Source organism: Paenibacillus silviterrae, from assembly GCF_030167925.1.
Classification (GTDB): domain Bacteria; phylum Bacillota; class Bacilli; order Paenibacillales; family NBRC-103111; genus Paenibacillus_G; species Paenibacillus_G silviterrae.
In genome coordinates this window covers 1,095,758-1,211,100 of the sequence record NZ_JASKUT010000001.1, presented here as the reverse complement: position 1 = coordinate 1,211,100, position 115,343 = coordinate 1,095,758, and the positions used below count along the sequence as shown (strand labels likewise).

110 protein-coding genes and 1 pseudogene (1 of these 111 cut by a window edge) are annotated in these 115,343 nt (G+C 51.1%); 9 read left to right on the top strand and 102 right to left on the bottom strand.

Features of this window, described 5'->3' with window-relative positions:
* The 52 genes from uppS to QMO62_RS05000 all read right to left on the bottom strand — a co-directional run.
* On the bottom strand, positions 1–615 hold the 5' portion of the coding sequence (uppS, locus tag QMO62_RS05255; protein ID WP_284639098.1) for an undecaprenyl pyrophosphate synthase. It extends 153 nt beyond the left edge of the window; only the first 615 of its 768 coding nucleotides appear in the window; the start codon lies at positions 613–615; its stop codon lies beyond the left edge, outside the window.
* Positions 616–674: 59 nt separating this feature from the next.
* Positions 675–1,229 carry a ribosome recycling factor gene (frr, locus tag QMO62_RS05250; RefSeq protein WP_284639097.1) on the bottom strand — a complete coding sequence of 185 codons (555 nt, stop codon included), beginning with the start codon at positions 1,227–1,229 and terminating at the stop codon, positions 675–677.
* A 3-nt stretch (positions 1,230–1,232) separates the two neighbouring features.
* Positions 1,233–1,958, bottom strand: a complete 726-nt coding sequence (pyrH, locus tag QMO62_RS05245; RefSeq protein WP_284639096.1) for a UMP kinase — start codon at positions 1,956–1,958, stop codon at positions 1,233–1,235.
* A gap of 86 nt (positions 1,959–2,044) precedes the next feature.
* A complete protein-coding gene (gene tsf, locus QMO62_RS05240; RefSeq protein WP_284639095.1) occupies positions 2,045–2,695 on the bottom strand; it encodes a translation elongation factor Ts in 651 nt (216 codons plus the stop codon).
* A 102-nt stretch (positions 2,696–2,797) separates the two neighbouring features.
* Positions 2,798–3,496 (bottom strand): 30S ribosomal protein S2, encoded by a 699-nt coding sequence (rpsB, locus tag QMO62_RS05235; protein ID WP_284639094.1) that lies wholly within the window; start codon positions 3,494–3,496, stop codon positions 2,798–2,800.
* Positions 3,497–3,713: 217 nt separating this feature from the next.
* A complete protein-coding gene (locus QMO62_RS05230) occupies positions 3,714–4,223 on the bottom strand; it encodes a hypothetical protein (RefSeq protein WP_284639092.1) in 510 nt (169 codons plus the stop codon).
* The gene (locus QMO62_RS05225; RefSeq protein ID WP_284639091.1) at positions 4,216–4,809 is read right to left on the bottom strand and encodes a hypothetical protein; all 594 of its coding nucleotides are present in this window, start codon (positions 4,807–4,809) and stop codon (positions 4,216–4,218) included. The genes QMO62_RS05230 and QMO62_RS05225 overlap by 8 nt, the downstream gene beginning before the upstream one ends.
* 24 nt (positions 4,810–4,833) lie before the next feature.
* A complete protein-coding gene (locus tag QMO62_RS05220) occupies positions 4,834–5,160 on the bottom strand; it encodes a hypothetical protein (RefSeq protein WP_284639089.1) in 327 nt (108 codons plus the stop codon).
* Between the two features lie 34 nt (positions 5,161–5,194).
* Positions 5,195–6,604 (bottom strand): flagellar assembly protein A, encoded by a 1,410-nt coding sequence (locus QMO62_RS05215; protein WP_284639087.1) that lies wholly within the window; start codon positions 6,602–6,604, stop codon positions 5,195–5,197.
* Between the two features lie 28 nt (positions 6,605–6,632).
* Positions 6,633–7,415 carry a FliA/WhiG family RNA polymerase sigma factor gene (locus QMO62_RS05210; RefSeq protein ID WP_284639086.1) on the bottom strand — a complete coding sequence of 261 codons (783 nt, stop codon included), beginning with the start codon at positions 7,413–7,415 and terminating at the stop codon, positions 6,633–6,635.
* 18 nt (positions 7,416–7,433) lie between these two features.
* Complete coding sequence (locus QMO62_RS05205; protein ID WP_284639084.1) at positions 7,434–7,853, bottom strand: hypothetical protein; 420 nt, start codon at positions 7,851–7,853, stop codon at positions 7,434–7,436.
* 3 nt (positions 7,854–7,856) lie between these two features.
* On the bottom strand, positions 7,857–8,348 hold the full coding sequence (locus QMO62_RS05200; protein WP_284639083.1) for a chemotaxis protein CheD: 492 nt from the start codon (positions 8,346–8,348) through the stop codon (positions 7,857–7,859).
* Positions 8,345–8,932: a chemotaxis protein CheC gene (locus tag QMO62_RS05195; protein WP_372516707.1), complete on the bottom strand. Its 588-nt coding sequence runs from the start codon at positions 8,930–8,932 to the stop codon at positions 8,345–8,347. The genes QMO62_RS05200 and QMO62_RS05195 overlap by 4 nt, the downstream gene beginning before the upstream one ends.
* A gap of 39 nt (positions 8,933–8,971) precedes the next feature.
* Positions 8,972–9,433: a chemotaxis protein CheW gene (locus QMO62_RS05190; RefSeq protein WP_284639081.1), complete on the bottom strand. Its 462-nt coding sequence runs from the start codon at positions 9,431–9,433 to the stop codon at positions 8,972–8,974.
* A gap of 47 nt (positions 9,434–9,480) precedes the next feature.
* Positions 9,481–11,529, bottom strand: a complete 2,049-nt coding sequence (locus QMO62_RS05185) for a chemotaxis protein CheA (protein WP_284639080.1) — start codon at positions 11,527–11,529, stop codon at positions 9,481–9,483.
* A 50-nt stretch (positions 11,530–11,579) separates the two neighbouring features.
* Positions 11,580–12,677, bottom strand: coding sequence for a protein-glutamate methylesterase/protein-glutamine glutaminase (locus tag QMO62_RS05180; protein WP_284639078.1), 1,098 nt, complete (start codon positions 12,675–12,677; stop codon positions 11,580–11,582).
* Positions 12,678–12,733: 56 nt separating this feature from the next.
* Positions 12,734–13,612: a MinD/ParA family protein gene (locus QMO62_RS05175; RefSeq protein WP_284639076.1), complete on the bottom strand. Its 879-nt coding sequence runs from the start codon at positions 13,610–13,612 to the stop codon at positions 12,734–12,736.
* The gene (flhF, locus tag QMO62_RS05170) at positions 13,605–14,909 is read right to left on the bottom strand and encodes a flagellar biosynthesis GTPase FlhF (protein ID WP_284639074.1); all 1,305 of its coding nucleotides are present in this window, start codon (positions 14,907–14,909) and stop codon (positions 13,605–13,607) included. Before flhF ends, QMO62_RS05175 begins: the two co-directional genes overlap by 8 nt.
* Positions 14,906–16,939, bottom strand: a complete 2,034-nt coding sequence (flhA, locus tag QMO62_RS05165; protein WP_284639072.1) for a flagellar biosynthesis protein FlhA — start codon at positions 16,937–16,939, stop codon at positions 14,906–14,908. The genes flhF and flhA overlap by 4 nt, the downstream gene beginning before the upstream one ends.
* Before the next feature lie 24 nt (positions 16,940–16,963).
* Positions 16,964–18,055, bottom strand: coding sequence for a flagellar biosynthesis protein FlhB (gene flhB / locus QMO62_RS05160; RefSeq protein WP_284639070.1), 1,092 nt, complete (start codon positions 18,053–18,055; stop codon positions 16,964–16,966).
* 14 nt (positions 18,056–18,069) lie between these two features.
* Positions 18,070–18,849: a flagellar biosynthetic protein FliR gene (fliR, locus tag QMO62_RS05155; protein WP_284639068.1), complete on the bottom strand. Its 780-nt coding sequence runs from the start codon at positions 18,847–18,849 to the stop codon at positions 18,070–18,072.
* An 11-nt stretch (positions 18,850–18,860) separates the two neighbouring features.
* The gene (gene fliQ / locus QMO62_RS05150) at positions 18,861–19,130 is read right to left on the bottom strand and encodes a flagellar biosynthesis protein FliQ (protein ID WP_284639066.1); all 270 of its coding nucleotides are present in this window, start codon (positions 19,128–19,130) and stop codon (positions 18,861–18,863) included.
* A gap of 34 nt (positions 19,131–19,164) precedes the next feature.
* Complete coding sequence (gene fliP, locus QMO62_RS05145; RefSeq protein ID WP_284639064.1) at positions 19,165–19,935, bottom strand: flagellar type III secretion system pore protein FliP; 771 nt, start codon at positions 19,933–19,935, stop codon at positions 19,165–19,167.
* Positions 19,932–20,576 (bottom strand): flagellar biosynthetic protein FliO, encoded by a 645-nt coding sequence (locus QMO62_RS05140; RefSeq protein ID WP_284639062.1) that lies wholly within the window; start codon positions 20,574–20,576, stop codon positions 19,932–19,934. Before QMO62_RS05140 ends, fliP begins: the two co-directional genes overlap by 4 nt.
* 53 nt (positions 20,577–20,629) lie before the next feature.
* Entirely contained in the window at positions 20,630–20,992 is a 363-nt protein-coding gene (locus QMO62_RS05135) for a response regulator (protein ID WP_284639060.1), read from the bottom strand.
* 33 nt (positions 20,993–21,025) lie between these two features.
* The gene (gene fliY, locus QMO62_RS05130; RefSeq protein ID WP_284639058.1) at positions 21,026–22,300 is read right to left on the bottom strand and encodes a flagellar motor switch phosphatase FliY; all 1,275 of its coding nucleotides are present in this window, start codon (positions 22,298–22,300) and stop codon (positions 21,026–21,028) included.
* Positions 22,290–23,288, bottom strand: a complete 999-nt coding sequence (gene fliM / locus QMO62_RS05125) for a flagellar motor switch protein FliM (protein WP_284639056.1) — start codon at positions 23,286–23,288, stop codon at positions 22,290–22,292. Before fliM ends, fliY begins: the two co-directional genes overlap by 11 nt.
* Before the next feature lie 43 nt (positions 23,289–23,331).
* A complete protein-coding gene (locus QMO62_RS05120) occupies positions 23,332–23,808 on the bottom strand; it encodes a flagellar basal body-associated FliL family protein (protein WP_284639055.1) in 477 nt (158 codons plus the stop codon).
* 1 nt (position 23,809) lies between these two features.
* Positions 23,810–24,031, bottom strand: coding sequence for a flagellar FlbD family protein (locus QMO62_RS05115; RefSeq protein WP_284639053.1), 222 nt, complete (start codon positions 24,029–24,031; stop codon positions 23,810–23,812).
* A 69-nt stretch (positions 24,032–24,100) separates the two neighbouring features.
* Positions 24,101–24,940, bottom strand: a complete 840-nt coding sequence (locus QMO62_RS05110) for a flagellar hook-basal body complex protein (RefSeq protein WP_284639051.1) — start codon at positions 24,938–24,940, stop codon at positions 24,101–24,103.
* 88 nt (positions 24,941–25,028) lie between these two features.
* Entirely contained in the window at positions 25,029–25,403 is a 375-nt protein-coding gene (locus tag QMO62_RS05105; protein WP_284639049.1) for a TIGR02530 family flagellar biosynthesis protein, read from the bottom strand.
* Complete coding sequence (locus QMO62_RS05100) at positions 25,400–25,846, bottom strand: flagellar hook capping FlgD N-terminal domain-containing protein (RefSeq protein WP_284639047.1); 447 nt, start codon at positions 25,844–25,846, stop codon at positions 25,400–25,402. The genes QMO62_RS05105 and QMO62_RS05100 overlap by 4 nt, the downstream gene beginning before the upstream one ends.
* Before the next feature lie 42 nt (positions 25,847–25,888).
* The gene (locus QMO62_RS05095) at positions 25,889–27,307 is read right to left on the bottom strand and encodes a flagellar hook-length control protein FliK (protein WP_284639045.1); all 1,419 of its coding nucleotides are present in this window, start codon (positions 27,305–27,307) and stop codon (positions 25,889–25,891) included.
* A 27-nt stretch (positions 27,308–27,334) separates the two neighbouring features.
* Complete coding sequence (locus tag QMO62_RS05090) at positions 27,335–28,267, bottom strand: MotE family protein (RefSeq protein ID WP_284639043.1); 933 nt, start codon at positions 28,265–28,267, stop codon at positions 27,335–27,337.
* Between the two features lie 26 nt (positions 28,268–28,293).
* Positions 28,294–28,734: a flagellar export protein FliJ gene (gene fliJ / locus QMO62_RS05085; protein ID WP_284639041.1), complete on the bottom strand. Its 441-nt coding sequence runs from the start codon at positions 28,732–28,734 to the stop codon at positions 28,294–28,296.
* Positions 28,735–28,743: 9 nt separating this feature from the next.
* Positions 28,744–30,066 carry a flagellar protein export ATPase FliI gene (fliI, locus tag QMO62_RS05080; RefSeq protein ID WP_284639039.1) on the bottom strand — a complete coding sequence of 441 codons (1,323 nt, stop codon included), beginning with the start codon at positions 30,064–30,066 and terminating at the stop codon, positions 28,744–28,746.
* Between the two features lie 2 nt (positions 30,067–30,068).
* Positions 30,069–30,890, bottom strand: a complete 822-nt coding sequence (locus QMO62_RS05075; RefSeq protein ID WP_284639037.1) for a FliH/SctL family protein — start codon at positions 30,888–30,890, stop codon at positions 30,069–30,071.
* On the bottom strand, positions 30,883–31,899 hold the full coding sequence (fliG, locus tag QMO62_RS05070; protein ID WP_284639035.1) for a flagellar motor switch protein FliG: 1,017 nt from the start codon (positions 31,897–31,899) through the stop codon (positions 30,883–30,885). Before fliG ends, QMO62_RS05075 begins: the two co-directional genes overlap by 8 nt.
* Before the next feature lie 12 nt (positions 31,900–31,911).
* Positions 31,912–33,510, bottom strand: coding sequence for a flagellar basal-body MS-ring/collar protein FliF (gene fliF / locus QMO62_RS05065; protein ID WP_284639033.1), 1,599 nt, complete (start codon positions 33,508–33,510; stop codon positions 31,912–31,914).
* A gap of 43 nt (positions 33,511–33,553) precedes the next feature.
* Entirely contained in the window at positions 33,554–33,853 is a 300-nt protein-coding gene (gene fliE / locus QMO62_RS05060) for a flagellar hook-basal body complex protein FliE (protein ID WP_284639031.1), read from the bottom strand.
* A 29-nt stretch (positions 33,854–33,882) separates the two neighbouring features.
* The gene (gene flgC / locus QMO62_RS05055; protein WP_284639029.1) at positions 33,883–34,329 is read right to left on the bottom strand and encodes a flagellar basal body rod protein FlgC; all 447 of its coding nucleotides are present in this window, start codon (positions 34,327–34,329) and stop codon (positions 33,883–33,885) included.
* 6 nt (positions 34,330–34,335) lie between these two features.
* Complete coding sequence (gene flgB / locus QMO62_RS05050) at positions 34,336–34,737, bottom strand: flagellar basal body rod protein FlgB (protein ID WP_284639027.1); 402 nt, start codon at positions 34,735–34,737, stop codon at positions 34,336–34,338.
* 233 nt (positions 34,738–34,970) lie between these two features.
* Positions 34,971–35,741 (bottom strand): GTP-sensing pleiotropic transcriptional regulator CodY, encoded by a 771-nt coding sequence (codY, locus tag QMO62_RS05045; RefSeq protein ID WP_284639025.1) that lies wholly within the window; start codon positions 35,739–35,741, stop codon positions 34,971–34,973.
* Between the two features lie 133 nt (positions 35,742–35,874).
* Positions 35,875–37,275 (bottom strand): ATP-dependent protease ATPase subunit HslU, encoded by a 1,401-nt coding sequence (hslU, locus tag QMO62_RS05040; RefSeq protein WP_284639023.1) that lies wholly within the window; start codon positions 37,273–37,275, stop codon positions 35,875–35,877.
* Between the two features lie 15 nt (positions 37,276–37,290).
* Entirely contained in the window at positions 37,291–37,836 is a 546-nt protein-coding gene (gene hslV / locus QMO62_RS05035; protein WP_284639021.1) for an ATP-dependent protease subunit HslV, read from the bottom strand.
* Between the two features lie 62 nt (positions 37,837–37,898).
* Positions 37,899–38,753, bottom strand: a complete 855-nt coding sequence (xerC, locus tag QMO62_RS05030; protein WP_372516706.1) for a tyrosine recombinase XerC — start codon at positions 38,751–38,753, stop codon at positions 37,899–37,901.
* Positions 38,754–38,874: 121 nt separating this feature from the next.
* Positions 38,875–40,203: an FADH(2)-oxidizing methylenetetrahydrofolate--tRNA-(uracil(54)-C(5))-methyltransferase TrmFO gene (gene trmFO, locus QMO62_RS05025; protein ID WP_284639017.1), complete on the bottom strand. Its 1,329-nt coding sequence runs from the start codon at positions 40,201–40,203 to the stop codon at positions 38,875–38,877.
* A 24-nt stretch (positions 40,204–40,227) separates the two neighbouring features.
* Complete coding sequence (gene topA, locus QMO62_RS05020; protein WP_284639016.1) at positions 40,228–42,330, bottom strand: type I DNA topoisomerase; 2,103 nt, start codon at positions 42,328–42,330, stop codon at positions 40,228–40,230.
* A 45-nt stretch (positions 42,331–42,375) separates the two neighbouring features.
* Positions 42,376–43,476 carry a DNA-processing protein DprA gene (gene dprA / locus QMO62_RS05015; protein WP_284639014.1) on the bottom strand — a complete coding sequence of 367 codons (1,101 nt, stop codon included), beginning with the start codon at positions 43,474–43,476 and terminating at the stop codon, positions 42,376–42,378.
* A 142-nt stretch (positions 43,477–43,618) separates the two neighbouring features.
* Complete coding sequence (gene sucD / locus QMO62_RS05010) at positions 43,619–44,551, bottom strand: succinate--CoA ligase subunit alpha (RefSeq protein WP_284639013.1); 933 nt, start codon at positions 44,549–44,551, stop codon at positions 43,619–43,621.
* A 33-nt stretch (positions 44,552–44,584) separates the two neighbouring features.
* Positions 44,585–45,745, bottom strand: coding sequence for an ADP-forming succinate--CoA ligase subunit beta (gene sucC, locus QMO62_RS05005; protein ID WP_284639011.1), 1,161 nt, complete (start codon positions 45,743–45,745; stop codon positions 44,585–44,587).
* 367 nt (positions 45,746–46,112) lie between these two features.
* Positions 46,113–46,376: a hypothetical protein gene (locus QMO62_RS05000; protein WP_284639009.1), complete on the bottom strand. Its 264-nt coding sequence runs from the start codon at positions 46,374–46,376 to the stop codon at positions 46,113–46,115.
* Between the two features lie 187 nt (positions 46,377–46,563).
* Between QMO62_RS05000 and QMO62_RS04995 the strand changes: the two genes are divergently transcribed.
* Positions 46,564–48,102 carry a YifB family Mg chelatase-like AAA ATPase gene (locus QMO62_RS04995; RefSeq protein WP_284639007.1) on the top strand — a complete coding sequence of 513 codons (1,539 nt, stop codon included), beginning with the start codon at positions 46,564–46,566 and terminating at the stop codon, positions 48,100–48,102.
* Positions 48,103–48,162: 60 nt separating this feature from the next.
* Here the strand turns inward: QMO62_RS04995 and QMO62_RS04990 are convergent, their stop codons facing one another.
* The 4 genes and pseudogenes from QMO62_RS04990 to rnhB all read right to left on the bottom strand — a co-directional run.
* Complete coding sequence (locus QMO62_RS04990; RefSeq protein WP_284639005.1) at positions 48,163–48,543, bottom strand: YraN family protein; 381 nt, start codon at positions 48,541–48,543, stop codon at positions 48,163–48,165.
* Positions 48,540–48,848: an EscU/YscU/HrcU family type III secretion system export apparatus switch protein gene (locus tag QMO62_RS04985; protein ID WP_284639003.1), complete on the bottom strand. Its 309-nt coding sequence runs from the start codon at positions 48,846–48,848 to the stop codon at positions 48,540–48,542. Before QMO62_RS04985 ends, QMO62_RS04990 begins: the two co-directional genes overlap by 4 nt.
* On the bottom strand, positions 48,845–51,049 hold the full coding sequence (locus QMO62_RS04980) for a TP0910 N-terminal domain-containing protein (protein WP_284639001.1): 2,205 nt from the start codon (positions 51,047–51,049) through the stop codon (positions 48,845–48,847). Before QMO62_RS04980 ends, QMO62_RS04985 begins: the two co-directional genes overlap by 4 nt.
* Positions 51,050–51,167: 118 nt before the next feature.
* Positions 51,168–51,800, bottom strand: a pseudogene (gene rnhB, locus QMO62_RS04975) (ribonuclease HII); the annotation flags it as partial.
* 716 nt (positions 51,801–52,516) lie between these two features.
* Between rnhB and QMO62_RS04970 the strand changes: the two are divergent.
* Positions 52,517–52,891, top strand: coding sequence for a VOC family protein (locus QMO62_RS04970; protein ID WP_284638999.1), 375 nt, complete (start codon positions 52,517–52,519; stop codon positions 52,889–52,891).
* 674 nt (positions 52,892–53,565) lie between these two features.
* Here the strand turns inward: QMO62_RS04970 and ylqF are convergent.
* The 21 genes from ylqF to QMO62_RS04865 all read right to left on the bottom strand — a co-directional run bounded on the left by ylqF (position 53,566) and on the right by QMO62_RS04865 (position 72,114).
* The gene (gene ylqF / locus QMO62_RS04965) at positions 53,566–54,468 is read right to left on the bottom strand and encodes a ribosome biogenesis GTPase YlqF (RefSeq protein ID WP_284638998.1); all 903 of its coding nucleotides are present in this window, start codon (positions 54,466–54,468) and stop codon (positions 53,566–53,568) included.
* A gap of 24 nt (positions 54,469–54,492) precedes the next feature.
* Complete coding sequence (gene lepB, locus QMO62_RS04960) at positions 54,493–55,071, bottom strand: signal peptidase I (RefSeq protein ID WP_284638997.1); 579 nt, start codon at positions 55,069–55,071, stop codon at positions 54,493–54,495.
* 83 nt (positions 55,072–55,154) lie between these two features.
* Positions 55,155–55,496 carry a 50S ribosomal protein L19 gene (gene rplS, locus QMO62_RS04955; protein WP_284638996.1) on the bottom strand — a complete coding sequence of 114 codons (342 nt, stop codon included), beginning with the start codon at positions 55,494–55,496 and terminating at the stop codon, positions 55,155–55,157.
* Between the two features lie 202 nt (positions 55,497–55,698).
* Positions 55,699–56,445: a tRNA (guanosine(37)-N1)-methyltransferase TrmD gene (gene trmD, locus QMO62_RS04950; RefSeq protein WP_284644867.1), complete on the bottom strand. Its 747-nt coding sequence runs from the start codon at positions 56,443–56,445 to the stop codon at positions 55,699–55,701.
* Complete coding sequence (gene rimM, locus QMO62_RS04945; RefSeq protein ID WP_284638995.1) at positions 56,445–56,966, bottom strand: ribosome maturation factor RimM; 522 nt, start codon at positions 56,964–56,966, stop codon at positions 56,445–56,447. The genes trmD and rimM overlap by 1 nt, the downstream gene beginning before the upstream one ends.
* A gap of 131 nt (positions 56,967–57,097) precedes the next feature.
* Positions 57,098–57,328 carry a KH domain-containing protein gene (locus QMO62_RS04940; RefSeq protein ID WP_284638994.1) on the bottom strand — a complete coding sequence of 77 codons (231 nt, stop codon included), beginning with the start codon at positions 57,326–57,328 and terminating at the stop codon, positions 57,098–57,100.
* A 42-nt stretch (positions 57,329–57,370) separates the two neighbouring features.
* Positions 57,371–57,643 carry a 30S ribosomal protein S16 gene (gene rpsP, locus QMO62_RS04935; protein ID WP_159886997.1) on the bottom strand — a complete coding sequence of 91 codons (273 nt, stop codon included), beginning with the start codon at positions 57,641–57,643 and terminating at the stop codon, positions 57,371–57,373.
* A 48-nt stretch (positions 57,644–57,691) separates the two neighbouring features.
* Positions 57,692–59,059, bottom strand: a complete 1,368-nt coding sequence (gene ffh / locus QMO62_RS04930) for a signal recognition particle protein (protein WP_284638993.1) — start codon at positions 59,057–59,059, stop codon at positions 57,692–57,694.
* A 55-nt stretch (positions 59,060–59,114) separates the two neighbouring features.
* On the bottom strand, positions 59,115–59,453 hold the full coding sequence (locus tag QMO62_RS04925) for a putative DNA-binding protein (RefSeq protein WP_284638992.1): 339 nt from the start codon (positions 59,451–59,453) through the stop codon (positions 59,115–59,117).
* Positions 59,454–59,573: 120 nt separating this feature from the next.
* Positions 59,574–60,578 (bottom strand): signal recognition particle-docking protein FtsY, encoded by a 1,005-nt coding sequence (ftsY, locus tag QMO62_RS04920; RefSeq protein ID WP_284638991.1) that lies wholly within the window; start codon positions 60,576–60,578, stop codon positions 59,574–59,576.
* 30 nt (positions 60,579–60,608) lie between these two features.
* The gene (gene smc / locus QMO62_RS04915) at positions 60,609–64,190 is read right to left on the bottom strand and encodes a chromosome segregation protein SMC (RefSeq protein WP_284638990.1); all 3,582 of its coding nucleotides are present in this window, start codon (positions 64,188–64,190) and stop codon (positions 60,609–60,611) included.
* A 129-nt stretch (positions 64,191–64,319) separates the two neighbouring features.
* Positions 64,320–65,027 carry a ribonuclease III gene (rnc, locus tag QMO62_RS04910; RefSeq protein WP_284638989.1) on the bottom strand — a complete coding sequence of 236 codons (708 nt, stop codon included), beginning with the start codon at positions 65,025–65,027 and terminating at the stop codon, positions 64,320–64,322.
* A gap of 142 nt (positions 65,028–65,169) precedes the next feature.
* On the bottom strand, positions 65,170–66,408 hold the full coding sequence (gene fabF, locus QMO62_RS04905; protein WP_284638988.1) for a beta-ketoacyl-ACP synthase II: 1,239 nt from the start codon (positions 66,406–66,408) through the stop codon (positions 65,170–65,172).
* Positions 66,409–66,525: 117 nt separating this feature from the next.
* Positions 66,526–66,759, bottom strand: a complete 234-nt coding sequence (acpP, locus tag QMO62_RS04900; protein ID WP_284638987.1) for an acyl carrier protein — start codon at positions 66,757–66,759, stop codon at positions 66,526–66,528.
* Between the two features lie 107 nt (positions 66,760–66,866).
* Positions 66,867–67,607, bottom strand: a complete 741-nt coding sequence (fabG, locus tag QMO62_RS04895; protein WP_284638986.1) for a 3-oxoacyl-[acyl-carrier-protein] reductase — start codon at positions 67,605–67,607, stop codon at positions 66,867–66,869.
* A gap of 25 nt (positions 67,608–67,632) precedes the next feature.
* Positions 67,633–68,571 (bottom strand): ACP S-malonyltransferase, encoded by a 939-nt coding sequence (gene fabD, locus QMO62_RS04890; protein WP_284644866.1) that lies wholly within the window; start codon positions 68,569–68,571, stop codon positions 67,633–67,635.
* A 21-nt stretch (positions 68,572–68,592) separates the two neighbouring features.
* Positions 68,593–69,579, bottom strand: a complete 987-nt coding sequence (locus QMO62_RS04885; RefSeq protein WP_284638985.1) for a beta-ketoacyl-ACP synthase III — start codon at positions 69,577–69,579, stop codon at positions 68,593–68,595.
* A 20-nt stretch (positions 69,580–69,599) separates the two neighbouring features.
* Complete coding sequence (plsX, locus tag QMO62_RS04880) at positions 69,600–70,586, bottom strand: phosphate acyltransferase PlsX (protein WP_284638984.1); 987 nt, start codon at positions 70,584–70,586, stop codon at positions 69,600–69,602.
* The gene (fapR, locus tag QMO62_RS04875) at positions 70,570–71,166 is read right to left on the bottom strand and encodes a transcription factor FapR (RefSeq protein WP_284644864.1); all 597 of its coding nucleotides are present in this window, start codon (positions 71,164–71,166) and stop codon (positions 70,570–70,572) included. The genes plsX and fapR overlap by 17 nt, the downstream gene beginning before the upstream one ends.
* Positions 71,167–71,379: 213 nt before the next feature.
* Entirely contained in the window at positions 71,380–71,553 is a 174-nt protein-coding gene (gene rpmF / locus QMO62_RS04870; RefSeq protein WP_284638983.1) for a 50S ribosomal protein L32, read from the bottom strand.
* 36 nt (positions 71,554–71,589) lie between these two features.
* Positions 71,590–72,114 carry a YceD family protein gene (locus QMO62_RS04865; RefSeq protein ID WP_284638982.1) on the bottom strand — a complete coding sequence of 175 codons (525 nt, stop codon included), beginning with the start codon at positions 72,112–72,114 and terminating at the stop codon, positions 71,590–71,592.
* A 119-nt stretch (positions 72,115–72,233) separates the two neighbouring features.
* Here QMO62_RS04865 and QMO62_RS04860 point away from each other — a divergent pair, with 119 nt between their 5' ends.
* Positions 72,234–73,505 (top strand): nucleotidyltransferase, encoded by a 1,272-nt coding sequence (locus QMO62_RS04860; RefSeq protein ID WP_284638981.1) that lies wholly within the window; start codon positions 72,234–72,236, stop codon positions 73,503–73,505.
* Here the strand turns inward: QMO62_RS04860 and QMO62_RS04855 are convergent.
* A complete protein-coding gene (locus QMO62_RS04855; protein WP_284638980.1) occupies positions 73,454–74,551 on the bottom strand; it encodes a SepM family pheromone-processing serine protease in 1,098 nt (365 codons plus the stop codon). The two genes, QMO62_RS04860 and QMO62_RS04855, sit on opposite strands and share 52 nt — an antisense overlap.
* A gap of 166 nt (positions 74,552–74,717) precedes the next feature.
* Here QMO62_RS04855 and QMO62_RS04850 point away from each other — a divergent pair, with 166 nt between their 5' ends.
* Positions 74,718–75,932, top strand: a complete 1,215-nt coding sequence (locus QMO62_RS04850) for a nucleoside recognition domain-containing protein (RefSeq protein ID WP_284638979.1) — start codon at positions 74,718–74,720, stop codon at positions 75,930–75,932.
* Here QMO62_RS04850 and coaD read toward each other — a convergent pair.
* Positions 75,929–76,426 (bottom strand): pantetheine-phosphate adenylyltransferase, encoded by a 498-nt coding sequence (coaD, locus tag QMO62_RS04845; RefSeq protein WP_284638978.1) that lies wholly within the window; start codon positions 76,424–76,426, stop codon positions 75,929–75,931. The two genes, QMO62_RS04850 and coaD, sit on opposite strands and share 4 nt — an antisense overlap.
* Positions 76,426–77,031 (bottom strand): 16S rRNA (guanine(966)-N(2))-methyltransferase RsmD, encoded by a 606-nt coding sequence (rsmD, locus tag QMO62_RS04840; protein WP_284638977.1) that lies wholly within the window; start codon positions 77,029–77,031, stop codon positions 76,426–76,428. Before rsmD ends, coaD begins: the two co-directional genes overlap by 1 nt.
* A 373-nt stretch (positions 77,032–77,404) precedes the next feature.
* On the opposite strand from rsmD, the gene QMO62_RS04835 reads away from it, so the two are divergent.
* A complete protein-coding gene (locus QMO62_RS04835) occupies positions 77,405–78,682 on the top strand; it encodes an S-layer homology domain-containing protein (protein WP_284638976.1) in 1,278 nt (425 codons plus the stop codon).
* A 137-nt stretch (positions 78,683–78,819) separates the two neighbouring features.
* Here QMO62_RS04835 and QMO62_RS04830 read toward each other — a convergent pair whose 3' ends face one another.
* Complete coding sequence (locus QMO62_RS04830) at positions 78,820–79,392, bottom strand: ATP-dependent DNA ligase (protein WP_284638975.1); 573 nt, start codon at positions 79,390–79,392, stop codon at positions 78,820–78,822.
* Between the two features lie 126 nt (positions 79,393–79,518).
* On the opposite strand from QMO62_RS04830, the gene QMO62_RS04825 reads away from it, so the two are divergent.
* Entirely contained in the window at positions 79,519–79,743 is a 225-nt protein-coding gene (locus QMO62_RS04825; protein ID WP_284638974.1) for an alpha/beta-type small acid-soluble spore protein, read from the top strand.
* A gap of 165 nt (positions 79,744–79,908) precedes the next feature.
* On the opposite strand, the gene QMO62_RS04820 is transcribed toward QMO62_RS04825, so the two are convergent.
* A complete protein-coding gene (locus QMO62_RS04820) occupies positions 79,909–82,122 on the bottom strand; it encodes a glycoside hydrolase family 88/105 protein (protein ID WP_284638973.1) in 2,214 nt (737 codons plus the stop codon).
* A gap of 14 nt (positions 82,123–82,136) precedes the next feature.
* Positions 82,137–83,420: an FG-GAP-like repeat-containing protein gene (locus tag QMO62_RS04815; RefSeq protein WP_284638972.1), complete on the bottom strand. Its 1,284-nt coding sequence runs from the start codon at positions 83,418–83,420 to the stop codon at positions 82,137–82,139.
* 345 nt (positions 83,421–83,765) lie between these two features.
* On the opposite strand from QMO62_RS04815, the gene QMO62_RS04810 reads away from it, so the two are divergent.
* Positions 83,766–85,928: a rhamnogalacturonan lyase gene (locus tag QMO62_RS04810; protein ID WP_443690016.1), complete on the top strand. Its 2,163-nt coding sequence runs from the start codon at positions 83,766–83,768 to the stop codon at positions 85,926–85,928.
* Between the two features lie 79 nt (positions 85,929–86,007).
* Here QMO62_RS04810 and QMO62_RS04805 read toward each other — a convergent pair whose 3' ends face one another.
* The 3 genes from QMO62_RS04805 to QMO62_RS04795 are packed head-to-tail and all read right to left on the bottom strand — an operon-like array spanning position 86,008 to position 90,335.
* The gene (locus QMO62_RS04805; protein ID WP_284638971.1) at positions 86,008–87,612 is read right to left on the bottom strand and encodes a hypothetical protein; all 1,605 of its coding nucleotides are present in this window, start codon (positions 87,610–87,612) and stop codon (positions 86,008–86,010) included.
* A gap of 25 nt (positions 87,613–87,637) precedes the next feature.
* A complete protein-coding gene (locus tag QMO62_RS04800; RefSeq protein ID WP_284638970.1) occupies positions 87,638–89,191 on the bottom strand; it encodes a glycoside hydrolase family 43 protein in 1,554 nt (517 codons plus the stop codon).
* Between the two features lie 4 nt (positions 89,192–89,195).
* The gene (locus tag QMO62_RS04795; protein WP_284638969.1) at positions 89,196–90,335 is read right to left on the bottom strand and encodes a prenyltransferase/squalene oxidase repeat-containing protein; all 1,140 of its coding nucleotides are present in this window, start codon (positions 90,333–90,335) and stop codon (positions 89,196–89,198) included.
* A gap of 182 nt (positions 90,336–90,517) precedes the next feature.
* Between QMO62_RS04795 and QMO62_RS04790 the strand changes: the two genes are divergently transcribed.
* Positions 90,518–91,357: a helix-turn-helix transcriptional regulator gene (locus QMO62_RS04790; protein ID WP_284638968.1), complete on the top strand. Its 840-nt coding sequence runs from the start codon at positions 90,518–90,520 to the stop codon at positions 91,355–91,357.
* A 76-nt stretch (positions 91,358–91,433) separates the two neighbouring features.
* Here QMO62_RS04790 and QMO62_RS04785 read toward each other — a convergent pair whose 3' ends face one another.
* The 8 genes from QMO62_RS04785 to QMO62_RS04750 all read right to left on the bottom strand — a co-directional run bounded on the left by QMO62_RS04785 (position 91,434) and on the right by QMO62_RS04750 (position 102,551).
* Positions 91,434–92,237, bottom strand: coding sequence for a polysaccharide deacetylase family protein (locus tag QMO62_RS04785; RefSeq protein ID WP_284638967.1), 804 nt, complete (start codon positions 92,235–92,237; stop codon positions 91,434–91,436).
* Between the two features lie 28 nt (positions 92,238–92,265).
* A complete protein-coding gene (locus tag QMO62_RS04780) occupies positions 92,266–93,123 on the bottom strand; it encodes a glycoside hydrolase family 43 protein (RefSeq protein ID WP_284638966.1) in 858 nt (285 codons plus the stop codon).
* 16 nt (positions 93,124–93,139) lie between these two features.
* Complete coding sequence (locus QMO62_RS04775) at positions 93,140–93,838, bottom strand: DUF1961 family protein (RefSeq protein ID WP_284638965.1); 699 nt, start codon at positions 93,836–93,838, stop codon at positions 93,140–93,142.
* Positions 93,828–96,416 (bottom strand): exo-rhamnogalacturonan lyase family protein, encoded by a 2,589-nt coding sequence (locus QMO62_RS04770; protein ID WP_284638964.1) that lies wholly within the window; start codon positions 96,414–96,416, stop codon positions 93,828–93,830. The genes QMO62_RS04775 and QMO62_RS04770 overlap by 11 nt, the downstream gene beginning before the upstream one ends.
* Positions 96,417–96,545: 129 nt before the next feature.
* Complete coding sequence (locus tag QMO62_RS04765) at positions 96,546–98,825, bottom strand: helix-turn-helix domain-containing protein (protein ID WP_284638963.1); 2,280 nt, start codon at positions 98,823–98,825, stop codon at positions 96,546–96,548.
* 216 nt (positions 98,826–99,041) lie between these two features.
* The gene (locus tag QMO62_RS04760) at positions 99,042–100,613 is read right to left on the bottom strand and encodes an extracellular solute-binding protein (protein ID WP_284638962.1); all 1,572 of its coding nucleotides are present in this window, start codon (positions 100,611–100,613) and stop codon (positions 99,042–99,044) included.
* A gap of 45 nt (positions 100,614–100,658) precedes the next feature.
* The gene (locus QMO62_RS04755; RefSeq protein WP_284638961.1) at positions 100,659–101,543 is read right to left on the bottom strand and encodes a carbohydrate ABC transporter permease; all 885 of its coding nucleotides are present in this window, start codon (positions 101,541–101,543) and stop codon (positions 100,659–100,661) included.
* A gap of 36 nt (positions 101,544–101,579) precedes the next feature.
* A complete protein-coding gene (locus QMO62_RS04750) occupies positions 101,580–102,551 on the bottom strand; it encodes an ABC transporter permease (RefSeq protein ID WP_284638960.1) in 972 nt (323 codons plus the stop codon).
* Between the two features lie 227 nt (positions 102,552–102,778).
* Here QMO62_RS04750 and QMO62_RS04745 point away from each other — a divergent pair, with 227 nt between their 5' ends.
* On the top strand, positions 102,779–104,842 hold the full coding sequence (locus QMO62_RS04745) for a beta-galactosidase (RefSeq protein WP_284638959.1): 2,064 nt from the start codon (positions 102,779–102,781) through the stop codon (positions 104,840–104,842).
* Between the two features lie 273 nt (positions 104,843–105,115).
* Here the strand turns inward: QMO62_RS04745 and QMO62_RS04740 are convergent, their stop codons facing one another.
* From QMO62_RS04740 to QMO62_RS04705, 8 genes are all read right to left on the bottom strand, one after another.
* Positions 105,116–106,159, bottom strand: coding sequence for a glycoside hydrolase family 88/105 protein (locus QMO62_RS04740; protein ID WP_284638958.1), 1,044 nt, complete (start codon positions 106,157–106,159; stop codon positions 105,116–105,118).
* 26 nt (positions 106,160–106,185) lie between these two features.
* Entirely contained in the window at positions 106,186–106,962 is a 777-nt protein-coding gene (locus QMO62_RS04735; RefSeq protein WP_284644862.1) for a carbohydrate ABC transporter permease, read from the bottom strand.
* 124 nt (positions 106,963–107,086) lie between these two features.
* On the bottom strand, positions 107,087–107,989 hold the full coding sequence (locus tag QMO62_RS04730) for a carbohydrate ABC transporter permease (protein WP_284638957.1): 903 nt from the start codon (positions 107,987–107,989) through the stop codon (positions 107,087–107,089).
* Between the two features lie 190 nt (positions 107,990–108,179).
* Positions 108,180–109,499 (bottom strand): ABC transporter substrate-binding protein, encoded by a 1,320-nt coding sequence (locus QMO62_RS04725; RefSeq protein ID WP_284638956.1) that lies wholly within the window; start codon positions 109,497–109,499, stop codon positions 108,180–108,182.
* 99 nt (positions 109,500–109,598) lie between these two features.
* Entirely contained in the window at positions 109,599–111,161 is a 1,563-nt protein-coding gene (locus QMO62_RS04720; RefSeq protein WP_284638955.1) for a response regulator transcription factor, read from the bottom strand.
* Positions 111,154–112,914 carry a cache domain-containing sensor histidine kinase gene (locus QMO62_RS04715; RefSeq protein ID WP_284638954.1) on the bottom strand — a complete coding sequence of 587 codons (1,761 nt, stop codon included), beginning with the start codon at positions 112,912–112,914 and terminating at the stop codon, positions 111,154–111,156. Before QMO62_RS04715 ends, QMO62_RS04720 begins: the two co-directional genes overlap by 8 nt.
* A gap of 80 nt (positions 112,915–112,994) precedes the next feature.
* Positions 112,995–113,843 (bottom strand): alpha/beta hydrolase, encoded by an 849-nt coding sequence (locus QMO62_RS04710; RefSeq protein WP_284638953.1) that lies wholly within the window; start codon positions 113,841–113,843, stop codon positions 112,995–112,997.
* Positions 113,840–115,030, bottom strand: coding sequence for an MFS transporter (locus tag QMO62_RS04705; protein WP_284638952.1), 1,191 nt, complete (start codon positions 115,028–115,030; stop codon positions 113,840–113,842). The genes QMO62_RS04710 and QMO62_RS04705 overlap by 4 nt, the downstream gene beginning before the upstream one ends.
* Positions 115,031–115,343: the final 313 nt, after the last annotated feature.

The window sequence follows — 115,343 nt, the reverse complement described above, 5'->3', positions numbered from 1 at the left end:
GCTAGTACGAATCAACAAATCCGGATCCGGGAGCGGGTGCGTCAGTAAATATTCGGAGAATAGAGCTTCCGAAATCTCATCCATCTTCACTTTATTTTGCTTCACATCTTCAGCTATCCGCTTGACTCCTGCGAGCATTTCTTTTCTGCTGCCGTAGTTCAGAGCAAAATTCAGAATAAGACCCGTGTTGTTTTTGGTTTGGTCGATGGCATCCTGCACAGCCTTTAATGTGTAGTCAGGGAGCCCCTCCTGCCAGCCTGTCATGCGAATTTGAACGTTATTGGCAATGAGCTCCTCGATTTCCTTCGGAAAAAATTCCATCGGAAGCTTCATCAAGTAGTCTACTTCCTCTTTCGGCCGTTTCCAGTTCTCCGTCGAGAAAGCATATAAAGTCAACACTCGAACACCGATTTCACTGGCGGCCATGGTCACTCTCTTCACATTCTTCATCCCGGAGTGATGTCCGGCCACTCTGGGCAAGCCGCGCTTTTGCGCCCAACGTCCGTTACCATCCATAATGACGGCTACATGGTTCGGAATGTTGTCGGTATCCAGCTGGCTCTGAATGCTCTCTCCCACCGGCTTTGCTCCAAACCATTTCTTAAAAGGCTTCATTTCTTGGTCCCCCATTAGGAAAGACTAAAAGCCCCCTCGTTTAAGGGGGTCTTTACCGGTTATACTTCCATTATTTCCTTTTCTTTTGCCGCAAGCACCTTATCCACTTCTCCGATGAACTTGTCCGTGAACTTCTGGATGTCCTCTTGGTGGCGACGGGATTCGTCTTCGGAGATCCCCGTTTTTTCGAGCTTTTTGATATCATCGTTGGCGTCACGGCGAATGTTGCGAATAGCTACCTTTGCTTCTTCGCCGAATTTCTTCGTCATCTTCACCAGCTCCGCACGGCGCTCTTCCGTCAAGGCTGGAATCACGATTCGAATCGAGCTGCCGTCGTTCGAAGGCGTGAGGCCAAGATCCGATTTCATGATCGCTTTCTCAATGGCTGCTACAGAACCCTTATCCCACGGCTGAATCATGAGCGTCCGGGAATCCGGAGTGTTGATGTTCGCCAGCTGATTGACCGGCGTCATCGCTCCATAGTACTCCACTTGCACGCGATCCAGCAGCGCCGGTGTCGCACGTCCTGCTCTAAGTGAAGCAAGCTCCTTTTTCAAAGAACCAATCGCTTTGTCCATACGTTCTTCTGCATTTTTTTTGATGGATTGAGGCATCGATTATACACTCCCTTTCACAATCGTACCGATCTTCTCACCCAATACGACACGCTTGATATTGCCGCTCTCCGTAATGGAGAACACAATCAACGGGATGTTATTGTCCATACAAAGCGAAGAAGCGGTCGAATCCATAACACCAAGGTTGTTATTTAATACTTCCATATAAGTCAAGGTTTCGTATTTTTGGGCTGATGCATCCTTGAACGGGTCAGCCGTATATACGCCATCCACTTTATTCTTAGCCATCAGGATCACTTCCGCTTCTATCTCCGCCGCACGAAGCGCTGCTGTCGTGTCTGTGGAGAAGTACGGATTCCCTGTGCCTGCCGCAAAAATGACGACACGGCCTTTTTCCAAGTGGCGAATCGCTCTGCGGCGGATATAAGGCTCCGCCACCTGCTGCATTGTGATCGAGGATTGAACGCGCGTAGGAACTCCGATGGTTTCGAGCGCATCTTGAAGCGCCAGGGAATTCATCACGGTCGCCAGCATGCCCATGTAGTCTGCGGTTGCCCGGTCGATTCCCTTCGCACTGCCTGCGATTCCTCTCCAGATGTTGCCTCCGCCGACAACGATCGCTACCTCAACTTGCAGGTCGACAACCTCTTTCACCTGTTGGGCGATTGAATTGATCATACCTGAATCGATGCCGTAGCCTTGCTGACCTGCCAGCGCTTCACCGCTCAACTTTAATATGACGCGTTTATAGGTAGGACTTGTCACGCTAACCCCTCCGTTCTAAAACCATAACTGCTTATGCTTACAAAAGAAGGAACACATAGTGTTCCTCTTCTGTCATTATCTATGATTTACAGCTTCACTTGAGACATAACTTCTTCTGCAAAGTTTTCTTGCTTCTTCTCGAGGCCTTCTCCAAGCTCGAAACGAACAAAACGACGGATGGACAAGTTTTCGCCGATCGTAGCGATTTTTTCCTTAAGAACTTCCTCAACGGATTTGTCCGGATCCTTAATGAACGGCTGCTCCAGCAAGCAATACTCTTCGTAGTACTTCGACAGACGGCCTTCAACGATCTTCTCAACGATTTTCTCAGGCTTGCCTTCGTTCAGAGCTTGGTTCGTCAAGATTTCGCGCTCTTTATCCAGAGCCTCTTGAGGAACTTCGTCGCGACGAAGATATTTCGGATTCGATGCAGCGATGTGAAGAGCTACGTCGCGAACAAACGTACGGAACTGCTCGTTCTTTGCAACGAAGTCGGTTTCGCTGTTTACTTCTACCAGAACGCCGATTTTACCGCCGGCATGAATGTAGGATTCGATCATGCCTTCCGTAGCGATACGATCGGACTTTTTCGCTGCCGCGGCAAGACCTTTTTCACGAAGGATTTCGGAAGCTTTCGTCAAATCGCCGTTTGCTTCTTCCAATGCCTTTTTGCAATCGAGCATACCTGCTCCGGTTTTTTCACGCAATTCTTTTACTGCTGCTGCACTTACTGCCATCTGATGGGCCTCCTAAATTCTCAATTTTATGTACTTTAAAAAAAGGGCGGTGAAAGGCTGCAAGCACCTTTAAACCACCCTTTTTATTCATTCGACGCTAGATTAAGCCGTTGTTTGCTCGCCTTGGTGAGCTTCTACTACTGCATCAGCAATTTTGGCTGTCAGCAGCTTCACGGCACGGATTGCATCGTCGTTACCAGGGATAACGTAGTCGATTTCGTCCGGATCGCAGTTTGTATCAACGATACCTACGATTGGGATACCGAGCTTACGAGCTTCCGCAACTGCGATACGCTCTTTGCGAGGGTCGATAACGAACAATGCGCTAGGCAGACCCTTCATATTCTTAATGCCGCCCAAGAATTTCTCGAGGCGATCCTTTTCTTTACGGAGGATGATAACTTCTTTCTTAGGAAGCAGTTCGAACGTGCCGTCCTCTTCCCACTTCTCAAGAGTTTTCAAGCGATCGATCCGCTTTTGGATCGTTTGGAAGTTGGTCAATGTACCGCCGAGCCAACGCTGGTTGATGAAGTACATTCCGCAACGCTCAGCTTCTTCCTTAACGGAATCTTGAGCTTGCTTTTTCGTACCTACGAACAAAATCGTACCGTTCTCTTCTGCAACAGAACGAACGAAGTTGTAAGCTTCCTCAACTTTCTTAACCGTCTTTTGCAGGTCAATAATGTAAATACCGTTTCTTTCAGTGAAGATGTATCGATCCATTTTCGGGTTCCAGCGACGAGTCTGATGACCGAAGTGTACCCCAGCCTCGAGCAGCTGTTTCATGGAGATAACTGCCATCCTCACACACCTCCTCTAAATTGGTTTTTGTAGTATTGCTCCGCCGCAAGTCGCATCTCCCAGCAAAACTTCTCCTAATGAAGAAGCACCCTCGCCAGGATTGACATGCGTGTGTTTTCAACACCGTCAATTACTATACCACAACTGAATTTCGTATGCAACACCTTGTCCGTTTAGAACGGAGAAGTGAAAAATCGGCCCCCATTTCGGGAGCCGATTACGGCGTTGTAATGTTTGAAATTACTTGCGTCTGGTCCATTGGGACAGGCCCTTTAAAGGCATGTACGCCGGAAACGATCCGGCCAGTAAGCTGCTGCGAAATCATCTGATCCTCGAACGATTTGCGGTCCGTGATGACCCCGCTTTGATACAGAGACTCGGCCACTTGAGATGCACTCATCCCTTTGGAGATATACACGTAGGTTTCGCGGACAGGAGTGGCTGCTTGAGCCGGCTGTTTCGCCTTTTCTTCATTGACCTTTTGCTGAATAAGATTATCGGCTTCCGCCTGCGTATATACCTTCTGATCCTTCTCGAACACTTGAAAGTGTTTCGAAGCCGCGCTCTTAAGCTGCTCTTTATCCAGCTGTTGGACGGCGGTAGGAGCAGTCTCCGGTGCAGGGGCACTCTCCCTGCCATTAGAGGCGGCATTCATCAGCTGAAGAAGCGCGGCACCGATGATCAAACCGAAGCCTAGGCCATACATCAGGGACCGATTCTTAAGCATTGACCCTCTCCTCCTGCTTCGCCAGTTGTATGATTAAGCTCACTTCTCCTTTATTCATACCGAGCTTCTTGGCGATCATCTCTATCGACTTTCCTTGGTCGTACAGCTCGAATAAAGCTCCGTAGCGCTGCTTAATGCTCTCCGTAGCAGGCTCGGGCGTTACAGGGTTTTGTTCAACCTCCGTAATAACATCAATAGGTTGTGTTACTTGAGCAGCTACAGGAGCGGTAGCGGAGGTCAAAATAGCGCCCTTCTCCACTGCTGCTGTAAGCTTAGGCTGCTGCTCCAGGGCATACGACAGCCTGAGCAGCTCCTGCTGCTGATGTTGATTATGTTTCTCAAGCGCTTCTATCCTTGCAGTCAGTTTAGCCGTTTTAACAGCGTGCTCCTTCTTTGTTTCTGCAAACATGCCGATTAGAGCTTGATTCTGCTCTTCAAGCTCCGCGGCAAAATGCTCCATGGTTTCCTCCAGCTCCTTCATATTGACCCCCGGAGAGCCTTTATCACTTTTGGAGGACGGCTGCATTCTTGCATACACAATGAGCACCAGACCGACTAGAACAATCAAAACCCACGGTTGATCCATGTACCCACCTTTTCCGCAGCATATTTACAATGACAAATCAATGTGATGGCCCTTAAAGGGATGATCCTTAGCACGAGCCTGGCTTGGCTGCCCATTGGAGCCTGGCTCCTGCCTTTTCCGCTTTCGTTCCTTCGGGTGTCCGCCGGATTGCTTAGACTCATCCCGTATGAAAGCGTGTGCGGTTTCTTCCGTTTTCGAGCTGATCTGGCGGTCGTTCTCCGTTTTTCGTTCCGAAGCCTCCAGCAGGACGGCCTGGTCTTGAATCGGCTTATGCTGAAGCTGATGCTGCTTGAGACCGACCTCGTCGTTCTTATGCAGCGCAAACTGCATCTCGACCGGTTTCATGTTCATCCGAACACTCACCTCTCGCAATAATCTGAATGGATTATACTAGCGGAAGCATCGCAATATCTCCGTCGGAAAGCTGAAACTTCATGCGCGAGGTAGGATCCTTAATAAATTTGGTATAACGTCCGATGACGAGCTTAGTACCGCCATAGACAACAGATAAAACCTCAACCTTCGCGTTTTCGGAATCCTCCAGCGATTTCTCTATCTCCAGCATTCGTTCCTTCGAAGTAAGCAAATCCTCCATCGCCTGCTTCTTGGTGTGGTTCAGCTTAATCCTCATGCCTACCTTATCCGGTCCCAGCTGTCCTGCTGCGGCCAATTGGTCCAGCAGGGTCAATGCCTTCTCCGTTTTATCCAGGCTCTCATTCACCGCTTTTACATGGGAACGAAGCTGAAGCAGCTCGTTGCGCAGCTCTGGCAAAACGCCTACTTCGATCACGGTGATCGTGGACATCGTATTCCCGATCGTTCTCCCCTGTACAAACTCGCCCGCTTGTATCGTTCCCCCTACAATAAGGCCTTTCGTCCCTTTGCAAATCACTTGTTTACCGGCACGAATCGTAGAGTGCATAATGCTCTGGGAAACGAGCACCTCTTCCCCTGCTTCTACGGTGGCATCCTGGATAAAAGAGCTCTTGACCCGCTTACCGGCACGAATGACAGATTTGTTATGCCCCAGAATGCCTGCCGTAATCTCTATCGAGCCTCCCGCCTCCAAATCAGCCCCGTCAATACTGCCGGTAATCCGAATATCTCCAGATGCTTTCACTCGGAATCCGGTAAGCACGCTGCCGCGAATGACGACCGTCCCGACAAAATCAATATTCCCGATATTATAATCGACATCCCCGTTCACTTCGAAAATCGGGAAGACATTGATCTTATCGCGCTCCGTTTTGGTGACCATGCCGTCAATGGCGGCATATAACGAAATTTGCTCCACATCGATCACGACATTTTTGCCAAGCTTGAAACGTGCTTCCTTGCCATCCTTAGCAAACACCGTCTCCCCGGTAACCGCCTTGCCCGCTACTCCTTGCGTTGCAAGGACCCGTTGTCCGATAAGCTGGCCTTTGCGAACATTGTGAATCGTCGTAACTTCTTTATAATCTACCGTGCCGTCTTCAAGTTCTGTCGGGCGCTTGGTCTGATCGTCGAGATCGTACAAATATTTCACATAACCATCCTGCCCGTTCTTTGGCTCATCTCCGGAAGCAATTAATGTCTTGGTCAAAAAGTAAGCCTTCGGATCCTTGGCTATGGCCTCAAGCTTGACGTAATCTACACCATGAACGAGATGATGGCTTTTGATAAACTCATCCAGTTGTTCTTTGGATATCCTAAAGTTGTCATCGACATTCGTAAACTGCAGGTATGCGCTCAGCTTGTCTTCCGAGAGAACGATATCCATATAATATGTTAACGGCATCGTATGTTCACTCATATGCTACCCCCTATCCGCTTTAGGTCAGCTACTCTTGGAATAATTGCGTTTTGTACCGGCTTAATACACCTCTTAATCGTAGAATCGCCTTGGAATGCAATTGTGAGATTCGGGAAGGAGAGAGGTTCATGACCTCCGCGATTTCACTGAGCGAAAGCTCCTCGTAATAAAATAAGGAAACGACAGTTCTTTCCTTTTCCGTAAGACGTTCAATGGCTTTGGCGAGCGTTTCCTTTAAGTAAACCTCATTTACTTTATCTTCAGGATTCTTTGCTCTTTCATCTATTAATAACGAGAGTCGAGTCTCCGAATCTTCTTCGCGAATAGGATCATCAATAGAACAAACGGTAGTGATGGCGATGTCTTGCACCATCTGCTGAAATTCAGTTTCTGAAATATTAAGGTAAGAGCTCACTTCCGCGTCCGTGACAGAGCGTAAATATTGTTGTTCAAGCTTCTGATAGGCTTCTTCCACTTTTTTGGCTTTCTCGCGAACAGAGCGGGGGACCCAATCACCCTGGCGCAGGCCGTCGATAATGGCACCGCGAATGCGCCAGGAAGCATAGGTCTCAAACTGCAAACCGCGTTCATAATCGAATTTTTCAATGGCGTCAATCAGTCCCATGATTCCGAAGCTGGATAAATCGTCCTTAGACACGTTCTTGGGTAGACCTATGGAAAGACGGCCGGAGACGTAATCAACAAGCGGTAAATAACTCTCAATCAAGGCTTGCTTCGCTTCAAGGATGCCTTCTTCTCTCCATCGTTTCCACATATCGATGTTAGCTAAATGCGATTTCTGCCCCATCATGATCCCTCATCACCACCCTTACTCTTCTGACATGCGACGCAGAGCCTGCGCCAACTCTTCAGGTTCCATATTGGTCTTCGTAGAAAGCTTGGGAGGATTCAAAGGTGTAAATACACTTTCCTCCTGGTCTTTTGGGGAGGCTTGGTCCCGCAGCATCTGATGCAGCACCTCGTCTTCGTCCGGTGGCGTCACCGCATCGAAAGCCTTGCCCTTGTGCTGCTCATCCGGCTGCTCCTCGGCCCCTGCAGGGAGATGGCCCATTCCGGCAACCGTACCAAGCACGTAACGGCACAAGAATACAATCAGAAATACGATGATGAAACTGTATACGCTGCGCAGCAAAGTGGTCGTCCAAACATTGCTGGTCATGGAAAGCAAAAAGGTGAGAAAGAAAGCGACGGCGCCGACGATAAAGTTAATCCGAATTGATCCAATCATGGCTTACAGTTCCTTGACTCCCTGCTGCACGCTGCGAATGACAAGGATGCCGGTTTCACAATCGAATTCAATAGTTCTACCATAATTACCACCCGTATCTTCCGCTAAGATAGGAATTTTGTAGCTTAAAAGCAATTCTTTACAGGACTCCACATTCCTCGGCCCAATGCGCATCGTATCCGAACTCCCAAAGGCGAACATTTGTGCTCCGCCCGCCATTTTCGCCTGCATTCTGCTCACTTGTGCACCGAGAGCTTGCATCCGCTTGATCATTTCCGGTATCGCCGTATCCGCATATTTCGCTATATTCAGCTTGCCTTCCTTCGCAATTTCCGAGCTTGGCAGCATAACATGGGCCATCCCGGCAATTCTTGTCCTTGCATCATATAGTGTAAGACCGACACAAGAACCCAAACCTGTTGTTTTCAGCACCCCGGTCAAATGCGTCACATTCAGGTCAGCCATCCCTACCTTGATGAGATTGTCTTGTATCATGGAGTTTGCACTCCCAGAGCGACGAAAATCTTATCGAACGATTCCGGGTCGGGAATGAGGAAAAAGTGACCCTCGACCTGATCTAGTCCATCTAAAAACTTCGTGTCTATCAACAAGGCCTGATCTCCCATTTGACCGAATTGGAGGAGACCGTAGCTTAAGATCGCACCGGCCATATCAATGGCTAAGGCCGGTACGGTCGGTGACATGTTCAGATTCGTGAAATCCGCAAGCGACGTAAGATAGGAGCCCGCTAAAATATTTCCGATCTCGCTTAGCGCGGACAGCTCCATCTCCGTATATTCTTCGTCATGGACTACTTCAATTCCTACTAAGTTCCGCAGCAGTTTTTTGGAAGATTCCAGTGTAAGGATAAAAAACAGATTTCCCGGGGTCTCCCCTTCCACCCGCAGGAAGATAGCGATTACGACTTGCTCTGCACCGCCAACGCTATCTGCAATTTCCTCGAAGGGAACCATGCGCACTTTAGGAACCTGCATATCGACAGGCTTGTCAAGCAGCTTGGATAAGGCCGTTGCTGCATGACCGGCACCGATGTTGCCGACTTCCTTCAGCACATCCATTTGAAATTCGGCAAATTGGTTAAAGGCTTCCACGGCAGATTACTCCTCGATCGCTTCTAATTGGACGATTTCGCTCTTGTTCAACACTTCGGACAAATTCAGAAGAATGAGCAATCGATTGTCGCCTACCTTGGCGATGCCTTGCAGGTATTTGGCTTTGATGCCGCCGACAATTTCCGGCGGATCGTCGATATGGTCGGAGTCTACATCAATAACGTCATTAGCCGAATCTACGATTAAGCCCACCTCAATGTCACCGACGGAAACGATAATGATCCGTGTGTTATCCGTGTATTCGCCTTCCGGGAAGCCGAAGCGTCCGCGAAGATCGATGACGGGAGTGACCACACCCCGTAAATTGATAACGCCTTTGACGAAATCAGGTGTCTTCGGAACACGCGTCATCGGCTGCATACGCTCAATGGTTTTAACCTTTTCCACCTCTACGCCGTATTCCTCATGTGCTAAAGCAAAAACTATGACTTTGATTTCCTGTCCCATGCTCGTGACCTCCTTAAGGTATCGTTCTTCAGAGAACGTCGGCTTTATCACTTAATTAAGGCGTTCGTGTCGATGATTAATGCCACTTGCCCGTCCCCGAGAATCGTTGCCCCGGATACGGCGAATAAGTTGGTCAAATACTTGCCGAGCGATTTGAGGACGATTTCCTGTTGACCGATGAACTCGTCTACAATGAGCGCTGCCATCTTCTCGCCCTTACGGATCACGACGATTTGCGTCTCGTCGGACAATTCCTCCATCGCTCCTGGTACTTCGAACAACTGTGCAAGCGGCACTAAGGGGATCACGCTCTTACGGTAGTCAATCATGCGAATGCCGTGAACGTAACGGATTTGCTCTTTCTTGATCGCTGCCGTTTCCACAATCGAGGATAATGGAATCGCGTATTTCTCTCCTCCGACTCGAATCAGCATGGCCGCGATAATGGACAACGTCAGCGGTAGCTGAACGGAGAATTTACTGCCGAAACCAAGTTTGGACGATACATGAATGGCTCCGCCCAAGCTCTCAATCTTCGTCTTCACGACATCAAGTCCTACGCCGCGACCGGAAATATCCGAAATTTTATCAGCGGTACTAAAACCCGAAGCAAAGAGCAGCATATACACTTCCTCGTCTGTCATCCGCGCTGCTTGCTCTTGTGTGACAACACCTTTCTTAATGGCACCGGCCAGCACCTTGTCGCGGTTGACGCCGCGGCCGTCTTCCTCTACTTCGATGAATACGTGGTTGCCGCTGTGATACGCTCTCAGGTAGATTGTTCCTACCTCCGGCTTTCCGGCACTAATCCGATCGGCCGTCGGCTCAAGTCCATGGTCAACGGCATTACGCAGAAGATGTACGAGAGGATCTCCGATTTCATCAACGACCGTGCGGTCCAATTCGGTGTCGGCACCTGTAATCACCAAATCCACTTTCTTGTCCAGTGATTTCGCTACATCTCGAATCATCCTTGGGAAACGGTTGAATACGGTGTCGACTGGAACCATGCGAAGCTTCAATACAAGATTCTGAAGGTCGCTGCTCACTCGCGCCATGTGCTCAACCGTTTCGGTCAGATCATTTTTCTTGATTTCACTTGCCAATTGCTCTAGTCGAACCCGGTCGATCAACAGCTCGCTGAACAGGTTCATTAAAGTGTCCAAGCGCTCGATATCGACGCGAATGGTCCGATTGGCTACCGGGGCATTCCCTTGCGCCGCCGGCTTCTTGGCCGGCTCAGCCTTCTGGTCAGCCGGTGCTCCTGCGACAGGAGCAGTCGTTGCCGCTGCAGCCGGTTCAGGTACAGGAGGATTCATCAGCTCTTCCAGCTTAACCTGATCGAGCACTATGACATCAACCTTCTCGATCTCCGATACACTGCTTAACTGCTTGTGGAGATCTTCCTGACCGATTTGCGAAATGTAAAATACGGAGAAGGAGCGGTCAAAACGTTCCTGCTCAATATCTTCTACGGAAGGATTGGATTTGATGACTTCTCCGTTTTGCTCAAGCACGTTAAATACCATATAAGCACGTGCTGCCTTCAGTACGCAATCCTCACGCACGGCTACCTTAATTTGAAATACGGGAATTCCTGCTTCTATCGATTGCTGAATGATCGAATGCTGGAATTCATCAAGCTCAGCGGCTGCCGACGCAGCAGAATTTGAAGCGGCTGGTGCTGCAGCGGGTGCCCCGCCCCCTTTTAAGTAGTCGCCGGTTACGATTGACTTCAGGGCAGCGACGATACCCGTCACGTCCGCTTTTCCTGTGCCGCCTTGGATAATATCCTCCACCATGGTTTCCAAGGAATCCAAGCTCTTGAAGATGCAATCGAAAATAAATGCATCCATTTTCAGCTTCAGGTTTCGGACCAAATCCAATACGTTTTCCATCTCATGCGTTAAGGAGGCAATGTCCTCAAAGCCCATCGTGGCGGACATTCCCTTCAACGTATGTGCAGAACGGAAAATATTGTGTACGATGCTGACATCTTCGGAATTTGTTTCCAAGCTGAGTAAGTTATCGTTTATCGCCTGTAGATGCTCTCTTGATTCATCAATAAACATCGAGAGATACTGATTCATTTCCATAACCACACCTCCATCAATTTACGTCCGTATATGTATCCCAGAAGTATTTCCTACGATTGGAATACAGCTGTTGCAAGCTTTCGTGCAATACTTTGCTGGGGCACTATGTCCGTTACGCACTGTAGTTCGACTGCCGCCCTCGGCATGCCGTATACAATGCAGGTTTCTTCGGACTCGGCAATTGTGGTCAAGGCTCCCGATTGTTTTAATGCGAGCATCCCTTTGGCACCGTCCGATCCCATGCCGGTCATAATGACAATGTGTCTTTTTAACTCCTTTAACGGTAGCAGCGACTCGAACATGACATCAACGGAAGGGCGATGTCCGCCGCGGGGCTGTTCATGCGATAAATGAATCTTGTACTGCGGTCCGCTGCGTGCCACCGTAAGGTGATAGCCGCCGGGCGCCACATAAGCCGTGCTGCTCTCCAGCCTCATTCCCTCCTCCGCCTCCACCACTCTGATCTGAGAAACGGAATCAAGACGTTGAGCCAGTGACTTTGTAAATCCAGGAGGCATGTGCTGTACAATGACGATAGGAGCAGGAAATCCGCTTGGCAGCTCCGACAGCACCTTATGGAGCGCTCTCGGCCCCCCGGTAGAGGTGCCGATCGCGACCAAATGCTCGAATCGCGTCAGATCATTACTCGCCGTTCCGTGCTGATTCACAGTCTGTTTTGCTAACGTCGGCGTTGTCAGCTTGTTCTTGAGGCTTAATGGAAAAACAGGATCGGCAAATTTTTTTACATTGGATTTGACGGCTGCTCTCAGTTTTTCAAGTAGCAAATCCTTAACTTTGTGAAGATCAAGCGAAATGGATCCGGAAGGCTTGCCTACAAAATCAAAGGCTCCCCACTCCAATGCTTTAATCGTTTCGGCGGCGCCTTCCTGCGTTAAGCTGCTGAGCATAATCACCGGTGTGGGCTGCTCCCGCATAACGATTCGAAGCGCCTCCAACCCGTTCATTTCGGGCATTTCAATGTCCATTGTGACGGCGCGCGGTCGGTGCTTCTTAATGAGCTCTACCGCTTCCTTACCGTTCTTTGCGGTTGCCACTACACGAAACTCAGGATCACTTGTAATAAAGTCGGAAATCATTTTCCGCATAAAAACCGAATCATCAACGACCAGTACGTCATATGCCGGCATTCAGGTCCCCCCTCTTTGGTTGTTATAAGCCACTTGCTGGTTAGAGGATGGCACGTTTATTGCTTTAACATTTTTAACATTTTATTGATAAAGCCTTTCATCGCTCCTGCACCTGCATCTTGCTCTGTCCTCGGCTGATTGGCAAGAAAATCATCTACCAGCTCACTAATGCCGCGCGATGCATCGCTATTAGGAAAGGCTACGGTAAACGGAATTTGCTTCTTGACGGCTTTGGATACGCTGCTGTCATCCGGCACATAGCCAAGCGCCGGAATGTCCAGCTGTAAAAATTGTTTGGCAACCAGGCTGATTTTGTCCGCCGTCTGCTTTCCTTCCTTGCCATCCGTAACCCGGTTTACCACAAGCTTAAAGGGGATCTTGTAGTTCATCGAATTGACCATTTTAATGATGGCATAAGCATCGGTAATCGAAGTCGGCTCCGGCGTAGTAACGACGATCGTCTCTTCCGCCGCAATTATAAATTTCAATGTCTCTTTGGATAAGCCGGCTCCTGTGTCAAATATAATAAAATCGACAAGGCCGTTTAATTGATTGACTTGCTCTGCAAAGTAGTCAAGCTGCTCTTCAGTAAGACGTATCAAGTCATTGAAGCCTGATCCTCCAGCAATAAATTGCAAACCGTTTGGACCGGTATGGATAATTTCGGAGATCGACTTTTCTTTTTTGAGCAAATGATACAAATTGTACTTCGCTGTAACCCCCATCAATACATCGATGTTTGCCAAACCGATATCGGCATCGAATACGAGCACCTTATAGCCTTTTTTTTGAAGCGTCAGAGCAAAATTCAATGTAAAATTCGATTTCCCTACCCCGCCCTTGCCGCTGGTAACCGTAATAATCCGGGTTGATTTCGATCGTAGCTCCTGCTGATGCTGTATCAGATTCCGTAATCCTTGTGCTTGGTCATTCATGCTTGTAGTCCTCCAGAATCAGATCGATGATATGCTTTTCGTCCAGTTCTACGATGTCATCCGGCACGCTCTGTCCGTTGGTCATATAGGATAGCTGAAGCTGAAATTCATGGATTAGATTGACAATCGGTCCGAAGGAATCCGTTTCATCCATCTTGGTAAACAATACCTTGTCCAGCTTAAATTTGCTGAAATTTTCCGTAATAGCCTTCATATCCTTATACTTCGTCGTTAAACTCAATACAAGGAAGGTTTCACTTTGCCCCCGCGACTGCAGCAGGGCATTCAGCTCGGAAACGTACATTTCATTGCGGAAATTACGTCCGGCCGTGTCCATAAAGATGATGTCGCGATCCTTCAGCTGCTCGAATGCTTTGTTCAAATCGAGCGGAGAAAAAACGACTTCTAGAGGAACATTCAAAATGGTCGCGTACGTTTTGAGCTGCTCGACTGCAGCAATTCGATACGTATCGGAAGTGATAAACCCTACCTTCCGTCCATACTTCAATACTTGCTCGGCCGCGAGCTTAGCGATTGTAGTGGTTTTACCGACACCGGTCGGACCGACGAAATGTGCGATTTGAGTGTGCGGAGAAATCGGCTTGCTTTGGCTCGGCACAAGGATCTCCAGAAGCTGCTTCTTCAAGGACGCGATAGCTGCTTCCTTGGTAAGAGAGGTACCCTCTGACTCCACTTCCTCCTGGACACGTGCAATGAGCCTCTGTATAAGCAGCGGTTCCAGCTCCTGATCGATTAGCCGCTGTTCCAGTTCCAACAGAAGTGGATCCAGCTCCGGTTGTTGAAGGCTCATCTTAGAAAGCTTATGCATCATTTCCTTCATCTGTTTTAACTCTTCGAGCAGGGCATCCTCTCGAGGCTTCACAGCCGTTGGTGCCTGTTTCACCATGGTTGGGATCGAGACCTGAGTACTGCCTGTCGAAGCCGTTGGAAACACGTCGGGTACTTCAGGAAAAGAAAGTGACGCCCTCTCCTCCTGCAGCATGGATGCGAATGCAGGTTTGCTTGATGACTGCACCGGCGGAATGATCGGGTTCTGCATCTGGGCCTGTTGAGGTTGCTTTCCTGTCCCGATAGGCGATGGAACTCCAGCTCCACCGACGGCAGCCGCCGTATCTGTCGCAGCAATTACCTCAATTTTTTTCTTCGAAAACAACCCGAGAAAACCGCCGGAACGAATTTCCTTAGTATTCAAAATGACCGCGTCTTTGCCAAGGTCCGTACGTATTTTCTGTAAGGCATCCGGCATGGAATCTACTACATAGCGCTTTACTCTCATAGATTAACAACTCCCATGCTTTGAATTTCCACATTTGGTTCAAGCTCGCTGTAAGACAATACCGGAATGTCCTGCATGGTTCGTTCCAAAAGCTGCCGCAAGTACATGCGAATTGTAGGAGAGGTCAGAACAATCGGCTGCTGTCCCGACTGCAACAGCTTCGTCACTTGGTCGCTAATCTTTTGGTAAATTACTTGAGTTGATGTAGGGTCGAGCGCCAAATAGCTGCCTTGATCCGATTGCTGCACCGATTCCGCGATTCTCTTCTCTAACGACGGCCCGACGGTAATCACCTTAAGGGAATCTCCCCCGGTTGCATATTGCTGGGTAATTTGTCTGGATAAGGCCTGTCTCACGTACTCTGTCAAAATTTCAGGATCCTTCGTATAGCCTCCGTAGTCAGCCAAGGTTTCCATGATCGTTACCAAATCGCGTACGGAAATTTTCTCGCGAAGCAGCTTAACCAATACCTTTTGCACATCCCCAAGGGACAAGACTCCTGGTATCAGCTCGTCCACCAATGCCGGATAATTCTCCTTCACATTCTCCACTAGAGCCTTCGTTTCCTGTCTTCCTAAGAGCTCATGGGCATGCTTCTTTATGATTTCCGTCATATGGGTGGCAACCACCGAAGGCGGATCCACTACCGTATACCCGGAGAGCTCCGCACGTTCCTTCGTCTGTTCGTCAATCCAGATCGCAGGGAGTCCGAAGGCAGGCTCCAAGGTCTCGATACCGGAAATCGAATCATCATCGATGCCGGGACTCATTGCCAAGTAATGTCCTAGAAGGAGCTCGCCTCGTGCAACGGTATTCCCTTTAATTTTCATCACATATTCATTAGGACGAAGCTGGATATTATCGCGAATGCGGATGACCGGCACGACAATCCCCAGTTCAAGGGCACATTGTCTTCGAATAAGAATAATCCGGTCTAGCAAATCCCCGCCCTGCTGCGTATCCGCAAGTGGAATCAAACCATAACCAAATTCAAACTCGATAGGATCCACCTGGAGAAGACTGATAACACTTTCCGGACTGCGTACTTCCTCGATTTGCTGCTCTTCTTCAAGCTGAACTTCCGCTGCCTGCTGTTTGACTTGATTTTGCTGCATCTTATAACCGCCAAAAGCGATTAATAGCGCAATCGGAAACGTAGTATAAAAGTGAATAGGTGTAAAAATGCCGAGTCCTGTTATCGTAGCGGCTACAATATAAAGCAGCTTTGGATAATTGAAAAGCTGCGCCGTCAGATCTTGAGCGAGGTTACCGTCCGAAGCGGCTCGGGTAACAATAATACCGGAAGCGGTTGAAATCAGCAGTGCCGGGATTTGGCTAACCAAGCCGTCACCGATCGTCATGATCGAGTACAGCTCCCCTGCTTCCGCGAACGATTTGCCTTTCATCGCCACCCCGATAATCAAGCCGCCGATGATATTGATGATAAGCATGATGATGCCGGCGATGGCATCCCCTTTCACGAATTTACTCGCACCGTCCATGGCGCCATAGAAATCCGCTTCACGAGATATTTTTTCGCGGCGCTCTCTTGCTTGATGCTCATTAATCATACCTGCGTTCAAATCGGCGTCGATACTCATCTGTTTACCCGGCATCGCATCGAGTGTGAATCGTGCGGCGACCTCGGCAACGCGCTCGGAACCTTTGGTTATTACGATAAACTGCACCAAGACAAGGATGATAAAGACGACGAAGCCGACTACGATATTGCCTTGGGCAACGAAGGAACCAAAGGTTGCGACCACATTACCGGCATCCCCGTTGGCCAAAATATTTCGGGTTGTCGAAACGTTGAGAGCCAACCGAAACAAGGTGGTGATGAGGAGCAATGATGGAAAAATAGAGAACTGCAAAGCATCTGTTGTATTCATTGCAATCAAAATAATAACGAGAGCAAAAGCAATATTAATGATGAGCAGGACATCAAGCAACATCAGCGGGAGCGGCACAACCATCATCAAGACGATCCCAATCACGCCGACTAATACCACTAAATCCTTTAGTTTCATTGCCAGATGCCCTCCCTTCTGTAATTAGTTCGCTTTTCCTTTAACTTTGTATACATATGCTAGAACCTCTGCTACGGCCTGGAACATATCGTTCGGAATGGCTTCCCCGATCTCTACTTGAGCGTACAACGCACGAGCCAGCGGTTTGTTTTCCATTGTCATGATACCGTTTTCCTTGGCGATTTGTTTGATTTTTAGGGCGATATAATCCGTTCCCTTAGCGATTACCATGGGTGCCTGCATCTTCTCTGCATCGTACTTAAGAGCAATAGCGAAGTGAGTCGGGTTCGTAATGACCACATCGGCTTTGGGAACTTCCTGCATCATCCGCTGCATAGCCATTCTTCGCTGCTTCTCACGGATTTTACTTTTGATTAACGGATCGCCTTCTGTTTTCTTATATTCGTCCTTAATATCCTGTTTAGACATTTTCAAGCTTTTTTCATGCTCATACCGCTGGTACATATAATCGAATATTGCTAGAACAATTAGGATCAAACCGATTTTCAATCCAAGAGATAACGTAAGAGAAGAGGTAAACCAAAGGATATCTTCTATGGGATGATGAGCAAGCTCCATCACTTGACTACGCTCTCCCCATAGGGTGTTAAAAACGACAACACCTATGATGCTCATTTTAAGTACAGACTTCAGAAAATCCACGACGGAACGCAAAGAAAAAATATTTTTGGCTCCAGAGATCGGATTGATCTTTTCAAACTTCATCTTCAAGGGATCTGCCGTAAAAAGAAAACCGATCTGAAGGTAATTCGCGGCAACACCGATCACAAGCGCGATTAAGAATATCGGGCCTACAATCATGAGCATTTGCAAAAGTAACCGTGTACCCAAGGTTTGTACATTTTCAATCGTTGGATCATAGAGAAGAAAATCGTAGAATATGGACTTAAACATCGCCAATAGTTGATCCTTCATGAAACTACCAAACAATACAAAGGACATAAACGTGAAAAATAAAATAAACGCAGCGGACAAGTCCATACTCTTGGCGACTTGACCTTTTTGACGAGCTTCCTGCCTCTTTTTGGGGGTCGCGGATTCCGTCTTCTCACCCGAAAATAACTGTAGATCCAATTGGTAGCGAAGCGTTGTCACGTTGTTCCCTCCGTTCAAGCAGCAAACACACCGAAAAATCGTTGAATTGCTTCCAGCATGGCTTTAAACAAATCTTTAAAAAGCAACTGGTAGCCAGGGAATAGTAAGATTAACATCATTAATCCCAACAGGACTTTAAGAGGCATCCCTATGACAAAAATATTGAACTGTGGTGAAACTCTCGCCAGTAGTCCCAAACCCAAATCAGTAAGGAACAAGGCAACTATGATGGGAGCAGCCATTTGAAAGCTAAGTGTAAACACCTCGGAAAAAGTGCGTAGCATAAAATCAGAGATTCGGCCGTTATATATATGAGTAAAAAGTTCGTTATCTAGCGGAATCCATTCGTAGCTGCGCATGATCCCTTCAAGCAAATAGTGATGACCGTTAAAGCTAAAAAATAGCAATAGGGCTACCATATACTTCAAGTTCCCCATAAGCGGACTCTGAGCACCCGTTACAGGGTCAATCACATTCGCTATACCAAAACCAATCTGAATATCGATAAAAGCTCCCGCAATTTGTACAACGGTAAAAAATAAGTAAGCAATGAATCCGAGAAAAAGTCCGACCAATATTTCCCGAAGTATCAACAGCCAAAATATCGAATCCAAAGTAACGGGTGTTGAGGTGCCAAGACTGATGAAAGAAATAAAAGCTACAAACACAGCTAAGCCAAGCTTCAATGGGTTCGGCACGTTTTGAGCTGAAAAGACCGGTGATACTACAAAAAAAGAGGTGATTCGACAAAAAAATAGCAGAAATCCAGGATAATATTGCAGCATCCAATCCATTCGCTCACAACCTAACCTACAAATTTATATAAATTGTTAAGCAGATTGTAAGTGAAGTCGACCAAGGTGGTAAGAATCCACGGACCAAATACCAATAATGCCAGCAATACTACCACGATTTTGGGTACAAACGCCAGCGTTTGCTCTTGAATTTGCGTCGTCGCCTGAAAAATGCTGACAATCAATCCCACAACCAGAGCCAGCACCATCATTGGTGCGCTAGCCTTAAGTGTGGTATAAACCGCTTCGCCGGCCAGCTTAATGATAAACTCGGAGCTCAACGTTATTCTCCTCCTGACAGTCTTCAACGATCGTTTACGTATTAAAGCTTAACAGTAGTGACCGTACGACCAAGTACCAACCATCCACGAGGATGAATAATAAAATTTTGAAAGGCAGCGAGATCATAACCGGTGGAAGCATCATCATCCCCATTGCCATTAGCGTACTCGCTACTACCATATCGATGACAAGAAACGGGATAAAAATCATAAACCCCATCTGAAAAGCCGTCTTCAATTCACTTATAGCGTAAGCAGGTACCAGTGCGGTAAGTGGCGTATCTTCGACTCCCGTGGGAGGCGCTGCCTTCGTATAGTCCAAGAACAGCTTTAAATCCTTTTCCCGCGTATGCTGAAACATAAATTTTTTGATGGTTACCGATGCTTTGTCTAAAGCGGCCGTCTGCGAAATTTCGCCCTTCATATACGGCTGATATGCCGTCTGATTAATCTCACCGAGCGTTGGCGCCATGATAAAAAAGGTTAGAAATAAAGCTAATCCGATTAATACCTGATTGGGAGGCATTTGCTGTGTCCCAAGCGAGGTCCTTACAAAACCTAGTACAATGACGATTCTCGTAAAGCTTGTCATCAGCACTAGTATCGAAGGAGCGATACTTAGAATCGTGAGCAGGAGCAATATATTGACCGTGCTTGCAGCGCCTGCCGGAGTATTCGCATCCGTTCCTCCGATGTCGATGTTGATCCCAGGGATCGGATTCGCCGCGTAGACCGGCGAAGAGTAGCCCAAGACGATCACTAGTACGGCGATAATAGCTGGAATCCATCTCAATTTGTTCTTCATGATTTATCATTCAACCGATCCGTGTATTGATCTTGTGTCAGCAGTTCCTCGGCCAGCTTCTTACGATCGGAAACACGCTGCATTTTGTTGTGGAACACTTGCTGAAATGACATTTCCGTCTCTTCCAGTTCATTGTCGGCAGGCTTGCTGCGAAGCTTCTGAACCCAGCTGCCAAATGCGTCAAAGCCCGGTGCTACAGACGATGCCGTCATCAAATCAGTAATATAAGCTACCTCCTGTTCATCCTCTATCTTTTCGAGTAGTTGAACGTTCTCCCCAACGCCGACCACATAGAGAGAACGTCCGATTTCTACGATTTGAATGGATTTGTTCTGCCCCAGCGGAACCCCGCCCAAGGAGCGGATCGAGCGGCCGAACAGTAGTTTATTTTTTTGCGAAACGATCTTCATAATCACAAAAAACAAACCGATAATAAGGATAAGGAAGAAAATTACCTTTAGAATCATGACAAACGTATCGCCTGCCCCCCCTCCTACAATAGGCTTTCCAGCTGGATCGCCTAAGTCAGGGGACTTCGTTGTGTCTTCTCCTATTGCTCCAAAACAAACAGCAGCGAATACTGCTGTTTGTGCTGAAACGAAAATCAAAGCTGCTGCCAACTTGGTTGCGAGTCGTTTCAAGTTTCACATTCCTTTCGGGTTGAACAAACTCTCCCCATGCTGCTTTAAATCCGCTAACCCAATGTCTTCTTGATTGCTTCAATAACGCGGTCCGCCTGGAACGGCTTCACGATAAAGTCTTTCGCGCCGGCTTGAATGGCATCGATTACCATGGCTTGCTGTCCCATTGCAGAGCACATAATAACCTTTGCATTGGCATCCAGCTTTTTAATCTCTTTCAATGCATTGATTCCATCCATCTCAGGCATCGTGATGTCCATCGTAATCAGGTCCGGACGAAGCTCTTTAAATTTCTCAATGGCTTGCGCCCCGTCGTTTGCTTCTCCAACAACTTCATATCCGTTCTTTGTTAGAATATCGCGAATCATCATTCTCATAAAAGCAGCGTCGTCTACGATCAAAATGCGGTTAGCCATGGATAACCAATCCTCCTAGGGTTGAGTAAATATTTATTGTTGTAATTTTTGAATGCGATCCCATTGATTGACGATGTCCGTAACACGTACACCGAAATTCTCATCAATAACGACAACTTCGCCTTTGGCGATCAGCTTGTTGTTAACGAGAATATCCACAGGCTCACCGGCTAGCTTATCCAGCTCGATGATCGATCCTTGGGAAAGCTCCAAAATATCTTTAATAACCTTATGTGTCCTACCCAATTCTACTGTTACTTTAAGAGGGATATCCAGTAGTAAATTCAGGTTTGTATCTTCCGCAGCGGTCAAGTGTGGCGTACTGAAATTAGAAAACTGAGCAGGCTGCACATTTACGTTGCGGTTCGCATGCATGCCGTAGGTAGCCGGTTGCGGCGGCATCATTGGCTGCTGAGGCATCATAGGCTGTTGATACATCGGTTGCTGCATCGGCGGTTGTTGATACATGGGTTGTTGCATAGGCGGCTGCTGATACATTGGTTGGGCGTATGGATCAGGAGCAGGCATACTTGGCGCTGCTGATGCTGGCGCAGGCGGCTGCTGAGCTGCCGGTTGTGTCGCCGGTGCAGGTGTTGGAGCCGGTTCTGGGTTCATGTCACCTCCGCCCATAAGTATGGAAACCATATCTTTTGCAAATCCTACCGGAAGAAGCTGCATGATGGTCGAGTCGATCAAGTCGCCGATCGTGAGCCGGAACGATATTTTGATAAACACGTCTTCCGGAGGAAGGGCCTGGTCTCCCTGTTCGGATAAATTCAATATATCAATGCCTGGCGGCGAGATATTAACGAACCGGTTAAAGATGGTCGACATGGAAGTCGCCGAAGAACCCATCATTTGATTCATCGCTTCTTGTACGGCACTGATGTGAATTTCCGACAATTCCATGTTCTGACCGGTCCCGTCCCCACCCATCATCAGATCCGCAATGACTTGAGCATCACGAGTCTTGATCACAAGTAGATTGATCCCATGAAACCCGTCCACATAATTGACATGTACGGCTACATGGGGCTTGGGGAACTCCTGAACCAATTCTTCACGCGCGATTATGGATACTTTCGGTGTAGTAATATCCACCTTCTTACCGAGAAGCGTCGATAGAGCTGTAGCAGCACTTCCGAATGTGATGTTACCAATCTCCCCAAGCGCATCCTGCTCTAACGAAGATAAGTAATCATCCAAGACCGGAGATAAGCCGGAGCTGTCAGAGCCGCCTCCATCGGACGCTTGTCTCAGAAGAGCATCAATCTCTTCCTGTGACAAATAGTCTTTGTTATTCGTCATTCTCTTCTACTCCTTCTTCTACAGACTCACTGATTTGAATGGCAAGCTTACCGCGGGCCGTACCAGGAGTACCGTAATACTTGAGCTTTTCCCCAATACGTATATGAAGCGGCTCGTCAACGGACTTGTTGAGCGTAATCACATCACCGACATTAAGATTCAAAAATTCGCGAACATTAATCTGCGAAGTTCCCAATTCTGCAATGATGGGCAGCTTGGCCTTATGCAGCCTGGACTGTAAAGCCATAACCTCTTCCGGGGCCCGAACCTTCTTCTGAGATACAAACCAATGGTGTACCGATAATCTGGGCATGATAGGCTCAATAACAACATGAGGAATACATAAATTGATCATCCCCGTAGTATCGCCGATCTTAGTGCTTAAGGAAATAAGAGCTATCGTTTCGTTCGGTGATACGATTTGCATGAACTGCGGGTTCGTCTCCAGCGCCTCAAGCCTAGGAGATAAATCCACCACCGTCTTCCAAGCTTCCTGGAGGCTCTCGAAGGCTCTGCTGAAGATCCGTTCCATGACGATCGTCTCTATCTCTGTGAGCGCATTAATCTTCGTTGGAGACGTTCCAGCACCGCCGAGCAAACGGTCCACCATGGCAAACGCTACATTCGGATGTACCTCAAGCACCATTCTGCCTTCCAAAGGTTCTGCTTCGAAAATATTCAAAATGGTCATTTTAGGAATCGAACGGATAAATTCATCATAGGGCAGCTGCTCAACTTGTACAACGTTAATTTGTACGAAGGTTCTTAATTGAGCTGAAAAATATGTCGTCAAGTAACGGGCAAAATTCTCATGAATTCGAGTTAGGCTTCGAATATGGTCCTTAGAGAATCGAACCGCCCTCTTAAAATCGTAAGCCCTGACCTTCTTTTGCGTTTCTTCTTTTTTGAGCTCCTCGGCATCCATCTCACCAGAAGACAATGCGGCAAGCAGAGCGTCAATCTCATTCTGCGAGAGAACATCAACCATTAGCGTCACCTCCTCTGTGCTATATCATGGAGAATGCCCGTTTCTATTGAAGCACTTTATCCGTAATATAAATTTGATTTAATTTCCCTTCCTGAAGTAAAGGATTCATTTTATTCATAAGGACAGAGGTTAGAGTATCAAAGCTTTTTCCGCCGCTTGCTTCTTCCGCAGTCATGTCAGCCAAGGTTTGAATAATAATGGCCTTCATTTTGAAATCCAGCTTTTCGAACTCTTCCTTTGCCTTCTTATTTTCAAGTTCAAAGGCGAAGCTAACTTTAATGAACTTAGCATTGCCGGCTAAATTTGTAGTTATATCCTTAATAATAACTGTATTTTCTTTAATTTGATCCGGTGTCAGCTTCTTGGCCTGCTTTACTTGACTTGCAGAGCTTTGAGCCGCATTCTCAGGGGAATCGTTACTTTTAATCATATAGTTCCACAGAACAAAGGCTGCCGTCAATATTAATGTAATAGCAATTAGAATCGCAACCAGCATAATGAAAATCTTATTCTTTAACAACTTACGACCCCTCCGAATTCAAGCTCTTAAAAGTACCCGCTACAAGTCCAATCGATTGACAATAGCTTTGAATCAGTTGTACTGCTTCTTCTGTGCTTTCAAGGACCATAATTTTTTTTCCGGTAATTAATGTCACCATTGTATCCGGTGTTTCTTCGATGGATTCGATAAGCAAAGCATTAATCACCAGCTTTTTGCCGTTCAATCGGGTTAAAGTAACCATCCCATACCTCCACTTAGCTTGAATGGAGGGGGAGGGCTCCTCCCCCTTTTAAACCTTCATTCTACACTATTATTGTTTCAGATTAACAACCTCTTGCAGCACTTGGTCAGAAGTTGTAATAATCCGGGAATTCGCCTGGAAGCCGCGCTGAGCAACAATCATCTCTGTGAATTCGGCGGTTAAATCAACATTAGACATTTCCAATTGACCTGAAATGATGGCCCCGGTTCCTAGCGCTGCATCATTAGCCTGGCTATAGTTGGAGGAAACAGGCGCATTCGCCACATCATTCGAGTTCGGTGTTTGACGGTAGAGGTTGCCGCCGATCTTCTCAAGACCGGCAGGGTTCGCTACTTTAACAACGGAAATAAACGTTCCTGTGTTATTGGTTGCCCCTGTATCATCTACGGTAATGATTTCTCCCGAAGTAGAGATCGAGAATGCCGTCACCGTACCAAAAGCCTTCAGATCGATAGGAGCTCCGTCCGTGCTCATAACAAACATCCCGTCTGCAGTAACAAGCTGCTGGTTAGCGTCGACTGTAAAGTTCCCCGCTCTTGTCAGAAAGGGCTCTGTAGCAGCAGGGTCACTCTTTACTGCGAAGAATCCGTCACCGTCAATACGAAGGTCTGTTACTACATTCGTCGTCATGGCACTACCGGGCGTATGAATTGTATCTATTGCTGCAATGGATACACCAAGACCGATTTGCTTGGCGTTAACACCGCCTCGTACTGTATCCTCCGACGGAGAAGCACCTGCGACCGTTTGACTCAAAATATCCTTAAACATTACACGGCCTGCTTTAAAGCCTACAGTGTTTACGTTAGCGATATTATTACCAATAACATCCAATTTTGTTTGAAAGCCGCGCATACCGGATACGCCGGAATAAAGTGATCTTAGCATTCGATTCAATTCCTCCTAATTGGGATCTAGATGGCTGCTTCAATCGATCCGCAGCGGTAAGGGCCTCCGATTCGGTCCAGCCCCTGCTTTACGTGATCACCATAGCACTGTCGATCTGCGTAAATACATTATCTTTCATGGAGTCGCCGTCCATAGCCGTGACAATCGTCCTATTCTTGATGTTGACAATAAAGGCTGTGTCCCCTAAGAGCATCAACGAATCCTTTGCACCCTTCTTGGCGGCCTTATCAATGGCATGATTGATTTTGGCCAGCTGCTCCGGCTTAAGCTCAATCCCCCGCTGGCGTATTCTCTCTTCCGCATGATGACTGACACGAACAGATTGATTTTGCAGGATCTGATCAAATGTGCTGGACCCCTTAGCGGGTGTTACAGGCTGACGCGTCCGTGCAGGTGGAACGGCATTGGGATAAAGCTGTCCAATGGATATTCGTTCCGTCATGGAGTTTCCTCCGGATTCGTAATTTTACTGATTCGATCGAGAGATACTTCCTGACCGTTAATTACAGCCAGCTGTTCCCCATTTCTTACCTTGATAGCCTCTACCAAGCCGGAGCTCGCAACTTCTTGACCTTTATCGTTTTTCAAAGACCAAGTAACGTTCTTCCCGATAAGACTGGAAGCAAAGCCTAATGATTGCCGCATAAATTTTAACTCATTAGCCATATTAGTCAACTGCTCGACGGAGGTAAACTGCGCCATCTGCGCGATAAATTCTTTATCTTGAAGCGGCTGCATTGGGTCTTGATTCTTCAGCTGTGTGATGAGAATTTTCAAGAATTCATCTTTACCCAATTTATTCTTGTCTCCGGACCCCGCCCGTTGAACATTTTCCTGTGAATAATAAGGCCATACATTCCGTGTACCGATATTTGTATCCGCCATTCCTTCACCTCCCGGTAAGCACCAGCATCGAAGCTGAAGTAATTACGCCGAGTAATCAATTACGCCGGTTCCTGTAAGAGCAGCTCTTGTCTTTTGAAAATCCGCTCCGTCCGTCCCTTCGACTTCCAGAGTATCCAAATTCTTATTACCGGATTTCGATTGTTTGCCCGATTGTCCGGGTTGCTGCTGCCTTTGCTCTTGAAACATCCCAGATTGGAAGCTTTGGCTTTGAGACACTTCAATTTTTTCTATCTGTATGCCTTGATTCTGCAAGCTCGACCGAAGCTGTGCCATCTGATTCTCCAGCATTTCTTTACCTGCCGCGTTGTCAGCGATAAAGTGTGCGGTTAGCTGTCCATGCTGCATTGACAGCTTCACTTCTACATGACCGAGGTGCTGCGGATACAAGGAAAGCTTAGCTTCCGTAAAGCCCTCCGATGAGGTCTGAATCGAGAAGGAGCTAACGACAAACCTTGTCATATCGTCCGTGAAAGTAGCCGCAGGCATTTGAACGTAAGCCGGTTTGGCTGTAGCGCCGGCTGTCTGCTGATGCTTTAAGAATTCATGCATAGGGATCGGTTCTGCCATTTCCGTATCTGCAGTTACCGTCTCTAGTGGTTCAAAAAGCTGGTCATGCTGTTCGGCTGGGATATCTACTGCAAATTTGGGAGTGACCGTTTTAGCAGCTAAATACTCCAGCTTTTGAATCGAGCTCGTTGCGACTTGAATCACGTTTTTGCTGTGCAGTTCATCCGAGTTCTCTTGCGACAAGCCAGCATCCTCGTGCTGCTGCAAACCGAACGCGACGGCCGGAAGCTCCTTCATCACTTGCTTCAGATCCCCGTTTGACAGTCCAGAAGCTGTATGTAGCAGCTGCTTAACGTCATTAAGTAATTGAATAGCTTCGGATTTTGTCAAACTTTTCGTTTCTGTTAAATGGTCAGTGGTGCCCTTACCATGATCAAGAGGTACGAAAAGAAATGGGCTTACTGCCTCCATCGGCTCATCAGTTGTAAGCGATACATCGGAAATGCCATCCATCGCAGTCTCGCCCTCAGGAAGCTCTGTCAGTGTGACCTGAGCCTGCTGAAATGTGAGAAAGAAGGATTGCACCTCAGCGAGCCATGCTTGCAGACCGGGATCATTCAACAGATCGTCCGTAAGATCGGAATCGGACTGCTCAAGCAGCTTAATTAATCCGTCAAGCTGTGATTCCGTCATTTCCTTAGCCTGCTCCTCCGGCAATTGCTGCATATTCAATAATGGCATCAGCAATTGAAGCAACGCCGATACTCCGGCAGCAGGAGCCTGGTCCTGACCGGCAGAAGGGTTAGCTGTTGTCATAACCGTGCTAAGGGCTGAAGAGAAATTTGCGCCGTTCGCCGCGACACCCGTAGCTTGAGCAGAAGAGCCTGCAGAGCCGGATGTAGCTTGAATTGGCATTTGTCCTTGAATCTCCATGTTTTGTTTTCACCTCCTTCCAATAATTTATTGAGCGAGCCTAGCTGAAATAATAGCCGCTGTATCCTTAGACTGCTCCGAGAGGGCCGTTAGGATTTTGGAGCGCCCGGCAACATCCATTGAACTCAGAATGGATATAACCTTCTCAGGCGTCGTTTTTTGCATTTCCAGGAGAACGGTCGCTGCGCTTTTAGGTGTCATGTTAGCAAAGGTCGCGCCCAAGTCATCCTTCGTCAGGTTATTCGACTGGCTGCTCGCTGCGGGCGTTACATTTACCCTCTCTTGAAGTGCAGCAATTTGCTTATCGCGCACGGTAGTTTGATCCTTGAGGAGGATCGAAGCCTCCGCGGCCTTCTTCGCATCCATCTTCTCGAGTATTTTCACCCGTTCGTCCGTCTTCATCATGCTAAGTACAAGCACCAACTCGCGAGTCGTCAGGTTTTCCATGATCGGCGCCGCTTTACTCGGAGTCATCTTGGCATACATCGCCGCCAGCTGCTGAATTTGATTCGTATACTCGTCTTCCGATTGCGTCTTTACCTTCGCCTGCTCTTCCAGGCCGCTATTCTTTAACTGGAGATCCTTAATTAATTGATCACGCTGCTGCAGTAATGCCTCAGCTTTCTTCAGATCGGCATCCTTCGCCTGCAGTTGTGCGGTCAGCTCTGCGACTTTGTCCTCCGGTGCAGCCGGTGCAGTTGTGGTGGTATCTGCTTTTCCATCGGCAGTAGTGCTCTTGGTGCCGGCATCGGATGGTTTATCCTTAGGATCAGGAATAATGCTGCTTACAACTGGAAGCTTATTAGCCGTTCTAAGCACGTTGTTCATAATATCGTAGTCGAAAATCGTCAACAATACGCCGAGCAGCACCGCGGTAAATACAAAAGGGATGAGGAACCATATGAGAAACCGTTCCATGGCACCGTAAGATGTGGATTTTTCCGTATCGACGTTCGCCATACCCTCACCTCCTGCTTGTTCATGACTTATGATAATCTTCGAAACCGATTGGTTGCCATCTCATCCATTTGCTCCTGCTCTTTCTTGAGCATGGTAGCGGTAAAACGGGTAAATGCTTGTTCCTTCGCCTTAGTCCATACTTTTTCTTCGAGCATTTTATCCGTCAGATGCTCCTGCTTAAGCTGAACCTGCGATTGTGCCTTCTGAACATCCTGATGCTTCGCATGAATGCATTGATCCATATGCTCCAAATAGCCTTGCATCAGCTTGAGCTCCGATATGGTCGTACGTGATTCGGATGCGCGCAGCAGCTCTTCCGACAGCTTGTCTTTGGCTTGCTGAAGCTCGCTCAATGAGCTTTGCTCCTGTCTAAGCCTTCCCATAGCTTCAGAAAGAACCCATTCCGCTTGTGTCTTTTCATTCGTTTTCAGGTCTACTATTTTCTGGAAGGTATAATGAAAACGCACGCTTCATCCTCATTCCCTGTAAAATTCTTGAATTAAACGCTGCTGCGCTTCTTCGTAAGTCAGCTTCTCATGCACGCGCTGCTTGGTATAGTCCCAAATCGATTGAATGTAATCAATCGACATATCAATATCAGGGTTCGATCCTTTTTGGTACGCCCCGATATTAATGAGATCTTCCGAATCTTTATAAACAGACATCAGTCGTTTAAGATTCTCGGCAGCGAGCTGCTGTTCCACCGGTACAATTTCCTTCATAACACGGCTGACGCTGGCCAATACGTCGATTGCCGGAAAATGACCTTTGTTGGCTATATTCCGGTTCAGTACGATATGCCCGTCCAATATCCCCCGCACCGCATCTGCAATCGGTTCGTTCATATCGTCTCCATCCACCAAGACTGTGTAAAATGCGGTAATTGAACCTTTTGGTCCGTTACCCGAACGTTCCAATAGCTTAGGCAGTGTAGCGAACACGGAAGGCGTATAGCCTCTAGTAGCAGGCGGCTCGCCAACCGCTAAGCCGACTTCCCGCTGAGCCATGGCATAACGAGTGACCGAATCCATCATCAGCATGACGTTAAGTCCGCGATCACGAAAATATTCAGCAATACTGGTTGCAATTAAAGCACCCTTGATTCGAATTAAGGCAGGCTGGTCGGATGTCGCTACGATAACAACGGAGCGAGCTAACCCTTCGGGACCTAAGTCACGCTCAATGAAATCGAGAACCTCTCTCCCCCGCTCACCGATAAGGGCGATAACATTAACATCCGCTGAAGTATTTCTGGCGATCATGCCCATCAGCGTACTCTTACCGACACCGGATCCGGCAAAAATACCGACCCGCTGGCCTTTGCCAATCGTTAAAAGTCCGTCGATACATCGGACACCGACGCTAATCGGCTCAAGCACGCGTGGCCTTTTCAACGGATTACTCGGCGAATTGTTCGTCGAATACTGGCTCATCCTAGAGGGAAGAAAGGTCCCGTCCAAGGGTTGTCCGAGCCCGTCCAGAACTTTGCCAAGCAGCTCGTGACCTACTTGAACCGTGAGCGGCTTGCCTGTACCGACAACATCACAGCCCGGCCCGATTGAATCCAATTCACCAAGGGGCATGAGAATGACCTTGTTGTTCTTGAAGCCGACAACCTCCGCCTTCAGTGGTTGACTGGACTTGAATGGGTAGATGTAGCATACATCACCGATGCTGGCATCCGGCCCTTCGGATTCTACGGTCAATCCAATAACCTGTGTTACTTTGCCGTTAACTCGAATCGGGTCTACCTGCCGCAATTGCTCCAAAAATTTGGCTGCGTTCGGCACCTGATTCATGCTCATCCCTCGTTTCGATTAGCTAGCTGTCTGAGTGCCGACTTTATTTCCTTCAGCTGTGTATCGATTCTCGCATCAATACTGCCGAAGGACGAGCGAACGACACAACCGTGATCCGTTACCGACGGGTCAGGAATAATCTGGAGCTCCGCTTGGGAATCGATATGAAGCAGCAGCTCTTCTCTCGCATCCTGGATGTAAGTAAAGTGGGCCGCTGATACACACAAGGTAATGATTCCTTTTTCCCGGCGCCGGGCAAGTACGCCTTGGATCAGCTCGATAACCCAGCCGGATTCGATAGTTAGCTGATGGCCGATGATCTTCTCCGCAATGGCTGTGCTAAGATCAATTAAGAACGGTTCCGATTCTTGAATGATCTGCTGTTTGAGTACATAGGACTGCTCTAATACTTGGGCCGCCTCTTGAAGCATGCCTTGGTATTGCTCGCGAATTTGTTCTTCAGCTTGACGCAGCCCGTCTTCATAGCCTTGCTGAAACCCGTCTTGCCTTGCTTGAGCGAATAAGTCTTGATCCTGAGTTCTGCGCTCGCTCCACCATTGTTCAATTTCTGCTTGAGCCTGCTCCTTAACGGCAGCAGCCTCCTCCATAGCAAGTCGTACCTGTTCTTCAGCAAACGATTCGGCATCCTGCAAAATTTGATTTTTCAGTTCATTCGCTTCATTGATCTGCTGTTGGTATTCTTCCGACGTCCCGTCCTCAATGGATTCTTCTTCCGGCATAACAAAGGCAGGGCTCGGAGGTGCCTCGACGATCTTCGTGTCTTCTAATGAAACGTATTGAAAATACTTGATGACATTAGACAACGATATCATCTCCTCCGCCGCGGGCGATGATGATTTCACCGGATTCTTCCAAACGACGAATAGTTGCTACGATGCGGGTCTGCGCTTCCTCTACATCTCTCAAGCGTACCGGGCCCATAAATTCCATTTCTTCCCGGAATGATTCAGCCATCCGCTTGGACATATTCTTGAAGATCGCTTCGCGAACCTCTTCACTCGCTACCTTCAGAGCAAGCTGAAGATCGGCGTTCTCGATATCCCGAATAATCCGCTGAATCGAACGATTATCAATGTTAACAATGTCTTCGAAGACAAACATTCTCTTCTTGATCTCTTCCGCAAGCTCCGGATCCTGAATTTCAAGGGAATCCAGAATGGTGCGCTCTGTCCCGCGGTCAACACCGTTCAAAATTTGAACGATGGAGGTAATACCCCCGGCATTCGTATAATCTTGCGTCACCGTTGAGGACAGCTTTTGTTCAAGCACCCGTTCTACTTGACTTATCACCTCAGGCGATGTGCTGTCCATCAGGGCAATACGTTTCGCTACGTCAGCCTGCTTGTCCTGAGGCAGCGATGACAAAATGATAGAAGCTTGCTCGGGCTGAAGGTAGGCGAGCACTAAAGCGATTGTCTGCGAATTTTCATTCTGTATAAAGTTTAAAATTTGCGCCGGATCCGCTTTACGAGCAAAATCAAAAGGGCGAACCTGGAGGGTGGCCGTCAGACGGTTAATAATATCAAGCGCCTTCTGCGAACCGAGGGCTTTCTCCAGAATGTCCTTTGCGTACGAAATGCCGCCTTGCGATATGAATTCCTGCGCCAAACAAATTTGATGGAATTCAGCCATAATGGCTTCCTTCTCTGAGTTATCCACCTTACGGACATTCGCTATCTCCAGCGTTAGCTGCTCAATCTCCTCATCCCGCAAGTGCTTGAAGATTTGTGCGGATACCTCCGGACCTAAGCTGATAAGCAGAATAGCGGCCTTCTGACGACCGGATAAACCGGATTGCAGCACTTTAGCCAAGCGAGCTCACCCCTATTCTTCTACTAACCAAGTACGCAGCAGATTGACGAATTCCTCCGGCTTTCGCTTGGCGAGCTGTTCCAGCTGTTTACGTACTTGATTTTCATTATTCACATTATCGATATCAATGGTTGGGAACTCAACCTTCGGCGCTTCGGAAGCCGCCAGCATTTCTTCCTCGAGCTCCTCCGCGCGTTGTTTGCGGCGGCGAACCATCCAGAATGCGCCACCGGCAAGCAAGGCCAGTGCCAAACCGCCCAATGCCCCGTAAAGCAGCATCTGATTTGTGCTTGTCGCTTGATTTTCCGCTGTTCGAGCAAAGGTATGCGGGAAAACGGTAACTTTTTTGGCAATGTCATCGTCAGTAGGAGCAGGACGGTTATCGGCCAGCGCCGCACGAACCACGTTAACCAGAATTTGACGAACGGCTTCCGTCGTCTCCGGCGTAAGCGACGCAGGATCCGCAGGATTCGGTGGTTCAATACCGACATTAATGGTTAAATCTCTTACAACCCATGGTGTAAGCTCAATTTCGTTCTTGATGCGGTTCACTTCCAGGTTGACGGTCCGGCTCAGTTCTTCGGAATTCGATTTTCCGGTGTTGCTAGCGCCGGGATAGCCCGGTACGTCCGTTTGACCGGTACCCGGAACGCCGCCAGTCTGACCGCCTCCATCGCTTGAATAGTTTTTGGAAATTTCCTGCAGCGATATTTCCAGTCCTTTTTGGTCGACTTGGTTAGGAGCTGTAACAAGCTGCTCGGTCTTTCTTGTCTGATCAAAATTTATCGTAGAGAATACACTTACAATAACTTTGTCCCTGCCGAGAATGGTACCGAGCATTTGCTGTACGTTCCGCTGAACATCCAAGCGGAATTGATTGTTGATGTCAAAATGCTCTTTTGCGCGGTTGCCTGAAGTGATTGATGCGCCGCCCTTCGAATATTCGAGCGGGTCGCCATTCTGATCGGTAATCGTAATGTTCTCAACCGGCAAATCGGTTCGGCTGTGAGATACCAGTCGGTACATTGAATCAATTTTCGCTTGATCCAGCTGATAGCCTGGTTTCAGATTGACGACAACCGAGGCCGAAGCTTTAGGTTGGTCACCGCTTCGAAGAAATAAGCTTTTCTCCGGCAAGCTGATTAAGACCTTGGAGCTGTTTACTGCACTGTTGGCATTGATCAGCTGTTGAAGCTCGCCTTGTACAGCATTTACGTATTTTACATCGAACTCGCGGTCGGTCGTTCCGAAAGTGCTGCTTTCGTTAAAAGCTCCGAATCCGACATTACCCGATTTATTCAAGCCCTGCGACTCGACTGCCAGCTTAACGCTTGCCACCTCGCTGCGAGGCACTCCGATGCTCTTGCCGTCTTCACTTAGCTGGTAAGGAATTTTGGCTCCGTCCAGATAGCCCTTAATTGCCGCTGCATCGCCTGGCTGTAAATTTGTATAAGCTAGAGCGTATTCCGTCTTCGAAAAATTATAGCTAATCACACCCACGGTTAGAAGCAATATGACAATTGTGGCTGCGAACGTAATTTTTTGCGCTTTGCTAAACTGACTCCAGTACTGTTTCACCCGGTTCCAATACTGGACAACATTCTCGTTCACTATTTCACCCCATCCGATCGACTGAAGCTAAGATTCATTCAAGTTAGACCTGCATTCTCATAATTTCCTGATAGGCTTCGATCATCTTGTTGCGTACCTGAACCGTTAGCTGCAGTCCAAGGGATGCTTTTTCTGAAGTGAGCACCACTTGGTGCACGTCGGAAATTTCGCCCCTTACAAATTTCTGATTAACGTCATCAACAGCCTGTTGCTGTTCATTCAAGTTCGTGATAGCCTCATTCAAAAAACGCCCGAATTGCTCCGAAACCTCTGCCGGACTTGCCGTCTTAGGCTGCACCGAGGCTACCGTCTTCAGCGGCTGCATGCTTACCTTGTCAATCATTTAAAACTTGCCCCTCTCAATCTTGTCTATTATCTTCCAATTTCCAGAGCCTTCGTAATCAGACTCTTGGAAGCATTCAACGCCGTAACGTTAGCTTCATAAGAACGGGTAGCTGAAATCATATCGACCATTTCCTTAAGCACATCCACATTCGGCAGCATTACAAAGCCATTCTCATCCGCATCGGGATGCGTCGGATTGTAGACCTGCTTAAAGGGAGAAGTATCTTCTATCACCCTGGTGACACGAACACCTTCTCCTGCTCCGCCGTTCTGCGCATTCTGCAGGGCCTGAGCGAACGTCTGCTGCTTAGGCTCGAGAGTAACGAGCTTTCTTTGGTACGGAACCCATTTCCCATTGACAAGCTGTGCTCTTGTCGAATCCGCATTGGCGATATTGGAAGATATGACATCCATACGAAACCGCTGCGCCGTTAATGCGGAAGAGCTGATATCAAATCCATTGGTCAATCTCATCTATTATCAACCCCTCCCGTCGATCACGGTTCTCAGTTTCTTCAATTCCCCGTTAACCTGCTGTACCATTACGTTATATCGAAGCTGGTTTTTGGCCATCAGCGACATCTCGTAATCAATGTCCACGTTGTTTAAATTGTTGTTGATAGCCGTACTATTGTCCTGAATCACCTGAGGCATCGGCCGAGCCGGCTTTCCAATCTCGAAGTGCCTCGGATCCGTTCGATATCCTTGAACGGCAGGTCCCTGGAGCTCCTGTTGAAGAAGTTCCTCGAACTTCACCTCTGACCTTTTAAAGTAAGGCGTGTCGATATTTGCGACATTATCTGCAATTACCTTCTGACGCAGAGTTGCAGCATCCAATGAACGCTCCAGCATATCAAATCCTGGCTTATTAAATACATACATGATGGATATCCTACTTTCGTATAGATATGTAAGATAGATATTCAACAAGCTATGCAGAATATCCTCCTTCGTTCGACATTTTCGCTGAAAAAAAATATAACAACGCTGGCATATTATGTAGTTACGTGGAACTATTCCTATATTGGAGAATGTCGACAAATAATACAATAAGAAAAAAGCCCTATATTTTTGAAATATAGGACTACTTCTTAAAAATTTTTGATTAATTTTCTTTATTTCACGCTTTGAATTCCTTGGAGCAGCTGATCGTTCAGAACGCGAATATAAGTTCCCTTCATTCCGAGAGAACGGGTTTCTATGACCCCAGCGCTTTCCAGCTTCCGCAGCGCGTTCACTATCACGGAGCGGGTTATGCCAACACGATCTGCAATTTTACTGGCAACCAATAGACCTTCCATGCCATCCAATTGCTCGAAAATATGCTCAACCGCCTCCAGCTCGCTGAATGAAAGCGAACCCACAGCGACCTGCACCACCGCCTTGCCGCGGGCTTCGATTTCGATCTGCTCTGCCTTCTCCCTCAAAATTTCCATCGCTACGACAGTGGAGCCATACTCCGCCAGAACCAGATCGTCATCAATGAAATCGTTCCCTGATTTTGTTAAAATGAGTGTGCCAAGACGCTCGCCGCCCCCAATGATCGGCACAATCGTTATATGAAAGCCTTCTTCGGATCCATGCTCGCCAAACACATCAAACTCGCTTCCCGCCTCAAGATTGGAAGACGTCTCTTCCACTTTGAGGAGGAGCTGGTTATAGTCCGCCGGAAATCGATTTTCCTGAAGATGCGGGTTTGGCTCAAACTCGAAGGCCGATTCCCGGGAACGTGCGCTCCCGAGAATTTTCCCTTTGCGGCTCACTACATAAATATCCGCAGCAAGGATATCGCTTAGCACTGCGGCCATATCCATAAAGCTGACGGGATTGCCTGCTTCCTTCTGCAGCAGCTTGTTTAACCTTCTTGTCTTCATTAATAATGTCATGGCGGAAGCCCCCCGGTTTCGTAAACATGGAAAACGACCGGTTAAGAAAAGCCTTTATCGAAGCCCTTTCAAACAAGTTTCTGAGTGTCTGCGAGGATGCTTTTCTTGAAATCCCAGTAACATTCATCCGGTGCTACAAAATGTATTGACTCAAATCGCGATTTTGCACAATGTCCGACAGCTTCTCCCGAACATATTCCGGAGTAATGACGATTTGTTCCAGCGTGATCTCAGGTGCCTCAAAGGAGAGGTCCTCGAGCAGCTTTTCCAGAATCGTGTGAAGGCGGCGTGCGCCGATATTATCCGTATTTTGATTGACCTCAGCGGCAATCTTGGCGATTTCCTCGATGGCTGCATCGGAGAATTCCACTTCGATGCCCTCGGTTTCCAGTAATGCGGTATATTGCTTGGTTAAAGCGTTCTGCGGTTCTTTGAGAATAAGCACAAAGTCTTGCTGGGATAAGCTGCTGAGCTCGACCCGAATCGGGAAGCGCCCCTGAAGCTCCGGTATTAAATCGGACGGCTTGGCAATATGGAATGCCCCTGCGGCAACGAACAAGATGTAGTCGGTTTTTACCGGACCGTATTTTGTCATGATGGTAGAGCCCTCAACGATAGGCAAAATGTCACGCTGAACGCCTTCTCGAGATACGTCCGGTCCGCCGCCTCTGCCGGAGCTCGCAATTTTGTCGATCTCATCGATGAAAATGATCCCGAGCTGCTCGGCACGCTTCACTGCCTCTTGAATCACTTCGTCCATATCCAGCAGCTTCTGAGCCTCTTCCTGTGTCAGCACCTTGCGCGCTTCCTTAATCGGCAGCTTACGCTTCTTGGTTTTTTTCGGAAGCAGCGATCCGAACAGCTCCTGCATATTCATGCCGGCTTGTTCGTTTCCTTGACCGGCCAGCATATCAAGCATCGAAGGGGAGCTGTCCTCTACCTCAATTTCAATTACCTGATTCTCCAGCTCGCCGCGCTGCAGCTGTGCCTTCATTTCTTGCTTGCGGGCCGTAATATAGGAATCGGACGGCTGATCTGCCGGTTCCTGCTGCTGATTGCCTGCGTTGCCGAACAGCATCTCGAATGGGTTCTTTTGCCCGCGCTGCTTGGATGGGGTCGGCACAAGAATATCCACAATCCGCTCATTGGCCAGCTGCTCAGCGCGATCCTTTACCTTCTCCGCCTTCTCCGCCTTCACCATACGAATGGCGGTCTCCACCAAGTCTCGCACCATGGATTCAACATCCCGGCCAACGTAACCAACCTCGGTAAACTTGGTTGCCTCTACCTTAATGAAAGGAGCATTGACCAGCTTCGCTAATCTGCGCGCGATTTCCGTCTTACCGACACCCGTAGGTCCGATCATTAATATATTTTTTGGAACGATCTCATCACGGATTGTTTCGTCCAGCAGACTACGGCGGTATCGGTTACGCAGTGCAACCGCTACTGACTTCTTCGCTTTCTTCTGTCCGACAATGTACTTATCAAGCTCGGCAACGATTTCCCTAGGGGTGAGTGATACCTGCTTCAACACGCATAACCTCCCTTATTCGATCTCTTCGACAATGATGTTATGGTTCGTAAACACACAAATTTCGGCAGCCATGGTCAGTGCAGCATGAGCGATTTCCTTCGCTGACATTTGTGGAGCGTAGCGGTGTAAAGCACGTCCAGCGGCCAAAGCGAAGCTGCCACCGGATCCGATCGCCAAAATCCCGTCATCCGGCTCGATAATTTCACCGTTTCCTGAGATTAACAGCAAATTGTGCTGATCCATCACGATCATCATAGCCTCAAGCCGACGCAGTACCCGGTCGGAGCGCCAATCCTTGGCCAGCTCCACTGCGGAGCGCTGAAGATTGCCCTGATGCTCCTCCAGCTTGGACTCGAATTTCTCAAAAAGTGTGATGGCGTCAGCCACGGAGCCTGCGAAGCCGGCAACCACTTTGCCGCGATACAAGCGTCGCACCTTTTTGGCTTGACTCTTCATCACCATACTGTTCCCAAAGGTTACTTGCCCGTCTCCGGCAATGGCCCCTTTGCCTTCGTGCCGAATGGCGAATATGGTCGTAGCGTGAAAGGTTTGTTCCATAGCCTCTTCCTCCTCCATTCATGACGAAAACTAAGCCTGCTATCTGCTTAGTTCCCGAAGGTTTAAGCTCTTGGGTGAGCCCGATTATAGACGGATTGCAGCTGATCTCTTGTCACATGAGTATAGATCTGGGTAGTCGATACATTCACATGGCCCAGAAGCTCCTGAACGATCCGAAGATCAGCCCCGGCTTCCAGCATATGGGTGGCGAATGTATGACGAAGCGTATGCGGACTAATCGAACGGGCGCCGGCCATCGTTTGGATATATTTATCAACAATTCTCCGGACGCTGCGGTCCGTCAATCTCGTTCCGGTATAATTTACGAACAAGGCTTGCTCCGACACATCCTTGCAAAGCTTGGAACGACCTTCCTCTATATACCGCTTCAAAGATCGTAAGGACATTTCCCCCAAAGGCACATAACGCTCCTTAGTGCCCTTTCCCATGACTAGCGCAATCCCATTATGTATATCGACGGACCTCAAATTAAGACCTGTCAGTTCACTTACACGTATGCCCGATGCATACAACGTTTCAAATATGGCTTGATCCCTCATCCCGAGCGGATCGGTAACGTCCGGAGCCTTAAGCAGCTGCTCCACTTCTTCAAGATACATAAATTTGGGTAGTCGTTTGTCAAGCTTTGGGGTTTTGATATAAAGAAACGGACTTGTCTCTATGTAGCCTTCCCTGACAAGATATAAATAGAAGGAACGCAGAGCGGATATTTTTCTGGAGACACTTCGTTTTGCATAATCGTTTGCCATAAGCGAGGCCAAGTAGGAACGGACCGTTAAATAAGAAACAGCAGCAAAATCATCGATTTGTTGCTGCCTCAAATAATCGGCGAACTGCTGGATATCATTAGCATAGTTTTGCAGAGTAAGCGATGAGCTGCTCTTCTCAACAGACATGTATCGAAGATAGCCATCGACCCAATGATCGTTCTTCACCGGCTGTCCCCCTTCAAGGCTTTGCAATAGTTCGCTTATGCTAACCATACAAAGCCTTTCTCATCGTACCATAGGGACGAATTTATTTACAAGTTAAATTGTATTGATTTTGAGAAAAATTCTGAATTTTCTCAATTGCGCGCATTGCGATTTTTTCATTCTTAAGCTTTTTGTTCTTGATTTTCTCGTCAAGCGGCGGAAACAACCCGAAATTGGCATTCATCGGTTGGAAATGTTTAAAGTCCGCGGTCGTAATATAGTTCGCCATACTGCCCAAGGTTGTATCCGGAGGGAACAAGACCAGTTCCTCCCCTTTAGCAAATCGCGCAGCGTTCATACCGGCAATCAGACCGGAGGCTGCGGATTCGACATAGCCTTCTACACCCGTCATTTGCCCAGCGAAGAACAAATTGTCCCTTCCTTGAAACTGATAGGTCGGACGAAGGAGCTTGGGGGAATTAATGAAGGTATTGCGGTGCATCACGCCGTACCGTACGAATTCCGCATTCTCTAAGCCCGGAATCAAGGAAAATACGCGCTTCTGCTCGCCCCACTTCAGATGGGTTTGAAAGCCTACCAGATTGTACAACGTGCCCGCTGCATTATCCTGTCGCAATTGAACTACAGCATACGGTAAGGTACCCGTGTGCGGGTTGACAAGTCCTACTGGCTTCATCGGACCGAATAATGCCGTTTGCTTGCCTCGCTTCATCATGACCTCGATCGGCATACAGCCTTCGAAGTAGATTTCCTTCTCGAACTCCTTTATCGGAGCCGCTTCGGCCGAGATGATCGCTTCATAAAAGACATTGAATTCTTCTTCGGTCATCGGACAGTTCAGATAGGCTGCCTCGCCTTTGTCATAACGTGAAGCGAGGTATACCTTGTCCATATCGATCGAGTCCTTCTCTACAATCGGCGCTGCAGCATCGTAGAAGTAAAGGTAATCCTCGCCCGTTAATTCCTGCAGATGCTTTGACAGCGCAGGAGAGGTGAGCGGCCCGGTAGCAACGACTGTAATTCCGTCAGGAAGCGATTCCAGCTCCTCGTTGCGCACCTCGATCAACGGATGGTTCCTCAGAATGGATGTTACCTCTCCCGAAAAACCGTCCCGATCCACCGCCAAAGCACCGCCAGCAGGCACCGCATGCTTATCCGCCGCTCGCATAATCAGCGAATTGAGCATCCGCATCTCTTCCTTCAACACGCCCACGGCATTCGTGAGTCCGTTTGCACGAAGCGAATTGCTGCAGACCAGTTCAGCGAACTTGTCCGAAATATGGGCCGGCGTCTTCTTCTCAGGACGCATTTCATATAAAACGACCGGAACCCCTTGGCTGGCAATTTGCCAGGCAGCTTCGCTGCCAGCCAAACCGGCTCCGATGACTGTAACCTTCGGTGTATCTGTCAAGATGCGCACTCCCTATACTTAAGTTTACTCCTCGATTGACTCCAGATCGTCGTCTTTGGCTTCTTCTTTATAATCACACTGGACGCATTGGATGAATGTGCCCGATTTATTCCGCTTCTCCACCGCCAGCGCTCCGCACTTCGGACACGGCTTCTCCGCCGGTTTATCCCAGGATACGAATTCACAGCCTGGATACTTGTCACAGCCATAGAAGATGCGTCCTTTTTTGCTTCGTCGCTCGATGATTTTCCCTTCCTTGCAGGTCGGGCAGGACACGCCGATATCTTTGACGATCGGCCTCGTATTTCGGCAGTCCGGAAACCCGGAGCAGGCTAGAAACTTGCCGAAGCGACCCATTTTATATACAAAATGGCTTCCGCACTTCTCGCAAATTTCGTCCGATACCTCATCCTGGATTTCAATCTTCTCCATCTCTTCTTCCGCGACCTCAAGCCGTTTCTCGAACGATTGATAGAACGAATCAAGCACCTTAACCCAGTCTTGGCTTCCTTCCTCAATATGGTCGAGCTCCTCCTCCATCTGAGCCGTAAATTCTACGTCCAGAATTTCAGGGAAAAATTCGATCATTTGCTGGATGACCAGCTCACCGAGCTCGGTAGGAACGAACTTCTTCTCCTCAATCGCTACATAGCCGCGCTTTTGGATCGTTTCGAGTGTGGGAGCATACGTACTCGGGCGCCCGATTCCCATCTCTTCCAGCGCTTTTACCAGACGTGCCTCGGTATATCTCGGAGGAGGCTGAGTAAAATGCTGCTTCGGATCAATCGTTTTCGTTTTTACCTTATCGCCTTGCTTGAGAGGAGGCAAAAACTTCTCGTCATCCGTCGTTTCGTCGTCACTGCCTTCAACATAGACCTTCATAAAACCGTGGAACTTCACCTTCGAACCGACCGCACGGAAGGTTGTTGTCGCCGCGGCAATATCCACCGTCATTGTATCCAAAATAGCCGAAGCCATCTGACTTGCCAGAAATCGTTCCCATATCAGCTTGTACAGACGGAATTGATCTCGGCTTAAATACTCCTTGATCTGGTCAGGCTCCCGCAGCACCGAGCTGGGACGAATGGCTTCATGCGCATCCTGTGCGTTGGCATTTTTCTTTACATATTGCCGCGGCGTCTCGGGATAAAAATTGCTTCCGAATTTGCCTACGATATAATCTTTGGCTTCCTCTTGAGCAACCGGCGAAATTCGTGTCGAATCCGTACGCATGTAGGTGATCAAACCTACGGTTCCCTCACTCCCGAGATCAATCCCCTCGTACAGCTGCTGAGCGACGGACATCGTCTTGGCGGCCCTGAAATTGAGCTTTCGCGCCGCTTCTTGCTGCATGGAGCTTGTGATGAACGGCGGCGAAGGATTGCGCAGACGCTCTTTCTCTCTCACTTCATTCACAACGAAATCGGCCTTAGCAATGGCAGCCAGTATTTCATTGACTTCAGCTTGGTTCGAAAGCTCCTTCTTCTCCCCGCGAAGACTATGAAACTTGGCTTCAAATTCCGTTGTGCCGGCGATCAGCTTCGCCGTGATCGTCCAGTATTCTTCAGGTACGAACGCGTTGATCTCATTCTCGCGATCGTAAATGAGCTTCACAGCGACCGATTGCACGCGGCCTGCGGATAATCCCTTCTTTACCTTTTTCCAAAGCAGCGGGCTGATCTTGTAGCCTACCAGCCGATCCAGGATCCGGCGAGCCTGCTGAGCGTTTACCAAGTCGAGGTTAATCTTGCGCGGTGTTTTGAATGCATCCTTCACCGCTTGCTTCGTAATTTCGTTAAATACGACACGGCAAGGCTCCGTATCTGAAACATCCAAATAATGCGCCAAATGCCAAGCGATCGCTTCCCCTTCGCGATCAGGGTCAGCCGCCAGATAAATTTTTTTCACTTTTTTACTGGCATCCTTCAGCTCTTTGAGAACAGAGCCCTTACCGCGGATAGTGATATACTTCGGCTCGAAGTTTTTCTTTATTTCGACCCCAATTTGACTTTTCGGCAAATCCCGGATATGCCCCATGGAGGCTTTGACGATGTATTTGCTGCCCAAGTATTTGCTGATCGTTTTGGCTTTTGCGGGTGACTCCACAATGACTAACGAATCGGCCATAGTCGTCCTTCCCCCTTCAACAAGTATGAATATGTATAATCATCATCAAGGTATTGTGTAGACTGAACCTGGGAGCTCGACGATACGTTTTTTCAATTGTAAATTTAACAGAACTGAATGCAAAAGTCCAAAGGTAAATTGACTTTGCAGCAGCAGCTCGTCGATATGACAGGATCGAAAGGTGAGAATGTCGATTATTTTTTGCTCCTGGTGCGTCAATGGATCCAGCTGTCGATTACGATTAATGTATGCCGATTCATCCAAGGATATCCGGTGTGCATACTCCTCCACAATGTCCTTTGCACAGGTGACCAGCTTGGCACCCTGCTTCAAGAGTGCTAATGTGCCTTGACTCTTGGGTGATGTAATCGGCCCCGGTACGGCGAACACATCTCTTGATTCCTCCAGCGCCTGATCCATGGTAATTAATGAGCCGCTCTTTAGGGCAGCCTCTACTACCACGACCCCCAAGCTTAGGCCGGCAATGATTCGGTTGCGCTGTGGAAATAAACCGGGGCGCGGCTTTGTGCCGAACGGATACTCGGATACAATAAGCCCCTGAGCTCCTACTCGTTCAAACAAACGTTTGTTTTCCTGTGGGTAAATCTGATCGATCCCGCAGCCTAACACACCGATCGTGCTTCCCTTCTGTCTTAACGCCCCTTCATGCGAAGCGCTATCAATCCCCCGGGCAAGGCCGCTTACGACACATAAGCCGGCAGCAGATAGGGCTTCAGCCAAGTCTTCCGCCGTTCTCTTGCCATAGGCGGTAGGTGTACGCGTGCCGACCATTCCGATACACGGCAGCTGCAGATAGTCCGGCTCGCCTTTGTAGTAAAGCACCCACGGCGGCTGTGCCGTATGCTTCAGCAGGACCGGGTAATGATCGTCCCACAGGGTAAGCATGCCTATGCCTCGATCCTCATATTGCTGCAGGAGCCGAGCATATTTCTTATCGTCTAATGACTGCAGGAGGTGCGTAAGCTGAGCTGCCTTTTTCTGCGAAAATCCCGTCAATTCAAAGTCCTGCTCATTCCATTCCAGCACTTCCGTCAGTTCCGGATGGATGATAAGCAGCTGCTGAATCGTCTTCCAGCCGATTCCTTCGGTCTCATGTAAAGCGATTAGAATACTGCGGTTATCCATATTAGTATATATCCTCCTTTGTCAAGAAACAACTTTGTCCCTTCGCGCCAGAAAAACAAAAAGCCTCTCCACTCGCCGCTTGGCGAAATAGAGAGGCTTCTTGCCTATCTCATTGCATATTTGCTCTATATAATAGAAGCAATTATTTTTTAGTGATGCACTTCTCCAGCAAACCCTTCTCTTCGAGCACGCTCACAAGAGTAGAGCCCATTTCGGAAGGTGTAGGAGCTACTTTAATGCCGCAACGCTCCATTGTAGCGACTTTCTCAGCCGCTGTACCTTTACCGCCGGAAATGATGGCGCCCGCATGACCCATACGCTTTCCTGGAGGCGCCGTTTGACCGCCGATGAAGCCGACAACCGGCTTCTTCATGTTCGCTGCGATCCATTCTGCCGCTTCTTCTTCTGCCGTTCCGCCGATTTCACCGATCATGATCACCGCATAGGTATCAGGATCTTCGTTGAACAGCTTCAGAATATCGATAAACTCGGAGCCCTTCACCGGGTCTCCGCCGATACCTACTGCGGAGGATTGGCCGATGCCGCGAGTGGACAGCTGATGAACGGCTTCGTAAGTCAATGTTCCGCTTCGGGATACGACACCAACATGACCAGGCGTGTGGATATAGCCCGGCATGATGCCGATTTTGCATTCGCCCGGTGTGATCACGCCAGGGCAGTTCGGCCCGATCAGACGGGAGCTTTTGCCTTCCATATAACGAGAAACCTTCACCATATCAAGTACAGGGATACCCTCTGTGATACAGATGATCAGCTCGATCTCTGCATCTACAGCTTCCATGATCGCATCCGCTGCAAAAGCCGGCGGAACATAAATAACGGAAGCCGTTGCACCCGTAGCTTTCTTCGCGTCAGCAACGGTATTGAAAACAGGAAGGGACTTAACTTCGCCGTTCTCAAGCGTAATATCAATGTTTGTACCGCCCTTGCCCGGAGTTACGCCGCCAACCATTTGAGTGCCGTAGTCGAGGCCGCCCTTGGTGTGGAACATACCTACAGAGCCGGTGATCCCTTGCGTGATAACCTTTGTATTTTTATTTACTAAGATACTCATTTGTATAGTTCACATCCCCTGATATTAGTCGTATTACTTCACGAGAGCGACGATCTTCTGTGCACCGTCAGCCATGGAATCCGCAGCGACAATGTTCAAGCCGGATTCGTTCAGGATTTTTTTGCCGAGCTCCACGTTTGTACCTTCCAAACGCACAACCAGCGGACGATCCAGACCGATTTGCTTCGCAGCTTCAACAACACCGTTCGCAATAACATCGCACTTCATGATGCCTCCGAAGATGTTAACGAAAATACCTTTTACGTTCGCATCGGACAAAATGATTTTGAACGCTTCGGTAACCTTTTCTGTCGTCGCACCGCCCCCTACATCAAGGAAGTTCGCCGGTTCGCCGCCGTAATATTTGATAATATCCATAGTTGCCATCGCGAGTCCTGCGCCGTTAACCATACAGCCGATGTTTCCATCGAGTGCGATATAGCTCAGGTCGAACTTGGACGCTTCGATTTCCTTTTCATCTTCTTCATCCAGGTCGCGCAGCTCAAGAATGTCCTTATGACGGAACAATGCGTTGGAATCGAAGTTCAGCTTCGCATCCAATGCCATTACGTTGCCGTCGCCGGTTACAACGAGCGGGTTGATCTCAGCGATAGAACAATCCTTCTCTACAAAAGCGCTGTAAAGAGCCATCATGAACTTCACAGCCTTGTTGACCAGCTCGTTAGGGATGTTGATGGCATAAGCAAGCTTGCGCGCTTGGAACGCTTGCAGACCGATGGCAGGATCGATCACTTCTTTGAAGATTTTCTCAGGCGTATGATGCGCCACTTCTTCAATTTCCGTACCGCCCTCTTCGGAAGCCATCATCACCACGCGTCCGGTGCCGCGGTCCACGACAACGCCCACATAGTACTCTTTCTTAATATCGCAGCCCTGCTCGATCAGCAGACGCTTCACTTCTTTACCTTCCGGACCCGTTTGGTGAGTCACGAGAACCTTACCTAGGATTTCGCCGGCATATGTACGAACTTCATCAAGGCTTTTCGCAACCTTAACGCCGCCTGCCTTACCGCGACCCCCGGCATGGATCTGTGCTTTTACGACGACAACCGGCGTTCCCAGTGCCTTCGCCGCTTCAACCGCTTCATCCACGGAAAAAGCTACTTTACCTTCCGGTACGGCTACTCCGTACTGCTTCAGTACTGCTTTGCCTTGGTACTCATGGATATTCATTGAGCAAAATCCTCCTATCAGTTATAGCTTGCTATATGGATCCGATGCCGGCCATGCAGGACGGAATCGTTCGCAAACAGGCGATGCGGCGTGTATAAAGGAACCGGCAATACCGTCCTTCATAGCTTGAGCTAGGGTTGTCCAGAAGATACCCTTTATCTGCCTTCACCTCAAAACCTTTACCATTGTAACACTTTTTATCGACGGTTTCCTCATCTTTTCGGCAGGAAGTTTTTAAATTCTTATTAATCTTTTTTATTCACCTGAAAAAAAATGCGTATCTTACATGCAAAACAGATGTCAAAACAAAAGCGCATTTCTCCCCTGCAAGGAAAATATGCGCTGTCGTATAAGGTTGTGCGGCTTGTTATTGATACGAAATTGGCTGCGTCTGGGTCATCACCCGGGGCTCGCGTTCCGCCTGTTTAATGAACCTCAGCTCATTTCCGGTAAAGCTGCAAACCTGACATTGTATGGTGGGCTCGGCCTCCGGCAGCTCATCCGGTTCTCCGACCTCCTGCACGGCCCCTGTAACGGCGTCCTTCAGAAAGCGTCTCGAAAAGCTGGAAATCATACTGAATTTGACCCGGTTGGACCGGCAATTCGGACAAAAGTACGGTTTTTCCTGCATAATCTTCTCACTTCATTCTTAGGCTTTCCTGTAATCACGATGAATATCCACAAACATCCGACTCATTCCATGTATTGCCAAAAGCAGCATCCAGCATGTAAAATGAAGTTATCTTATACGATCAACGGCGATAAGGAAGCACCTTTGCCTAGGACTAGATTATCCGGGGGGAAGGTGTTTTTTTGTTATGTATGGAAAAGTAATCAGTGCTTGCTTGCACGGAGTAGACGGGAAACTGGTTGAGGTAGAGGTCGACCTCAGCAATGGTTTGCCCGTGATGAATATCGTCGGACTGCCGGACAGCGCCATTAAAGAATCCATGGAAAGAGTGCGTGCCGCCGTAAAAAATTGCGGGTTTACGTTTCCCCTCCAACGGATCACGGTGAATCTCGCCCCTGCAGACGTTCGGAAGGAAGGAGCCTCCTTCGACCTGGCCATTGCGCTGGGGCTTTTGATCACGAGCGGACAGCTTCCGGAAGAGGATTGGAAGGATACTATGGTATTGGGAGAGCTGGCGTTAGACGGATCCATCCGACCTGTGCCGGGTGTTCTCTCCATGCTCGCCACAGGGCTGGACTACGGTGTCAAACGAGTCCTCGTTCCGGCTCCGAATGCCGACGAGGCCGGATTTGTAGAGGGTATGGAGATCCGGGCCATTTCTCATCTTGCGGAGTTAAAGGGGGGGATTACAGGGAATTTAATTAATGTACTTAATAATTCATCACATTTATCTTCATCATTCGCGAATCCATTGTCCGATTCCGGTTTAGTTGAGGATTATGCCGATGTTTGCGGCCAGCTTCACGTGAAGCGCGCACTCATGATTTGCGCTGCCGGCATGCACAACCTTCTGTTGATCGGTCCTCCCGGTACGGGTAAAACCATGCTGGCCAAACGACTTCCGACCATTCTCCCGCGGATGAACGATCATGAAGCCCTTGACGTCACGAAAATTTATAGCGCCTCCGGCAAATTTGCCGACCGCAGCCGGCTGATTCGGGAGCGTCCGTTTCGAATGCCTCATCATAGCATCTCAGCAGGCGGACTGATCGGCGGCGGCTCCATCCCCAAACCGGGTGAGGTCAGCCTCGCCCATCGCGGCGTCTTGTTTTTGGATGAGCTGCCGGAGTTCTCCCGCGTTGTGCTGGAGGTTCTCCGTCAGCCGATGGAGGATCGGCGTGTCACGATCGGAAGAGCGCGCGCAGTCTATACGTTTCCCGCTCACTTTTTGTTGGCGGCGTCGATGAATCCCTGCCCTTGCGGCTATTGGGGCGCTGAGACCGAGATTCATTCGTGCACCTGCAGTCCGCTAAAGGTTGCGGGATATCGATCCAAAATCTCCGGTCCTCTGATGGATCGTATTGATCTGCACGTCGAAGTGCCGAGAATCGATTATTCTCAATTGAATCACGGAGAGCAGTTAAGCTCGGCGCAGATGCGGGAGCGGGTGGAAACGGCCCATCTGCTTCAGGAAGATCGATACCGAAACCGGGGGATCCTTTTTAACAGCGAGCTCAGCGGGAAAAGGCTGCGCGAAACGATTCAGCTGGACGTCGCTTCCTCTGCACTGCTGGAACGAACGTTTGAACTACTAGGGCTTAGCGTACGAGCGTATGACCGGATATTGAAGGTGGCCCGGACGATTGCCGATTTGGAATGCAGTGAGAAAGTGGAGGAGGTTCATGTAGCAGAAGCGCTGCAGTACCGTACATTGGATAAAAAGTAAAACCGTTCGATGATGAAATCATTAAAACTTATGCAAAAAAGAAGAGGAAGCTCCTCTTCTTCAGAAGGCACATAAAATGTGATCCAGTTCTTTCAGGTTTCCGTAAGGATCCGTAATGACGGAGATCACATCAAAGCGTGTTTGTTCATTATAAAGACGGTGCTGGTGAAGATAGACCTGGGCTGTCTCCAGCACCTGCCGCTGCTTTTTGGCATCGATGGATTCCTGCGGCGTACCGAAGCGTAATGTCCGACTGCGTGTACGTACTTCGATAAAGACGATGACACCGTCCACTTTGGCGACAATGTCGATTTCTCCCGAGCGAACCCTCCAATTGCGGGCAAGGATGATATAATGCTTCGAGATTAAGTATGCCTCGGCATACTGCTCTCCTGCCGCTCCCAATTGCTTGCGATTTAACGCCGTTTTTTGCTCTGTCATCGGTTTGGTTTCATCCCTTTGGCCCTCTGGTCGGAACGATAGATGAAGCTTAATACCTCCGCCACCAAATGATACAGCTCGGGTGGAATCTCTTGATCCAGATCCAGCTTCGATAATACCTCGACTAAGGAAGCATCCTCTTGAACGGGAACGCCCCCTTCTTTTGCTCTTTGCAAAATGGCATCCGCCATATGCCCCTTTCCCTTAGCCACAACGGTAGGAGCCTTAGAGATATCCGGTGAATATTTCAAGGCTACTGCCTTTTTCATCGGGCTTGGCTGAGGGGTTTGGTTGTTCTTGCTCATAGGCGGATATCCACCCCTTTATACGGCTTTTGGCCGTATACCGCTTGCAGCTGAGCCGCTGCCGAACCAGGCTTAATCGCTGCAGTACTGTTCTCATTCAGCTCCGACAGCCGTTCAGGATAAGGGGTGCATTTCATAGATATGAACTGATAACCGATCGCGGAAAGACCGTTTGCAATCTCTTCCCGGTTGGCTTCCAGCAAATCCGCGAGAAATGGTTGGTCATTATGGACCTGTAGGCTTACGATTTTGTTCACTACCTGCACATCCACCATGGTGTCACCGAGTGATTTCATTTTCAAGTCGAATACCAGCCGGCAATTATCAGCATCCAAGCCGCCTCGACTGCCCTTACGGGATTGAATATGGATCGCGGCCGTTTGTTCACCATTCCCATTAATAAGGGGCACGAACATCGTCACATGTGAAAACATGGAAGAACGGTCGGTATTCAATAGCAGCTGCTGACCGGTTATTTGCTGCAGGGCCTGCTGCGCCGCTTCTTTCAAAGCTGGGGTTACATCGCTTGATTGGCCCAGCTGAAGCAGAAGTCCCTTCAGCGTATCGGCCGCCTTCGACTCTGCGGCTGAAGCATTGCCTTGCATATGGAGCAGCTTGAGGGATTGATGCTCATGGTCAACACCGAGCGCTTTCATCATCCGGCCTAGCCACTGTCCAGGCTCTGCTGCTTCGGGCTGCTGCTGTTGCGTTGGGGCCACCCCCTGCGCTCCTGCTCCCGTGCTGCCGCTCGCTCCCGCCGTCGTCGCCGCTGCGCCAGCTTGCGCTCCTGCTCCCCCGCTGCCGCTCGCTCCCGCCGCCGTCGCCGCTACGCCCGACTGCGCTCCTGCTCCCGTGCTACCGCTCGCTCCCGCCGCCGTCGCCGCTCCGCTAGCCTGCGCACCCGCGCCTGCGCTGCCGCTCGCTCCCGCCGCCGTCGCCGCTCCGCTAGCCTGCGCACCCGCGCCTGCGCTGCCGCTCGCTCCCGCCGTCGGCGTCGCCACTGCGCCCGATTGCGCTCCTGCTCCCGCGCTGCCGCTCGCTCCCGCCGCCGTCGCCGCTCCGCCAGCCTGCGCGCCCGCGCCCGCGCTGCCGCTCGCTCCCGCCGCCGTCGCCGCTACGCTCGCCTGCGCTCCCGTGCCTGCGCTGCCGCTCGCTCCCGCCGCCGCCGCTCCGCCCGACTGCGCTCCTGCTCCCGCGCTGCCGCTCGCTCCCGCCGCCGTCGCCGCTACGCTCGCCTGCGCTCCAGCGCCTGCGCTCCCGCTCGCTCCCGCCGCCGTCGCCGCTAAGCCAGCCTGCGCTCCCGCGCCTGCGCTCCCGCTCGCTCCCGCCGTCGGCGTCGCCACTGCGCCCGATTGCGCTCCTGCTCCCGCGCTGCCGCTCGCTCCCGCCACCGTCGCCGCTCCGCCAGCCTGCGCTCCCGCGCCTGCGCTGCCGCTCGCTCCCGTCGTCGCCGCTCCGCCAGCCTGCGATCCTGCGCCTGCGTTCGTTCCTGGAGGCGTTTCTACCTCCGCTTGAGCTAATAACTGCGCTGAGGCAGCCCGGACTTGTTGTACGAGCGCTTTTACGCCTTCTAGCAGCGCTCTGCTTTCCGGTGTCATTGGCTTCCCGCCGCCAAGCTCCCGCTCAATCGCATCCTCCAGCTGGGTCAAGGTCTCATGTATGGGTTGGCCTTGGATTGCCTGCTTGACCGACAACACCGCCTCCGGCGTTAAGGGCACCCCCTTCTGCATGGCTACTATGCCGGCAGGAAGCCAATCCTCCAAAGGAATCGATGCAGGCATTTGCCCGGCAAGCTGTACGAAAGCTTGCACATTTTCCTTCGTCAGCGCTATTCCCGCCTGATGCAGTGCCTGGACGAGCTGCCGATTCGCAGGCGTATCGCTGATGGCCAATGATTTGATGACATCCGGAAGAGATGAATCCGCAATTTGTACTCCTCCTGAAGCTTCCAAGGGCTTCAAGTTCACTTGACCATTCGCCGATTCCGGCTGTACCTGCAGCATAGTGGATTGCCCCTGCTTCAACGGCGTTTCCAGCCTCGCTCTAACTTGTACCCCCCCAATGTTCATCAGAGCTTCCTGCTCCGGCAAAACCTGAAGGACGACGCCGCGGACTACCTGTCCCGTCTTCAACTCCAGCGACTTAGGCTCAGATGCGTGCACATCACCCATCATCCCGCGAAACAATCCGCCAATATTCATCGTATCCCTCCCTATCCGAAAGAGAAAGCCGGCCTCTACCGACCGGCTTCTCACAAATCTCTTCATACTTTATATCGGCAGTTACCGTCCAAACTTTCATATCTATCCTAAGATCATCCTAAAACAATTCCTGCTGCTCATATTCCGATTCCGCAAGCAGCTTGCGAAGAAACATTTTTCGGTGAAGCGGCGTAGGGCCGAATTCCAAAATTCGCTCTCGATGCATTTTCGTTGCATACCCCTTATGTACTGCAATTCCGTATTCAGGATATTGTTTATCCCAATCCAGGCACATCCGGTCTCTCGTTACCTTAGCAACAATCGAAGCCGCTGCTATCGATTGACTTAAGGCGTCGCCATGAATGACCGCTAGCTGGCGAATCGGTAAATCCACCTTCTCTGCATCCACCAGCAAATAATCCGGGCACTGCTTCAGCTGTTCCACAGCCATTTTCATCGCAAGCCGCGCCGCCTGCTTTATGTTGACACGCTCAATCGTTTGTACATCCATGATCCCTATACCAACAGCTACGGCCTCTCGCAGGACCACCTCATACAATTCGTCCCGTTTTTTTTCAGAAAGCTTCTTCGAATCGTTCACTTCATCTAGGATAAGACCCTCCGGCAAAATTACCGCAGCAGCCACTACATCGCCAAACAAACATCCCCGACCGACCTCGTCCACACCGGCCACCCATTGTCGCCCCTGCGCCCATAGGTCTCTTTCATATTCCAACAAGTCGTCCACCCGCTTTTCTGTCTTTCCATAACCCTTCTCTTAAAAAATCATTATATCTCAGCTCTCCCGGCTTGCCCATAAAAAAATTGCAGATCTGCTGGAGAGTCCTCCCATCAGCAGCGATACGTTCCAACAAACCCCTCTAGATAAACCGTGTATCCTAAGCATCCCTCATCAGCAACGGCTCCCCGGGATACCTCGTTTGCCTGTACTCCTCGTACTTCACGCAATTCGGTACCCGGTATACTCCCCTATTTACGAATGAGGCCGGCTCCCTTCGCTTGTCATTAACTCCATCCATACCGAACCAATACCCATACGATTTCGATCAGCACCAATGCCACAAGCCGGAAAAATGTAATCCATGCTCACCGCTTGTGTCGACGCCCCTTGCGTTCGTGACATAATGGAGCTTTCCTCCAAATCTTTGTCGAGCTGGTTTAACTTACCTGATATAATGTTGAAGCCTCAGGAAGCAATCATTCCGGCTGCCAATATAAGATTTCAAACGATTCCACGAGAAATAACACCATAGCCAATTGGCCCGGTAGAAGACTCTCTCCATCGGTGTGGGCTTTGTTCCGGTAACAACTTTGGAGAAATTTGCCTCGAGATTATCTCAGAATTTGGTAGAAGCTCTAGCCAGGATGCTCTGCACATTATATAATGTAGATATTAATAATGAAACTATGTTTCACTAGTTGAAATTAATAAAAGAGGTGTTAAACATGTCGTTTTCTTTTGAAGGGATTGATCACATTCAGTTAGCTGCACCGGCCGGTGCTGAAGAAGCCGCGCGCGCTTTTTTTACCGGAATTCTCGGCTGGAAGGAGTTACCGAAGCCTGATAAACTGCGTAGTCGCGGTGGTACGTGGTTTCAATGCGGGATACATCAAGTACACCTTGGCATCCAGAAGGACTTCGTCCCAGCCATTAAGGCGCACCCTGCTTTTCTCGTCCGGGACCTCGATGCCCTTCGTTCGCATTTACTTTCCAAGGACGTGCACGTGATCGATGATGAAATGCGTGAGGACGAAGGCATCCTTCGTTTCTATGTGCAGGATCCGTTCGGCAACCGATTGGAGTTTATGGAATACTGCTAAGACTCTTTATTTGCAGCCCCATTTCTTATAACGAAACAAAGCCGTATGAAACGGGCAGCGACCGGTCGACGGGACGATTTTACCGCCGAGCCATTCAAAAATTAAATAGTAAAGCCACCATAGGGTATAGGAATCCCATAGATCCCAACCGAACGTAAATGTGAATATATTCTTATTTTAAATGAGCAGCATTTCGGAAACAATCGCTAAGTGAACAAGCACCCAATAAAATGGAAATTTTCCAAGACCAGATCTTCGGGCTATAGCGTACTCCGGCAACCACCGTAAAGGTAATAAAAGTAAACTGTCAGATGCCCATGGAGTGGGCGATCCGGGAATGTATAAAAGCGAAGTGCAATAAACAGATAACATAAACCTGTGCCTACGGCCCCGCTAATAAAGTATAACAGCCCGTAGCGATGCCCGTTATTTCTTACTTCCCTGTATCCGCCTAGGATCCCAATCAACGTTGGGATTACTATGAGAACATACTCATATAGAGGGTACTTCATAAACAGATCCTTCCCGATCATATACTTTACCCTCATTCTACCCTAAGCCGAAGCCGTTCTATCCAACTTTTCCCCTTGATCTACGATACAAAAAAGACCGCACGCCTTACCGGTATTACATCACCGATAGGGAGTGAGGCCTTCGTTTAACCATCTATTCGTTTACCCTTGGGGAACTGCCTCTTCTGCTTCCGCAGCAAGCATCGCCGGGTCCTCGAGACTGACGCGTCCCAGCTTGCCCGCTCTCAGCTCTCTGAGAATGGTCAGAGACGCCTTCTCCAGATCGACTCTTCCGCCGCTCATAAGCGCGCCGCGTTTTCGCCCGATGTCCTCGATCAGCTGAACTACCTTTTCATTATCCTCGGTATCCTGCGGAACCTCCGCGATGCCGAATCGTTCCTTCAGCGCATCGCCATACTTCTTGGCGATATAACGCATGGCGAACAAGGCGATCTCCTCGGGGTGCAGAATCTCTTCCTTAATCGCTCCGGTCGCAGCAAGGCGCATTCCAACCCGCTGATCCTCAAACTTCGGCCATAGAATCCCCGGCGTGTCCAGCAGCTCCATCTCTGTACCAACCTTGATCCACTGCTGCCCCTTGGTTACACCGGGACGATCTCCCGTAGCGGCGATTTTGCGTCCGGCCATTTTATTAATGAGAGTCGACTTTCCTACATTCGGAATGCCTACAATCAGTGCCCGAATGGCTCTTGGCTTGATGCCTTTGCGCAGCTGCGCTTCAATCTTGTCGGATAACAGCTCCCGGCTGCGGTTCAAAATCTCCTTGCTCGGGTTCCCCTGTGCAGCGTCGATAGGAAGCGCTTTTAACCCCTGCTCCGCAAAATAAGCAACCCACTGCCGTGTAATCTCCGGATCGGCCAGATCACTTTTGTTCAGAAGCACGAGCCGCGGTTTGTTCATTAGGATTTCGTCAATCATCGGGTTCCGGCTGGAAAGCGGGATTCTTGCATCCAGCAGCTCTATTGCCAGATCAATCAGCTTCAGCTTATCCTGAATTTGCCGCCGGGCCCGTGTCATGTGACCTGGAAACCATTGAATTGTCATAAGGTCACCTCACTTGTTCTACATTTAATGGATCCACTTCAAATCCTTCATCGGCCAAAAAATAATATCCGCCCGGCCAACAATGCGGTCATATTCGATAAATCCGATATCTCGGCTGTCTGCGCTGTTGGAGCGATTGTCCCCCATGACAAACACGCTGCCCTCCGCTACCGTCTTCTCGGCAAAATTTCTCGTGTTATAGGGTATCCCTTTTTTCGCCGCATCATCCAATGCCTGCTTCAGCCACGGTTCGTCCAGCTGCTGATTGTTTACGAACACCTTATCGCCTTCCACCCGAACCTTCTCGCCCGGCAGCGCAATGACGCGCTTAATGTAATCCTTATCCTCCGTCGCATGAAAGACGATGACCTCGCCGCGCTGCGGCGCCCTGAAATCATATAAAATCTTGTTGACGATGAGCCGTTCGCTGGTATGAAAATTCGGTTCCATGGACGGACCTTCAACGATGAATGGAGAGAAGATGAAGGTACGGATGATGAACACCAATCCTCCGGCGATTAACAGCGCTTTGATCCATTCCCATGCTTCGTTTTTTACCGAGCTTGGTTTGCTTTCGTTTTCGACGGTTTGCTCTTGCTCCATATGTACGTGACTGTCCTTTCTACCATGGAATAGGGGTATATAGAAAGCGAAAAGGAGCTTGAAAATCAAGCCCCTGTCGTTTCTTATCGAATCTCTTGAATTCTAGCTGCTTTACCGCGCAGACCGCGAAGATAGTAGAGCTTCGCGCGACGGACTTTACCACGGCGAGCCACTTCAATCTTATCGATCTTCGGGGAATTGATTGGGAACGTTCTTTCTACGCCAACACCGTAAGAAATTTTTCTTACTGTGAACGTTTCGCTGATACCGCCGCCGCGGCGCTTAATAACAACACCCTCGAACAGCTGGATACGCTCGCGAGTACCCTCGATAACCTTAACATGCACCTTCAGCGTGTCGCCTGGGCGAAAGCTAGGAATATCCTGACGCAATTGTTCCTTCGTAATCTCCTGGATCAAATTCATGTATGACTCCCTCCTTCCACACAGGTGTTCATGCCGCTCCTAAGTTGTATAAATTCTATCGATGCTACGCGCAGAGGACCACCGTATTAAGCAAAAATGCAACAACGCTTTATATCATAACACAATGCCAAGCCTAGTTCAACAGGGAAAGGGAGGTTTTGGAGTAAAAACAACTAATTTTTTGCGTTTCTTCGGGTAAGGCTTACTTCTCTCCGTCTTCTTCCTGTCGAATCTCCTGTAAAAACCGTTCATCCTTCTTCGTCAACGGGAAGTTTTTGAGCAGATCCGGCCGCTTCTTCCAGGTTCTGCGAAGCGACTCCTTACGTCGCCAATCGGCCACATTCGCGTGGTGACCGGACAGCAGAATCTCCGGTACCTCCCAATCCCGAAACTTCACCGGGCGGGTATAGTGAGGGTATTCCAGCAGTCCGGTGCTGAAGGAATCCGTAACTGCTGACGTTTCGTTACCGAGCACCCCAGGCAGCAATCGAACTACGCTATCGATTACAACCATCGCAGGCAGCTCTCCGCCGGTCAGTACATAATCGCCGATCGATAGCTCGTCGGTCACCAGATGCTCTCGTATGCGCTCGTCGTAGCCCTCATAGTGCCCGCAGATGAAGAGTAAGTGTTCTTCCTCCGACAGCCGTTCCGCGACCTTCTGAGTGAAGGGCTCACCTTGGGGACACATCAGAATGACTCTAGGCTTACGAGTATAGCCCTTGGTAATATCCTCTACGGCGGTGAAGATCGGTTCCGGCTTCAGCACCATGCCTCCGCCGCCTCCATAGGGATAATCATCCACCGTATTGTGCTTATTATTGGCATAATCCCGAAAATTGGTCGTATTGAGGCTAACCAGCCCCTTCTCTTGTGCCTTTCCCAGGATACTGGAGTGAAATACACCCTCGAACATAGCCGGAAATAACGTCAGAACATCGATCCGCATCAATCCAACAGCCCTTCGATAATGTGAACGGTGACGAGCTTCTGCTCTACATCGACATCCAGTACGACCTCATCGATGTAAGGCAGCAGCAGCTCCTTGCCGGATTTCGGCTTCACTACCCAGACATCATTAGCCCCGGGGGATAAAATCTCGGTAATGGTTCCGAGCTCCTGACCTTCATCCGTCACCACCTTACATCCGAGGATCTCATGGTGATAAAATTCATCCTCTTCAAGATCACCGAGGTACTTTTCCTCCACCTTAAGAAGCCAGCCTTTGTATTTTTCCACTTCATTGATGTTGGTAAAGCCTTGGAACAGGATCACATACATTCCCTTATGGTAGCGGGACGAGGCCACTGTTACGGGAAGGCGGATATTTTTCTCCTCCTCTACGAACAGGAGCTGACTGCCCTTAGCGAAGCGCTCCTCGGGAAAGTCGGTTTGCGGGACGATTTTCAGCTCCCCGCGTATGCCGTGCGTATTCACAATTTTGCCTACCGTATACAGCTTTTCGCTCATGGAAACCTCCATTTATAGTAATCCCCCCGTGTAAAATGAACCCTATGGATTATGTAAGGGGGTGCCCCTTTTCAAGAGACCCGTATATACACAAAAGAGTTAGGAGCATCTCCTAACTCTCATTGTTGACATTACGACAAGATTTCAACCGAAACTCGTTTCGGTTCCTTCACTGCAGCGGATGTGACGACGGTACGAAGCGACTTCGCAATACGACCTTGCTTGCCGATCACTTTACCGACGTCGTCGGGGTGAACGGACAGCTCGTACGTAATGCTGCGGTCGTCCTCCTTCGAGGTCACGCGTACTTCATCCGGATGATCCACCAACGCCTTGGCGATAACGGTTATAAGATCCTTCATTCGTACCTCCGAATTCACGTGCAGCCTTACGCTGCAGCGAGATTACTTCTGCAGCTTGGACTCGTGGAACTTAGTCATGATGCCGGCTTTGCTGAACAGACTGCGTACTGTGTCGGAAGCTTGAGCACCAGTTTGAAGCCATTTCAGTGCTTTCTCTTCGTCAATATTGACAATGGCTGGTTGAGCCACCGGATTATAAGTACCGATCTCTTCGATAAAGCGGCCGTCACGCGGGGAACGGGAATCCGAAACCACCACACGGTAGAAAGGAGCTTTGTGAGCGCCCATACGCTTAAGACGAATGCGAGTTGCCATGATATTTTCACCTCCCAGATAGAGTAAAATGATTATATGATGCCGGGATTAGAACGGGAATTTCCCGCCTTTGCCAAGCTTCTTCATTTGCTTCATCATCTTGTTGCCCTTAGGTCCCATCATGCTGGAGAACTGCTTCATCATTTTGCGCATGTCCTCGAACTGCTTAATGAACCGGTTGACGTCTTGAATCGAATTGCCGCTGCCGGCAGCCAAACGCTTTCGGCGACTAGGATTGAGCAGCTCCGGATGGGCGCGCTCCTCCTTCGTCATGGACTTCACGATGGCCGCTACACGGCTCATCTGCTTGTCGTCCACCTTCACGTCCTTCATACCCTTGATCTTCCCTGCGCCAGGCAGCATGTCAAGAATTTGATCGAGCGGACCAAGCTTCTTTACCTGCTCCATTTGCTCGAGGAAATCGTCGAAGGTGAACTCGGCATTGCGCATCTTGCGCTCCATCTCTTTCGCCTTGTCGGCATCGATGCTCGCCTGTGCCTTCTCGATCAGCGTGAGCATATCGCCCATGCCGAGAATACGGGATGCCATCCGTTCGGGATGGAACGGCTCCAGCGCATCCATCTTCTCACCCATCGCAGCAAACTTGATCGGGCAGCCGGTGACCGCCTTAACCGATAATGCGGCACCGCCTCGGGTATCGCCGTCGAGCTTCGTCAGCACTACGCCCGTCAGCTCAAGCTGCTTGTGGAAGCTCTCCGCGACGTTAACTGCATCCTGACCTGTCATTGCATCAACGACCAGAAGGATTTCATTCGGATTGACCGCTTCGACGATCTGCTTCAGCTCGTCCATCAACGTTTCGTCGATGTGCAAACGGCCGGCCGTATCGATGATCAAGTAATCGTTGCCTTGATCCTTCGCCTGCTGCAGCGCCTTCTTTGCGATCTCCACAGGGCTTACATCCGTCCCCATGGCGAACACCGGTACCTTCAGCTGCTCTCCAAGCACTTGCAGCTGCTTAATCGCTGCGGGACGGTAAATATCTCCCGCCGCCAGGAGCGGCTTATGATTTTGTTGGGCGAGCATTTTGGCCAGCTTACCGACCGTTGTCGTTTTACCGGCACCCTGCAAGCCTGCCATCATAATGACGGTAGGCGGCTTATTGGCCTTCGCCAGCTTGCTTTGCGTTCCGCCCATGAGCTCGGTGAGCTCTTTATTCACGATGTCGACGACGACCATCGCCGGTGTGAAGCTTTGCAGCACCTCTTGGCCGATGGCGCGCTCCTTCACCTTTGCGATGAATTCCTTAACGACTTTAAAGTTAACGTCCGCTTCAAGAAGCGCGAGCCGTACTTCCCTCAGTGCCTCGTTTACATCGTCCTCCGTCAGCTTGCCTTTGCCTCTTAGCTTGCTAAATACATTTTGCAATCGGCTGGCTAGTCCTTCGAATGCCATGAACGCGTCACCACCTTCTGGAGGAATTTATATCATAGTTCGGATTCTTATTCAGTCAATCGTGCTCGATAAGCTTATTAATGAGCTCCTGCAAATGCCCGTGGTTCGGGTCTGCCGCCGCTCTAAGCTCGCTGAGCAATCGCTGGCGTTCTTCATGCCTTGCCAGCAGCTGCAGCTTGGATTCGTACTCCTCCAGCACCGCTTCGGCACGTTTAATATGCTCGTAAACGGCTTGCCGGCTGATGCCGAATTCCGCAGCAATCTCGCCAAGCGAGTAATCATCGTGGAAATATGCCTTCATGAACTGCTGCTGCTTATCCGTAAGCAGCTTCTCATAGAAATCGAACAGCAGGTTAATGCGGTTCGCCTTCAGCAGCGCACTTTCTTCAGTCATGTGCTCCACCTCCGTTAAGGTAAAACACTTTACAGGAACAACAGAACCTATCATACTGAATTCCGGAGTGGATGTCAAGCTTTTATCCTTAACAGTCTTCAAACGGGATTTGCCTTGGGATTAAGGCTGTTCCTGGCCTTCCTTTGCTTCCTCTTCCTGAATCCATTTGCTGAAGAGGGCGTGAACGAATTGATCCGAATCGAACGGCTGCAGATCGTCCATTTTCTCGCCGAGGCCGACGAATTTCACCGGCAGCTTCAGCTCCTGGCGAATCGCAACAACGATGCCGCCCTTCGCCGTTCCGTCAAGCTTCGTGAGGACCAGGCCGCTAAGACCTGACTTCTCGTCAAAAAGCTTCGCCTGGGAAAGCGCATTTTGTCCCGTCGTCGCATCGAGCACCAGCAGCACCTCATGCGGGGCCTCCGGCACCTCGCGGCGAATGACGCGATAAATTTTGTTCAGCTCCTCCATTAGGTTGACCTTGTTCTGCAAGCGCCCTGCCGTATCGCAGAGCAGAACGTCCACCCCGCGCGATTTGGCCGCCTGGACGGCATCGAACATGACGGCCGCCGGGTCAGAGCCCGCCTGCTGCTTGATTACGTCTACGCCCGCACGCTTGCCCCACTCCTCCAGCTGTTCGATTGCTCCTGCCCGGAACGTATCTCCCGCAGCGAGCAGCACTTTTTTTCCTTGGGATTTCATATAGTGGGCCATCTTGCCGATGGTAGTCGTTTTTCCTACGCCGTTGACACCAACGAATAAAATAATGGTAAGGCCGGAATCCGCCATCTTCAGAGAAGCGTTCTCTTCCCCCTTCAGCAGACCAATCAGCATCTCGGACAATACCGGCTGCAGCTCGCTCGGGCTTTCGATTTTGCGCTTGCGCACCTCGGACCGAAGGTTATCCATCAGCTTCAGCACGGTATTCACACCGACGTCGGCCCCGATCAAAATTTCCTCCAGCTCCTCATAAAACTCCTCGTCAATCTTCTTGCGGCGGGAGAACAGGTCTTCGACGCGATCAACGAACACATCTCTCGTCTTCGTTAATCCTTCCTTGAACTTATTCGTGACCGCTTCCGCCTTGGTCGAAATGCTTTCCTTCAGCTTTTTAAAAAAATTCATCGGCACTATGCCCCTTTCTCCTATATGCGATTACGCCGTTTCCGACGCAATAATCGACTCATCCTCTTCAAGCCGGACGGATACCAGCTTCGATACGCCGCCCTCTTCCATCGTCACTCCGTATAAAACATCCGCTTCTTCCATGGTTCCTTTGCGGTGGGTCACGACGATAAACTGCGTTACCTCGGAAAACTCGCGCAAATACTCGGCAAAGCGCGCTACGTTCGCCTCATCGAGCGCCGCCTCCACCTCGTCGAGCACACAGAACGGGACCGGCTTGACGCGAATAATCGAGAACAGCAGTGCGATGGCCGTGAGCGCCCGCTCTCCCCCGGAGAGCAGCTGCAGGTTTTGCAGCTTTTTGCCCGGCGGCTGGGCCACGATCTCAATGCCCGTATCGAGCATATTCTCCGGCTCGGAAAGAATCAGGTCGGCCCGGCCGCCCCCGAACAGCTTAGAGAATACCACGACGAAATGCGAGCGAATCGCATCGAACGTGGTCTTAAAGCGCTTCGACATTTCCTCGTCCATCTCCCGGATGACCTGGTACAATGCCGTCTTCGCTTCGATCAGATCGTCCTTCTGTTCCGTTAAGAACGTAAAGCGCTCGTTGACGCGCTGGAACTCCTCGATAGCCCCGAGGTTCACATCTCCCAACGCGGCAATATCTCGCTTCAGCTCGCGCACCTTGTTCTGCATCCCGAGCACATCCTCCGGCACCGGATAACGCTGCTTCGCCAGCTCGAAGCTGAGCTCGTAATCCTCGGACAGCTTTTTCAGCAGATTCTCGAGCTCCACATCAAGCCGGTTGACGCGAACCTCCGTTTGATGCATCTGCTCTTGGATCTGCTTCAGCTGATTGCGCTGCTCGCGCGTCTTATTCTCTTCTTGTTCGAGCTTCGCAAGCCATTCCGCTCGTTCCGCCCGCTTCAGGTCCAGCTGCTCCGCGCAGTGCTGCTTTTTCAGCTTCAAATCGTTCAGCAGCTCGATCTGCAGCACCGTTTCCTGCTCATGCAGCTCCATATCGTGAACCAGCTGCTCCAGCATACGGCGGTTCATGTCCAGCTCTGATCGAAGCGTATCCAATTCCGCACGGAAACGGCGCTCCTGATCCTGGAGCAGCTGCTTCTCCTGCGACTGGGAGGCGACCTTGATCTTCAGGTCCGTAAGCTGCGTTTGCAGCTCTTCCTTCGCCGATTCGCTTGCTTTGCGCCGAATCTCTGCATCGCGAATCGCCTGTTGAAGATGTGCCTCTTCCTGCTGAAGCTGCACGAGGGCCTGCTCCGCCTTGACCTTACGCGTCTCGAGATCCTTGCGCTCCTCTGTCAGTGACTCGTCATCGGCTCCATACAGCGCAAGCTGATCGGCTACCTGCCTAGCTTCCTTCTCCAGTGGCTCTAAGGAGGCACGGATCTGCTGCTCTTCAAGACGCAAGGTTTCCACCGATTGACGAAGCTCGTCCAGCTGATGCGAGGCTGCGGCCATGTCCTTTCGGACATGCTCTGCCTTTTTACGCAGCTCCTGCAGCTGCGTTTCATTAGTAATGATGTCCTGGTCCATTTCCTCGATCTGGCGCTGACGGCTGAGCAGGCTGGTCGTCTTCTTCTGCTGACTGCCCCCAGTCATCGATCCGCCCGGGTTTACGACGTCGCCCTCCAGCGTCACCACTCGGAACCGATACTGAACGCGCGCCGCAATCCGGTTCGCTACCTCAAGCGTACCGGCTATGATGACATTACCGAGCATGCTCCCGACGATTTGCCTATATGTCTCATCAAACTGTACAAGCTCGGCGGCAATCCCGATAAAGCCTTCCATTCCTTGCAGCTGACGCACCTCGTGCTCCGGTATGGAGCGTCCGCGAATGACATCCAGCGGCAGGAAGGTAGCACGGCCCAGCTGACGCTTTTTCAGGAACGCAATCGCGTCCCGTCCGTTCGCTTCGTTCTGAACGACGATGTTTTGAAGCGCCGCGCCAAGCGCCGTTTCTACCGCGACCTCAACGTTCGCTGGCACCTTCACCAGCTCGGCTACCGCGCCATGAATGCCTCGCAGATCGCCGCGGTCCTTGGCCTTCAGTACCTCCTTGACGCCATGCGCGAAGCCGTCGTAATCGTTAGCCATCTCCCGCATCGTATCCCGGCGCGAGATAAGGGCGTCCAGCTTTTGCTCCCACTTGCGCACGGTCGTCTGTACTTCCTCGGCCAGCAGCTGCTTCTCCTTTAATAATTGGCTTACGTCCAGGTATTTGTTGCGGAGCTTGCCGATCTCATCCACTACCAGCCCAAGCCTCGTCTCCAGCTCCTTCTTCCGTTCGGCGATGCTGTCGCTTTGCTCCTGCCACTTGCGGCGTTCATCGCCGATCCGGTCCAGCCGTCTTGACAGCGTCTCCAGCTGCTGCTCCGCATACCTTGCTTCATTGCGGGCATTCGCCATGTCGTTGAGCCGCTCCAGAAGCTCCGACTTCAGGCGGTCCTCCTCTTCGCTGCTGATGCCTCCCGTCACTCCGAGCAGCCGGTCTTCTTCAGCTTTCAGCTTCGCTTGCGACTCATCCAACTCCGCTGAGAGATACCGTATCTTATCCTTAAAGCCGGCAATCTCCGCTTCCTTCTCCTGAAGCCTCTGCTCCTGTTGAGCAACGGTCAATTTGAGTTGCGACTCATTGGAAGCAAAATTTTTCTTGCGTTCCTTTAATACCTCGCCATGGCCTTCGCACTTCTCAAAATCCTCGCTCAGCTGAAGCAGCTGCTCCTGCAGGGCTTCCGTCTCTTCTTCAAGCCGGCGCGATTCCCAGCGATGCTGCTCCAGCTGTGCGTCATGAGTGCTGACGAAGCCGGACAACTCCAGCTCTTCCCGCCGAAGCCGGTCCAGCTTGGCATTAATTTCGGTCCATGAGGCGTAAATCTGCTCAATTTGATACACGTACATGGCGATCTCGCTGGACTTGAGCTGCTCCTTCAGCTCCTTGTAGCGAATCGCCTTCTCCGATTGCTCGCGAAGCGGCTCGATCTGATCCTCCAGCTCGGAGACCAGGTCGTGGATCCGAAGCAGGTTTTGCTCGGTTTCCTGCAGCTTCTTCTCGGTTTCTTTTTTCCTCGATTTATATTTGACGATTCCCGACGCTTCTTCGAAGATGCCGCGGCGATCCTCCGATTTCGTACTGAGAATCTCTTCTATTCGCCCCTGTCCGATGATCGAGTACGCTTCCTTCCCGATCCCGGTGTCCATGAACAGCTCGGTAATATCCTTGAGCCGGCAGGACTGCTTATTAATAAAATATTCGCTGTCTCCGCTGCGATGCACCCGTCTTGTCACGGTTACCTCTTGATAATCGAGCGGTAGCGAGTTGCTGGAGTTATCCAGCGTCAGCGATACTTCTCCGTAGTTGACCGCTTTACGCGCGTCACTTCCGGCGAAGATAATATCTTCCATTTTGCCCCCGCGCAGAGATCGTGCGCTCTGCTCCCCGAGCACCCACCGGATCCCGTCGGAAATGTTGCTCTTGCCGCTGCCGTTCGGGCCTACGACGGCGGTAATGCCCTGAACGAACTCCAGCTCCGTCTTGTCGGCAAAGGACTTGAATCCGGCCAGCTCGATACGCTTCAAAAACATGGTCTCACCTCACACGCTATTGTAACACATTCTCCAGCGTTAGTAGATACCTGAGGTCTTCAGCATCTTACAAAAGAAGCGCCTGCTCCTACACTGGGAGCCCGGCGCCTCTGAAGAAAGAGTATCTATTCACTTTGGCTGCTGGACCTTAACCTTCAGCGTCTCTAACGCCTCTTTAGCCGCATGCTGCTCCGCTTCTTTCTTCGAACGGCCGGAGCCGCGTCCGAGAAGCTGCTCCTGAAGATATACCTCCGAAAGAAACTCTCTTTCATGCGCAGGTCCTCGTTCATCCACGATCTTGTACTCAATGCTTCCCAGACTGTGCTGTTGAACATGCTCCTGCAGCAACGTCTTATAGTCGGCCGTTAGCAGCTTCCCTTGCCCCGGAAGGTTAGGGAACATGTGCTTCTTCAGGAACGATCGGACTGTTTCAAGCCCCTGATCCAGGTAGAGCGCACCGATAAACGATTCGAATACGTCCGCCAGCAAAGCGGGCCTTGTTCTTCCTCCTGTCAGCTCCTCGCCTTTGCCCAGCAGTACATAAGAACCGAAATCGAGCTGTTCGGCAAAGCCGACGAGCGAAGGCTCGCATACGATGGAGGCACGCAGCTTGGTCAGCTCGCCCTCCGAGCGTTCCGGATGCTGTTCAAATAAATATTCGGATACCGTTAATTCCAAGACGGCATCGCCAAGAAATTCGAGTCGTTCGTTATCCTTGTGGTTTCCGATGCGATGCTCGTTCACATAGGAGGAGTGGGTAAACGCTTGCCGGAGCAATTCGGGATGCCGAAACGATAGCTGCAACGCCTCTTGCAGCTGTTTAAGGTTACGATGCATGTTTTCACCGCCTATTGATGTGTTCCCCTAGGAAGTCTTTGAAACCACATAACGAACAAAAGTTGATAAAGTCCGGCTTGGAGGCCGGCTTTATCAACCACAGAACAAAGCGCACGTTATAGTATGGGCCGAATGGCGCCGATTATGCTTCGAATTTCTTCAGCACCACCGTAGCGTTATGTCCTCCAAAGCCGAAGGAGTTGGACATTACGATATTCAGGTCCGCCTGACGCGGAACATTCGGCACATAATCCAAATCACATTCCGGATCCTGATTCTCCAGATTGATCGTCGGAGGAATGATGCCGTGCTTCAGCGCCAGCGCACAGATCAACGCCTCTACGCCCCCGGCCGCACCGAGCAAATGTCCTGTCATGGACTTCGTGGAGCTGACGGCCAGCTTATACGCATGGTCGCCAAACGCCTTCTTGATAGCAGTCGTTTCCGAGCGGTCTCCCACTGGAGTCGAAGTGCCGTGCGCATTAATGTAGTCAACCTGCTCCGGATCAATTCCCGCATCCTTCACAGCCTTGACCATACAGCGTGCCGCGCCGTCCGGATCCGGATCGGTCATGTGGTAAGCGTCACCGCTCATGCCGTACCCGATCACTTCGCCGTAAATTTTCGCGCCGCGCTTCTGAGCGTGCTCCAGCGATTCGAGAATGAGAATGCCTGCTCCCTCGCCCATCACGAACCCGTCGCGGCCCGTATCGAAAGGACGGCTTGCCTTCTCAGGCTCTTCATTGCGAGTGGACATGGCACGGAGTGCACAGAACCCTGCCACGCCGGTCGGGCTGATCGTCGCTTCCGCGCCGCCGCAGATCATTACGTCCGCGTCGCCATGGGCGATCGTCTTAAAAGCGTCGCCGATCGAATGCGTCCCTGTAGCGCAAGCGGTAACCGCAGTGCTGTTCGGGCCCTTCGCCCCGGTGATCATGGAAATTTGGCCGGAGGCCATGTTCGCGATCATCATCGGAATGAAGAACGGGCTGACACGCTTCGGTCCCTTCTCCAGCAGAATCTTATGCTGCTCTTCCCATGTGGACAAGCCGCCGATTCCTGAACCGACATACACACCCACTCGCTCGGGATCGGTATCCTCCTGAATGTTGAGGCCGGCATCCTTCACGGCCGACAATGTCGCGGCTACAGCGAACTGGACGAATCGGTCCATGCGGCGAGCTTCTTTTTTATCCATGTAATCTTCCGGGTTGAAATCCTTAATCTCTGCCGCGATCCGTGTAGGATATTCGCTCACATCGAACGATTCGATCATACCGACGCCAGACTTGCCCTCCATCAGGCTTCCCCAGAATGTTTCGAGGTCCTTACCGAGCGACGTCATGACGCCAAGTCCTGTAATCACTACTCTTTGCTTCACCTGAAACCCACCTCTATTGTCAAATAACTGATGTCGTTATGAATGATCATTAGTAAAACCAAATCGGAGGAAATGGACATAAGTCCCGCTTAAGTGGTTTAAACGGGACTTATGGTGTTACGTATGAGATTTTATGTACTCAACTACTTGTCCTACTGTAGTTATCTTCTCTGCATCTTCATCAGAGATTTCCATATCAAACTCATCTTCCAGCTCCATAACCAACTCTACTACATCGAGAGAATCGGCTCCAAGGTCATCCTTGAAAGATGCTTCGAGGGTTACCTCGTTCTCGTCGACACCAAGTCGATCGACGACGATGCGTTTTACGCGATCCAAAACGTCAGACATCCGGTTCACCTCCTCTACGGTATTATACTTAACTTATGGACAAATTGCCATAGTCAGTAAGAGATACGCAGAAAAAAACAATTTTCGTTGTTTTCTTGCTGCAAGTCCTACATGTACATGCCACCGTCGACATGAATCGTCTGTCCGGTCATGTAGGAGGCATCGTCTGAAGCAAGGAAGCGTACCGCCTTGGCGATATCCTCCGGCTGTCCCAGACGGGAGAGCGGAATTTGCGCGAGCAAGCCTGTGCGCATCTCCTCGTTCAGCTTATCCGTCATATCGGTCTCAATGAAGCCTGGAGCTACGCAATTAACGGTAATTCCGCGGGAGGCAAGCTCCTTCGCTGCCGCCTTAGTCATTCCGATGACACCGGCTTTAGCCGCCACGTAATTCGTCTGTCCTGCGTTGCCCAAAGCTCCTACGACGGAGGAGATGTTGATGATCCGGCCGGAGCGCTGCTTCATCATCGGACGGGTTGCTGCCTTCATACAGTTGAACACGCCCTTCAGATTCGTTTCGATCACTTGATCGAACTCCTCTTCTTTCATCCGCATGATCAGGTTGTCGCGGGTAATCCCGGCGTTGTTCACCACAATATCGATGCGGCCGAACGCCTCCAGCACCTGCTTGAACAGGTCCTCTACCTCTTGTGTCGAGCCTACATTGGCTTTCACCTTGAACGACTTGCGGCCCAGCGCTTCAATCTGCTGCACCACCTCCGCCGCAGCCCCTTCGCTGCCTGCGTAGTTTACAACGACATCGGCGCCGGCTTCCGCCAGCGTCAGAGCGATCGCTCTGCCGATACCGCGCGAAGCGCCTGTTACAAGCGCCACTTTCCCCATAAGCATGGCTTTAAGCCTCCTATGTATGATTTTACACCGTAGCTTCCAGCTGGAACTGTTCTACCGCCTCTTTGCTGTTGATCGAATACACCTTGACGCTGCGGTCGATCTTTTTGATCAAACCTGCAAGCACTGAGCCGGAGCCAATCTCGATGAAAGTATCGACCCCCTGCGAAATGAGCCATGAAACGCTATCCTCCCATAATACGGAGGAGTGTACTTGGTCAATCAACAGTTGCTTGACGGCTGCGGGATCTTCCACCGGAGCGGCTGTCACGTTCGCTACCACGGGTACTTGTGCATGCTGCATCGACAGACCTCCTAGCACCTCAGCTAACTTCTTGGACGCAGGCTTCATAAGCGAGGAATGGAAAGGTCCGCTGACCTCAAGCGGAATGGCCCGCTTGGCGCCTGCTTCCTTGCCGCGCTCTACGAGCGCCTGCACTCCTTCTTTGCTGCCGGAAACGACGATTTGTCCCGGACAGTTCAGGTTCGCCAGTTCGACCACGCCGACTTCCTTGCTGATCGCTTCACAAAGCTGCTGCAGCGCCTCGCGCTCCGCACCGAGTACTGCGGCCATGGCGCCCTGTCCTCCCGGAACAGCCTGCTCCATGAATTGTCCGCGGGCACGAACTGTGCGAACCGCATCCTCGAAGTTTAGTACTCCGGCAGCTACCAGAGCGCTGTACTCGCCCAAGCTGTGACCGGCTACATAATCCGGCTGAATGCCGTATCGTTTGAAGAGCTCCAGGTAGGCGATGCTTGTAGTCAGCAGCGCGGGCTGCGTATGGTACGTTTGCTTCAGCTCCTCCTCCGGTCCTTCAAAGATAATCCGGCTGAGCTCGAAGCCAAGCGCTACGTCCGCCGCATCAAAGATGCGTTTAGCGGCCGCATCGGACGTATAAATGTCCTTGCCCATGCCGACTGACTGAGCTCCTTGACCCGGAAACACAAAAGCGATTTTCCCCATCGTCACGTTAGTCCCCTTCCTCTACCAAACTAATACGGATGCGCCCCAGGTCAGCCCTCCGCCGAAGCCTACGAGGACCAGCTTGTCGCCTTCCTTGACGCGACCCTGCTCCACCGCCTCGGCTAGCGCCAATGGGATCGAAGCTGCGGATACGTTGCCGTATTTATCAAGATTGATCATACATTTCTCTTCGCTGAGATTCAGCCTTTGCAGAGCGGATTGAATAATGCGGATGTTTGCCTGATGCGGCACGAGCAAATCCACCTCGGACTTGTCCAAGCCAGCCTTGCGCAGCGCTTCTTCCGCCGATCCGCCCATGATGCGGACGGCGAACTTAAATACTTCCGAGCCTGCCATGTGGATAAAATGCTGCTTCGCTTCCAGGCTTTGCGGAGTCGCTGGGCAACGCGAGCCACCGCCCGCCACCTTCAGCAGCTCTCCACCGGAGCCGTCGGCCCCCAGCTCGAACGATTTGAAGCCGCGTCCTTCCGGCACTTGCCCGATCACCACTGCACCGGAGCCGTCCCCGAACAAAATGCAGGTGTTGCGGTCGGTATAATCCGTAATGCGCGATAAGCATTCGGTGCCCACCACTAAAGCGTATTTATAAGTGCCTGTAGCGATGAAATTCACTGCATTGGCCAATCCGTAAATGAAGCCTGAGCACGCCGCGGATAAATCAAAAGCAGCCGCCTTCTTCGCACCCAGCTTATCTTGCAGGATGCATGCCGTCGACGGGAACGTCATATCCGGCGTAATCGTCGCCACTACGATGAGATCGATATCCTCCGGGGCAACGCCTGCATTCTTAAGAGCCTTAAGAGACGCTTCGTATGCCAAATCGGATGCCGCCTGCTCGGGGCTTGCGATCCGGCGCTCCCGAATGCCGGTCCTGGTGACGATCCACTCGTCGTTCGTCTCCACCATCTGCTCCAGCTCCTGATTCGTAAGCACCCGCTCAGGAACGTATTTGCCCGTACCCAGAACACCAACAGGGATTAAGTTCATTAGACTACATCTCGCTTCCGTTACTGATTTCCGATTTCCGATGAGATGCTTCGCACAAGGTCGTTCTGTACGGCCGTCCGTGCTTGTCTCACAGCATTTTTAAACGCCGTCGCGCTCGATGAACCGTGGCTTTTCAGTACAAGCCCGTCCACGCCGAGGAGCGGAGCGGCTCCGACTTCGTTATAGTCCATTTTACGCCGGAATTGGGAGAGCCCCTTCTTTACGGCAAGTGCCGCCAGCTTGGTCACCCAGGTGCGGGTAAATTCCTCTTTCAATGCCGAGAAAATGGTCCCCGCCGCGCCCTCAATGGACTTCAGCATAATGTTCCCCGCAAATCCGTCGCACACGAGCACGTCGCAAGGAGCCCGCAGCACATCCCTTGATTCCACATTCCCTACAAAATGAATCGGGGCCTGCTCCAGCAGCGGGTAAGCCGCCTTCGTCAGCTCATTGCCCTTCATCGCCTCGGTCCCTACGTTGAGCAGTCCGATGCGGGGCTTAGCAACGCCGTGGACCTTACTGCGGTAGATGCTGCCCATGATCGCATACTGCACCAGCTGCTCCGCCGTTGCATCCATGTTGGCCCCAAGATCCAAGGCCAGGACGCCGTTGCCGTCCATCGTAGGAATCATCGGCGCGAGCGCCGGACGCTCGATGCCTTGAATGCGGCCTACGATAAGCAACCCGGTCGTCATCAGGGCGCCGGTATTGCCTGCAGAAATGAAAGCATCCGCTTCCTTCTCCTTCACCATTCGTCCGGCCACGACCATGGAAGAATCCTTCTTCCGCCTTACCGCCTTCACCGGCTCGTCATCCGCTTCGATGACCTCCGAAGTATGGCGTATTTCAAGATTCGCCGGCTTCCGCGTCAGATGAGGCTCAATCAGGGCCTTGTCACCGACCAGAATGACCGTCGTATCGTTCCACGATTCGGCAGCTTGAATCGCACCCTCTACCGTGGCGCCCGGCGCGTGGTCTCCGCCCATGGCGTCAATCGCTATCCGCATGAAGTTCGCCTCCTTCGAAGCGGTCTTTGGTGGAATGATAAATAATAAAATTGCCTTGGAACACTATTTCATCGCCGACATAGGTGAACACTTCCACCTTAGCCTTGCCCTTGGAGATCGAACGCACATAGGCTTTGGCGATACATTTTTCACCGAGTCTCACCGATCTCACGAACCGGATGTCCGCAGCGGCCGTCAGGGCGATCTCGTCGTTAATTAAAGCAACGGCCAGAGAATTCGCCTGGGAGAAAACATGGTGTCCCCGCGCGATCTTCGTCCGGGAAAACACATGCTCATCCCGAATCTCGAACATCGAAATCCCGCTCTTGTCGAGCTGCAGGTCGATCACATCCCCAATCACCTCATGCAGTGGAAGGGAGCGCACCTGATCATAGGACTGCTCCGCCATCAGCTTCATCCGCTCGCGCAGCTCGGGGATTCCAAGCTCCAATCGGTCGAGTCGGATCGTTTGTATACTGACCTGAAACAGCCTGGTTAATTCTTCATCCGTAATAAAAGGGTTTTCTTCAATCGCTTTGGCCAGCTGCTGCTGACGCTGTCTCTTCGGAAGGCGTTCGATAGCCGAGCACCACCTTGCAGTGTGATAGATATGTCGTTACTGCATGTCTATGACATGACACTACATCTTATGACCAAGTAATAAATGATAGTATAATGGATTTCATTTGAAAAGAAAAGAATAACTTCGTATTCCCCCAAGATCCGCCTCGAAACGCAAAAAAAAATAGCACCTCATAAAATGAAGTACTATCTCTTTGCATTCAGGCAGAGATTATTGGTTGATAATCTCTCTCTTCTTATAATGACCGCACACCTTGCATACACGGTGACCCAGCTTGAATTCACCACAATTATCGCATTTTACCATTCCTGGTACTTCTAATTTAAAGTGAGTCCGACGCATGTCACGGCGTGTTTTCGATGTTCTCCTTTGAGGTACTGCCATTTCTTCCCACCTCCTTCAACGAGTTCACAAGTCTGTTTACTTGTCTTTAAAGAAATCCGCCAGTCCGGCCAATCGCGGGTCCACCTTGTCCTGTTTGCAGCCGCAGGCTTGCTCGTTCCGGTTGCCGCCGCATACGGGGCAAAGACCTTGACAAGCTTCGCTGCAAAGCGGCACAAACGGCAGATGCAGCATTACGCTTTCTACCAAATAGGGCTTGAGCTCGATCCGGTCGTCCTGAACGTAAACCGGATCATTCTCCGATTCCTCGTCCTCTTCGAACGCTTCCTCGTCGGGCTCTTCCCCCTTCACGAAAGTCTCATGATACGGAATTGTCAGGCTTTGGTGCACCGGGTTCAAGCATCGCGAGCATGACTGCTCCACCTCGATGGAAAGTTCGCCGGATACATCCGCAGCACCGCTAACGTCGTGTGCTTCAAGCTCGACCTTCAGCGGCCCGAAGTCCTGCAAGCTGCCGGATACCGGCAAGGCACCGTGCAGATCCAGTGTTCCGTGAAAACGAACGGTTCCTTTTGCAGCTAAATCCTTTAAATGAATGAACACGAGTATCACCCCAAACAAACAAAGATTATTATAGCGATATCCGTTACTTTTTGTCAACATTTTCAGTTCATGCTATAGTGGATAAATATGCGAGATTGGTAAAAAAGTGAGGTTACGCCATGCGTACTGTGGGTTTAATCGTTGAATACAATCCCCTGCATCATGGTCATTGTTATCATTTCCAACAATCCAAAAGCCAAACCCAAGCCGATGCCGCCGTTTGCATCATGAGCGGACATTTTCTCCAGCGCGGCGAACCGGCCTTGGTGAACAAATGGGCTCGAGCGGAGATGGCTCTTCGGATGGGCGCCGATCTCATTCTCGAGCTCCCTGTCGCCTTCTCCTGCCAGCCTGCCGAATGGTTCGCCTACGGCGCGGTTTCGGCCCTGGATGCTACAGGCGTCGTGGACAGCCTTTGCTTCGGCAGCGAGAGCGGCGATATCGGCTTCCTGGAACGTGCTGCGGAAGCGGTCGCCGATGAACCCGCCGCCTTCCGGGAACGCCTTCAGGAGACGCTTCAGCGCGGACTGGCTTACCCGGCTGCCTACAGCGAGGCGCTGGCCTCTTACGTCCCCGAGCTCGATCCTGCCGAGCTTGCCAAGCCGAATAATACGCTGGGATTGCACTACTTGATTGCATTACAGCGATTGAAGAGCTCGATCCAAGCAACTACGATTACCCGAACGAAAGCCGAGTATAACCAAACCGATATCACCGACCGTCAAATTGCAAGCGCTACAGCCATCCGCAAGCTGCTCTTCGAGGATCGCGCTTTGGAGGGAATTGCGCCCTATGTACCGGCGAGCACCCTTGACGTGTTACGCTCCGAATGGCAGGCAGGACGGGCTCCCGTCGGCTGGGAATCGTTTGCGCGGCCGCTATTGCTGCAATTGCTGCATCATAGTCCGGGACAGCTGGCTTCATTCTACGAGGTGAACGAAGGTCTCGAGCATCGGCTCAAGCAGGCCGTGACGAAGCTGACCCTGCCGGACGGCCGGATCGTTGACGAACTGCTGTCCGAGCTCAAAACAAAGCGTTATACGCGAACGAAGCTGCAGCGCACCTTGCTCCGCATACTTCTAAACCATTCGAAGCAGGAGCTGGGCCCGGACGTGCTGCGCCGCGGCGTTCCCTACCTGCGGGTGCTAGGCTTTAGCCCGAAGGGGCAGCTGCTGCTCAAGCGAATGAAAAAAACGGCGAAGGTTCCCGTCATCACCAAGGTGACGACCGAAGCCTCGCCGCTTCTGCAGCTGGATGTGCGGGCAACCTCCGTCTACGCTTTGGCCTATGAGCAGCCGACCGCACGCGACCTGCACCGCGATTATTATCAACCTCCGCTTCAACGCACGGCGGAGGCCGAGGCTGATTTCGGCGGCAGCGACGCCAAATAATTCATCGCTTCCTCCATTGTCCCTACGGGGACAATTTTCATTTTCGTACCGATTTCCTTGGCCCTCTGGACCGCATCAGTATAATTGGGGACTACCTGACCGTCCGGTGATGTGTAGTCCTTCGGAGCAAAGAAAATTTCCGCTCCTGCCTTATCCGCGGCTATGACCTTATGCTTGATGCCCCCAATAACTCCGACCGCACCTGATTTGTCGATCGTCCCTGTCCCCGCAATGCGGTACCCTTTTGTAATATCCTCCGGCAGGAGGCGATTGGCAATTTCAAGGGAAAACATAAGACCTGCCGACGGTCCCCCGATCTCTCCGGCTCGAATGGTCACCTGCTTGTCTTCCGACTCGGCCTTCACGCTCAGTACGTCGGCCGGTACGATGCCAAGTCCGGCGCGCTGCTCCTCCGGCTTAGTCGGGGTTGTGCCGTCCGCATTCGGAAGAATGCCCAGCTGTACGTCTTTCGTTCGCGTAATGTTTTTCCGTTTATAGCTAATAGATACGGTGTCGCCAATCGCTTTGCCTTTCAGCGCAGCAAACAGATCCTCCCGTGATGTGATCGGCGAATCTCCTACCTTCACGATATAGTCCCCTGCTTGCAGCGTCTCGGCAGCGGGCATGTCCGGATACACCTGCATGATGACGACAGCGTCATTGCTGATCCGGTATGGAATTTTCAGCCTTTCGTAGGCTGCCGTCATCGCATCCGCTTGGGACGTTTGCATGACTACTTCCTGACGGTGATAATAGTCCTGTTCGGATTCGCCCGGCTTGAGCAGCTCGCTCTTGAGACGAAGCTCATCATACGGATCAAACAAGGAGGCTACATATCCGAACAAGGTAGCGTCGCGAACACTTACCGTCGTCAGCATGAATTGTCCCTGATCCTCAGTGCCGCTTTCCTTGACCTGAACCATAGGACGAATCACTTCGACGATGCCCGGCTTAAAGATATAAAGCGGTAACGGCAAAAAATAGACCAAATAGAGCATGGAGATCGCAATGAAGACAGAAAATACGATTCGCGATGCCTTCTTCATATGGCTGGCCTCTCCCATGGATTCCATCCCCTTTGCTGAAGCTTGATTGTATAGGTAGGGTATGCCTGCTTGGTCTAAACGATGCGGACAAAGCGTAAACATGTACCATCTTGCTTACGCTGGAGTGATATGAATGCAACCCCTGCGAGTGTTGTCTTCGCCGCGCATGTCTACCCTGATGCTCGGCATTTGCGCGCTTCTGTTAATTATTAGTATGATCCTGTTTCCCGATCAGGCCTTCAAAGCCTCCCTCCAGGGCATTCAGCTTTGGTGGAAGCTTGTATTCCCCGCTCTGCTGCCCTTCCTGATCATCACGGAGATCATGCGAGGGATCGGCGCCTTGCATGGGATCGGGGCGCTGCTTGAGCCGCTGCTGCGCATTCTGTTCCGGCTGCCCGGTATCAGCGGCTGGCTTATCGCGCTTGGCTTTACGGCGGGCATGCCTGTCGGGGCAGCCGCCATTAGCACGCTCCGGTGTGAGGGCCAGCTCACTCGCGATGAAGCCGAGCGGCTTCTCGGAGCGACCCATGTGCTTAGCCCTGTGTTCCTTATTACCATTGTCGGTGTAGGCTTTCTTCACAGTGCGACAATCGGACTTGCCTTGGCTGTAATACATTACGGTTCTATGCTTCTGGTGCTGCTGGCCCAGCGAATGAGCTCTACTGAAGAACCGCTGCCCTTGACCGGCTTCCGACGCAGAGGCGTTTTCGCTCATGCGCTTGAAGCCTTCCGTGCGGCGGGAGCCCGAGATGGACGCACCTTCGGCAAGCTGCTGGGTGATGCCGTGTCGGTGAGTGTTCAGCAATCCTTCATTATCGGGGGCTACATCATGATGTTCTCCGTGCTGCTGAAGGTCATCGATTTATCCGGCTTGCTTACCGTGTTGTCCTCCCCCATCGCCTTGCTCGGAGTTTGGAGCTCGGAGGAGCTAAACCGAATGATGGCAGCCCTGCTGCCCGGCATGTTCGAAGCGCATTTGGGCGCCTTCGCTTTTACGCAAGCAGAAGCCGTCTCCTCGGTCTGGCAGTATGCTCTGCTAAGTTTAGTCCTAGCCTGGGGCGGCTTATCGGCCATCACGCAGGTTCGCAGCCTTACCGTGGCGACAGACCTGCGCTTTAAGCGGTTCCTGAAGTTCCGCTTGTGGCATGCGGGCACTGCTTTCATCCTTACACCGCTTGTATGGGAGCCTTTAAACAGCTGGCTTACGAGACAACAAGAGCCGTTATCCGCGTTCAACGGAGGGCAAAGTGCTTGGGCGCTCGATCAAGGCACCCTCTGGCCGTTTGTCAGCCCGATGATGCTGCAGTTCGGCACCATTTTGCTGCTGCTGGTAGTGATCTCCATCTTTACGGCCTTTCTATTCCGTCGCGGAGAGCGCTAACCGCGTTTGTCCGCATACTTGTCCATCAGAGCCTTCTCGACTTCAGCCGGCACCAGATCCGTTACCGGACCGTGGAAGCGGGCGATTTCTTTCACAATACTGGAACTTAAATACGAATACTTCGGCGTAGACGTCATAAACAACGTCTCGATATCCTCACAAAGCTTACGATTCGTCGACGCCATCTGAAGTTCATATTCGAAATCAGAAACGGCGCGCAAGCCTCTTACGATGAGATGCGCGTCCTTTTGCTTCATATAATTGATGAGCAGATCGCGGAAGCTGTCGATCTCCACGTTCGGCAAATCGGCCGTTACCTGACGCAGCAGCTCCACACGCTCATCTACCGTGAACAAGGGATTCTTGCTTGTGTTGTTGAGCACCGCCACGACCAGCTTATCGAACACCTTCGCCGCCCGGTGAATGATGTCCAGATGCCCGTTCGTTACCGGATCGAAGCTTCCCGGATATACCGCAACCTTTTGATTCTCCATTACCTCTCGTCAGCTCCCTCGTTCAATTCCGTCTCCAGCTTGTCTTCGTCTTCCGCAGTATAACGGAATATCGTGACCGCTGTGTCCCCGTATTCCGCTCTTCTGATGTGCTCCAAGCCATATAGAGGCTCTTCGTAACGGTCCTCCGCATCATGCTCGATAATAATTCTCGCGCCGTCATCCAGCAGCTTCTCCGTTGTTAGCTGCTCTAGCAAATCGTGGATTACCTTCAGGCGATACGGCGGATCCAAAAACACCAGCTCAAACCGCAGCCCGCGCTTGGACAGGGCCTTCAGCGCCCTCAGCGCGTCATTGCGGTACACCTCCGCCTGCTCGGTAAACCCGGTCGCTTGCAAATTATGGCGAATCGTATCGATCGCCTTCTTATCCATGTCGATTAGCACCGCCCGGTCCATCCCCCGGCTCATGGCTTCGATGCTGAGACCTCCTGTCCCCGCAAACAAATCAAGCGCTATGCCGCCGTCAAAATACGGGCCGATCATGCTAAATATCGCTTCCTTCACCTTATCCGTGGTCGGTCTCGTTCCCATCCCGGGTACCGCCTTCAGCGGCCTGCCCTTCGCCCGACCCGATATGACCCTCATCCTAGCACCTTCTTCCAGCAATCGTATTGATATCGTACCACAAACACGAAGATTTTCACAAAAAACCGAAAAAAATTTTGCCGATTCATGTATATATTTCTTGCCCGGGGTGCATCCTTATATCATCGACATCCGAAAATGTCGTAGACAACCGCGGAGAAGACTTACGTTCCCCATAAGCTCTTCGTCCGGTTTCTCCTCTCCCATGAAGGGCCTCGTCGTGAGACGGGGCCCGAATTTTTTATGTACGACAAGCCGGTAACTTGATTTTAAAAACAAATATTGGATAATGGAGGTAAGAAATTTCTTTTTTGGGGGAATATTCTTCTTTCTGGAGACATATGCCTCGAAATTAAAGTTGGGACGTGGAAGATTGGCAATCAAACTAAAATGTATCATGCTCTCAAGCGTTTTGTTCAGTTCTTTATTCCTGTCATACAATAATCCAATAGTACTCGCTGAATCGAATCCAGATACTCAGATATTGCAAAATACTGAAACGAATGATCCTGTATCCTCTTTATGGAATGCCCTTGATCGTAATCCTTCGGACCTCAGCGGACATTGGAGCGAACGCATTTTTCAATGGGCAATTTTAATAAAAATAATCAATGGATATCCAGATGGAACTTATCGACCGGATCAACCCATTTCCGAAGCAGAATTTCTTAAGACTTTTTATTCGGCATTTGGTTACCCACCAAACAAATCAAATAATGATGCAGATTGGACAGAAGCACCGTACAGACTTGCAAGACTATTTAAACACCCCGTGTCTATACAAAATAATGATAAACATTCAGCCTTGACAAAATCAAAGGCAGCCGAAATCACAGCCTCGGCACAAGGTGTGAATTACCGGGGCGATGATGCGATCAGATATTTATTAATTAAATTTCCTGCCACCAAAAATATATTTGATTCTTTAAAAGAAATGAAAGGAAATGACCAACTCACCCGTGCTGAAGCGATAAACTTAATAAGAATTATTAAGCTTCAAGGAGTAACGGAAATCAAAAATAAACCAACAAATCCTTCGGATTCAAGTTTATTACTGTCCGATAATCCAGAACAACTGCTTGAAGAAAGTGAAGATTTTACTTTTGCTCCAGTCTCGTATGATGATTTTCGGTTGAGTGATACCAAAAAGCCGGAGGCATTCATTTATTTAGAACAATCCAAAGAAGCAGTCGAGCAGATTTATGGTACTTCGGAAGGCATATTTTCCTTGAAAGAAGATAAATACGGACCTATTCTCGTCCATTATAATTCAGCAGGACTCGTAGATAGTTGGTTGGTAGATGGTGATATATTAAAAAATCAGGAACAATTTCAAACCAAAAAAGGTATCGTTCTAAATCAAAGTACTTTTTTTGATGTCCTAACAAAGTACGGAACTGGGGGCTATATCGGAGATGGCTATTCCATTGGAATTTCAATTGACTATTTGTATGAAAATATCAATGGAACCTTTATCCCTAGGATTTCGAAAAAAGAAATTCAAAATCCAGCAAATGCTATTGTTCTATCCTTCTATATAGATAAAAAAAATATGAAAGTAGATATGATCATTTGCTCTAGTTATTACTTTGCATATATTTTCCCTTTAGAACAAGCAAAAAAAATCAAGCAACAAGTATGGTATAATTAATTCTGCTTTGGATAGTAAATTAGGCTCTACTCCTGCCAAATGGTTAACGGAGATAAAAATTAATGATATTAAAGGAAACGAAAGGAGCTGGACTTCTCCATGAAGTCTAGCTCCCTTTTTACATAAGCACCCGCACTTTATGAACCTCGTGCACAAATTTTCAACCAATCCGAAGAACGCCGGGAAACATACAAGGAATCCTTCCTCTTCGCCACAATGCCTTCGATGGACTGCTCCACAACAGACCGATAAAGCTCCTCGCCGTTTCCTTCAACTTGTGTAACTAGAACAAATCTATCGTTTTCGGCAAGCACCTTTTCCAAAATAGAACGACGTTTCACCAATGGAAGCGTACGCAAATCTCTTCCGTTCAAATAAAGTATATCCCAGATCACATAATGAACGGGGTTATGAAACGAATGGGCTGCAATCTTCTCCCTCTTCTTCAGCTGTAACCGTTCCTTCACCAAATGGGTACAAGTGCGGCTGTTCTCCGGGACATGACAGGCCACCTGTCCGTCGAGAACAACGTCGCCATCGATAGGCACCGGATGTAGCTCTGGATATTGTCTTGTGCATTCTATCCGGTCTGCAGTCCACATTCGCGTTTCCCTTTGGGAGCGGGAGAGGATGAGGCGGTGTCCGTCAATTTTGGGCTCGAAGAGAAATGCGGGGTCATTGAAGGGTTGATCAACGGATTGAAGTAACATTGGCGAAATGTACATGGTCATCACCCATCCTAATTGTAACATGAAAGATTGGATGAATAAGTAGGGAAATTGTGGACATCATAACGTTACGCAAGACAATAAACCGCATGTGGAGGTATGAAAAACATGGCTCAAGGACAAAGCGGAAATAACAACGTATTGGTAGTTCCTCAAGCAAGACAAGCATTGGAGCAATTGAAATACGAAGTAGCTCAAGAGCTGGGCATCCAAATTCCTCAAGATGGTTACTATGGCTTTATGGCAACTCGCGATACGGGTGCTATCGGTGGTCACATCACGCGCCGCCTGGTACAAATCGCTGAACAGCAGCTGGCTGGAACACGCTTCTAATGCAAGCTCAATAGAGTTCGAATGTAGAAAAAGCCCTCCATAGGGCTTTTTCTTGTTTCGTATTCCGTATTTCCCGGGCAAGCGCAGCATACGACGAAACCTAACGAGATCAGACACAAAAGAACAGGCCTTGCGGGTTGATCGATCGGATACCTTTAACGTAAATCATGAAACAGTGACCTCACGGGCTGCCTTGGAGTCATTCGCACATAAATGCTTCTCCAGCTTAATCGTTTCAATACCTGCCAGCAGTACGATCCCAATGCCATGAGTGTCATTCAGCTGCCAGGTCAGCTGGTCCTTATAATAGTATTTATTGAAGGAGTAGCCCGAGCCTCGACAAACACCATATACATTCCCGTGCTTATCAATACAGTGACGAACCAAGCCTTCCCAGCCTCGGAGGACTGACTCGATATAGCCGTCAGACTCCTGCAGCCAGCCGAAGCGAACCCCCCGCGCGAACGCATAAATAAACATGGAGGTGCAGGAAGCTTCCTCATAGGACTCCGGATCCGTCAGCACTTGGTGCCACAGCCCGCGTGTCCCCTGCAGCTTCTTGTAGCCTTGGCACAGCTCCCGGAAAAATGCGAGAACGTCCGGCCGCAGCTCATGATTCTCCGGCAGTACGGCAAGAAGCTCCGTCAGCGAGAACAACACCCAGCCGTTGCCCCTGCCCCACGGCACCCCGTTTCCTTTGCCGAATTTCACATCATAAACGTGGTGCATGATTTGAAGCTCGGGAATGTACATGAGCTCCTTGTAATGCAAAAACTGTTTCACTGCATCGTCCACATACTTACGATTACCCGTCAGCTCATAATACTTGCTGAGAAACGGCGTACTCATATACAAATCGTCGCACCACACAGTGTCCTTCATAAAATCGGTCGTTCCTCTTACCCGGTACAAGGTACCGTTCGGAAGCCGGTCCTGGATTTCCATAATATACCGGGCGATTCGCTCAGCTGCCGCTTCTGCTCCCGCAAGCGGCCTTATTTTGTGGGCTTCCAGCATTGCGGCGCCGAAGGAACCGCAATCATCCAGACTGTCGATCAGCGTCAGCTGGTGATTGATGCCGGGAGAGCCATACTGCTGCTGATCCCACATACTATATTCATGCAGCGAGGTACACTGCTCGATATGGTCCGCTGCATATTGGAAGTAATGAGACGTTTCAAGCTCCAGTCCGGTCTTCATAATGCCGTATAATGTCACGCCCAGAGGGTAGTTCCATTTGCCGTACATGCCGGTTTCCAGATAAGGACGAATACGCGCATACGGCAGATCTGCTTGCCAATAGGTGATTTCTTCTCCTGCTCCGAAGGTTGAATTCATCTGAGTGATGTCCCCCGCCTCCGGTGCATACCCTTCGGAAAACGGACCAAGATACAACCAGACATCCGTTAAGCCTTCCACAGGACAGGGTGCAGCAAGCTTCAGCCGGGTATTGGTTGCGACGCTTGGATCTTCCAGCTGAAAGCCCCACTGCTTCCCTCCACAGCAAACCGAGCGGGCCACAAGGTCGTGCTGACCAAAGCCCAGGTCTACGGAGACGGATACCTGACCGGATGCAGCAGTTGATTCATAGACCGCGCTGCCGTTGATGTATATCGTCAACGGACCATGATGCTCACCTTGCAGCCGGAACGTTTGGGAAGCGGCGGTTCTAACTTCCAGCTTCGTCCAAGCAAACGCAGCTTGCCCTTCCTGTAAACCGAAAATTCGGCCGAAGCAGCCCGCTTGCAGCTCCTCATCGGACCAAGTCGTTTGAGGATACCAGTCACCGCCGGCAACCTCCCCGGTTCCTTCCCCAGGCAGCACTTCCCAAGGAGCCGCTTGAGGACGGCTGTATACCCATCCTTCTTCTCCGTTTCTCTCCGGCGTCGGTGCCAGGATATGCATGGGAAAGCCCTTGATGCTGCCGGTACCGAACACCCCTCCGCAACCGGTTCCGGTTTTTACAAATTCCAGTACAATGTGATTCCAGCCTCGATTCAGCTTCGTGCGGAAAACATTTTTGCGCTCCGGAAACACATCGTCGTTGAGATTGGAGGCAAACGCCAGCCCTTGATTGATAAACACCCTCACCGGGCTATAACAGCTGACGCTGAACGGGACATCTCCCTGCGTCTCGCTCCACACTTTGCCCCAAACATAGATGTATTGTCCGTCCTCAAGCTCCGGCCACCTGCTCTGCAGGTCCATGTCATACCGGTAATCCTCCCCGCGGCGGAAGCCGTCCGTTCGATAAATCCGATAGACCGGCGGCAGCTTCGGATGAGAACCGATAAAGCGGCCGGCAACGGCGGCAAGAACGTCTTGACTGCGACGGGCTTTGCCCGCGATGGAATCATTTTCGTGGAAATAAGGCTGCATGTTCATCCTCCGATTCAGAGCGGAATTTCTCCGCCGGGATATAAGGTCGAGTGGGACAACCGCTTCGGCTGAGCTAAAGAGGTGCCGGAAGGCTTGGCCGTCAAATCCTTAGGACCGCTGGAATAAATGCTTGCCGTCTCATCTCCGTAGATGATGACTTGTTCATTCCCTTCGCCGAACAAGTCGCCATGCACGACATACCCTTCCGACGGGAAAGAAACGACCACGTTCATATTCCCGTCGTAGAGGGAAGGGAATACTCCGCCACCTCGGCGGAATGCCAAAATATAATCCGGGGATCCTTCTTGCCAATTTCGTAACGTCTCGACGATCGTCAGCCAGCCGTCCGTTTTCCGGTCCTCTTTCCAAAGCTCCTGCCCGCCGCTGTCCAGAAGGAACAATGCGTCCTTCCCTTTCAAGCCTTTCCCGTCGTCCTCCCGAACGAGCCGGTCCAGGCCGGCCACTTGAAGGCCGGGCAAATCGCTGCGGAAGCGGCCCAATGCGATATGCTGAGATTCGACGGAGCCTTCATGTCTCCACAGCTCTTGGCCGAACCGGTCATACATCACGGTAACGCTGCCGCCGATGACCAGCTCCGGCTGTCCGTCCCCATTGACATCGCCGACCCAAACGCAATCCGCATGATCCTCAAGATCGTGACAGCTCCAAAGGAGACGGCCATCGTGATCCAACAGATCATAGCCGGCCATCACCTCATCCAGCCCGTCCCCATCCAGATCATACACCCATGGGTAATGGCCGGGATTTCCTTCGCGCGTCCACAACAGCTCGAAGTTACGGTTCATCGCCCACATCCGGTGGTATCGGTCCTTCAGGATGATATCGCCCGCCGTATGCCCTCCCGTTAAATTGGCTACGATGATGCAGTCATGCGCTTGCGGATCGGGTAAGGCATGAGAAGCCTTCAGCTGACCGGTTTGTCCGTTCAGGATGTTAAACCGGCCGTCCATAATGCACAGCACCTCCAAATGTCCGTCCCCGTCGATATCGGCGATTTGAGCAGGGTAATCGGAGCCTTGCCCGCCTGCCCCGGGATCAGGCTTGCCCACCTGCCATAAGAGCTCGCCCGTAAGATCGAACACCGTAATACACTGCACCTGATGAGGAATATATCTTACATCCTGCCGATTGTCGGCTTGCACCAGGATCATTTCCATGCGCCCGTCGCCGTTGACATCGCCAAGCAGCATTTTGCAGCGGGGACCCGCCTCTTGAATATCTACTTTCCCAAGAAAACAGGGTTGTTGCTCCACAGGATTTACGTCGGTTCGGTTCATTTTCGTATTCCCTCCATGATTGGTTGCAATCTGAATATAACGTCAGCGTAAATGAGGTTACCTTTGTTTACAATCGTACATTTTTGACTGCTTTGGCCGGGGACTTGCATTTTCTTGCCGGGCTTTCACTTTCTTGATAAGTGCCGTTTCAGCCGCTTGCGAATTTTTCCTATTTACGGAAAAGATGGGGACATTTACGTTTATGATTGTCACCTCAGTGACCATGAAACCATCCAAGGAGGAGTATTAATGAAAAAGAAACGACAGCACTCATGGAAACGACGCGCCGGAATGACAGGGCTCAGCATGCTGGCGGCCCTGCAAATCATTTCGGTTTGTCCGCCGATGCAAACGGTTGCAGCAGCAGTTCCTTTCACTCCGGGTGACGGTAAGCGGCAAATGGAATACCTTGATCGCGGAATCATAGCAGTGCCTACGCAGGGAGGGACTTTCGTAAGCTGGCGGTTGCTCGGAACCGACCCTGCGGACGTTGCCTTTCATTTATACCGCGACGGCAAAAGGATCACTGAAGCCCCGCTACGCTCTTCCACAAATTTCATGGATACGGCCGGAACGGCCCAATCGAAGTATTCCGTTCGTGCGGTAGCAGGAGGCAAGGAGCAGCAAGCCTCAGAGGCAGCTACTGTATGGGGCGCCACTTATCTCGATGTTCCGCTGCATAAGCCGGCTGACGGAAGGAACCCCGACGGCTCCGTCTTTACCTACAACGCGAATGATGCGAGTCTGGGCGATGTAGATGGAGACGGCAAGCTTGAGCTGATCCTGAAATGGGATCCTTCCAACTCGAAGGATAACTCCCAGAACGGTGTTACCGGTACGGTCTATATTGATGCCTACAAGCTGGACGGCACACTTCTGTGGAGAATTGATCTCGGCAGGAACATTCGCGCTGGAGCGCATTACACCCAGCTGATGGTTTACGACCTGGATGGAGACGGCAAAGCCGAGGTAGCAGCGAAGACGGCCGACGGCACCGTGGATGGTACGGGCCGTGTGATCGGCGATCCGAACGCTGACTATCGCAATGCCGAAGGACGCATCCTGGCCGGACCGGAATTTCTGACGATCTTTGATGGCGCTACAGGCAAGGAGTTGACGACCGTACCCTACGATCCGCCTCGCGGCAACGTGAGCGACTGGGGTGACGGCTATGGCAACCGGGTGGACCGATTCCTTGCCGGCATCGCTTACTTGGATGGACAGCGTCCAAGCCTTGTCATGGCCAGAGGCTATTACACCCGCGCAGTGCTGGTAGCGTATAACTGGCGCGACGGCAAGCTGGAGAAGGTTTGGACCTTTGATTCCAATACGCCCGGAAATGAAGGGTATGCCGGACAAGGAAATCATAACTTGAGCGTAGCCGATGTCGACGGTGACGGTAAGGATGAAATCATTTACGGTGCGGCTGCGATTGATCATAACGGCCAAGGTCTGTACACAACCGGATACGGACACGGCGACGCTATGCACCTAGGGGATCTCGATCCGACAAGACCCGGGATGGAAGTATTCCAGGTCCATGAGAATCGCAGCTCCCCTTACGGACTGGAGTACCGCGATGCAGACACCGGGGAAACGATCTGGGGCTTATATACCGGCAAGGATACGGGCCGCGGGATGTCCGCGGACATCCATCCGGAGTATCCCGGCGAAGAGGTTTGGTCCTCCGGAGGGTATGGCTTATTCAGCGCCTCAGGGCATAAAATAAGCGATAAGGCCCCATCTTCCATTAACTTCGGCATTTGGTGGGACGGAGACCTCCAGCGGGAGCTGCTTGACCACACGTGGAACGGAACGTCGCAAACCGGCGTTGGGAAAATCGAAAAATGGGATTACATCAACCATCAGCCGATCACTCTTCTAACGGCGGAAGGCACGCTTTCCAATAACCATACGAAAGGCAATCCCGTACTTCAAGCGGATTTGTTCGGCGACTGGCGCGAGGAAGTCATCTGGCGTACCGAAGACAATTCGGCGCTGCGAATCTACACCACCACCGATGTAACGGAACACCGTTTGCCTACTCTGCTTCACGATCCGGTTTACCGTTTAGGCATTGCATGGCAGAACGTGGCTTATAATCAGCCTCCGCATCCAAGCTATTATTTAGGGGCGGGAATGAGCCAGCCGCCTGCTCCGAGCATGTATGTGACGATGCCTTCCAAGGCGGAACTGCAGCCTCAGGTATTGAATGTGAAGAGCTCGGGTGGAGAGTCATCCGTTACCGTTCACATTTCACTGCCGAATGAGCCGAGCCTTGCAGGTGCCGGACCGGACGCAGCCCGTGTTTCTCTCACCGTGAACGGCACGACACTTGACGCAAGCTCCGTAAAGCAACAGAACGATACAGGACTGCTCGCCAAGTTCGACCGCAAAGCGCTCATCCAAGCGTTAGGTGAACAGCGCGGTGAGGTTCAAACAGAAGTAAACGGTATACTCGGAAACGGCAATCGTTTCAACGGAACCGCCGTCATCGAAGTGCGCTAGTACGTAAAGAACCTCCGTTACAGGATCCTTTCGACCCTTGTAACGGAGGTTTTTCGTCACGCAGAATATTGCTCTATTGTCAGCCTTCCGTTCTCAAGTAAAACAGTCGCTGATCCTCAATATGCCCAAGCCCGTCATAAGCGGAGCCGAAGAACGCACTTCCTCCGCAGAAGGCCGGCAGCTCATGACGCGTCCCTATGCATTCGGCGGAAAGATGGAGAAGCGCCAAGGGAGCTATGCTGTCAAGCTTGGCGTACGGATGGCGTTCGCTTGGTACGAAAAAGCCGTGGCAGTACCCCTGCCGGATGATATTGTCTCCCACTGCGTAAGCCAGCTCCAAGTAGTCCGTTTGACCGGCAATCCGGTACAGCTCCAGCAAAGCAAATACAGTATACGGATTCGCGTTGTCCGTGGCGTAATCTAGGCTGCGACCCTCACCGGTCCTATCCAGGCCAGGATCGCCGAGGCCATTGCCCTTCGACATGCCTCGAACACATTCCCACAGGAGCGGCTCTCCGGACAAGCGATATCCCATGGCATAGGACCACAATAGCAGCGGATCGGCGGACATAGCCTGCAAAGCTTCCCCCTGTTTGCCGTAATACCCGCTCTTTTCCATCACGACACCGGTTAAGCGCGTACCGTTCGTCAGCATCGGATGCATGAGATTCGTCTCGCTTTCATAGGCATACCTGCCATAGGCAAGCAGATCCTCCACGGCGGATTCGGCAAACGGTTTCCCCGCTTCCCTTAAGCTTTCGGCTAGCACCATTCGGCTTATGCCTGCCTTGCCGACAATCGTATGAATTTGCCTAGCCACCGACAATGTCCCTTCTACAGGCTGATGCGCACGCAATTGTTCACCGAATTGCTCGACCGCGCGGTCCCCGCGTACCCCGGGCAGCACGGAAATGCTGAATTGATAGCCACTCATTCCCGTAACAGGATTACGTGTATCGCCATACCGTCCATTTAACCGTTTGGCCCAAACCAATGCCTTCTCGTCACCGGTAAACCGGTAAAGCTGTCCCGCCGCATAATAAAGATCGCTGCCGCAGTTGATAAAGGTCAAGCCGGTCCCCGTGAAGAAGGGGTCCCCCGGAGCATAGTCCCGATCCCAGACGGTTCCCTCACTCGGCCCGGCTGTCGGCTTGCCGTGGCGGCTGAACTCAAGATTGCTCCATTCCAGCACATGGCTGTCCCAGAATGCTTCGATATAGGCTTTCGTATCCTCCGGGCTCACTTCGTACATCAGTTCATAGAACGGATAATGGCATTTCAGCTCATGCTGCGGACCCTTATCCGGCGCGTAGATGGTCCGTTTCCCGGCAAGATCGTAGGCAAGATGACCGCCCCAATGGAGCAGACTCCCGTATCTCAAATGCTTGAAGGCATAATCGACCGTGTCCTTTGCCGCGCTGCGATAGTTCTCTTCACCTGTAATATGGCTTAAGGAATACAGCGTACGAAGCCAATTTTGCTGGCTGGCCAAATTGGACAATGTCCAAGTATCGCCTTCGGACAGCCATTGCACCGGTTCCTTCGTCTCCGTATGGAAGCCGTCGGCAAAAAGTGGAAGACCGTCCTCCTCCCTGCGTCTCTCATGAAGCTGAAGTACGTGATCCGCATATTGCTTAACGATGTGGACAAAGCGGTCAGCTTGCGTAGTTCTGGATGTTTGCACGGAATTCGCCTTCCTTCTGCAGTAGTTAACCTATTGAAACGTTTCGGCCTTCATAATGAAACCAGTCAAAATCAGCGGCAATCCGTCGACCTGAGCCTCCGCTGTTCGCGTAGAAGCCGACCATCGTTCCTGTGAACGCCTTTTTCTCCTGAGTCCCTTCGTCGCTCAAGAACAACGCATCCGGCACCACCCCGGCAAGACTCCAGTCTTTCCCATTGCGGCTGTAATAGAAAGCTCTGCGTTCCTTGTCGACCTCCACTTTCAAATAAATCACACCCGCCGTCTCCAACGGGATATCACTAAGACAAGACAGCGTTCTTGCCCTGTTCTCCGTCAGCCGGAGCCGGATCCCATCCGCATAAGTCAGAGCAAGCTGAAGGAAGCACCGGGAATCGTAATAACAGGTCAAGCCCGCCTGTTCCCCGTCTCTTTTCGGGGTAAAATCCAGCTTCAGCGCGGCAGTATAATGATGATGTCTTTCTCTGCGGACTAGCACGTTACGCACCTCGATGGACTCGAGAGGTTCGTCGCCTGTCCAAATCCTAACATGACCCGGCCGTTCGGCAAGCGACCAATGCTCCGAATCGGGATTGCGGACGAACTGCCAGTGCACCGGCAGCCGATCCGCGTCGAAATCATCCGTCGCCGGCTCCTTATAAACAGCTTGCACCAGAGCGGGCGCGGTTTGTACATCGCTCGGACCTCGCCCCTCGTTAACTGAAATCCATCCATCCTCCGTCCAATGCACCGGATCGAGACACGTTTCTCTTCCGAGCACACAATAGCCGCCGCCGAGAGGTCTTCCCGCGAGGTAGACCATCCACCAATCCCCATTCTGCGTTTGTACGAGCTTGCCATGGCCTGCTCTTTGAATAGCGGCGCTGCGGTCGGATTGGGTATGTACAGGATTATGCGGACATTCCTCATACGGTCCGAATAAATCTTTAGACCTTGCCATCGTGACACAATGACCGTATTCGGTGCCCCCTTCAGCTTGGACAATATAGTAATAGCCGTCCTTTTTCAGAACATGCGGCCCCTCCGGTGACACGCGTCCTGTTCCCTTCCAGACCGTAACCGGTTCCCCGATGGCTTCGGTGCATTCGTCATTCAATCGAAGTAGCGTAGCTCCGCTGCTGCCGTACACCATATAGTGAGTACCGTCATCATCCACAAAATGGGACGGGTCAAGTCCCTTATGGTTGATCACGACCGGCTTGGAATACGGTCCCTCCGGACAAGAGGACTTCATCATGATGTTCACTCGTCCGCTCTCCGTGGTGTTTCGCAAGGTTGCGAATATATAAAACGTGCCGTTGTAGTAAGAGATATCCGGAGCCCAAATGCCGAAGGAGTCAGGCAAGCCCGCTAGCGGAATATCCTCGCTGTTCGTGATGCCATGACCGATATATTCCCAGTGAACCAAATCCTTGGAGTGCGAAATGAGGATCGCGGGAAAATATTGAAAGGTTGAGTTCACCATATAATAGTCGTCTCCCACACGGACGATGGAAGGATCGGGATGAAACCCCGACAGGATCGGGTTCGCATAGGTTCGTTCATTCGTTTCGCGGGACATGATCTCATTTCTCCTTATTGTTTAGTCGGACATGCTCCCAAAAGCCCTGTGTGTATTCCGTCAGAGGACGATGCGGAACTCCCGTCAGCTTCCGGCTGATTTCACGGATCAGCAGCGCTTGCGTCCCGGCATTCATGTCTCCCTCTACAAGTCCTTGCCCGATACGGACAGGCTTCGGCATATAGGGGTAAAACTCCCCTTCCTTCACCTGCGCCACATTCGGTGCCGGCGGAGAATGCTTCAGCTCGCGAGAGAAGCCGCCATCCTCCCTAAGCAGCCGCCTCATATTGGCGATTGTAATTTCCAGAATCTCGGCCAGCTCCCGCTCCGGAATCACGAGTTCGTGCTGGAAAGCTCCGAGCAAATCCATCGGATTGCGCACCCAGCACATATCGATAGCCTCATCGTTTCGCAGACAGTCCAGCAGCGTTCGATAGATGCGGTCGACATGAGGAACCGGGATACGAAAACGGTCGTAGAAAGCACGCAGCTTAAATGTCCCCGAGATGCGGATATATCGGTTGCCCCCGCCCCACAGACCGGTTTCCGGATCTTGAATCGAAGCAAAATATTGTCTTCCCGCCTCCACATAAGGCCGGCGCTCTTCTTCGCTCATCCGGGCCAAATGGTGATTCGGCGCTCCCATGAAATCGCAGCCTCTCCAGCTGTTGCGCAGGTCCACCGACTTCAGCCATGCCACATAGGCATCGGGCGACTCAAGATACGAGGGCCTTTCTTGCGCCTCGTGGGGCAGCTTGTGCAGCGGCCGCCCTCCCAGCTTGGTTAAGGACCCTACACTGTAGCCGAGCGCGCGAAATACCATCACCTCATCGAAGCGCATATTCGGATCCGCGTCGTAGAAGTAGCCCGTGGCCGGATCCTGCTTCTGCTGGAAGAAGGAGATCATCCGTTCCCGAACCGAGGAGGGCATGCTCTCCAGCAAGCCGGAACGGATTAGGATGTTTAACGCTTGGGCGGTGGATTCGATATCCGGTTTAAAATGGTCCATATCGAAGGAGCTGCGGGCGTAATAAAACCCGCCGGAGGCCGCATCGTACTGCCCGGCCAGCCACTCGTAGAAATGCTGAAACAAGCCGTCCATTTCTTGAAACAATGATTCAAATCGCTTTCCGGTCGGTGTCATTCGGTTCCCTCCGATTGAATTAGAGCTTATGGGACTTTCGTATTGCAACTGTAGCATATCCCGGGAAGCCGCTCTACACCTATCCTGCTTTCCCACCTTAACCTTTGCTATTTTTGCGTTTTTTCGTTTGCAATGCTCCGTTAACCTTTGCTATTCTTGTGTTAGAAAGGGGTGCTGCAGCCATGAAAGGTGATTATCAAATATCTTTCTCCAAAGCGGAAAATATCGAAATGCCCCGTTTTCATTACCACGATCACTATGAAATCTATTATTTGTTTGGCGGCGAGCGATATTACTATATTGAAAACCGGACCTATCATGTGAAGAAGGGCTCCATGATTTTTATTAAGAAAAATGATATCCATAAAACGCTTCTCGGCGGCAAGCATCATGAACGGACCGTCATCTATTTCACGGACCAGCTCTTGGAGCCGCATCGTGGTCAACACCTTGACCTTCTGCTCTCCCCTTTTCATCATCCCAACCGAATTGTCGAATTCAATCCCATGGAGCAAAACTACATTGAAAATTTAATTTTCCAAATGAAAAACGAATACGTTGAGGAAGGCCGTCAAGGCCGCGACCTTTATTTTGAATCACTGCTTGTCCAGCTTCTTCTCTATGCCCACCGTAAGCTGACGGAAGCGGCCGAGGTGGCCTACGTGCCGATGAACAAGAATATTATGGAGGTGATCGATTACTGCAATTCCCACTATAGGAAGCCGCTTACGATGGAGGGGGTTTCCGCCCGTTTTTATATTAGCCCGTTCCATTTCAGCCGTCTGTTCAAACGATATACGGGCTTTAATTTCCCGGAGTATATCAATACGCTGCGTATCCGCGAGGCCCAAAGACTGCTGAGAGAAACGCCGTATAAGGTGATCGAAATCGCTGAGCGGGTCGGATATATGAACATCACGCACTTCAACCGGAAGTTCAAGCAGGTGGCTTCCATGTCGCCGCTCGAATATAAGAAAATGATTAAGGCGTCGCCGAACGGCCATGGCACCGACGCAAAGTGAGGCAAACGAGAAGTAGGCTTCATAATAAAAACCGGCTCCCTAGGCAGATTGCTCTGCCCTAAGAACCGGTTTATTGCTACACTACCAGGCGCTTTTGCTCGCCGCTTTTCACTTCTACCATCTGCCCGTCCACGTTAAGCCAAACATCAATGGCCGTCGGGTTATAAACAAAATCCAGGCCTGCCGAAAATTTCAGCTGCTCGAACGCCTTGGTGTAATCGACGATTTCGATATTCGTTGCATACCAGATCTCGTCTTTCCCGCCTACATAGGCGCAAAACTCCTCTATCACGTGCCAGTTGTTATCGTTGTCGAATTCATAGCTGTGGCCCCAGACGTACATGAGATACAAATATTGTGTCTTGTGCAGCCCGACAAACGTCTCGGCATGCTTCATCAGATCCCGATTGTGGTGGCAGGTAGGCTGCCATTCGAGCCAATCGTCCGGCATGCCGAAATGGCCCGTGCTCGGTACGACCCTGGCGTACTCGATGCCGAGACCCGGCAGAAGCTCCTTGATCCGGCGGTTATACGAGCCGTTCGGATACGACATCCCCCTCACGGTATATCCGGCAATCCGTTCCAGATTCCTCCGATCCTCCATCACCTCATGAACGATGAGCTCGTTCGGACAACGGGCGATCGTGGGATGGGTCAGAGTATGGGCCGAGATTTCATGCCCCTCATAGAGGTCCTTAATCTCTTCCTCCCCAATCCGATCCGGCGTTCCGAACAGGCCGGAGTTGATGTGGAAGGTCCCCTTAATCCCATGGCGGTTAAAAATATCCACCAGCCGCTTGTCGGCGTTTCGGCCGTCGTCATAGCTCATCGTGAGCGCCTTATGCCTTCCGCCCGGAAAGCACATTAACACCTTTGGCATCGTTACCTCTCCCCTCTCTAACGACTAATTATACCAAAGATTCCGGTTTTATCGGAATAAACACCGCTCTCTCGTTCGGCGACTTGTTCGGCGTATGAATGGCAAGATAGAGAGCCCCGTCCAAAGCGTGGAACAGCATGCCGTGTCCCCCATCTTTCGCAAAGAACGGCTTCTCCTCCTGAATCCACGGTCCGAGGATGTCCCCTGAGGCCGATCGGGCAATTCCCATCGCATATCCCTTACTGCCGATACTGGACCAAAGCATCAGCAAGCCTCCTTGTCCGTCCTCCCAGAGGAAAGGTCCGTCCGTAACGTAGTTGACCTCCCGCACAGGGCGCGACCACGGCGCCGAGGATGCCTGGAAAAGCAAAGCCGGTTCCCCGGAAGCGGCGCTTAAGTCCTCACGCAGGGGCATAGCGTACATTTCCCCGTCCTGCACCTGCAGCCACTCGCGGCAAAAGACCATCCATGGCTTTCCTTCCTTATCGACATACAACGTGCCGTCAAGGCATTCCCAGTCCCTTGGTGTCACCGGCCCGTTCGTAACCGGAGCGTAGGGACCTTGCGGTCCTGATTCCGATAGCAGCACCTGCGTCCCCCTGCACTGCCCTTCCGCCTTGAAGGAAGCCAGCATATAGTACCTACTTTGGTACAAGTGAACCTCCGGAGCCCAAAAGTGCCGATCCGCCCAAAAGCCCGCCTCCGGCCGAAACGCCGGAAACGGTCCCTCCCAGTGCTCCAAATCGGTGCTCCGGTACACGTTGAAGCCTTCGGCGGCTCCGTCCCATACATTGTCGTCCGTCGTTCCGAACAAATAATACGCCTTCTCCTCCGGGACCGGCAAAACGAAGGGATCCCGGACGCGTATTTCTGACGTTCTAAGCATAGGTCACCTTCACTCCTTAGGGCGCATAAACCTTCAAATTAGCATATTCCGCGATGAGCGGCGCCATTTGCCGGAAGCCGAGCTTTCCGCCGCCCAGCAGCGGGCCCCATGTAACTCCGTCGTCCTCCCAGCGGAACAAAACCATCTCATTCACGGCGAACAATAAAGCAGCTCCCTGCTTTACAATAAGCATGCGATAAGGACCGGCGGCATCCTGGACGCCGGGAATCGGATCAGCGCCTTGCGCGACGAGATGAAAGCCGTAGCTTTTGCGCAGATTGCACGTATGGAACTGGCGCTCCTCCGCCCACCTTCGGCGGAAGTAGGAAATGTGGAAGGCGTTCATATCACCATGATGATATTGATCGTAAATCCCGTTGCGCTCCGCCAGCGCCGGGTCGAACAGATCCTCGCCTCCCGCTCCTTTGGCGCTGAGAAACATGATCGCCAGTCCCGGCTCGCGAATCGGCCAGAAGTCCCATGAGATCGCAAGATCCCCCGGGAAATCCTCGGGGCACCAGTATACCAGATTCGCCTTCTGTCCCTCTCCCGGGTCGCGGGTGCTTTCCAGCCTCATCCGCCCCATCGGGAAGGAGACGGCTCCGTCCCCTTCCATCCGAAAGCCGAGAATGTCCTTCTCCGATGCCAGGGCGTTCTCATATAGAAGCTTCCATTCGGACGGAATCATGCCGTTGATATTTCCTTTACTTTCCATGGTTCTCAGCTCCCTCCGGAAGATGCTCCGAGATCAGCTCCAGCGCAATAATCGTATTGAGCGACCACTGAGCCGCTTCGTTCGTATTCATCCAATCGATTTCGTTTAATGTATCTACATGCGTAACGATTGCGGCTTCCGTCTGCAGGTCAACCTGATAGAACGGATTGCCCATCAGAATCGACCAGCATTTCCGTGCCGTTTCCGCATCTTTACGGTAATACGCGCCATAAGCGACGATCGCAGCACTGAGCACAGGATGCTCAAAATGCTTGGTGCTGATCGCACCCTGCGTCAGGACATCTTTCTCTTCCTGGGATTTGTTATAATAAACGCCGAACTCCGCGAGCATATCCTCCCATTCCGGATCCTTCAGCATGGCGGCCAGCTCGAACCATACCTGAGGGCCGCCCATACAGATCGCCAGATGCCGTCCCCAGTTATCATCGCCCATCGGGGTCAACACTCCGGTTTTTGGATCATAGCCGTAGGTAGGACCCGAGATCAGACGATAGTTCGCCTTCTTGATGCAGTCGAGACCCACCATAATTTTGTCACGGTAGGCTGTATCCTCATATCGCTCCCAACGGGTCATCCAGTTGGAGCTGAAGGCCGCCCAATCCGGACCGACCCGGATATGTGTCGGATGCTCGTCCTTCGGAAAATAAGCCCGCATCGGATCGAGATTCACCGTGGCGAAGTCCGAATCCTTCACTTCATCCATGATATCGCCGATCCGCTCATCCGCCGTTAAGTAATAATAATATCGGTGCAGTCCCGCCATACCGATGCGAGCTTCCTTGCAGCCGCAGCCCCAGTGTACGACATTGTGCCTCGAGCCGAGTCCCGCATACTCGCCAAAGTGGTATACGTCCACCTCGCTGGTGTGACGGGTCATCGCTTCCGCCATGCGGAAGATGTCTCCGCGGCCTGTCCGCAGAAACATGACCCAGAGCCACATATTCGGAGCCAGCTCCGTGTTCTGCCAGGCACAGCCGCCCAGGTCGTAGTTCCACACGTGGCGTACCGGATCATAGCTGTGCATGTAATCGCCGTAGTCCCATAAGCCGTACCATTTTCGCTGCTCTACCTCATCCTGGTAGAAAGAAATGATACCTTCCAGACGATTCTCCAGCTTTCGCTTCAGCTCACTGCTCCGGTCCGGCAAGCTCCAGAGGCCGAAGGCGCCTGCCGAGCGGTAGTACTCCGGCTCACAGACAAGCAGCGACGGGCTCTGAGACTCCTTCAGCATGCGATCCAGCTGCTCCGTCCCGGGAGTTTGCGGCAAGCACCACAGCGTCAGCTCATTTGTGTTCGCAATCCCGTAGGGCGTGGCCCGAAGCTCCTCCGCCCCTTCGTAGGAGGATTCCACATGCGTTTCCGTATCATAATGGCGCAGGTCCATCGGCTCACAGTCCGGTGACCAGAGCCATACCGTGAAGGCCGCCTCTGAGCCGGCTGTTCCGTGCACCTCCAACCCGGACGGATGCTTCTTCCAAAAATGCCTCAGGCCGGCGGCTAAGCCTCCTCCTTCTCCGCCAACGTACCCGAGCCCCCCGGCACGATGTCCGTCGGTCACCTTCACCCAGCTGCAGCCCTCCTTGGTTCGCTTCGAGAGGCGGTAGTGCTCCGAGGAGCTCTGCACCAGCTTGAAGCTGTCCCAGGTTGCCGAATCGTCCAGCAGGCTGAGGAAGTAGGCATCCTCCGCAGCATCGAAGGCGACCGGCTGTCCCGCCGTTTGGCGCTCGAACAGCTCACGATATTTGCCCTTCGTACGACGGGTATGAAGCGTCTTCGGCGATTCGCTGAAATAGCCGCTGTCTCCTGCGAAACGGACATGACGATTGTACTGAGCCCCCTTCATCGGCACGGCGAAGCGAATTCCGAGCCCCTTGATAAAATCCTGATGCGGGTTTCCGTCATAAAAAAACGTATGCACCAGCCGTATCGAATCCAGTCCGGCATATACATACAACCTCAGCGTGAAAGGCAGCCATTCTCGAGTGCCGTTGACACCGCGATGCCTTCCGTCCAGCCTCACGACGGCACGCAGGGGTCCTGCTTGCTCCACAACAGCTCGAAGAAGCCGGCTCTCGAAGCGCAGCTCCCGGGTCATTGCTGCACCTGAAACTTCACTGCGTTCCTCCTTCAGACAGACGAGCTCTCCACCGCTGCATACCTCCGTTCCGTCCCGGACGATACTCCGCAATAAGCCGGCTCCCCGCTTGCCCAAGGTTACGACGATGACTCCCGTATCCAGGGCGATCGTGTCTTCCGTTTCCGTTACAGCCACGTTATGCTTAGGATCGGACGCCTGCCCTTTCTTCAAGGTAAGACCTTCACCCTCTCCTCTGCCCAGTACGGCAGCATGGGCCGACCACTTCACACTGCCGTCCGGCCAAAAAGCTGTAGGCCAGCTTTGCACCGGCACCGCCTGTCCGTCTCCCGACGCCTGCAGACAAAGCGGTTCCTCCCGCTTCAGCTCGCCTTCCTTCCAAGGAACTCCCCAGGTCACTCCGACAGGCAAGGATGCTTCCTGCTGCAGCCACCGCAATGCAATCTTCGTTTCCGCTGACATGATCTCTCCCTCTCCTTCCCAATCATAGTCCCATTGTAGGAAGCAGCCGCTTTGCCTTCAATGGGACTTTATTGTTCGAGGGAACGATGCCGTTTGGACTTTTTTTACCGCTTTGCACATCCTTGCCGATCAAGAATTCCGGCTCAGCTCCCGGTAGCGCGTCGGAGTCATGCCTTCCAGCTTCTTGAAGATCCGGTTGAAATAGCTGTGCTGATAGCCTACCATCCCGGCGACATCATTGATCTTCAATTCCGACTCCCGCAGCAGCTGCTTCGCCTTCTCAATGCGCAGCTCCGTCAAATAATCGATAAAGTTTTTTCCGGTCACCTGCTTAAACGACTTGCTCAGAAAGAACGGATTCGTACCGATATGATCCGCGCAGTTGTCGAGCGAGATGTCCTGCTGATAATTTTCCTGCAAATAGATCATCGCCTGCTCGATAATCCGCTTCACCTGAGCGTCGGAACGGCCGGTAAGCTCTCTCAGGAATGGAGCGACGACCTTCTCATGGAACCATTCCAGAATTTGTTTCGGCTCACGAATCTGGGATAATTGCTCGTACAGATTCGCACCCTTGAATAATCGGCTTGGCTGGATGCCCGATACCATAATGGCATGCTGAATGCTTCCTAATAGATGCAGCATCCCTTGCTGAACGTCAATTTCCTTGGCCCCCTTGCCGGACAAGGTGCGCAGGAAGTCATTTAACAAATCGTAGGCTTCCTCTTCCCTTCCCGTACGAAGCGCCTGAATCAGCTCACGCTCCAGGTTGAACGGATAAGGAAGGATCTCCGTCTCATTATCTTCCCGACCGTCCTCCTGCAAATCGATTAGCTGATTCACATTCTCGTAGCTGCGATAGCTGACGGAATGCTTCGCCTGCTCGAAGGCAAGAGGCACCTCCGAGATGTGAGGCACGGTGCGGCTGATCGCCATGGCGACCCGCATTTTCAATATTTTGTTAATGTAATCCGTTAATTGCTCGCAAAAGCCCTGCAATCTCTCGCGGTAGTCATCCTCTTTCTCCACCATGAGCAGCAGCCCGGCCGTCAAATCGTGGAAGTTGATCGTATCGCTCTGCTCGAAATATTCGGAGGCGAGCTCTCCGATCATGTTGACCGCAGCGAAGGTCACAAGGCCCTCATCACCGTCGCGGAACTTCCCTTCGACGCTCGTAATTCCAAGCAGTTGTACATAAACAACGATATATCGGCGGCTCCGCACGTCCCACTTAAAACGCTCCATTCGGCGCAGCAGATCCTCTTCCGAATAAGCCGAAAGGTATCCCTGCAGCAGCTGATGCAGGAAGCTCTCCTTCACATGGGGAAGCTGCTCCGAGAGCTTCGTGTTCAGCTCCAGGCTCTCCCTACGCAGGTGTTCCCACTGCTTCTCCATGAGCGTGAATTCATCCTCCGCCCCGACTGCAACGGCATTCCCGCCAAGCAAAGTAACCAGCCGCTTCACCGGTGAATAGATCCGCCGTGAAGCCAGCCAAGCCAAAAGTCCTGCAATAAGCAGCGCCATAAGACTTAAAGAAATAATGAGCTTGGATATAAAGACCACCGGCGATGTGATGCTCGTAATCGGAGAAGCGGATACAAAGGTCCAATCAGCGGCTATTCGTGACAAATTTCCGTAGGACACAGTGTATGTCGTATCTTTCCATGTAAAGACGAAGGATCCTTTACCCGAACCCGCCGTCTGTATTTTCTCACGCAATGCCGTAACCAGAGGAGAGCTGGAAGCGCTTCCTGTGCCGGATACGAATAAATCACCCGAGCTTTGCAATAAGAACGTCTCCCCATCGTGATAAGGCGACATCGTTTGGAGCATATTCGCAACCTTCTGTTCGTCAAAACGGAAAATCAACGCACCGAAGGGCTGAAGGCTTCCGCCGGGAACCTGGTGAACGAGAGCCAGGTCCTTGCTCTCCGGACGGCTCGGATCAAATGCCCACTGCGTCCAATACGTCACATTTTTTCCTTGAATCAACGGCTCGTACACAGCTGTGGCCTTCTGCGGGTCCACTCCCGTATATTCGGGATAAAACAAAACAGGCTGCTTACCGCCGACATAGAGCTCAGCCCGCTTCACCATGGAATTGGAGCCTTGCATCACGATCAGTGTCTTGGTGATGTCCTGCGTTCTGTCGAAGTTTTTAACAAAATCATAGCCGTTTAAGCTGTAGTCGAATTTGTTATCGAAGGCCCAGTGGGACAGCAGCATTTCCAAGTTGCCCAGCTGATCGTCGATATTGTGCGATCTCTGCTCGATCTGCTGATGATGAAGCTGCAAGAGCTCCTTCTCCACTCGCCCGCCGGCCATCCAATAAACGAATGCCCCTAGGATGAGCCCGGGGATTCCGGAGACGATAAAGATCATGATCAGACTCTTCTTATAAAAGCGCATGATGTCACCATCCGATTCGAGAATTACTTGTCAGGAAGCTTCTTCATAGCGTATTACGTCAGAACGGCTCCTGCAAGTGAATATTCCGACTCCTTTCATTACTTTTCCGACTTTCTTATTATATTCGACCTGATGATGGAAAAAAAGGACCGTCCTGCCGTCCCTGAAGTGAAACTTCTCTTCAAGTAACAGGCGGAACAGTCCTTCCTCAGCGGCTTACTTCTTCGCAGTAGCGGCGTAGAGCTCGTTCATTTCCTTCACCAGATCGTCCCCGCCGGATTTCTTCCAGGTGTCGAAGGCTGCGTTCAAGGCTGCCTCATCGATTTGGCCTACAATGAATTTGATGCGCGCGTCGTTGATGATATTATCCAGCTGCTGCCCCTTTTGCGAGTAAACCTTCGAGATGAAAGGCTCCGCAGGGTTCGCTACGATGTACTGCTCTGCTTCCTTCTGAATCTTGGTTGTTTGCAGACGAAGCGGAGTTTGCTTCACCTTGAGGCCGCGGTCTTCCGGAATAAACGTCAGCATTTGGTTCAAGCCTTCTACTTCGGCCTCAAGCAGCGCCGCATCCTTGGAAGGCATTACCGCGTCCCCGTCCTTCGTATAATGCTTGCCTTCGATGCCGTAGCCGGCCAAGGTTTGCAGTTCCGGCTCGTTCATTTGATCGATGAATTTCAGCACGCGCTTCAATTCTTCTTCCGTCTTCACGGTCGACTTCGGAATCGCCAGCATTCCGGCGAAGCCCGAGGTTGGCAATGCTTTCAATCCGTGCTTGCCCGTGACGCCGATCATATTGTCGACGTAGTGCACATCCGGCTTATCCTTGCCTTCCTTCTGCAGCAGCTGATGGATTTTATCGTCCAAACGCGCCGCATTATCGGTTACGTCAACGATAACCCCAGCTTGACCGTTGACAACCGGATCGTTCCACTTCGCCGAATCAAACACGGCAAAATCCTGGTTGATCAGCTTTTCGTCATACAGTTTCTTCATGAATTTCAACGCTTCAAGATACTCGGCCGTTTGATGCTCCGGTACCATTTTCCCGTCCTTAATGCCCCACTTGTTCGGAGCTCCGAACCAGAGCTTGATCGTATCAAAGCCGCTGGCCCATTGACCGGTCCATTTCACGAGCACCATACCGTAGGTGTCATCCTTGCCGTTCTTATCTGGATCCTTTTCTTTAAACGCTTTCAACATGTTGTAGAAGTCGTCGATCGTTTTTGGCGGCTGCATGCCGACCGCTTCCAACCAATCCTTACGGTAGTTGATACCGTTTCGACCCAAGGCGCGACCGCGGTAAATACCGTAGTTTTTGCCGTCAATGGAGGAGTTATTCATGATGACCGGATTGGCTTTGCTGAGATTCGGGAAATCCTTCAGGTAAGGTCCCACTTCCCAGAACGCCCCGGATTTCGCCGCATTGACGAAGCTTGGATTTTTCACATCCCCGACATAAATGATATGAGGCAGCTTGCCGGAAGCAAGAGTAATGTTAAACTTATCGGTATAAGAGGAGTTCGGCACCCACTCGAGATGGATGTTAGTATTCGTTTTTTTCTCGATCTCGGTAGTAACCGGGCCGTCGTCCTTCGGATAATTCGTTTTGAAAATCGGAATCATGATCGACAGGTCGAGCGGAGCCTGGCTTTGGGCCGATTGTCCGTTAGCAGCCCCTGCAGTACCGGACGGTGCCGCTTCCTTCCCCGTGCTGCAGCCGATGACACTTGTCATGGCAACCGTACCGACTGCCGCCATGGAAATCCATTTTTTCGTGTTTTTCTTCATTTTCTTTTGCCTCCCTTATATTCTTACTATATATCGTAATCCGTATTACCCCTTGACCGAGCCGATCAAGACCCCTTTGGCAAAATGCTTTTGCAGGAACGGATAGACGAGCAAAATGGGAATGGTGCCTACAACGATAACAGCCATCTTGATGGATTGCTCCGGCGGCTTCACGAAGCTTGGGTCCATCGAGTTCAAGTCGCCTGCCGCTGCCTGCGAGAGCAGAACGATCTGTCTCAGCATAACCTGCAGAGGCCACTTGGAAGGATCATTGATGTAGAGCAGCGCCGAGAAGAAGTTATTCCAATGACCGACCGCATAAAATAAGGTGAAGGTGGCCAGCACCGGCATCGATAACGGCAGGACGATTTTCCAAAGCAGCCCTAGCTCCGAGCAGCCGTCGATTTTGGCCGCCTCCTCCAGCTCCGGAGGGAGCTCTTGAAAGAAGTTTTTCACGATGATCAGGTTAAATGCGCTGATGGCGCCGGGAATCATTAACGCCCAGTACGTATCCAGCAGATGCAGCTCGCGAACGACCAGATAGGTTGGAATCAAGCCTCCGCCGAACAGCATCGAGAAAATAATGAGATTCAGCACCGTATTGCGGCCCATCAAATTTCTCTTCGATAACGCATAAGCCATCGAAACGGTGAAGAACAGATTGACTAGCGTACCTAGCACCGTTACATAAATCGAAACCCAAATACTTTTGATGATCGTGTCCGTGGAGAAAATAAATTCATAAGCGGACGTAGTGAACGTCTCCGGGATCAGGAACACGGCCCTCTTGGTCAGCTCCGCATCCGAGGCGAAGGAGCCGGCGATCACATATAGGAAAGGGAGAACGGAGACAATCCCGACAAGCCCAAGCAGCACATAGTTGGATAAGTCAAAGATCGTTCCGCCGATCGTTCTATATCTTTTGCCCATGCTGTTACCTCCTTTGTTTCATTAATAAATGTTTCATTAATAAATGCTTGCCTGCCCGAAACGCTTCGCCAGCCAGTTCGAGCCCATCACCAGAATGATGCCTACAATCGCTTTAAACAATCCGACCGCCGTACTATAGCTGAACGCACCTTGAGTGATACCCATCATATATACGTACGTATCGAATACCTCCGCAACCTCCCGATTGAGCGGATTGAGCATCAAGAAGATTTGCTCGAAGCCGTTATCGAGGACATCGCCCATTCGGAGAATAAGCAGAATGATAATGGTGCTGCGGATGGACGGCAGCGTAATGTGCCACGTTTGTCTCCAGCGGTTGGCTCCGTCCATGATCGCCGCTTCATATTGCTCTACATCCACACCGGCAAGCGCTGCCAGGAAGATGATCGTACCAAAGCCGCATTCCTTCCAGATCGTCTGAATGATGATCATCGGCCGGAACCAGTCGGGGCTGGCAAGAAATTCGATTTTCGCCCCGGTATACTTCATCAGAAGCTCGTTAATCAGTCCGCCCTCTGTTGTCAGAAACACATAGGTTAAGCTGGCTACGATAACCATCGAAATAAAGTGCGGTACATACACTAACGTCTGAATCGTCCTTTTGTAGAATGCCACCCTGACTTCATTTAATAGAAGCGCAAGAATGATCGGCGCCGGGAAAAAGAACAGCAGGTTGTAGAACGAGAGCAGCAGCGTATTGCGCAGCAGCATGAAAAATTCAGGATTGCTGAAGAAAACCCGAAAATGCTCAAGGCCGACCCATTCGCTTTTCCAAAATCCTAAAAACGGCTGATAGTTTTTAAAAGCGAGCAGTACGCCCCACATCGGCACGTATTTAAAAATGATGAAATATAATAGGCCCGGCAGTAAAAGCAAGTACAGCCATTTATCCTTCCGCAGCCGCCCCAGGACACTTGTCCGGCTGGAAGTTTCGGTTTTATTTTTCTGTAAATGCTCGATTGAGCTGGGAGCAGCCGTTTGCTTCATCCCCTGCACCTCCAAATAATTTATCGCGTAGCAACCGGTGTAAGCTGATTATCTCCTCTCCCCGGCTTTCCGCCAATCGGAAATTCTTGAAAATGCGGGATTTACCGGACTTTGCACCCCCTTTCAAAATAGTGCAAACCCGGCAAAACTAGAGTAGTAACAGGTAAAATGCGCGCAAAAAGCTACTATTGTCCCCATCCGGGAAACCGAATATAGTTAATGTATTAATGAAGAAAAAGGTGATAAGGTTGGCAAGCAAACTATATCATGGAGCCGCCTGGTATCCTGAGCTTTGGGACGAAGCGGTGCTGAAGCAGGACATCGAGCTCATGAAACAAGCCGGAATGAACGTCATGCGGATCGGCGAATTTGCCTGGTCCCGTATGGAGCCGACAGAAGGAAACATCGATATTAGCTTTTTTGTGGAAATCATCGAGCGCTTGTACGAAAACGGCATTGAGACTGTTATGTGCACCCCGACACCGACGCCGCCGATCTGGTTCTCGCATGGTCATCCCGAACGCATGTATGTGAACGACCAGCTGCAGGTCATGGGGCACGGCTCACGTCAGCATGCTTGTACGAACCAGCCTTATTTTCGTCAGAAAGCGGCGATGATTACAGAGCATATTGCCAAGGCGGTCGGACGCTTGCCCGGTCTCATCGGCTGGCAGATCGACAACGAATTTAAGGCTCACGTTTCCGAATGCATGTGCGCCACTTGCCTGACCCAATGGCATGCATGGCTGGAAGAGCGCTACGGCACGATCGAGAAGCTGAACGAAGCATGGGGCACGGACATCTGGAGCGAGTATTACCTCAGCTTCGATCAAGTGCCGCAGCCTGGTCCTACTCCGTTCCTTCACAACTCTTCCTTGAAGACGATGTACCAGCTGTTCTCTTATGAGAAGATCGCTCAGTTCTCGGACGAGCAGGCCGCGATTATCCGGCAGTACTCCGATGCCCCGATCACCCATAACAGCAGCGTCGCCTTCAGCGTAGATAACGAACGGTTATTCCGCGAGCTGGATTTCGCGTCGTTCGATACGTATGCAACCTTTAATAATTTCCCTGCTTATCTGATTAATAACGATCTGTGGAGAAATTTTAAACGAGGCCGCGATTATTGGATTATGGAGACGAGTCCCTCCCACGCCGCTTCGCTTGAGAGCTACGCCGCTCCTCATCCGAACGGCTACTTGAGGGCCGAGGCTGTGGCCGCTTATGCTTTAGGCGCAGAAGCGTTCTGCTATTGGCTGTGGAGACAGCAGCGCGCCGGCTGCGAGCAGCCGCACGGATCGGTGCTCAGTGCCTGGGGCAAGCCGACCGTCGGCTATGCCAATGTGCTTGAGGTGGAGGAAGCCCGGCAGAGAATCGAGCCAACCATGCTGGCTACTCGCCCTCGGCAGGCGGAGGTAGCCATGACCTACTCCGATCGTTCCAAGGCGTTCTTACGTACGGAGCCGCACCGGAAAATGAATCATCGCGGGCTGGTCACTCACTTCTACGAGCAAATTCTTCATACGGGCGTTCATCGGGACCTCATTCCGGAGGGAGCGAGCCTGGAAGGCTATAAGCTTCTCTTTACGCCTTTCCTGCCTTACCTCTCCGACGAGCTTCTGGAACGCGCCACCGCATTCGTCGCGAATGGCGGCGTGTGGGTAATCGGACCGCTGACCGGGGGACGTACGGAGGAGCACACCGTCCAGACGACAGCGGCACTCGGGAAGCTCGAGGCAGTAGCAGGCGTGGAAACGCTATACACGTTCCCTATGGACGGCAGCGGCTCCTTAAACGGCGCCTTGGACAACACCTCAGGCGGCTCCATTGGCGGTGCGCTGGGAAGCGCCTTTGGGGTAACCGCTCCGCTCTCGCTGTGGAGCGCCGTCTTCGAGCCTAAGGAGGCTGAGGCGGTGGGCACTGTCGTCGCCGGTGTAACGCCGGGGCTGAGCTTTATTACCGAGAAGCGCCATGGCCAAGGCAAAATCGTCATGCTCGGCTCGATGCCTGCCGGTGAGGCGGGCGACCTGCTGCTTCGAAGCCTCATCACCCATTATGCGGAGGAGGCCGGAGTAACCGTACGCTCCGATGTGACGAAAGGCACGATCGTGGCGCCTCGCCGTGGAGACGGCTACGACGTTTGGGTCGTCGTGAACATGGACGGCGCCGGCGGCAGCGTTACGCTTCCGAAGGACGGCTTCGATCCGGTTACGCAGGAGCGCTACCCGGCTGGCAAGCTGGAGCTGGGCCGTTTCGAGTATAAGGTGATTCAGTTCGATGGCGGTTTGTAACGTGACTTTTTCACTTTACAGGGCCCAGTTGGACTCATATTCGGCACATTAAGGTGATTTGATAACGTTACAGCAAGCGGTTCCGGGCCAGGATAGGCACCGGACGCCCTGTAACGTTATTTTTTCACCCTACAGTCGCAGCTGAACTCATGTTCGCTACATTAAGGTGATTCCATAACGTTACAGGAATCCTCCCGCATATACACTAAAATACGAAAAATCCCGCCCCCTCGAACTTCATCGAAGGTAGCGGGATTTTCTTATAACGCTGCCTTAGCAGCCATTGCCGAACAAATTTTTCTTCGCATTCAGCACCTCGGCAAGGAAAACCAGCGTCAAGCCTTGTCCCCAGCCTTGAATGCGCTTGTCCGGCACACCTTTGTAGCCTGCAGCGTCATTCATGACAGCCGTGCCTGCCGAAACTCCGGTAACGGTGCCGTCCTCGGTAATGCGGGCCAACATACCGTCGATTGAGCGCTGAGTATACTTATTGTAAATGCGTCCGCGCGTCATCAGCGCCGTGGCAATACCGGCCGAGCCCGATGTCTCCAATGGAGATGTTGGATCATCGACAATGGTGTGCCACAAGCCCGACTCATGCTGCAAGCGCACCAGCGCGCTCAGTTGATCGCGAAGGCTGCCGTCGATAAGCATGAACGACGGGTGGGTTACCGGCACCAGGTTCAGCGCGCGAGCCATCGTCAGCGCCGCCCAGGAGTTGCCTCTCGCCCAGTGAATGGCGGACATGTTGTTCTGTGCCAGGTTGTCCCAGCCGTGGTAGTACAGATTCGTCACCGAATCCTGAAGACAATTCTCATGGCCGTGATACTGCTTCAGGCCGTCCTCGAAGTAGTCGTCCCGCTTCAGCAGCGCCCCTACCCTCAGGAGGAAGTAGCCGGCCATAAACATCGTATCCACCCATGCCTGCTCCGGGAAGTTATAGGACTCGGAATTGACGGTATGCTGGAAGATCCCGTCCCCGAAGCGCTCTGCTTCGTTCGTCAAAAATTCCGCCATTTCCTTCACCGTATCGAGATACTTCTCTTCTTTATACACTTCGTAAAGGGTCAAGAGCGAATGACCGATGGATACGGCGTTAACCGATAGCTTCGGCAGACCGTCCTCCATATTTTCGTCGACCCATGCCTTCAGCTTTGTCAAATACTCTTCTTTGCCTGTGGCGGCATAAGCCTCACAAACCCCATAGAAGGCGACACCGCCTGGCCAGTCCCAGCTGAAATCCATACGGAACGTTCGGTCTACAACCCGGTCGATTGTCGTTTTGATTACATCTTCGTCAAACACTAGCTTCGGCATTTCCGGTACATCTCCTCTCATGTTGATTATCCTTTCAAACCGCTGGTGCTAATACCCTCTACTATATAACGCTGGAATACGAAGAATACGATAAAAATGGGAACAAGCGATAAGGTTGCCATAGCGAACATGCCGCCCCAGTTGTTCAGGGATTCTCCGTCAAGGAACAGCTTGAGGGCAAGCGAGACCGGGTACAGCTCCGGTTTGTTCAAATAAAGCAGCGGGTTGATGAAATCATCCCATCTCCAGTAGAACGAGAAGATGGTAGAAGTGATCAGCGCCGGAGCGATCAGCGGAACGATGACCCGGAAGAAGATCGTGTACTTGCTGCAGCCATCCATCTTCGCCGCCTCGTCCAGCTCCGCAGGTATAGTCCGGATGAACTGCATGATCAGGAAGATGAAGAACGGTACGGCGAAAAACTGCGGAACAATGACCGGCTTAAAGGAAGCGAGCCAGTTCATTTTGGCGAACATGACATACTGCGGGATGATCGTTACGTCATGCGGCAGCATCATCGTCATCATCATGCAGGCAAACCAGAAATTTTTCCCGGCGAACGGAATCCGGGCGAACGCATAAGCCACAAGAGCCGAGCTGGCTACAGCGCCGATCGTGGAAACAATAACGATATAAAGCGAGTTTTTGAAGAAGGTCGCGAACGTATTCCCCGCGAAGCCCTTCCAGCCGGTCTGGTAATTCTCCCAAGCGATTCGGCTTGGAATGAGGTTATATGCCGTCGTGAAGATCTCATCGTTCGGCTTTAAAGAGCTCGAAATGAGCCAAAGTATCGGATAAATCATGATCAGCGCAAGACCGCCTACGATAAGGTGGTACAGAAACGGCTTGAGCTTTTTGCCGATGGAGCTGCGGGGAACCGATACGCCCGGTGCCGCCGATGTGTTGATTGGTTTGCTGACAGCCATCTTAACGATCCCCTTTCGCTTCGTAATGAACCCAATACTTGGAGGTTTGGAACAGCAGCAGCGCGATGAGTCCGATAAGGATCAGCATCACCCATGCCATGGCGGACGCATAACCCATTTCGTAGAACTGGAACGCCCGGCGGTACAAATACAAGGAATAGAGCAGCGTATTATCCAGTGGCCCGCCTTCGCCCCGGGAAATAATATAAGCCGGTGTGAACGTCATGAAGGCCGAGATCGTCTGCATGATCAGATTAAACAGAATGATCGGACTGAGCAGCGGAAGCGTAATTTTGAAAAATTGATGCACCCGGTTCGCGCCGTCCACACTGGCCGCCTCGTAATACGATTGCGGGATGTTTTTGAGCCCGGCGAGGAAGATTAGCATCGAAGAGCCGAACTGCCATACCGATAGAGCAATGAGCGTCCAAAGCGCCGTATCGGGACTGCCGATCCAAGAGGTGCTTGTATGAATGCCTATCAGAGCCAGAGCGGAGTTGAGCAAGCCTTTGTCCCCGAACACTTGGGTCCACATGATGGCAACCGCGACGCTGCCCCCGATAAGAGACGGCAGGTAGTACGAGGAGCGATACAACCCGATGCCCATCATTGCTTTGTTCAGAAGCATGGCGACCGCCAGCGCGAAGGCCAGACGCAGCGGAACGCTGCCGAGCACGTAAGTGAAGGTAACCTGAACGGACTTCCAATATTTATCGTCCCCGGTGAACATTTTCTCGTAATTATCAAGGCCGATCCAACGGGGCGCCTCGAACAGATTGTAGTCCGTAAACGAATAATAGAGCGATGAGAAGATCGGGTACATGGTGAAAATCAGAAACCCGAGTATGAACGGCGATGCAAAGATATACCCGACCAGGTTGTCGTGATCCCGCAGCTTCGACATGATAGCTTCAACCCCTAAACGAAAATTTTATCTACATTGCTGTGCTATAAGGTAATTATAGTAAGGATCACCCGCGTCATGAAGGCAAAAAACCGTTGTCTTTGTTTAATTAACCGAGGTCTGCATCCACCCGCTTGAGCATAGAAAAGCCAGGCTCGTCATTGACGAAGCCTGGCTCCCTTAAGACAGCTTATTTCTTGTTTTTGGCCAAGATCGCATTGGCATCCTTGCGGAATTTCGCCGCAGCGTCCTGTACAGACAGCTTCTTATACAGAATTTGCTCTACCGTATCCTTGAGGAGCTTATCTACCTCTACTGCGCCCACTGGATTCGGAGGATCCATCTGGGAGCTGTTCTTCTCCGCCCAAGCGACATATTCGAATACCTTCTTCTGCTCCGGCGTAAGATCCGGCATGAGCGCGTCCTTCACCTTGGACGAAACCGGTACGCCGCGCTCGCCCTTGATAATCTTGTTCGCTTCAATATCGTTCAGGAAGAAATCCACGAACTTCGCTGCTTCTTCCTTCACCTTGGACGATTTGGCGATGGAGAAGTACATGCTCGGCTTCAGGTACAGCGCCTTATTCTGGCTCCAGCCCGGTACCGGATGAATCTCCAGCGGACGCTTCGCTGCGTTGGCCGCCAGGATGTACTGGTTCGACCAGCCGTTGGAGGAAGCGGCATTACCCATAACCATCTCATCGTCTTCCGGCGTGCCCTTCTTCTGTGCAAGCTTGTCTAGTGGGAGCAGATAGCCGGCATCATACCATTTTTGGTACATTGTGTAGAAATCGATAAACGGCTTGTCATCGGCGTAGCCCAAGGATGCGCCGTCCGCTGCATACATCTTCTGCCCTTGTCCTCTCAGATAGAACGGGAAGTACACGTCATGACGCAGATCCGCTGCGATCATTTTGCCTTTGGACTTCAGCTTGGAAGCTACCTCTTCCCAATCGGCGAACGTCCAGTCCTGCTTAAGAGTCACTCCGGCATCCTTCAGCATCTGAGGATCTATGGTCGAGCCCAGCACGTTGGAGCCCAGGTTCATCGCTACCAGCTTGCCGCCGACCTTACCGCCGGACAGGTTGTTCTCGCTGATATCTTTTACATTAATAAGACCGTTCTTGGTATAAGGCTCCAGATCCTCCAGCTGATTTCTTTCCCCGTACTGCGAGAGGTAGGAGATATCCATTTGGAATACGTCAGGAAGTCCGTTGGCCGCAGCCTGCGGAGCAAGCTTCTTCCAGTAATCGTCGAACGCCGCATATTCCGTTTCGATTTTTACGTGCGGGTTTTTCTGCTTGTACAGTTCGATCACTTTCAGCGTATAGTCGTGACGGGATTGTCCTCCCCACCAGGCTACCCGAAGGGTTACCGGCTCCTTCTTTCCTTCTGCTGCCGGAGCCGTACCCCCGTTTGTTCCGGAACCGGAGCTCTTCGTGTCAGCTGCACCGCCGCATGCCGTAAGAAGCATTGCCGCCGACAGAACCGTTGCTAGCGCTTTTCTCATCTGTATTCCTCCCCTATTGGTTTGTTGCAGGTTAGCGTTACATCTCTTATTATCCGTTCAATAGGAGGTAAGGTGAATTCAAATTACCGATGCTTTTGTTTAAAAAGCAGAGGTTTCCGAGGACTTCATATATTCGGATGGTGTCGAACCGGTGTATTTCTTGAAAACCTGGCTGAAATATTGCGGGTTATCCCCAAACCCCAACCGTTCGGCCAGCTCGAAAATCTTAATGTCCGCCTCCTGCGAAATCAACTCCGTCGCTTTCTTGATTCTCGTCTTCATGACGTAATTGGAGAACTTCTCTCCCGTTTCCTTCTTAAACAGTTTGCCTAAATAATCGGCGTTCATATATAACATCTCATGAGCGACCCAATTGAGAGAAAGCTCGGAATTGCCAAGCTGCCCGTCGATAATATCGATCACTTTGCGGACGATGGCGCTGATTTTGACCTTGTTCTGATCATAAAATTTGGCCGTCATTTGGGCCACCGCATCCTCCAGGAACGCTTGAATCGATTGCAGCGTATTCATTTCCACAATGAGGGGAATCTTCTTAAAGTAATCGTTCATTTCTTCCGGGTCGCACTGTCTTACCAGAGAGACGAATTGCTGGATGACGTACGACTTCGTCACGTTGATGTCGAGCTGCGCATCCTTTAACCCTTGGATCAGCTCCTCCAATACCGCCGCCGCTTCTTCCTTATGACCGGATTTCACCGTCATCGTAAGCCGCTCCTCATCGAAGACCAGCTCCTTGACGGCAGCCGTTTGCGACACGGCCGTATCCTTTCGGGTTATTAAGCTTCCTTCGCCCAAATAAAACCGGTAATTCAGCAGCTGCAGCGTTTCCTTGTACAAGCTTCTCGCCTTAATAATATGATTCGGCTCACTCAGTGCGATGGTGGCGTCCATTTTATAATACTTCTGAAAAATTTCGCGCACCTCATAGATTCGCTCCTGAAGTTGGTCCGGTTCCCCCGTATCTTCAAGTACGATGAGCACGTGGTCGCCTATCGTTGTAGTGAGCAGCGGGTTATGCAGCAAATCCTGAGCAATATTCTTAATGGCAAACAGATGCTCAAACTCGAAGCTGCCTTCCAGCTGGAACAGCAGCAACCGAACCCGGTAATCGAAGTCGAGCCGGAAGAGGCTGCGGTAGTAGTCCCAATCCCGGTTTCCATACGTTTTGTTGGTCACAAACTCCTTCAGGAACTGCTCCTTCACATGCGGCATCACCTTGTTCAGCTCCTCCCGCATGCTCTGCACGAAGGATTCCTTGCTCTTCTCCTGTTCGAGCTCCGCCACAATCTCCTTAAGCGCTTCTCCGATTTTCTCCTCGTTGGTCGGCTTCAGCAAGTAGTGCCGGACACCGTACTGCATCGCCCGGCTCGCATAATCAAACTCGCCGAAACCCGACAAGAGCACGAAACGGACATGAGGATGGGTAGCGTTCACACGCTCCACCAGCTCGAGCCCATCCATCCCCGGCATCCGAATGTCGCTGATGACAATGTCGGGAGCACTTTCCTTTATACGCTCGTAGGCTTCTACCCCGTTTCTCGCCGTCCCGACCAGCTCGGTTTGTAGAGATGCCCACTCCACCATCTGCGAAATCCCATCAAGAATAATCCTTTCATCATCTACCAGCATGATCTTATACATCTTTGAACTCCTCCGTTTCTCGCGGCAGTGCGATCATCATGCGGGCCCCGCGTTCGACGTTCTCGTCCGTTTGGACGCCGTAGGCTTCGCCGAAGGTGATCTTGATCCGCTCGTCAATATTGAGCAGACCGATGCCGGTGCCCTTCGTTCGGACTTCTCCGTTTCGAATTTTATTCAGGATGTCCCGAGGTACTCCGGGACCGGTATCCTCGACGGCCAGAAACACCGTTCCATCGGATTCCCAGCCCGTGATTGAAATTTCACACGGCTCAATCGTCGGCTCCAAAGCGTAATGGATCGCATTCTCCAGCAGCGGCTGCAAGGTCAGCTTAGGGATCGGCGTACCTAGCAGCGGTTCAGGAACATCCATGCGAAAGACAAGCCTTTCCTCGAACCGTGTCTGCTGGATCGTCACATAGCTTCGCACGATATCCAGCTCCTCGCCCAGTGTGATGATCGGCTTTTTCAAATCCACTGCATTACGTAACAAAAAGGCAAGAGCCTCCACCATTTCCGAAATTTTGGCCTGGCGGTTTACCTTGGCCATCCAATTGATGGATTCCAGCGTATTGTACAGAAAATGGGGGTTGATCTGAGACTGAAGCGCTTTAAATTCGGTTTCTTTGACCAAGAGGCGATTCGCGTAATTCTCTTTGATCAGCAAATTAATCCGTTCGATCATGAAGCGGAAGCTCCGCTGCAGCAGGCCGATTTCGTCCTTGGACACCTTGTCGCCCGGAGAAAGCAAATTGGCCTCCTCGAAATTCCCCTTCTCCGCCAGCTTCATGCGTCCCATCAGATCGTAGATCGGGCGGGTCAAGCTGTAGGCAAGGCGGACACCAAGGATAATCACAACGAGAAATATACCAATGTATACAAAGATGACCAATTCCTTAATAAATACAATCTGGTTGAAGATTTGGTTGAACGGCGTAATGTTAAGGTAGGTCCAGCCCGTGTGGGGAGAACGGATTTGGGCAATAAAGTATTGTTCTCCGTCGATTTGATCGATCATGTAACGTTTGCCTGAAGCCATCGTCCCCGCCAATTGAGCGGCATCAAAGGCAGGCGTTCTTGGAAAAATCACATTGCTGCCCGAAACGAGCATCAAGTCCCCATCCTCGGAAGCAAGATCCCGTACGATTTTATCCACATTGATGCGAATGAGCAGCGTTCCTAAATAGTCGAGATCGAAATTGCTCTTATGAAACGAACGGATCGATCGGGCTGAGATTAATGCCGGGTCCTGTTTGTCCGGATAAATCCAGCGGTTTTCCCCCTGGGCGTTCGAAGCGATCTCCATCATGTCCCGCTTTTTTTCCGGATCGAATTTCAGAATGTTACCGCCTTCATGTTCCGTCCCTCGGGAATCGATGATCTGGATGGAGTATAAATACTGTTCGGAGCCCGTATAGCTGAATAAGCGGTCGATCAAAAACTGACGTATGATCAGCCGGTCATACTCGGAAGGGTTATCCCGCAGTGAGGTGAGCCAGCCCTGAATCTGCTCATCGGCAATGATGTTGTAGGACAGCTGCTCAAGCCGCTTGAGCTCCGTTTCAATCGCGGAGGAAGACAGATTGAGCACCCGAGAGGATTTATCATAGATTTGTTCATCGTATATCGAAAATGCGTACTGCTGCACCAGCACCGTAAAGGCCAGCGATGCCGCAATACTGAAGGTGATCAGCAGAGAGAGCTTGTTTTTTATTTTCATATGCCGGTAAGCGTCGATGACGAAGCGCAGACCCATAGTACGATGCCCCCTTTGCCAAGTATGGTAAATAGATTATGGCATCAGGAGCGGATGACGGTCAACCTTGAAAAGCTGGGTTAAGCGTTTCGCTCGCCGGCCCTCTCCAGCCACGTCAGCATCAAATGAAATACTTGCTGCCGGTAAAGCTCGTTATGCAATTCATGACGATACCCTGCAAGCTCTTTAAACGTACACAGATCGCCCATACTCTCAGCGAACGACCTGCTTGCCGAAAGGGAAGTCACGCTGTCCTCGCTGCCGTGAAGCAGCAGCACGGGAACCGTGATCTCCGCGGCATGCTCCAAGGCGTACCGTCCGCCGCGAAGAAGACTAAAGAAACATCTTGCCGTTATATAGCGGTGTCCGAGCGGATCCTCGGTAATTTTTCTCGCCGCTTCGGGATCGCTTGTCAATTTCTCCACAGCCGAGGGACGATGACTCGTGAATTGAGGATAGATTCGGTCCATGATCCGACCCAGCATCAAATCCTTGGCGGAAGGCTCAAAAGCGAGCTTCAGCCAGGGGCCCGTTGCGATGGCTCCGCTTAATGCCGGCTTACGCCGGATCAAATAATTGAGGACCACATTGCCTCCCATACTATGTCCGTAGAGAAAGCAAGGTACACCGGGATAACGCTGCCTGGCTTCCTTAAGCAAGAGGTCCACACCTTCTAATAACGCTTCATAGGACGGGATGTGCCCTCGCCTGCCTTCGGTTTTGCCGTGACCGCGCTGGTCCGCCGCAAGGACAGCATAGCCCGCCGCTGTGAGCGCTTCAGCCGCCTCTACGTAACGTCCGGAATGCTCCCCCATTCCATGGACGATACTTACGACCCCTTTGACCTCGCTTTTATCGTCAGCCCGCCATCCGCACCCGAACAGGCGGACTCCATCCGCCGATTTCCATTCGAATTCAACACTTTTCATTGGGCAACATCCTTTTCCAAACATTGGGGTATCTTCTTCTGCCGGGTGATGCCGTAATAAAAGGCCATCGACAGCATACTGACCGTGAAGCAGACAACAAAACTGGATTGGAAACCGAACTTTGCGGCGTATAAGCCTCCGAGCATGCCCCCTATGATTCGGCCGACTCCCAGCTGGATCACCGAGTTGAGCATTTGCCCTGTCGCTTTCAGCTCCTTCATGACATGCGTGTTTACATATTCGGCCAAGCATAAGTAAAAGAGAATATACGTGCCGCCGTGCAGCATCCAGGTCAGCAAAACCGTTGCCGGCGATAAAGCGTAAGCGTACAAAATCCAGCGTAACGCATGAACGAGACCGGAGACGAGCAGAATGTTCCGAATCCCGAACCGTTGGTAAATGCGCTGAAAAAAGATCATGAATGGAAATTGGCTGAAGGAGCCTATCGCCAGCCCAAGCCCGATCAGCTCCATGCTGATCCCCTGCTCTTTGCTGTAAATCGCCTGAAAGGCCAGAAAGAACCCGAACGTGGTGGCCATAACCAGGGTGTAAGCATACAAGACGACAAGCTGCTTATTCTTAAAGATTTCGATCAGGCTTACTTTCTTCTTCCCGCTTTGATGTCCGGCCACCGGGGGAATCCCCATGGAGAGCAGAAAGCAGCCGAACAAAATAAGGGAGGTCACTAGGAAAATCGAATGGATGTCCCGGGCGAACAACCAGCCCGCAACAACAGAAATAAAAGCATAGCCTACCGAGCCGATCGTGCGAATGGTAGTGAACCGTACCACGCCTTTAGAGGCTAATTCCAGCGTGATAGCGTCGCTTAGCGGATTGATCGCCGCTTGAAACACGCTAAACAGCGCCATTGCAACGAGCAAGGGTACGAACAGCGTTCCCGCCCAGGGGACGAACCACACGAGTGCTGCGGATAGCAAGGTACATACCATCAGTACGTGATTCTTGTATTTCGACCGGTCGCTGAGAAGGCCCCAGCACGGCTGAGCCACCATGCCTACAACGGCCCCAATCGAGGTAAGAATGCCGACGTGCCCATGCCCAATGCCCTCCGCTGCAAAATAAACGCCGATATAGGAAGAGAACGCCCCCGTACTCATATAAATGAAAGCATAAAATAAAGCCAAGACCATGACGTTTCGATTCACCCGACCATCTCCCCCCAGCATATGGTATTGTACTTATTATTCCATCGGCTTCTGCAATTGCCAACTAGCGTAAAAGGGTCTCCGGCATCGGGAATGCCGGTTTTTGGCATGATATGTCCCGCTTATGAGCTTATATCGCTTGGGAAGGAAACTATAGGCTCCTTCCCTTCAAAGCATTAATCGCCCGTCCATCGTTCGACATTCCATATCAATATAACAATTTTGTGACACATACCTATAAAACAGCAAGACGGAAGTATACATCTCCTTCAGATGGCGGGTGATGCTTATGTCAGTGAAATTATGTCCGCGCTGTAACGAGAAACTTACGGAT

Coding starts and splice junctions, on each gene's coding strand:
- flhA (WP_284639072.1), bottom strand. CDS start 16,939: ATGAAACTAAAGGATTTAGTGGTATTAGTCGGCGTGATTGGGATCGTC.
- QMO62_RS04720 (WP_284638955.1), bottom strand. CDS start 111,161: ATGTATAAGATCATGCTGGTAGATGATGAAAGGATTATTCTTGATGGG.
- QMO62_RS04770 (WP_284638964.1), bottom strand. CDS start 96,416: ATGTCAGCGGAAACGAAGATTGCATTGCGGTGGCTGCAGCAGGAAGCA.
- smc (WP_284638990.1), bottom strand. CDS start 64,190: ATGTTTTTGAAGCGTATCGAGCTGGCCGGATTCAAGTCCTTTGCCGAC.
- fliI (WP_284639039.1), bottom strand. CDS start 30,066: ATGAATCAGGTGCCGAACGCAGCCAAATTTTTGGAGCAATTGCGGCAG.
- QMO62_RS05205 (WP_284639084.1), bottom strand. CDS start 7,853: ATGATTGGATCAATTCGGATTAACTTTATCGTCGGCGCCGTCGCTTTC.
- QMO62_RS04800 (WP_284638970.1), bottom strand. CDS start 89,191: ATGTCCCGCGAAACGAATGAACGAACCTATGCGAACCCGATCCTGTCG.
- QMO62_RS04860 (WP_284638981.1), top strand. CDS start 72,234: ATGCGTACTGTGGGTTTAATCGTTGAATACAATCCCCTGCATCATGGT.
- rpmF (WP_284638983.1), bottom strand. CDS start 71,553: ATGGCAGTACCTCAAAGGAGAACATCGAAAACACGCCGTGACATGCGT.
- QMO62_RS05195 (WP_372516707.1), bottom strand. CDS start 8,932: ATGGATGTGCTGAAGGAAGTCGGCAACATCGGTGCCGGTCATGCAGCA.
- QMO62_RS05110 (WP_284639051.1), bottom strand. CDS start 24,940: ATGCTAAGATCACTTTATTCCGGCGTATCCGGTATGCGCGGCTTTCAA.
- QMO62_RS04760 (WP_284638962.1), bottom strand. CDS start 100,613: ATGAAGAAAAACACGAAAAAATGGATTTCCATGGCGGCAGTCGGTACG.
- QMO62_RS05220 (WP_284639089.1), bottom strand. CDS start 5,160: ATGAACATGAAACCGGTCGAGATGCAGTTTGCGCTGCATAAGAACGAC.
- QMO62_RS04995 (WP_284639007.1), top strand. CDS start 46,564: ATGTATGGAAAAGTAATCAGTGCTTGCTTGCACGGAGTAGACGGGAAA.
- QMO62_RS04850 (WP_284638979.1), top strand. CDS start 74,718: ATGTCTACCCTGATGCTCGGCATTTGCGCGCTTCTGTTAATTATTAGT.
- fabG (WP_284638986.1), bottom strand. CDS start 67,607: ATGCTTATGGGGAAAGTGGCGCTTGTAACAGGCGCTTCGCGCGGTATC.
- rpsB (WP_284639094.1), bottom strand. CDS start 3,496: ATGGCAGTTATCTCCATGAAACAGCTGCTCGAGGCTGGGGTACACTTC.
- fliR (WP_284639068.1), bottom strand. CDS start 18,849: ATGGATTGGATGCTGCAATATTATCCTGGATTTCTGCTATTTTTTTGT.
- QMO62_RS05175 (WP_284639076.1), bottom strand. CDS start 13,612: ATGAATGACCAAGCACAAGGATTACGGAATCTGATACAGCATCAGCAG.
- QMO62_RS04970 (WP_284638999.1), top strand. CDS start 52,517: ATGTCGTTTTCTTTTGAAGGGATTGATCACATTCAGTTAGCTGCACCG.
- QMO62_RS04730 (WP_284638957.1), bottom strand. CDS start 107,989: ATGTCGAAGCTGCGGGATCACGACAACCTGGTCGGGTATATCTTTGCA.
- QMO62_RS05190 (WP_284639081.1), bottom strand. CDS start 9,433: ATGGGACAGGAAATCAAAGTCATAGTTTTTGCTTTAGCACATGAGGAA.
- lepB (WP_284638997.1), bottom strand. CDS start 55,071: ATGGAGCAAGAGCAAACCGTCGAAAACGAAAGCAAACCAAGCTCGGTA.
- fliY (WP_284639058.1), bottom strand. CDS start 22,300: ATGACGAATAACAAAGACTATTTGTCACAGGAAGAGATTGATGCTCTT.
- QMO62_RS05215 (WP_284639087.1), bottom strand. CDS start 6,604: ATGAGTGAACATACGATGCCGTTAACATATTATATGGATATCGTTCTC.
- QMO62_RS04710 (WP_284638953.1), bottom strand. CDS start 113,843: ATGAAAAGTGTTGAATTCGAATGGAAATCGGCGGATGGAGTCCGCCTG.
- rnc (WP_284638989.1), bottom strand. CDS start 65,027: ATGCATCGTAACCTTAAACAGCTGCAAGAGGCGTTGCAGCTATCGTTT.
- QMO62_RS04830 (WP_284638975.1), bottom strand. CDS start 79,392: ATGTTACTTCAATCCGTTGATCAACCCTTCAATGACCCCGCATTTCTC.
- QMO62_RS05180 (WP_284639078.1), bottom strand. CDS start 12,677: ATGCCGGCATATGACGTACTGGTCGTTGATGATTCGGTTTTTATGCGG.
- QMO62_RS04990 (WP_284639005.1), bottom strand. CDS start 48,543: ATGACAGAGCAAAAAACGGCGTTAAATCGCAAGCAATTGGGAGCGGCA.
- flhF (WP_284639074.1), bottom strand. CDS start 14,909: ATGAGAGTAAAGCGCTATGTAGTAGATTCCATGCCGGATGCCTTACAG.
- QMO62_RS05100 (WP_284639047.1), bottom strand. CDS start 25,846: ATGGCGGATACAAATATCGGTACACGGAATGTATGGCCTTATTATTCA.
- sucC (WP_284639011.1), bottom strand. CDS start 45,745: ATGAATATCCATGAGTACCAAGGCAAAGCAGTACTGAAGCAGTACGGA.
- sucD (WP_284639013.1), bottom strand. CDS start 44,551: ATGAGTATCTTAGTAAATAAAAATACAAAGGTTATCACGCAAGGGATC.
- QMO62_RS04750 (WP_284638960.1), bottom strand. CDS start 102,551: ATGAAGCAAACGGCTGCTCCCAGCTCAATCGAGCATTTACAGAAAAAT.
- QMO62_RS04980 (WP_284639001.1), bottom strand. CDS start 51,049: ATGAATATTGGCGGATTGTTTCGCGGGATGATGGGTGATGTGCACGCA.
- rplS (WP_284638996.1), bottom strand. CDS start 55,496: ATGAATTTGATCCAGGAGATTACGAAGGAACAATTGCGTCAGGATATT.
- xerC (WP_372516706.1), bottom strand. CDS start 38,753: ATGTCTGTTGAGAAGAGCAGCTCATCGCTTACTCTGCAAAACTATGCT.
- QMO62_RS05230 (WP_284639092.1), bottom strand. CDS start 4,223: ATGCTTAAGAATCGGTCCCTGATGTATGGCCTAGGCTTCGGTTTGATC.
- frr (WP_284639097.1), bottom strand. CDS start 1,229: ATGCCTCAATCCATCAAAAAAAATGCAGAAGAACGTATGGACAAAGCG.
- QMO62_RS04815 (WP_284638972.1), bottom strand. CDS start 83,420: ATGAACCGAACCGACGTAAATCCTGTGGAGCAACAACCCTGTTTTCTT.
- fliP (WP_284639064.1), bottom strand. CDS start 19,935: ATGAAGAACAAATTGAGATGGATTCCAGCTATTATCGCCGTACTAGTG.
- acpP (WP_284638987.1), bottom strand. CDS start 66,759: ATGTCTGACGTTTTGGATCGCGTAAAACGCATCGTCGTCGATCGACTT.
- QMO62_RS05105 (WP_284639049.1), bottom strand. CDS start 25,403: ATGACGGAACGAATATCCATTGGACAGCTTTATCCCAATGCCGTTCCA.
- flgC (WP_284639029.1), bottom strand. CDS start 34,329: ATGAGATTGACCAATGGATTTGATATCAGCTCTTCCGCATTAACGGCG.
- QMO62_RS05185 (WP_284639080.1), bottom strand. CDS start 11,529: ATGGAAATGAATCAGTATCTCTCGATGTTTATTGATGAATCAAGAGAG.
- QMO62_RS04825 (WP_284638974.1), top strand. CDS start 79,519: ATGGCTCAAGGACAAAGCGGAAATAACAACGTATTGGTAGTTCCTCAA.
- rpsP (WP_159886997.1), bottom strand. CDS start 57,643: ATGGCAACTCGCATTCGTCTTAAGCGTATGGGCGCTCACAAAGCTCCT.
- QMO62_RS04775 (WP_284638965.1), bottom strand. CDS start 93,838: ATGGAAAGTAAAGGAAATATCAACGGCATGATTCCGTCCGAATGGAAG.
- QMO62_RS04735 (WP_284644862.1), bottom strand. CDS start 106,962: ATGATTTATCCGATACTTTGGCTCATTTCGAGCTCTTTAAAGCCGAAC.
- QMO62_RS04855 (WP_284638980.1), bottom strand. CDS start 74,551: ATGAAGAAGGCATCGCGAATCGTATTTTCTGTCTTCATTGCGATCTCC.
- QMO62_RS04820 (WP_284638973.1), bottom strand. CDS start 82,122: ATGCAGCCTTATTTCCACGAAAATGATTCCATCGCGGGCAAAGCCCGT.
- QMO62_RS05115 (WP_284639053.1), bottom strand. CDS start 24,031: ATGGTTACTTTAACCCGATTGAACGGCAAAAAGCTGGTGATTAATGCT.
- tsf (WP_284639095.1), bottom strand. CDS start 2,695: ATGGCAGTAAGTGCAGCAGCAGTAAAAGAATTGCGTGAAAAAACCGGA.
- fabD (WP_284644866.1), bottom strand. CDS start 68,571: ATGGGGAAAATCGCTTTTGTGTTTCCGGGTCAAGGAGCTCAGTCAGTC.
- QMO62_RS04725 (WP_284638956.1), bottom strand. CDS start 109,499: ATGAGAAAAGCGCTAGCAACGGTTCTGTCGGCGGCAATGCTTCTTACG.
- QMO62_RS05095 (WP_284639045.1), bottom strand. CDS start 27,307: ATGGAGATTCAAGGACAAATGCCAATTCAAGCTACATCCGGCTCTGCA.
- QMO62_RS04810 (WP_443690016.1), top strand. CDS start 83,766: ATGCAAACGGTTGCAGCAGCAGTTCCTTTCACTCCGGGTGACGGTAAG.
- QMO62_RS04740 (WP_284638958.1), bottom strand. CDS start 106,159: ATGCCGAAGCTAGTGTTTGACGAAGATGTAATCAAAACGACAATCGAC.
- fliE (WP_284639031.1), bottom strand. CDS start 33,853: ATGATTGACAAGGTAAGCATGCAGCCGCTGAAGACGGTAGCCTCGGTG.
- QMO62_RS04780 (WP_284638966.1), bottom strand. CDS start 93,123: ATGCTTAGAACGTCAGAAATACGCGTCCGGGATCCCTTCGTTTTGCCG.
- dprA (WP_284639014.1), bottom strand. CDS start 43,476: ATGGATAACCGCAGTATTCTAATCGCTTTACATGAGACCGAAGGAATC.
- fliM (WP_284639056.1), bottom strand. CDS start 23,288: ATGGTTGATGTTCTCTCGCAGAATGAGATTGACGCTCTGCTTGCCGCA.
- hslV (WP_284639021.1), bottom strand. CDS start 37,836: ATGGAACAAACCTTTCACGCTACGACCATATTCGCCATTCGGCACGAA.
- ffh (WP_284638993.1), bottom strand. CDS start 59,059: ATGGCATTCGAAGGACTAGCCAGCCGATTGCAAAATGTATTTAGCAAG.
- coaD (WP_284638978.1), bottom strand. CDS start 76,426: ATGGAGAATCAAAAGGTTGCGGTATATCCGGGAAGCTTCGATCCGGTA.
- QMO62_RS04755 (WP_284638961.1), bottom strand. CDS start 101,543: ATGGGCAAAAGATATAGAACGATCGGCGGAACGATCTTTGACTTATCC.
- QMO62_RS04940 (WP_284638994.1), bottom strand. CDS start 57,328: ATGAAGGATCTTATAACCGTTATCGCCAAGGCGTTGGTGGATCATCCG.
- QMO62_RS04790 (WP_284638968.1), top strand. CDS start 90,518: ATGAAAGGTGATTATCAAATATCTTTCTCCAAAGCGGAAAATATCGAA.
- QMO62_RS05090 (WP_284639043.1), bottom strand. CDS start 28,267: ATGGCGAACGTCGATACGGAAAAATCCACATCTTACGGTGCCATGGAA.
- rimM (WP_284638995.1), bottom strand. CDS start 56,966: ATGAGCGAAAAGCTGTATACGGTAGGCAAAATTGTGAATACGCACGGC.
- QMO62_RS05000 (WP_284639009.1), bottom strand. CDS start 46,376: ATGCAGGAAAAACCGTACTTTTGTCCGAATTGCCGGTCCAACCGGGTC.
- QMO62_RS04705 (WP_284638952.1), bottom strand. CDS start 115,030: ATGCTGGGGGGAGATGGTCGGGTGAATCGAAACGTCATGGTCTTGGCT.
- plsX (WP_284638984.1), bottom strand. CDS start 70,586: ATGCGGATAGCGATTGACGCCATGGGCGGAGACCACGCGCCGGGCGCC.
- trmD (WP_284644867.1), bottom strand. CDS start 56,445: ATGCGGATCGATGTTCTGACGTTATTTCCGGCTATGTTCGAGGGTGTA.
- QMO62_RS04985 (WP_284639003.1), bottom strand. CDS start 48,848: ATGAGCAAGAACAACCAAACCCCTCAGCCAAGCCCGATGAAAAAGGCA.
- QMO62_RS05200 (WP_284639083.1), bottom strand. CDS start 8,348: ATGATACAAGACAATCTCATCAAGGTAGGGATGGCTGACCTGAATGTG.
- QMO62_RS04715 (WP_284638954.1), bottom strand. CDS start 112,914: ATGGGTCTGCGCTTCGTCATCGACGCTTACCGGCATATGAAAATAAAA.
- QMO62_RS05135 (WP_284639060.1), bottom strand. CDS start 20,992: ATGGCTAACCGCATTTTGATCGTAGACGACGCTGCTTTTATGAGAATG.
- QMO62_RS05210 (WP_284639086.1), bottom strand. CDS start 7,415: ATGATGGGGCAGAAATCGCATTTAGCTAACATCGATATGTGGAAACGA.
- QMO62_RS04925 (WP_284638992.1), bottom strand. CDS start 59,453: ATGACTGAAGAAAGTGCGCTGCTGAAGGCGAACCGCATTAACCTGCTG.
- QMO62_RS04785 (WP_284638967.1), bottom strand. CDS start 92,237: ATGCCAAAGGTGTTAATGTGCTTTCCGGGCGGAAGGCATAAGGCGCTC.
- ftsY (WP_284638991.1), bottom strand. CDS start 60,578: ATGAATTTTTTTAAAAAGCTGAAGGAAAGCATTTCGACCAAGGCGGAA.
- flgB (WP_284639027.1), bottom strand. CDS start 34,737: ATGTATGTATTTAATAAGCCAGGATTTGATATGCTGGAGCGTTCATTG.
- topA (WP_284639016.1), bottom strand. CDS start 42,330: ATGGCCGATTCGTTAGTCATTGTGGAGTCACCCGCAAAAGCCAAAACG.
- QMO62_RS05225 (WP_284639091.1), bottom strand. CDS start 4,809: ATGGATCAACCGTGGGTTTTGATTGTTCTAGTCGGTCTGGTGCTCATT.
- QMO62_RS04795 (WP_284638969.1), bottom strand. CDS start 90,335: ATGACACCGACCGGAAAGCGATTTGAATCATTGTTTCAAGAAATGGAC.
- codY (WP_284639025.1), bottom strand. CDS start 35,741: ATGACATTATTAATGAAGACAAGAAGGTTAAACAAGCTGCTGCAGAAG.
- QMO62_RS04745 (WP_284638959.1), top strand. CDS start 102,779: ATGAAGAAAAAGGTGATAAGGTTGGCAAGCAAACTATATCATGGAGCC.
- QMO62_RS04765 (WP_284638963.1), bottom strand. CDS start 98,825: ATGCGCTTTTATAAGAAGAGTCTGATCATGATCTTTATCGTCTCCGGA.
- rsmD (WP_284638977.1), bottom strand. CDS start 77,031: ATGAGGGTCATATCGGGTCGGGCGAAGGGCAGGCCGCTGAAGGCGGTA.
- QMO62_RS04885 (WP_284638985.1), bottom strand. CDS start 69,579: ATGAACTTAATCCCTGTTGGTGTTCTGGGTACGGGCAAATACGTTCCT.
- ylqF (WP_284638998.1), bottom strand. CDS start 54,468: ATGACAATTCAATGGTTTCCAGGTCACATGACACGGGCCCGGCGGCAA.